We start from the raw sequence: 115,343 nt of genomic DNA, 5'->3' as shown, positions 1-115,343 counted from the left end.
ATCGCCAGCTGGCCATTCCAGCCATGCGACCAGCTTCGGCCCCGCATCGCCGGCCAGAGTGTTTCCGCGTAGCGCCGCAGATACTGCACGGGATCGGGGCTGCCGATCGGGCGCTGCGGGCCGCGGCCGCCCATCAGCAGCCGGTTGCCCTGGTCAACGCGGTAATAGACGGTGATATGGCCGCTTTCATAGACGGAGCCGCGCAGCGGCAGGATCTCGCGGGCGACCGCCTCGGGCAGCGGCTCGCTGGCGATGATCGAGCTGAACACCGGCGCCACGCTCTGCCGCAGGCCGGGCCAGAGATCGCCGGTATAGCCATTGGTGCCGAGCACCACCTGTTCGGCCAGCAGCGCGCCCTGCGGCGTCGTCACCCGCCAGAGCGCGCCCTCGCGCGCCAGCGACAGCGCCGGCGTGCCACCGAAGATCCGCGCGCCCTGGCGGGCCGCCGCCTGCGCCAGGCCGCGCGCGTAGGAGAGGGGGTTCACGTCGCCGCCGCGCGGGTCGTACAGGCCGCCGGCATAGCGGCGGGTGCCGGTCATGGCGGCGACCTCGGCCGCGTCGCGATAGACCGCCGGCATGCCGCGGCGGGCGCATTGCTCGGCGGTGGAGGCGGCGGCGGCGGCGTTCTGCGGCCGGATGGCGGCGCGCAGCGTGCCCTGCTGCCGCGCGTCGCAGCGGATCTGGTGGCGTCGCACCAGATCGAACAGCGCATCCGGCGCGCCGTAGGAGAGCGCCAGCATCCGCCCGCCCAGATCCTCGCCATGATCGGCGACCACCTGGTCCGGATCGGGCTTCAGCCCGGGATTGACCTGGCCGCCATTGCGCCCCGAGGCGCCCCAGCCGGGCTCGGCCGCCTCGATCAGCGCGGGCTGGACGCCCTGCTCGGCCAGGTGCAGGGCGGTGGACAGGCCGGTGAAGCCGCCGCCGATGATGGCGACCGGCACGCGCTGCACCTCCTGCAGCGGCGGGAAGGTGAGGCCGGGTTCGGCGGTCTCGGCGTAGAGGCTTGGCGGCAGCGGGGGCGTCATTCCCTGTCCTCCAGCGGCCGCAGCACGCGGCGAAGGAAATCCTGGGTGCGCGGGGCGCGCGGTGCGACCAGCACCTCGGCCGGCGGGCCTTCTTCCACGACCTTGCCGCGATCCATGAAGACGACATGGTCGGCGACCTCACGGGCGAAGCCGATCTCGTGCGTCACCACCATCATGGTCATGCCGCCGCGCGCCAGGTCGCGCATGACGCGCAGCACCTCGCCGACCAGCTCGGGGTCCAGCGCGCTGGTCGGCTCGTCGAACAGCACGGCGCGCGGCTTCATGGCCAGGGCGCGGGCAATGGCCACGCGCTGCTGCTGCCCGCCCGAGAGCTGCGCCGGATAGCTTTTTTCCTTTCCCGCCAGCCCGACCTTGGCGAGCAGGGCTGCGGCTTCCCGCTCGGCCACCTCGCGCGCCACGCCGAGGGCGTAGATCGGCCCCTCGGTAACATTCTCCAGCGCGGTGCGATGGCCGAACAGGTTGAAGCGCTGGAACACCATGCAGACCCTTTGTCGGACCGCGCGGATCTCCTTGTGGCTGCGGTCGACCCGCAGCCCGTCGACGCGGACATCGCCGCCCTCGTAGCTTTCGAGGCCGTTGACGCAGCGCAGCAGTGTCGACTTGCCCGAGCCCGAGGGGCCGATCACGCAGACCACCTTGCCCTCCGGGACCTTCAGCGAGATGCCGTCGAGAACGCGGTTGCTGCCGAAGCTCTTCTGCAGGCCTTCGATCTCGATCATGCGCGCCCGAACTTCTTTTCAAGCCGCCCGACCAGAATGATCAGCGGAACGCTCAAGGCCAGGTAAAGCAGGGCTGCGAGGGTAAAGACCTCCTGGTTCTTGAAGGTCGAGGAGGCGATCAGCCGCGACTGGGTGGAGATCTCGGCCACCGTGATGACGCTCGCCTGGCTGCTGTCCTTCAGCATCATGATCAGCATGTTGCCATAGGGCGGCAGCACGATGCGCACCGCCTGCGGCAGCACGACGCGGGTCAGGATGCGGAGCCGCGGCAGGCCGAGGCTTTCCGCCGCCTCGATGGCGCCGGGATCGACCGCCAGCATGCCGGAGCGGAACACCTCGCCCATATAGGCGGAATAGGCGACGCCGAGGCCGATGACGCCGGCCTGGAAGGCGGTCAGGTCGATGCCCATCTCGGGCAGCACGAAATAGATGTAGAACAGCTGCACGATGATCGGGATGCCGCGCAGGATGTTCACCACCGTCTTCGCCGGCCATTCCAGCCAGGCGATGCCGGAGGTGCGCATCAGGGCCCAGACCAGGCCGAGCAGCGTGGCGATGACCAGGGCGCAGAGGGTGACCGCCACAGTCACCCAGACGCCCTGCAGCAGGATCGGCAGGAAGTCGCCGGCCGCCTGCAGGAAGCCGGAAAAGGTCATCCCTGCACGGAGGGCGGCAGGTTCCACTTGGCGATCAGCGCCGCGACGCTGCCGTCGCCCAGCATCTTGGCGAGGCCGGCATTCAGCTTGGCCATCACCGGATCGCCCTTGCGGGTGCCGAGATTGACCGTGCCGACGACGCTGGGCTTGTAGCCGGGCAGCAGCTTGACGCCGCGGAAGGCGCCCTGGGCGATCTGGTAGCCGACGATCGGCCCGTCGCCGAAGCCCACCTTGATGCGGCCGAGCGAGACGTCGCGGATGATGTCGGCGACGCTGTCATAGGTGCGGACATCGAGGCCGGCGCGCTTGGCGGCATCGGCATAGGTGGTGCCGAGCTGCGCGCCGGCGGCGAGCCCCTTCATCTGCTCCATGCTGGTGAAGGTGACGCTGTCGTCGTCCTTCACCACGGCGCCCTCGCCATAGGCATAGACCGGCTCGGAGAAGTCGATCTGCTCGCGCCGCGCCGGCGTCGCCGTCATGGCGGCGGCGATGATGTCGATGCGGCTGGTGGTCAGCGAGGGGATCAGCGCCGCGAAGGGCGTGCCCTGCACATCGACGCCGAAGCCCTGATCCTTGCCGATGGCGGTGATCAGGTCGACCATGAAGCCGGTGATGGTGTTGGTCTTGGTGTCGAGGAAGGTGAAGGGGATGCCGGTCGGGGTCGAGCCGACCTTCAGCACCGGGCCCTGCGCCCGGGCCGCCGTCGTGGTGGCCGCCCCGAGCGCGGCGAGACCCGCCCCCAGCAAGATCCGACGCTGCAGCATTCTGTCTCTCCCGGCCAGGCCCATCCTGTCGCCGGCATCAGGCCATGCTGAAGCCTGGGCTGCCAAGCCGGTTTTTCACTGAACTGACAAAAATGCCCCGAAAATTATGACGGGTTTGAAAGCTGCCGGCCGCCCGGACCCTTCACCCGGCTTTCGCCGGCCTTGTAGAAGTACTGGCTCGCCACCAGCCAGCCCTTCAGCGGCCGCAGCGGCGGGATGCAGGTCAGCAGCATGAAGGGCAGGCTGGTGACCAGGTGCACCCAGAAGGGCGCGGCGAAGCGGGCCTCGATCCACAGCGCCAGCACGACGCTGGGCACGCAGGCGAAGCAGATGACGAAGAAGGCCGGGCCATCGGCCGGATCGGCATAGGAATAGTCCAGCCCGCAGACCTCGCATTCGCGGCGCAGGGCCAGGAAGCCCTTGAAGATGTGTCCCTGGCCGCAGCGCGGGCAGCGGCCGCGCGTGCCGGTCTGGAAAGGCGGAAGCGGCGGCCACTCCTCGGTGGGGGTGCCCATGGTGCAGAAATCCCTGATCGGGGCGGCAGGGGGTCTGCCGTCAATGCCGCATTGTATGTGGTATGTATGGAGATTGCGTCAAGCCGAATCAGACCACCAGCTGCGGCCCTTCCGGCCCGCGGCGCAGCAGCCGCGCCACCACCGCCAACCCCTGGCGCAGCGCGGCGCGTCCCTCGGCGGCGCCGAGCCCGAGGCGCAGCGCCTCCGGCGGCGGGCCCAGCGCGAAGGCGTCGCTGGCCACGGCGCCGATGCCGGCGGCGCGCAGCTCGGCCAGGAAGGCCTGCCGCTGCCAGGCCGCTGGCAGCGGCAGCCAGGCATGGAAGCCCTCCGCATCGGCGGCGACCGCCTGGCCCGACAGCGCCTCGCGCAGGATGGCCTGGCGGGCGGCCGCCTCGGCGCGCACCGCGTCGCGGATGGCGATGGCGGTGCCCTGCTCGATCCAGCGGGTGGCGATGCCGGCGGTGAGCGGCGAGGCCAGGCCGGCCGTGGCCCGCAGCGCCGCCGCCGCCCGCGCGGTCAGCGCCGCGTCGGGCAGCAGCAGATAGGCGATGCGCAGCGCCGGCGACAGGCTCTTGGCCAGGCCGGCGACATGGAAGACGCTGTCCGGGGCCAGGGCGGCCAGCGGCGGCAGCGGCGCCGCGGGCAGCGCGCCATAGGCGTCGTCCTCGACGATCGGCACGCCATGGCGGCGGGCGATGGCGACCAGCGCCTCGCGCCGCGGCAGCGGCAGGGTGGCGGTGGTCGGGTTCTGCAGCGTCGGGGTGCAGTAGAGCGCCTTCGGCCGCTCGCTGCGGCAGACCGCCTCGAAGGCTTCCGGCAGCAGGCCGTCGCGGTCCATGGCGACCGGCAGCAGCCGCAGCCCGAGATGCGCCGCCAGGGCGCGAAAGCCCGGATAGGTCAGCGCCTCGGCCGCCACCGCATCCCCGGGCTGGGTCAGCAGCGAGAAGACCGTCAGCAGGGCGCCCTGGGCACCGGGGCAGAGCAGCAGGCGCGCCGCCTCGGCGCCGGGCAGGCGGGGGGCCAGCCAGGCCTGGCCGGCGGCGCGGTCGCGGCCGCTGCCGCCCGGCTCCTGGTAGCGCAGCAGCAGCGGCATGCCGCCATCCTGCTCGAGCCCGGCGATCCCCTCCCACAGCCGCGCCTCCAGCCCGAGATCGGCGAAGCGCGGCGGCAGGTTCATGCTCATGTCGACCAGCCCGCTGGCGGCGGGCAGCGGCGCCGCGGCGCGGCGGCGGACATAGGTGCCCTGGCCGACCCGGCCCTCGACCAGACCGCGGCGGGCCGCCTCGGCATAGGCGCGGCTGACGGTGGTGAAGTCGATGCCGAGCGCCTGGGCCAGGCTGCGCTGCGGCGGCAGGCGCTGGCCGGGGGCCAGGCGGCCGGCCGCCAGGTCGGTGCCGATCGCCTCGGCGATGGCGAGATAGAGTGGCCCCCCGGCGCGGTCGAGCAGGGGGACCCAGGGCTGCGTCAGGGTGTCGCCGGGCATGAGGTGATCAATCCATGCAATTACCCCCTATTGTATGGATATTGCCGCCGCCGCAAGCCCTATCCGCCGCCATCCCCCATCAGCGACCGCATGCCGCGCCGCCCGGCGATCGCCGCCACCAGGGCGATGGCCGCCAGGCTGAGGCCGATCATGATGGTGGCGATGGCGGTGATGGTCGGGTTCACCTCCAGCATCAGCTCGTTGAACATGCGCTTCGGCACGGTCTGGTAGGTGCCGGCGACGAAGAGGGTGACGATCACCTCGTCGAAGCTGCTGATGAAGGCCAGGATATAGGCCGAGGCCAGGCTGGGCACGAGGTTGGGCAGCAGCACCCGCCACAGCATCTGCGGCCGCGAGGCGCCGAGGGTGAAGGCGATCTGCTCGATGCGCGCGTCGAAGCCGCGGATGCCCACGCCGACGATCAGCACCACGAAGGGCACCGCCAGGATGACATGCGCCAGCACCAGGCCGAGGGCGCTGCCGAGCAGCCCGACGCGGGCGAGGAACAGGTAGAGCGCGACGGCGATGACGATGGCCGGCAGGATCATCGGCGCCACGAAATTCGCCTCCAGCCAGCCGCGCCCGCGAAAGCGGCCGCGGGTGATGGCATAGGCGGCGAGGCTGCCCAGCACCAGCGCGATGGCGCTGGAGACCAGCGCCAGCAGCCCCGAGGTCAGCAGCGCCTCGACCCAGCGCGGATCGGCGAAGAAGCTCTGGTACCAGCGCAGCGACAGGCCGGGCGGCGGGAATTGCAGCGAGCTGGCGCTGGAGAAGGACATGACGACGACGATGACGATCGGCACCAGCAGGAAGCCGAGCGAGAGCAGCGCGACCAGCCGCGCCAGGGACCCCGCCTTCATGCGCCGCGCGCCCCGATGGCCCGATACAGGGCGAACAAGCCCAGCGTCGTCACCAGCAGCAGCGTGGAAATAGCGGCCGCCAGCTCCCAGCGCGGCATCAGGTTGATCAGCACGTCGAGCATATTGGCGATCATCGGCACCCGCCCGCCGCCGAGGATGGCCGGCGTCACATAGAAGCCCAGGGTCAGGATGAAAACGAGAAGAATGCCGGCGGCGAAGGCCGGCAGGGTCAGCGGGAAGAAGACCCGCCAGAAGATCGCGCGCTGGCTGGCACCCAGCGTGGCGGCGGCCTGGAACAGCCGGTCGTCCAGCTTCAGCATCGCCGCCAGCAGCGGCAGCACCAGGAAGGGCAGCAGCACGTTGGTGGTGCCGATGGTGACGCCCAGCGTGTTGTAGAGGAAGGAGACCGGCGCCTCGACCAGGCCGAGGCCGAGCAGCGCGCGGTTGACCAGGCCGCCATTGCCCAGCACGACGATCCAGGCATAGGTGCGCACCAGCACGCTGATCCAGAAGGGCATCAGCACCAGGGTCAGCGCGATCAGCTGCGCCCGGCCCGACAGGGTGCGGATCCAGAAGGCCAGCGGATAGCCGAGCAGCCCGCAGACCGCGGCGGTGATCGCCGCCAGCCAGAAGGTATTGCCCAGCACGCGCAGATACATCGGTGTCTGCACCAGCTCCGCCCAATGCGCGACCGTGGGATGCGGGCTGAGGAAGCTCTGCGCCAGCATCGCCAGGATCGGCAGGTTGAAGGCGACCAGCATCACCGCCAGCAGCGGCAGGGCATAGGCGCCGGCCCCCGGCCGCCGCCGCGGCAGGGCCGTGGCCGGGGCGGGAACCGTCGTGGCGGACATGCGCGTCAGAAGCCGAGCTTGAACTGCTGCCAGCGCCGCTCAACGATCTCCGCATTGTCGTACCACCAGTTCACGTCGTGCTGGAACTGCTTGTCGCGATGCGCGGTCGGGAACTCGGCCAGCTTGTCCTGCGGCAGCAGCGGCGTCAGCGCCGGGCTCGGGCCGGTGTAGGAGATGATGGCGGCGGCTTCGGCCTGGGCGGGGGCCTTGCTGAATTCGCGCAGCAGCCGCATCGCTGCCGCCTTGTCGGCCGGGTCGGCGCCGCGCGGCACCACCAGATAGGCGCAGTCCAGCGCCGCGAAGTCGAAGGTGTAGCTGATGCCCGGCGTCGCCGCGACGCGGCCGGAATAGGAGGCGGCGTATTGCACCTCATTGTCGCGCAGCAGCTGCGGCGGCTGGGCGCCGGCGGTCCACCAGACGGCGACGTCTTTCTTGATCCGCTCCAGCACGCGGAAGGCGCGGTCCATGTCGAGCGGGAACAGCTTCTCCGGCGGCACGCCATCGGCGAGCAGGGCGAAGGCCAGGGTATAGGGCCGGTCCTGCAGGCTGCGCTTGCCGGGGAAGTCGCGGGTGTTGAAGAAATCCGCCCAGGTCTTCGGCGCCTTGGCATCGCTGCGCCAGGCCATCAGCGTCGAGTAGTACTGCCAGCCGAAGCCGAGCGGCAGCCGCGCCTCGGGATACATCTCGTCAGGCGCGATGGCGTTCCAGTCGAGCGGCTCGAGCAGGTTCAGCGCCTCGCCCTGCTTCACCTGGGTGCTGCCGACCTCGAACAGCACGACGGGCGGGCGGCCGGCCTGCACCAGGGTGCGCAGCTTGCCGAAGGGGTTCGGGCTTTCGCGCACCACCTTGGTGCCGGTCGCGGCGGTGAAGGGACGGATATAGGGCTCCATCGATTCGCCGGACTTGCCGCCGGCCTCGATCATGCGGATCTCGCGCACGGTCTGCGCGCGCAGGATGCGCGGCGCGGCTAGGGGCAGGGCGAGGCCGGTGCCGGCCAGGATCAGGCCGCGGCGGGTGACGGGCATGGCGCGCTCCTCTGATGGCGGAAGGCGGGGCAAGGCACGGCAGGCACGGAATATTTCAGGCACGCGACGGCGCAGGCACGGCACGGGGCTCAGGCGGGCAGCAGCGTCGCCTGGGCGGCCGGGACGTCAGGGGCGGAGAGGCCGGGCTCGGGCAGCAGCCAGGCATCGCCCGGATCCCAGGCCAGGTGCAGCAGCGTGCCGGGCGCCGGCGGGGTCGCGGCGCCGGCCTGGGCGACCAGGCGCAGGCCCTGCGCCGTCTGCAGGTGCCAGCGCTGCAGATGGCCGAGATAGACCGCCTGGCGGAACTGCGCCGGCAGCGTGCCAGGCAGCGGCCCCGGGGCGATGCGGATCTGCTCGGGACGGATCACGGCGGTGGCCAGCGCGCCTTCCGGCCGGCCGGCGGCGTCGCAGGCGACCACCGCCTCGCCCCCCTCCAGCCGCAACCCGCCACGGATCAGCCGGCCCTGCAGCAGGTTGGCGATGCCCAGGAACTCGGCGACGAAGCGGCTGGCCGGGCGGCGATACACCGCGTCGGGCGCGCCCACCTGCTGCACCGCGCCCTCGTTCAGCACCAGCAGCCGGTCGGAGAGCGACAGCGCCTCCTCCTGGTCATGCGTCACCAGCAGCGTGGTGATGCCGAGCTCGCGCTGCAGCGATTTCAGCTCGACCTGCACCTCCTCGCGCAGCTTCCTGTCGAGCGCGCCGAGCGGCTCGTCGAGCAGCAGGATATCGGGCTCGAAGACCAGGGCGCGGGCGAGCGCCACGCGCTGCTGCTGGCCGCCGGACAATTGCGCCGGACGGCGCTTCTCGAGGCCGGTCAGCCGCACCCGCGCCAGGGCGGCGGCGACCTTGCGGGCCACCTCCTCGCGCGGCACGCCGCGCACGGCGAGCGGGAAGGCGACGTTGCGGAAGACGTCGAGATGCGGGAACAGCGCATAGGACTGGAAGACCAGGCCGATGCGGCGTTCCTGCGGCGGCAGGTCGGTGACGTCGCGCCCGGCGATGCGGATCCGCCCGGCGCTCGGCGCGGTCAGCCCGGCCACCATCGACAGCACCGTGGTCTTGCCCGAGCCCGAGGGGCCGAGGATGGTCAGGAACTCGCCCTGCTCGACCCGGGCCGAGAGGCGTTCCACCGCGACCAGCGCGCCGTAGCGCTTCTCGATCCCCTCGAAGACGATGTCACCCAAGCGGCGATCCTCCTCTGCAGCCTCGGGTGCGATGACCCGTCCGGACAGCATCGGAACAATTCCGCCGCCGTCGCAAGCCTGTTTTTCGATCCTTCCTGCCTTGCCCGCGGTTTCCTCGAAGGTTCTGCTTCAGGCCTCCGCCGCGGCGACGGCCTCGAGCAGCGCCAGGCGCAGCAGCGTGGTCTCGGACTCGCCCATCGGCGTCGACAGCGCGCCGGAGCAGTTGGGCGTCAGCAGCACGCCGCGCTGCAGCAGGCCGGCCTGCACCGCGGCCAGCGCGCCGGGCCCGCGCGGCGGCGGCGTGATCGAGCGGTAGTCGCGGATCTCGTCGCGCGTCAGGTGCAGGCGGAACAGCGCGCCGAGGCCGGTCAGTTGCGCGGCGAGGCCAGCGCTGCGGAAGGCGGCGTTGGTCGCCTGCCGGAAGGCGTCGCCGAGCGCGGCCAGCCGGGTGATGGCCGCCTCGTCATAGCCGGCGAGGGTGGCGGCGCCGGCCACCATGGTCAGCGGATTGGCCGAGAAGGTGCCGCCCAGCGCGACGCCCGGCCGGCCGCGGGTGTGGTCGAAGACCGCCATGCGCGCCGCCGGCCCGGCCACCGCCCCGGCCGGCAGCCCGCCGCCGATGATCTTGCCCAGCGCCACCAGATCCGGCTCGACGCCGAACAGGGTATGCGCGCCGGCGTGATGCAGGCGGAAGCTGATCACCTCGTCGAAGACGAGCAGGAAGCCGTCGCGCTGGCGGGCCTCCTGCAGCACCTCGAGCAGCGCGGCGCTCACCGGCACCATGCCGATGCGCGAGGGCAGCGGATCGATCACCACCGCGGCCAGCCGGCTGCCCTGGCGGCGCAGGATCTCGCGGCAGCGCTTCGGATCGCCGAAGGGCAGCACGACGGTCTCGGTCAGCAGCATCGGCGGCGTGCCGCGGCAATAGGGCACCGAGGCGGGGTTGCCGTCCGGCCCGTCCCAGTTCTGCGGCCCGCAATCATAGGAGATCTCGAGCGCGTCATAGGTGCCGTGATAGGCGCCCTCGAACTTGGCGATGGCGCTGCGGCCGGTCAGCGCGCGCGCCGCCTTGACCGCGAACATCACCGCTTCCGTGCCGGAATTGCAGAAGCGCACCTGCTGCAGCAGCGGCGCCCGCTGGCTGATCATCTCGGCCAGCTCGGTCTCGTAGGGCGTCGGCAGGCCGAAGGCGGTGCCCTGCGCCGCGGTCTCGCGGATCGCCGCCACGACCGGCGGGAAGGCATGCCCGTGGATCAGCGAGAAGAAGTTGTTGGAGGCGTCGAGCAGGCGGCGGCCGTCGAGATCGGTCAGCCAGCAGCCTTCGCCGCGTTGCGCATAGGGCGGGTGCGGGGCGAACCAGGAGGAGGGGCGCATGCTGCCGCCGGGGATCACCTCCCGGGCGTCGCGATAGGCGGCGGCCGATCGCGACGACGAGGGCGCCAGGCCTTCCTGATTCGACAGCAGCGCGGGGTGCCGGTGCATCATCGGGGCCTCGAGGTTCAGCAAGGCGCGTTGAAATGGCTCACATCCTTGCGAGACCGGAGTGGAACATATGGTTCTGCGAACTGCAACATGGATCATTTGGGTTGAACGTTTCTTTTCCCGAATATATGTCGTGCATGACCGACACGACCTCGCCGGACCGCCCGCCGCCTGATCCGGACCCGTCCGATCCGCTGACCGATGCCATCGCCGCGCTGCTGCCGCTGCTTTCCGGTCCGATCGCGGCGGCAGCGCGGCATGTCCTGGCGCATCCCGAGGATGTCGCCGTCTTCTCGATGCGCGAGCTGGCGCGGCGGGTGGAGGTGCCGCCGGCGACGCTGGTGCGGCTGGCGCGGCGGCTCGGCCTGCCCGGCTATGGCGCGCTGCGCCGCCACTATGTCGAAGGGGTGCGCCAGGGCCATGCCGGGGCCGTCGGCGGGGTCGCCGCCACCCGCAACCTCAGCCGCGCCCGCTCGCTGGCCGCCGCCGCGCCGCCCGGCATCGCCGAGGCCTTCCTGGCCGCCGAGCAGGAGGTGCTGCGCCAGAGCCTGCGCGGCCTGGCGCCGGCCGCGCTGGAGGAGGCGGTGGCGCTGCTGGCCGGCGCCGGCCGCGTCTATGTCGTCGGGCGCCGCACCGCCTTCGCCCCCGCCTACTCGCTGGCCTATGCGCTGCAGAAGGCGCGGCCCGGCGTCGCGCTGCTGAGCGATATCGGCGGCGCCCCGGAGGCGGCGCTGGAGGATGCCGCGCCGGGCGACGTGCTGGTCGCCATCACCTCGGCGCCCTTCTCCCGCCCGGTGATCGGCCTGGCCGAGCAGGCCGCGGCCGCCGGCGCCCGCGTCATCGCCATCGCCGAGGCCGCCATCCCGCCGCTGCGCCGGCTGGCCGGGCCGCTGGTCTTCATCGCGCCGGCCCGCGGCGGCGCCTTTCCGGAATCGGTCGGCGGGGCCCTGGCCATCGCCCATCTGCTGGTGGCGCTGGTGGTCGCCCGGCTCGGCCCGGCCGCCGAGCGCCGCATCGCGGCCAATGAGCGCCGCATCGTCGCCGGCGGCGAGTTCCTGCTGGCCGGGCCGCGTCCCGCCAGGAGGGGCGGCGCCGCAGCGGCGGAGGGCTGATCCGGCGGGCCGCCGCCCGGCCTCAGGCGCGCGCCAGGAAGCGCACCGGCGGAATGGCCGGCAGGGTCTCGGCGGCGCGGGCGCGCAGCGCGGCGCGGCGCTCGGCATGGACGAAGGGACAGGCCTCCAGCAGCCTTGCCACGTCGACGACCGGGATCGCCTGCCGCATCTCGCCCATCAGCGACAGCGCCTCGGTGTCGCCGTCCACGGCGATGGCGCGTGCGGCCGGCCAGCCGACCGAGGCCCAGTAGTCGCGGAACTTGAAGTCGTCGCCGAGCGGCCGGTCGCTGAACTTGATCCAGCTTGCCGGCACGCCATAGGCATGCGCGGCGATCAGCCCGTGCAGCGAGCTGGAGACGATTGCGCGGCAGGAGAGGATCGCGTCCAGCACCTCGGTGATGCCGCCGGTGATGTCGATGATCTTGACCCGCAGCCCCGCCGGGATGCGCGGCAGCGGCTCGACCCCCGCCTCGCGGAAATGCTGGATGATGCCGAGGTCGTGCTCCACGGCGATGGCGGGCCGGTAGAACATCGGCATCAGCAGTGCCGGGTCGCCATAGACCGCCGGGCAGTCGCGCCCGGCGGCCAGCAGCTTGGCGCGGGTCAGCGGGCCGCGCACGGCATGGATGGCGCGCAGCGCGGGGATGGGGTCGCCGGCCGAGATGAAGCCGGAGCCCCAGATCACATGGTTGCGGCCGCCGCTGCGGATGCCGCTGCCGATGACCTTGAAGACCGCCTCCGCGCCGCGGTGACCGGCCGGCCCGGGCGTCGCGACCGGCCGGTGGTCGACATGCAGCGCCGGCCTTCCGCTCAGCAGCCGGACCAGGGGCCGGTTCAGCTTGTCGCCCCAGTTGCGTGCCACCGCCTTCTGTCGCGGCCAGTCGCAGACCAGCGGTGCGCCATGCCGCATCGCCCGGTCGCGCGGGGAGGCGACGGCGCGCAGGCCCTTCGGCAGTTGCGCGCCGTGCAGGGGCGGCATCGCCGCCGCCAGCCGGTCATAGGCGGCGGCCAGTGCCTCCGCTTCGGCGATCGCCGCCGTGTCGAGCGCCGCCTCGGGCAGCGGTTGCAGCCGCGCCGGGTCGGCACCGTCCAGCTCCGCCGCCATCTGCGCCGAGGCGCGGCCGGAGGTCAGAATGGCATCGGCCTCCGCCGCCAGCCACCGCCGGATGGCCGGTGCGGCGCAGGCCTGCGGTCCGGCCTGCTGCGCCCGCCAGAGGATCCGGCCGCCGAGCTTGCGCCAGCGGGCCAGCTGCCGCAGGGTCAGCGCCTCGGCCGCGGCGGCATCGGCCGCGCCCTGCACGAAGCCTTCCTCCTCCTGCACATGCAGCAGCGCCGGCACCCCCGCCTCGAGATGGCCGATCGCCTGCCAGAGCTGTGCCTGTGGCGGCGGGTTCTCCCGCAGCGCCGCGGCGGAAGCCTGATCGGCGAAGGCGGCGCGATAGCGCCCGGCCAGCGGCGCCTGCAGCAGGAGCGGTGCCATGGTCTCGCGCGACACCGGGCAGAAGAAGACAAGCACTCCAGCAAATCCTTCGTGGTCGATGTCCCGGATAGGAAAAGGCACCGCCACGAACAACCCGCGACGATCGGAAGATACGAAACCGTTCTGTTCTGGCGATGGCAGGAGTCGCCCGTCGGGAATGTCATCCCGATTGCCTGAAGCACGGTCGATGCCGTGGCCGATTGCCTCGATCCCGGTCATCGCCGTCTTCCCCGTGCCGCATCGGCGCCGCGGCACCCCTGCCCGGGTCAACGGATCTGCGCCACTCTGCCGCGCATGTCCGACATGCCCGCGCCCGCGACGACCGCCATCCGGCCCCCGCTCTGGCTGCTGGTGATGATCACCACCTCCGGCACGGTGGGCATCCACATCTTCGTGCCTGCCCTGCCGCAGGCCGCCGCCGAATTCGGCGTCTCCACCGGCGCCATGCAGCTGACCATCAGCCTCTATGTCCTGGGGCTCGCCCTCGGGCAGCTCGGCTATGGCCCGCTGTCGGACGCGCTGGGCCGCAAGCCGGTGCTGCTGGCCGGGCTGGCGCTCTATGCCGCGGCCGGGCTGGCGGCGGCGCTGGCACCGGAGGTGCGCTTCCTGATCGGCGCGCGGCTGTTGCAGGCGCTCGGCGGCTGCGCCGGGCTGGCGCTGGGCCGCGCCATGGTGCGCGACACCGCCGCGCCGAAGGAGGCCGCCTCGCGCCTGGCCATGCTCAACCTGGCGGTCTCCATCGGGCCGGGCATCGCCCCCTTCCTCGGCTCGCTGCTGGCCGAGACGCTGGGCTGGCGCGCCGTCTTCGCCAGCCTCAGCGCGGTCGGTGCCCTGACCACCGGCCTCGCCTGGTGGCGGCTGCGCGAGACCCGGCAGGGTGCCGAGAGCCGTGGCCTCGCCGCCCTGCTGCGGGATTACCGGCAGCTGGTCACCACGCCGGCCTTCCTCGGCTTCGCCATCGGCGGCGGCTGCGCCACCACCAGCTGGTACGCCTATCTGGCGGCGCTGCCCTTCATCCTGGTGCAGCAGCTCGGCCGGCCGGTGCACGAGATCAGCCTGGTCTATGTGCTGCTGGTCGGCGGCACCGCGCTGGGCAATATCCTGGCCAACCGGCTGGTGGCGAAGCTCGGGCTGGCGCGGCTGCTGCGCCTCGGCAGCGGCGGCGGCTGCCTGGGCGCTTTTCTGTTCTTCGGCGCGGCGGTGTCCGGGCATCTCACCCTGACCCTCGCGGTGCTCGGGCCGCTGATCTTCGCGGTCGGCGTCGGGCTGGCCAGCCCGCTGGCGCTGACCCGCGCCGTCAGCGTCAATCCGCGGGTGATCGGCTCGGCGGCCGGGCTCTACGGCTTCAGCCAGATGGCGGTGGGCGCGCTTTGCACGGCCCTCGCGGGCCTCGGCAGCGACCCGGCCATCGCCGCCGCGGTGGTGCTGGCCGGTGCCGCGCTGCTCGGCCAGCTGGCCTTCGCCGTGGCGCTCGCCGCCGATCGCCGCTGACACGGCCCCTTGCGCCGGCGCCCGTTCCGCGCCCTGCTGCCGGCTCGAGGAACGCGGGAAGGAACGGAACCATGGATCTTCAGCTGAGGGGCAGGCGGGCGCTGGTCACCGGCGCCTCGCGCGGCATCGGCCGCGCCACCGCCGGGGTGCTGGCCGCGGAGGGCTGCGACCTGCTGCTGGTCGCGCGCGACACGGCGAAGCTCGAGGCGGCGGCCGGGGAGCTGCGCGCCCGCCACCAGGTCGCGGTGGATATCCTGGCGGTCGACCTGTCGCAGCAGGCGGAGGTGGAGCGCCTGGCCGCCGCCGCCGGCCGGGTCGACATCCTGGTCAACAATGCCGGCGCCATCCCGCCCGGCGACCTGCTGGCGGTGGACGACGCCACCTGGCGCGCCGCCTGGGACCTCAAGGTCTTCGGCTTCATCAGCCTGACCCGTGCGCTCTACCCGGCGATGAAGGCGCAGGGCGCCGGCGTCGTGGTCAATGTCATCGGCGCGGCGGGCGAGAAGTTCCCGCCCGGCTATATCGCCGGCGCCGCCGGCAATGCGGCGCTGATGGCCTTCACCAAGGCGTTGGGCAAGGCGGCGCCGAAGGACGGCCTGCGCGTCGTCGCCATCAACCCCGGCCCGGTCGCCACCGAGCGGCACGAGATGCTGGCCCGCCACGCCGCGGCGCAGAAGGGCGACGAGAGCCGCTGGCGCGACCAGTATGCCGCCATGCCCTTCCAGCGCGCGGCCAAGCCCGAGGAGATCGGCCAGGCCGTCGCCTTCCTGGCCAGCCCCTGCTCGGGCTATACCTCCGGCACGGTGCTGACCATCGACGGCGGCGCCGGCTAGCGACCGGCACGGCCGCTGGGGCTGCCGGGCCTCGGCTCAGCCGGGCGCCCAGAGTCGCGGCAGGGCGCCGGCCGGGCCGCCGACCGGGTCACTGGCGGGGCAGGGCAGGGCCTGGATGCGCGCCAGCGCCTCGGGGCTGGCGGCAGCGCGGCAGATATCGAAATCCTGGCCGGTCGGATAGGCCCCGACCAGCAGGAAATCGGCGCTGCCCACCAGCAGGCGATGGCCGGTGCCGGCCGGCAGCACCAGCACGTCGCCGGCGGCGATCCGCCGCTCCACCCCGCCCGGACCGCCGAGCAGCACCTGCGCCGCGCCGCGGGCGCAGCCCAGCGCCTCATGCGCCGTCGAATGATAGTGGTGGTAGTCGTAGAGCCCGTCGCGCCATTGCGGTGCCCAGCCATGCCGCTGGAACAGCGCCTCGAAGTCAGCGGCACGGTCGCCCGCCGCGGCCCCAAGCACGTCGCGATAGAGCAGCACCGGCAGGGCCGGGTTGTTCGGCACCCAGCCATGCGCCGCGAAGCGCAGCAGCTCCGGCGCGGTCATGGTCGGCGGGGTGGGGGTGTCAGCCATGGGCAGCCTCCCTGGCGCCGCGGCGGGGGGCTGGGCGGGCCGCGGCTTTCGGCGCAATCTGCGCCTCTTGCCGCTTCAGGAGCACGCTTTTCATGCCCGACTACGATCTCGTCATCCGCAACGGCACCGTGGCCACCGCCAGCGATGTCTTCGCCGCCGATATCGGCGTGCGCGATGGCCAGGTCGTCGCCCTGGCACGCAACCTGCCGGCCGGGGCGCGCGAGATCGACGCCACCGGCAAGCTGGTGCTGCCCGGCGGCGTCGACACCCATTGCCATGTCGACGAGCCGCGCGCGCCGCCCACCGCCAGCGCCGACAGCTTCGCCAGCGGCAGCGCCTCGGCCGCGGCCGGCGGCACCACCAGCCTGATCTGCTTCGCCAAGCAGGGGCCGACGATCTCGGCCACCGACGCCATCGCCGCGCATCACCAGCGCGCCCGCCGTGCCCGCATCGACTATTCCTTCCATATCACCCTGACGGATCCGACGCCGGAGGTGCTGGAGCAGCAGCTGCCCGCGCTGGTCGAGGCCGGCCACCGCAGCTTCAAGATTTTTCTGACGTATAGTGGCTCGCGGATCACCGACGGGCAGGCGCTGAAGGTGCTGGCGGCGGGGCGCAAGTTGGGTGCGCTGGTCTGCATCCACGCCGAGCATCATGAATTGATAGAATTCTACACCGAGGCGCTGGTCGCCGCCGGGCTGACGGCGCCGAAATACCACGCCTGGGCCAAGCCGATGATCGTCGAGCGCGAATGCGTCCACCGCGTCTGCGCCCTGGCCGAGGCGCTGGACACGCCGATCCAGGTCTTCCACGTCTCCGGCGCCGAGGCGGCGGAGGAGATCGCCCGCGCCCAGGATCGCGGCCTCAAGGTCTGGGCCGAGACCTGCCCGCAATACCTGGTGCTGACCGCCAACGACATCGACCGCCCCGGCTTCGAGGGCGCCAAGTTCATCTTCAGCCCGGCCGGCCGCACCACGGCGGACCAGGAGGCGCTGTGGGCGGCGATCCGCCGCGGCACCATCTTCAACGTCACCTCCGACCATGCGCCGACCCGCTATGCCGGGCCGGACGGCAAGCTGGCCTTCGGCGCCGACGCGCCCTTCACCAAGGTGCCGAACGGCGTGCCGGGCCTGGCCGCCCGCCTGCCGATCCTGTTCAGCGAGGGCGTGGCCAAGGGCCGCATCGACCTGCAGACCTTCGTCGCCATCACCGCCACCAACCCGGCCAAGCTGTTCGGCCTGGCGCCGCGCAAGGGCACCATCGCCATCGGCGCCGATGCCGACATCGCCATCTGGGACCCGGCGAAGCAGGTGACGCTGACCAACGCGCTGATGCTGCACGACAACGACCACACCCCCTATGAGGGGATGGAGGTCACCGGCTGGCCGGAGATCACCCTGGTTCGCGGCGTCCCGGTGGTCGAGCATGGCAAGGTGGTGGCCGAGGAAGGCCACGGCCGGTTCCTGGCGCGCGGGCCCTATGACTTCATCGCCCCGCGCGGCGTCTTCCCGACCCCCTTCAACCCGGTCGACCGCACCGTCGTCGGGTGAGCCCCCGCCGGGCCGCGTCTCGACAGCGCGGCCCGGCGGCCCAATATCTGGCGGCGAACCAGCACAGGAGGCTCCCCCCATGGACCACGCGACCTATCCGGTGACGCGCTCCGACGAGGAATGGCGCCAGCGCCTGACGCCCGAGCAGTACTACATCATGCGCGCCCATGGCACCGAGCGGCCGGGCAGCTGCGCCCTGCTGCAGGAGAAGCGCTCCGGCACCTTCTCCTGCGTCGGCTGCGACACCCCACTCTTCGCCAGCAACGGCAAGTTCGAGAGCGGCACCGGCTGGCCGAGCTTCGGCGCGCCGATCGAGGGCTCGGTGCAGACCACCACCGACCGCAGCCACGGCATGGTGCGCACCGAGGTGCATTGCGCCACCTGCGGCAGCCATCTGGGCCATGTCTTCCCGGACGGCCCGCCGCCGACGCATCTGCGCTACTGCATCAACGGCGTCGCGCTCAACTTCACCCCGGACGCCTGATGTCCCGCGCGGTGATCCGCGACATGCCCCGCGCGGCGCCCCGCGACGCCTTCCGCCGCCTGCTGGCGGCGGAAGGCTGCGTCCACCCGGCCTCGGTCTGCGACCCGCTGGCCGCCCGCATCGCCGACGAGCTCGGCTTCGAATGCGGCATCCTGGCCGGCTCCACCGCCGCGCTGGCGGTGCTGGGCTCGCCCGACCTGGTGCTGCTGACGCTGACCGAATTCGCCGAGCAGGCCCGCCGCGTCACCCGCGCCTCGGACCTGCCGCTGCTGGTCGATGCCGATCACGGCTATGGCAATGCGCTCTCGGCGCAGCGCACGGTGCAGGAGCTGGAAGCCGCCGGCGTCGCCGCACTGACGCTGGAGGACACCATGCTGCCGGCGCCCTATGGCAGCACCGCGCCGCAGCTGACCTCCGTCGAGGAAGGGGCGGGCAAGCTGCGCGCCGCGCTGGCCGCAAGGCGCGACCCTGGCCTGGTGATCCTGGGCCGCACCGGGGCGCTGGCGATCTCCGGGCTGGAGGACACGCTGGCGCGGGTGCGCGCCTATGCCGCCACCGGGGTCGATGGCCTGTTCTTCTCGGGCGTTTCCTCGCGGGAGGAGGTCGCCGCGATCCGCGCGGTGACCGACCTGCCGCTGGTCGTGGCCTTCGCCGGCGCCGCCATCGCCGACCGCGACTGGCTGGCCGGGCAGGGCGTGCGCATCGCCCTGCAGGGCCACCAGCCGATCATGGCCGCGACCCAGGCGGTCGAGGCGACGCTGCGCGCGCTGCGCGAGGGCACCGCGCCGGCCGCGCTGCCCGGCCTGGCCCCGGCCGCCACCATGGCGCGGCTGATCCAGGCGGAGGACTACCGCCGGAAGGCGCGCGACTACCTCGGCGGCTGATCGGGAGGCCGCCCCCTGGCGCCCTGCCGGACCGGACGGCACACTGCCGGCCAAACCGGGAGGGAGCAGCGCCAGCATGGCCATCACCAGACAGGCATTCGGCCCCGAGGGCTGGCCGGTCGCCCGCTTCGGCTTCGGCTGCGGCGGCGTCGGCGGGCTGATGGTCCGCGGCGCGCCCGCCGACCAGGAGCGCGCCGTCGCCCGCGCGCTGGAAGCCAGGGTCAACTACTTCGACACCGCGGTGCAGTACGGCAATGGCGCCTCGGAGGAGAATCTCGGCCGCGTGCTGCGCGCGCTGACGCCGCGCGACGCGCTGGTCGGCACCAAGGTGCGCATCCCCTCGGCCGAGTTCGGCGACATCGCCGGCGCCATCGCCCGCTCGCTGGACGGCAGCCTGCGGCGCCTGCAGCGCGAGCAGGTCGACATCTTCTACCTGCACAACGAGATCACCCTGGCCGGCGGTGGCGAGGACCTCTCGGTCCGCCAGGTGCTGGAGGAGGTGGTGCCGGCCTTCCGCGCACTGCAGGCCGCCGGAAAGTTCCGCCTGCCGGCGATCTCGGCGGTGGGCGAGACGGCGGCGCTGCACCAGGTGCTGGAGGCCGGCTTCTTCGGCGCGGCGCAGGTCATCTACAACCTGCTGAACCCCACGGCCGGGGCGGCGGTGCCGCCGGGCTTCCCGGCGCAGGATTTCGGCCGGCTGCTGGACCGCTGCCAGGCGGCGCGGATCGGCACCGTCGGTATCCGCGTGCTGGCCGGCGGCGCGCTCAGCGGCACGTCAGCGCGCCACCCGGTGGCCAGCGCGGCGCCGGCGCCGATGGGCTCCGGCCACAGCTATGACGAGGATCTGGCGCGCGCCGCGCGGCTGCGGCCGCTGGTCGAGGAGGGCTTCGCCGCCTCGCTGCCGGAGGCCGCGATCCGCTTCGCCCTGTCGCATCCCGGCCTGGGCTGCGTGCTGGTCGGCACCGCCAGCCCCGAGGAACTCGAGGACGCCCTGGCGGCGATCGCCCGCGGCCCGCTGCCACCCGAGGCGCTGGCCCGCATCGCCCAGCTTTCAGAGGGCCTGGCCGCCGGCTGACCGGCGGCGGCTCAGCCGAGCGGCGCGGTGCGGTGGAGCGTGACGCGCAGCCCGCCATGCGGCACCGGCGGGCCGGGCGGCAGGAAGGGCAGGCCAGTGGCCCGGGCCAGCGTCGGCTCGCTGGTCAGCAGGCCGACGCGCCAGCCGGCGAAGCGGGTCTGCAGCACCTGGCCGATGGCGCGGTAGAGCGGCACCAGCGCGCGCTTGTCGCCGATGCGGCTGCCATAGGGCGGGTTCAGGATGACCAGGCCGGGGCCTTCGCTCTCCGGCGGGGTGACCTCGCTGATCGCCGCCTGGCAGAAGGTGCAGAAGGCCTCGACCCCGGCGCGGGCGGCATTGGCCTGGCTCATGGCGACGGCGCCGGCATCGCGGTCGCTGCCGTGGAAGCGGGCCGCGGGCGTGCGCTGGCTCTGCACGCCGCGCATGGTCTCCCAGGCCGCGGCGTCGAAGCTGGCGAGCTGCTCGAAGGCGAAGCGGCGGGCGCGGCCGGGGTTCAGCCGGGCGGCGATCTCGGCCGCCTCGATGACGAAGGTGCCGGAGCCGCACATCGGGTCCAGCACCGGCTCGGCGCCGTCGAAGCCGCATTGCTGCAGGAAGGCCGCGGCCATGGTCTCGCGCAGCGGCGCCGCATTGACCGCCGGCTTGTAGCCGCGCCGGTGCAGCAGCTCGCCCGAAGTGTCGAGGCTGATGGTGCAGAGGTCGTTCTCGATGCGGGCGCGCACCAGCACGGGGGCGTCGGCGGCGGGGGTGGCGCCGAGGGTCTCGCGGATCGCGGTCTCGATGCGCTCGGCGGCGGCGCCGGAATGGTAGATGCGCGAACCGCTGCAATCGGCCTCGACCCGGAACGGCACGTCGGGGCGCAGCACCGTGGCCCAGGGCACGTGGCGGGCGCGGGCGTCGAGCTGGTGCAGCTCGCGCACCTTGAAGCGGTCGAGCCGCGCCAGCACCCGGCTGGCGCCGCGGATCCAGAGATTGGCGCGCCAGACCTCGGGCCAGCCGCCCTCGATCACCACGCCGCCGGGCACCGCGCGCGGCCGCCGGAAGCCCTTGAGCCGGACCTCGGCGCAGAGCGTCTCCTCCAGCCCGGGCAGGGTGGCCAGGAAGATCTCGAAGGGTTTGTGCGGGGGGGTCATGGCGCCTGCGCGGAAGGAAAGCCGGGCTGTCTAGCACCCCCGGCGGCGCGCAAGAAGTCGATGAAGGCCCGCAGCGGCGCCGGCACCAGCCGCCGGCCCGGATAGTAGAGGAAGGGGCCGGGGAAGCGCTGCCACCACGCCTCCAGCACCGGCACCAGGGCGCCGCTGTCGAGATGCGGGCGCAGCCAGTCCTCGAACAGGAACAGCACGCCGCTGCCGGCCAGCGCCGCCTCGACCAGCAGGTCGGTGCCGGCGCCGATGCGGACCACCAGCGGGCCGCCGGGGTCGACCAGCACCACCTCGCCGTCGCGCTCGAATTCCCAGGGCGGCATGGCGCCGCTGGTGAAGCGGCCGCGCAGGCAGGCATGCGCCAGCAGGTCGCGCGGATGCTGCGGCACGCCATGGCGGGCCAGATAGGCGGGGGCGGCGACGGTGGCGAAGCGCTGCTCGCGCGGGCCGATGGGGAGCGCGATCATGTCCTGCTCCAGCCGCTCGTCATAGCGGATGCCGGCATCGCAGCGGGCGGCGACCAGGTCGACGAAGCTGTCCTCCACCTCGAGCTCCACCCGGATCTCGGGGAAGGCGGCCAGGAAGCGCGGCAGGATCGCGGGCAGCACCAGCCGGGTGGCGCTGACCGGGACGTTCAGCCGCAGCGTCCCGGCCGGGCGGTCGCGGAAGCCGTTGACCACGTCGAGCGCCGCATCGACCTCGGCCAGCGCCGGGCCGAGCCGCTCCAGCAGGCGCTGGCCGGCCTCCGTCGCGGTGACGCTGCGGGTCGTGCGATGGAGCAGGCGGACCCCCATGCCGTCCTCCAGCCGGCGCACCGCCTCGCTCAGGCCGGAGGCGCTGGCGCCGGTCAGCCGCGCCGCCTCGCGGAAGCCACGGGCGCGGGCCACCGCCAGGAAGGCGTTCAGGTCGCCGAGATCGGGCTTCATCGTTCGCCACTCCGCACAGGCTGTGCGGATTGTCCCTGATTATTGCGCGGTGGAACAGGGTCCAGCTTGTGGGCAGCAAGGATGAGGACCAGTACCATGACGAAGCTCGATGCCGCCGGCACCTTCCGCCTGGGCGACCGCGATGTCCGCCGCCTGGGCTACGGCGCGATGCAGCTGGCCGGGCCCGGCGTGTTCGGGCCGCCGCGCGACCCCGAGGCGGCCCGCGCCGTGCTGCGCGCCGCCGTCGCGGCCGGGGTGAACCATATCGACACCAGCGACTTCTACGGCCCCCACGTGACCAACCAGCTGATCGCCGAGGCGCTGCATCCCTATGCCCGCGACCTGGTGATCGTCACCAAGATCAGCGCGCGGCGCGGCGCCGACGGGTCCTGGCTGCCGGCGCTGTCGCCCGAGGAGCTGACCCGGGCGGTGCACGACAATCTGCGCAACCTGAAGCTGGACGTGCTGGAGGTGGTGAACTTCCGCAGCATGCTGGACGTGCATGGGCCGGCCGAGGGGTCGCTGGAGGCGCCGCTGGCGGTGCTGGCCGGGCTGCAGCAGCAGGGGCTGATCCGGCATCTGGGCCTGAGCAACGTCACCGCCCGTCAGGTCGCCGAGGCGCAGGCGATGTTCCCGGTGGCCTGCGTGCAGAACCAGTACAACCTGGCGCATCGCGGCGACGACGCGCTGATCGACAGCCTGGCGGCGCAGGGCATCCCCTACGTGCCCTTCTTCCCGCTGGGCGGCTTCAGCCCGCTGCAATCCTCGGCGCTGGACCGTGTGGCGCAGCAGCTGGGCGCCACGCCGATGCAGGTGGCGCTGGCCTGGCTGCTGCGGCGCTCGCCCAATATCCTGGCCATTCCGGGGACCTCCTCGGTCGCGCATCTGGCCGAGAACCTTGCCGCGGCCGAGCTGGTGATCCCGGCCGAGGCGCTGGCGGTGCTGGACGGCATCGCGGCCCCTGGACGCCCACAGCCTTAAAAAGACAGAAAAAAGAAGGGGTCCAGGGGAATTCATTCCCCTGGCCTTGCTTACGCTGCCTGCGCCTTCTTCTTCCGCTCCGCTGTCGGAATGGCCTCGGTGCCGATGATGCCCGCCCTGGCCAGCGCCGGCAGGTCGGCGCCCAGCGCGCCCAGGATGCGCGCATTGTCCTCGCCCAGCGTCGGCGCCGGCCGCCGCACCGGATAGGGCGGCCCGCCCGCCTCGCGGAAGGGCGCCGAGGGCTGGTCGTGCGGCCCGGTGAAGGCGCGGTCGATGCGCTGGAAGAAGCCGCGCGCGGCCAGATGCGGGTCGCGCGGCAGGGCGCTGGGCCAGACCACCGTGCCGGCGGCGATGCCGGCGGCCTGCAGGCGGGCCATGGCCTCGGCGGCGGGCAGGGTTCGGGTCCAGGCGGCCAGCGCCTGCTCGATCCCCGCCTCGTCCGCGCGGCGGCCTTCCAGCGTCGCGCGCCCGGCCGTGGCCAGCCCCGCCAGCGCGGCGAGCCGCGCCCAGGCGGCATCGTCCTCCACCGCCACCACCAGCCATTCGCCATCCGATCCCGGGAAGGCGCCATGCGGCACCATCGACGGGTGCCGGTTGCCCCGGCGCGGCCCGGGCGAACCGCTGGCCGATTGCGCGACGATCCAGGGCGCGACCAGGGGAAACATGCATTCCACCTGGGCCAGGTCGATCTGCTGGCCCTGGCCCGTGGCCGCGCGGTGCAGCAGCGCGGCCAGCAGGGCGGCGGCCGCGTTCAGCCCGCCGATCGGGTCGCCATAGGCCAGCTGGCTGGTGGTCGGCGGCCAATGCGCCTCGCCGGCGACGCTGGGCAGGCCGGAGGCGTGCTCCAGCGTCGAGCCATAGGCGCGGGCGTCGCGCCAGGGGCCCTGCAGTCCGAAGGCGGGCATCGAGAGCATGACGAGCGACGGGTTCTCCGCCGCGAGCACCGGATAGTCGAGGCCGAGCTTGGGCAGGACCTCGCGGGCGTAGTTCTCGACCACTGCATCGGCGCTGCGCACCAGCGCCTTCAGCAGCGCCGCGCCTTCCGGCGTGGTCAGGTCCAGCGTGATTCCCGCCTTGTTGCGGTTCTGCACGCAGAAGCGGATGTCCTTCTCGTAGCGGCGCTCGGCGAAGAAGGCCGGGCGCGGATCGACGCCGCGCCACCAGTCCGGATACTGGCAGGCCTCGACCTTGATGATTTCGGCGCCGAGATCGGCCAGCTGCCGCGTGCAGACCGGGCCGGCCCAGCCCATGGCGAGGTCGATGATGCGGGTGCCGGCCAGCGGCAGGCTGCCGAGCGCGGCGCGGCGGCCGGCGGGGCGCGGGGGCGGGACGGCCATGCCGTCATCGGCGCCGGGTGCCGGCGAACGGCCATGGGTGCGCGGCGGGGTGCGGGTCAGCCGCTGCGGCAGGGTCGGCCCCTCGAAGCGGGCGAGCCCCGCCTCGACGGTGGCGAAGGCGTCGCGCGCGCGATGCGTCCCGGTCGCCAGCAGCCTCGCCATGTCGGGGACGACGGCGAAGGGCAGGCGGCGCCGGATCGCCTCGGCGAACCACTCCTCCGCCGTGCGCTCGGCCAGGCGGGGCAGGAACAGCGCCTCCAGCTCCTCGGCGTGGCGCAGCCGGTCGGGGCCGACGACGAAGCGCGGATCGTGCCCCAGGCTCTCCAGCCCGATCATGGCGCAGAAGGCGCGGAACTGCGCCGGGGTCACGATGGTGACGCCGAGCCAGCCTTCCTTGCAGCGATAGACGCCGAGCGGGCTGGTCGGCGCGAAGCGGTTGACGCCCAGCCGCTGCTCGATCTCCGGATTGGTGACGCTCTGGGTCAGCTGGTATTCGGCCACCGCGATATTGGCCTCGTGCAGGCTGATCTCCAGCCGGCGGCCCTGGCCGGCCAGCAGCGCGGCGGCGATGCCGTTGAAGCTGGCGATGGCGGCGGTGACCTCGCCGGCGATGCCGCCGAGCAGCGCCGGCGGCCCCTCGGCCGGGCCGGTGCAGGCGAAGACCCCGGCCAGCGCGCGCAGCACGCTGTCGGGGCCGCGGAAATCGCGATAGGGGCCGGAATCGCCGAAGGGCGAGAGCGCGGCGGCGACCAGATGCGGCAGGTCATCGCCGAGCGGCGCCGCCTCGCGCTGCGCCCGCGGCCGGGCGTCGAGCAGCAGGTCGCAGGCGGGCAGCCAGTGCCGGGCCAGGTCGAGGCCGGCTTCCGTGGCGAGTTCGGCGGTCAGGCTGCGGCGGTTGGTGGTCAGCCAGGCGAACAGCGCCGAGGTTTTTCCCGACCCCGTCTCGACCAGCGGCGCCTGTTGGCGCAGCGGATCGCCGCCGGGCGGCTCGAGCTTCACCACCTCGGCGCCGAAGTCGGCAAAAAGCTTGCCGAGATAGGCGAGGGCGACCCCCTCGCCGAGTTCGAGCACGCGGAAGCGGGCGAGCGGCCGGACGGGCTCGGGCATGCGCATTCCTCCCCGGGCGACGCTGCCATCGGGAGGGCGCGCGGCCTGTTCCTGTAATCTGTGACAACTAAATTCAGCTCACTCCGCGCCGTCAAGGGCAGGGGGCAGGGCGCCGAGGTTGATCTCCGGCAGGCGGCGCAGCAGCACCTCGGCATAGACGCTGATGTCGCGCTGCACGGCGAGGCGGGCCAGCGCCCCGTCGCGCCGGCGCAGGCCGCGGATGACGTCGTTGTGCGGATGCAGGTCGGGATGGTGCAGGAAGCGCACCCGGCTCAGCCCGGCCTGCAGCGGGCCGCATTGCAGCCAGAGCCCCTCGATGATGCGGCTCAGCACCGGCATGGCGGCGATGGCGCAGAGGCCCATGTGGAAGGCTTCGTTGGCCTCCAGCATCACCGTGGAATCGCCGGCCAGCCGCGCCGCCGTCATGCGCGCATGGATCGCCGCCAGATGGTCGGCATCGGCCTCCGTCGCGCGCTCGGCGGCGCGCTCGGCGGCCTTGCCCTCCAGCTCGGCGCGCAGCTCGGCGATCTCGCGGAAGCGGGCGTCGGAGAGCACCGGCACGCGCACCGAGCGGTGGTCGAACTGCTCCAGCGCGCCTTCGCTGACCAGCCGCGCCAGGGCGTCGCGCACCGGGGTGGCGGAGGTGCCGAGCTCGGCCGCCAGGTCGCGCAGCTTCAGCTTGTCGCCGGGGCGGAAGCGGCTGCGCATCAGGTCGCGGCGCAGCCGCTGATAGACTTTGCCGCCGATGCTTTCGGGGCCGATGGCGTCGGTCATGCGCGTTCCGTGGCGGACTCGCCGGGGCTGGTTGACAGGCCCGGCCGGGCGTTGTGATCTGTGACAACAAAATAGACGAAAAATCGGGGGACGACCATGGCCGAGGTGACCATCGCGGCGGAGATCACCGCCTCCGTCTGGCAGATCCAGGCCCGGCCGGGCGATGCCCTGGCCGAGGGCGACACGGTGATGCTGCTGGAATCGATGAAGATGGAAATCCCGGTCACCGCCCCGCGCGCCGGGCGGCTGGCCGCCGTGCTGGTGGCCGAGGGCGATGCGGTGGCGGAAGGCCAGGCCGTCGCGACGCTCGAGGCGTGACATGCAGTTCGGCCCCGTCCTGATCGCCAATCGCGGCGAGATCGCCTGCCGGATCGCGCGCAGCTGCCGGCGGCTGGGCATCGAGAGCATCGCCGTCTTCTCCGAGGCCGATGCCGGGGCCGCGCATGTTGCCGCCTGCGACCGCGCCGAGCCGATCGGGCCGGCCCCGCCGCGGCATTCCTACCTGTCCATCGAGGCGATCCTGGCGGCGGCCGGACGCAGCGGCGCGCGCGCCATCCACCCGGGCTACGGCTTCCTCAGCGAGAATGCCGGTTTCGCCGAAGCCTGCGCCGCCGCCGGCCTGCTGTTCATCGGGCCCTCGCCGCAGGCCATCCGGGCGATGGGCGGCAAGGCCGCGGCCAAGGCGGTGGCACGGCAGGCGGGCGTTGCCGCCGTGCCGGGCTATGAGGGCGAGGACCAGTCCGCCGACAGCCTGCTGGCCCACGCCAAGAAAATCGGCTTTCCGGTGCTGCTGAAGGCGGTGGCGGGGGGCGGCGGGCGTGGCATGCGGGCGGCGGCCTCGGCGGAAGACTTCCCCGCCGCCCTGGCCGCGGCGCAGCGCGAGGCGGCCGGCTTCGGCGACCCCCGGCTGCTGGTGGAAAAGCTGGTGCCGCGCGCCCGGCATATCGAGGTGCAGATCCTGGCCGACCGCCACGGGACTGTCCTGCATCTCGGCGAGCGCGACTGCTCGCTGCAGCGCCGCCACCAGAAGCTGGTCGAGGAAAGCCCGGCCCCCGGCGTCGACGCGGCGCTGCGCGCGGAACTGGGACGGCGCGCCGTCGCCCTGGCGCGGGCGGTGGATTATGTCGGCGCCGGCACGGTGGAATTCGTCGCCGATGCCGAAGCGCCGCTGGACCCGGCGCGGATCTGGTTCATCGAGATGAACACCCGCCTGCAGGTCGAGCATCCGGTCACCGAGATGGTGACCGGCATCGACCTGGTCGAATGGCAGCTGCGCATCGCCGCCGGCGAGGCGCTGCCCTTCGCGCAGCAGGAGATCAGCCTGGAGGGCCATGCGGTGGAGGCGCGGCTCTGCGCCGAGGACCCCGCCCGCAACTTCTTTCCCTCGCCCGGCCTGCTGGAACTGCTGCGCCTGCCGCCCGAGGCGCCGGGCCTGCGCATCGACAGCGGCGTGCGCCAGGGCGACCGGCTGACGCCCTTCTACGACCCGATGCTGGCCAAGATCATCGCGCATGGCAGCAGCCGCGCCGAGGCGCTGCGGCGGCTGGCGGCGGCGCTCGACCGCTGCGAGGCGCGCGGCGTCACGCTGAATGCCTCCTTCCTGGCCGCCGCGCTGCGCAGCCCGGCCGTGCAGGATGCCGCGCACGACACGCATTTCCTGGAAACCGCCCGGGCCAGCCTGCTGTCGCCCGGCGCCGCCGCCTGAGGAGCCTTCCCCCATGCCCGACTCTCTCCCGGCGAGCAGCAACACCTGGCAGCCGGAGCTCGACGAGCTGCGGGCGCGCGAGGCCATGGCCCAGGCGATGGGCGGCCCGGACAAGGTCAAGCGCCAGCATGATGGCGGCAGGCTCACCGTGCGCGAGCGGATCGACCGCCTGGCCGATGCCGGCAGCTTCCACGAGATCGGCGCCATCGCCGGCCGCGCTGACTACCGCGCCGATGGCAGCCTGGAGAAGCTGACGCCGTCGAACTGCGTCTTCGGCTGGGCGAAGCTGGACGGCCGGCCGGTGGTGCTGGTCGGCGACGACTTCACCGTGCGCGGCGGCTCGGCGGATGCCACCATCCGCGAGAAGCCGCTGATGGCCGAGCGCATGGCCAACGAGTTCCGCCTGCCGATCATCCGCATCATCGAGGGTTCGGGCGGCGGCGGCTCGGTCAAGACCATCGAGACCACGGGGCGCGCCAACCTGCCGGGCGGGGTGGGGGGCACCGGGCTGTTCAACTACACCACGCTGAACCTCTCGGCGGTGCCGGTGGTGGGGCTGGGGCTGGGCTCGGTCGCCGGGCTGGGCGCGGCGCGGCTGGCGGCGAGCCATTATTCGGTGATGACCAAGTCGGCGGCGATGTTCGTCGCCGGCCCGCCGGTGGTGAAGCGGCTGGGCCAGGACCTGACGAAAGCTGAGCTCGGCGGCTGGGAGATCCAGACCAAGAGCGGCGCCGTCGACCATGCCGTCGACAGCGAGGAGGAGGCCTTCGCCGCCGCCCGGCGTTTCCTGTCCTACCTGCCCAGCTCGGTGCAGGAGCTGCCGCCCGACGCCCCCTGCGACGACGATCCCGAGCGGGCCGAGGAAAAGCTGTTCTCCATCATCCCGCGCGACCGCCGCCGGGTTTATCAGATGCGGCAGATCATCGAGGCCGTCGTCGACCACGGCAGTTTCTTCGAGCAGGGAAAGATGTTCGGGCGGTCGCTGATCACCGGCTTCGCGCGCCTTGGCGGCAAGGCGGTCGCGCTGATGGCCAGCGATCCGTATTTCTATGGCGGCTCCTGGACGGCGCATACCTGCCAGAAGGTGGTCCGCTTCCTCGACATGGCGGAGACGTTTCGTCTCCCCGTCGTCTATCTGGTCGACTGCCCCGGCTTCATGATCGGGCTCGACGCCGAGAGGGCGGCGACCATCCGCCACGGCGTGCGCGCCATGGCGGCGATGAACCAGACCACCGTGCCCTGGTGCAGCATCATCATCCGCAACGCCTTCGGTGTCGCCGGCGCCGCGCACACGCCGGCCGGGCGGCTGGCGCTGCGCTATGCCTGGCTCTCGGCGCGCTGGGGCTCGCTGCCGCTGGAAGGCGGCATCGAGGCCGCCTATCGCGCCGAGATCGACGCCGCCCCCGATCCGGGCGTGAAGCTCGCCGAGATCGAGGACCGGCTGAACCAGCTGCGCTCCCCCTTCCGCACGGCGGAAAGCTTCTGGGTGGAGGAGATCATCGACCCGCGCGCGACCCGCCGGCTGCTCTGCGACTTCGCGCAGCTGGCGGCGCCGCTGCGCGCCGCACCGCCGGGGCGCTTCGCCATGCGGCCCTGACCGCGCGCCGCAACAAGCCCGGGGAAACAGCCGGGCAGGGAGGACAAACACCATGCGCAAGACCACCGCCTTGCTCTGCGCCGGCCTGGCCTGGACGCCGCCGGGAAGCCCGCCCGCTGCCGCCCAGGGCCTGCCCGAGCGCAGCACGCTGCACATCATCGGCGGCTTCGCCCCCGGCGGCACCTCCGACCTGACGGCGCGGCTGATCGCCGAGGGCGTGGCCCCGATCCTCGGCCGCCGCGTGGTGGTGGAGAACCGCACCGGCGCCAATGGCTTCATCGCCGCCGAGGCGGTGGTGCGCGGCGCGAATGATGGCACCGTGCTGTTCCAGTGCCCGATGGGCACCATGACCATCAGCCCCGAGCTGCCCGGCATGGTGATGCCGATCGATGTCGGCCGCGACCTGATCCCGGTCGCCAATGTCGCGCTGTCCAGCTACGGCGCCGTGGTGCAGGCCAAGGGGCCCTATGCCGACCTGCCGGCGGTGCTGCAGGCGGCGCGTGGCAAGCCCAACGCCGTCAGCTTCGCCAGCGCCGGCAGCGGCACCGCGCAGCACCTGATGGGCGAGCGGCTGCAGGGGCTGACCGGGCTGAAGCTGCTGCACGTGCCCTATCGCGGCGCGGCGCCGGCGGCGCTCGACATCATGGCCGGGCGGGCGGATTTCATGATCACCAACATGGGCGACGTGGTGCGGCAGATCCAGGGCGGCGAGCTGCGGCTGGTGGCGCTGGGCGACGCCTCGATGCGCGATGCCTTCCCCGACACACCGCTGCTCTCCGACACGGTGCCGGGGCTGCAGGTGGTGGGCTGGTTCGGCCTCTGCGGCCCGCGCGGCATGCCGGCCGCCGCGGTGACGCAATGGTCCGAGGCGGTGGAGAAGGCGCTGCAGGACGAGGCGCTGCGCAAGCGGCTGCGCGACAACGGGCTGACGCCGCTGCATGAAGGCCCCGATGCCTTCGCCACCCGCATCGCGTCCGACCGCCGCCTCTGGGGCGAGGTGATCCGCGCTGCCGGCGTGCGCGTCGACTGACGGCGGGCAGGGGGGGCGTGGATTGACAGCGCGCTGAAGGCAAAAATAGGCTTCGGCCTCTCTGCAGCAAGGAAGCCGCCATGCCCGTCCCCGCCCCGATCGCCGCGCTGAAGGACGAGATCACCGAATGGCGGCGCGACTTCCACGCCCATCCGGAGATCGGCTTCGAGGAGGTGCGCACCAGCGGCATTGTCGCCGAGAAGCTGGAATCCTGGGGCATCGAGGTGCATCGCGGCATCGGCCGCACCGGCGTGGTCGGCGTGCTGCGCGGCAGCCGCCCTGGCAACCGCAGCATCGGCCTGCGCGCCGACATGGACGCGCTGCCGATGCCGGAGCTGAACGACATCCCGCATCGCAGCCAGAATGCCGGCAAGATGCATGCCTGCGGCCATGACGGGCATACGGCGATGCTGCTCGGCACCGCCAAGCACCTGGCCGCCACCCGCGACTTCGCCGGCACCGTCCACTTCATCTTCCAGCCCGCCGAGGAAGGCCTGACCGGTGCGCTCGCCATGGTCGAGGACGGGCTGTTCCAGCGTTTCCCCTGCGACGCCGTCTATGGCATCCACAACCTGCCGACCCTGCCGCTCGGCACGGTGGCCGTGCGTCCCGGCACCGTGCTTGCCGCCGTCGACTATTTTGCCATCCGCCTGAAGGGCCGGAGCAGCCATGGCGCCGAGCCGCATCGCGGGCTGGACCCGCTGCCGGCAGCGACGCAGCTCTATGCCGCGCTGCAGTCGCTGGTCAGCCGCCGCGTCGACCCGCATGGCACGGCGGTGATCAGCGTCGGCCAGTTCCATGCCGGCACCTCGGACATCGTCATCCCCGAGATGGTGGAAATGCGCGGCACCATCCGCACCCTGCTGCCCGAGGTGCGCGCCGAGATGGACCGGCTGTTCCACCAGGCCGTGGCCGGCACCGCCGCCGCGCATGGGGTGGAGGTGGAGCTGGACTACCGCCGCTCCTACCCGCCCACCATCAACACGCCGGAGCAGGCGGCACTCGCCGCCGCCGCCGCCGCCAGCGTGGTCGGCGAGGCCGCCATCAAGGGCGACTTCCCGTCGCTGACCGCCGGCGAGGATTTCTCCTACATGCTGCAGAACGCGCCGGGCGCCTTCCTGCTGATCGGCCAGGCGGGGGAGAGCGAGACCAGCCGCACCGCGGTCCATAACGGCCGCTACGACTTCAACGATGACCTGTCGCCGATCGGCGTGGCCTGCTTCGCGGCGATCGTCAAGGCGGAGCTGGCCTAGCCGCCACCCCAGCGGCGATCCCGCCGGCGGCTCACGCCGCCGGCTGCGGCGCGCGGGCGACGCCTTGCCGTTCCAGATGGCGGGCGATGCGCAGGCAGAGATCCTCGCGCCAGGGCGCGGCGATGACCTGCACGCCGATCGGCAGGCTGCCGCCGGCCATGTCCGGCCCCTGTCCCCCCACCGGCACCGCCACCACCGGCAGGCCGATGAAGGAGATCGGCTGGGTGAACATCCCCAGATTGGCCCGCACCGGCAGGCTTTTGCCGCCGATGGAGAAAAGCTTCTGACCGATCAGCGGGGCGGTGGTCGGTGTCGCCGGCGCGATGATGGCATCCACCTTGTCGAACAGCTGCAGCACCTGCTGCCGGTACCAGCGGCGGAATTTCTGCGCCCTGATCACCAGGGGGGCCGGCGTCATGCAGCCGGCGATCAGCCGGTCGCGCGTGTCGGGGTCGAACTCCGCCGCCCGCTGCCGCAGCCGGTCGAGATGCAGCGCGCCGCCCTCGGCGGTGGTGATCAGATAGGCGGCGGCGCGGGCGCGGGCGGCCTCGGGGATCTCGATCTCGGCGGTGACGCCCAGCGCATGGGCCACCGCCTCGGTCGCCAGCGCCGCCTCGGGCGACAGGCCCTGGCGGAAATAGCCGCCGGCGCGGGCGATGCGCAGCCCCTCGATGCCGCTCTCCAGCCCGGGCAGGCTGGGCTCCACCGGGCGGCCGGCACAGGCGGGATCGGCCGGGTCCGGCCCCTGCAGGGCGTCATAGGACAGCGCCAGGTCGCCCACCGTGCGGGCGAGCGGGCCCAGATGGTCGAAGCTGTCGACGAAGGGAAAGCTGCCGGCGCGCGACAGCCGGCCATAGGTCGGCTTCAGCCCGAAGATGCCGCAGAGCGAGGCCGGCACGCGGATCGAGCCATTGGTGTCCGAGCCCAGCGCGATCGGCACCAGCCCGCCCGCCACCGCCGCCCCCGACCCGCCGGAGGAGCCGCCGGTCATCCGCGCCAGGTCGTGCGGGTTGCGCGACGGCCCGTCATGCGCGTTCTCGCCGGTGAAGTCATAGGCGTATTCGCCCATGTTCAGCGCGCCGACCAGGATGGCGCCCTGCGCCTCCAGCCGGGCGACCAGCGTCGCGTCGCGGTCGGCCGGGGCGCGGCCGCGGTTGATCGCGCTGCCCGCCAGCGTCGGCAGCCCGGCGATGTCGAACAGGTTCTTCACCGCGAAGGGCACGCCGGCCAGGGGGCCGAGCGCCTCGCCCCGGTCCCGCGCCGCGTCGAGCGCCGTGGCGGCGGCCAGGGCGCGGGCGGAGACCAGCGCGGTGAAGGCGCCGAGCGCCGGGTCGCGCGCCGTGATGCGCGCCAGCGCCGCCTGCAGCACGGCGACCGCGCTCACCTCGCCCGAGCGGACCGCGGCGGCGATCGAGGCCGCATCCTGCCAGGGGCTCATGCCGAGAAGACCGGCGCCGGCTCGGCCTCGTCCGGCAGGGCGAAGGCCTCCACCAGCGCGCCGAAGCGCAGCGTCACCCGCAGATTGGCGCGGATCGCCTCGCGCCATTCGGGCTGCAGCGGCAGGCCCAGCAGCGCGGCCTGGGCGTCGATCAGGCGGTCGAGCTCGTCGTCGGTCATCGCAGGTCCCGGAAACGGAGGAGAGGCGGAGGGGCAGGAAGGCGGAGAGGCAGGAAGGCGGCGGGGGGGGGGACAGGACGTCCCCCCGGTGGGGGCGGCTCAGCGCTTCAGGCGGATGTCGAGGCCCTTGTACAGCGCCACGCCATAGATGCCGTGGGCGCGGACCCCCTCGACCCGCGGTGCCGCGACGACCCAGAGCGGCTGGCGCAGCAGCGGCACCCAGACATTGGCCGTGGCGATGCGGCGCTGCAGCCAGCCGATGATCTCGGCGCGCCGCGCCGGATCGGTCGCCTGGCGGGCGGCCGTCAGCGCCTCGTCGGTCGCCAGGTCGTTCCAGTTCATCCGGTTCGGCGTCGGCCGGTTGGTGCTGGGGAAGTAGAGCGACAGCGCGTCGGTCGCCGACATGTAGGGATAGGCCATGATGAAGCTGTCGAATTCCTGCGTCGCCAGCTTGCCCCAGCCGACCGTCGCATCCCACATCTGCACCCGGAGCTCGATGCCGACGCGCCGCAGATCGGCCTGGATCGCCTGCAGGATGGTGTTGTTGGTGCCGCCCTGCAGCGCATAGATCAGCAGGCTGGCGCGCTGCCCGTCCTTGGCGCGGATGCCGTCGGCGCCGGCCGCCCAGCCGGCCTCGTCCAGCAGCTTGCGCGCCGCCGCCGGGTCGAAGCGCGGCACCAGCTTTGCCGCCTCGGCGTCATAATCCTGGCTGGCCGGGTTGATGTAGCTGTCGGCCGGCTGCCCGGCGCCGAAGAAGGCGACCCTGGCGATGGCCTGCTTGTCGATCGCCAGGTTGATGGCGCGGCGGATGACGTCGTCATTCGCCACCGGGCGGTCGATCTTGAACCCCATGAAGATGTCGTAGAAATGGACCGGCTGCTGCTGCACCGTCAGGCCGGGCACCTTGCGCAGGCCCTCGAGCGCGAAATAGGGGATCCACTGCGTCACGTCGCCCTGGCCGGACTGCACCGCCGCCAGCCGGGTGTTGGATTCCGGGATGACGCGCAGCAGGATGCGCTCCACCTGCGGCGACGGGTTCTGGTAGATCGGCGGGCCCCAGTTGTAGCGCGGGTGGCGCGTCAGCACCATTTCCTGCCGTGGCGTCCAGGACTGCCAGCAATAGGGGCCGGTGCCGTTGAAGCCCTGCACGCCAAAATTGTCGCCCAGCTTCTCGACCGTCGCCTGGTCGACGATGCTGGCGAAGTAGTTGGTCAGCTGCAGCAGCAGCTCGCTGAACGGCTCCTTCAGCCGGTAGACGACGGTGACGTCGTCGGGCGCGGTGATGTCCTCGACCGGGCCGGCGCGCCAGCGCACCGGGCTGCGCGTCGCCGGGTCGATCCAGCGCTTGATGCTGTAGACCACGTCGCGCGCGGTGAAGGGCTTGCCGTCGCAGAAGCTGACGCCCTGCCGCAGCTTGAAGGTATAGGTGCGGCCATCCTCGCTGACCGTCCAGCTTTCGGCGAGGCCGGGCCGCACCGTCTTCTGGTCCCAGTCCAGCGTCACCAGCGTGTCGGCCAGCAGGAACAGCGCCTCGCCCGCGGCGGTCGCCGAGGTGCGCGCCGGATCGTAGCGGTCGGCATCGATCTCGCGCAGCACCACCAGCGTGTCGCGCGGCGCCGCCTGCGCCAGCGCTGGTCCTGCCGGCAGCACGCCGCCCAGCAGCGCCGCCGCCCCGGCCAGCCAGCCAACCGCCCGCCGGCGCATCCCGCGTCGGCCCGCATCCATAGCCCTCATGCCCCAGCCCCCTGTTCCTGCGGCGGGCCAGCTGGCGGCGCTTCGAGCCGGCCAGCGGCCTTCCGCGAAACGGCAGCGCGCCGCGCCGGCCCCGCCCGCGCTGCCTGACCCGTGCTGCCCGAAACGTGAGCAGAAGGATTACCGCAAGTCAATCCATGGCGAGGCCTTGGACAGTCTGCCCGTTGCCGCAGCGGCTTTGGCTAGCGGGCCGCGCGCCGCTTGCCCGGCAGCGCCGCCAGCCCGCCCGGCGGCGGGTCGCCGGCGAAGCGCATCTCGGCCAGCAGGAAGCCGGTGGCCGCGGTGATCTCCGTCTCCAGCTCGCCCGCCGCCGCCTCGCCATCGCCGCGCTGCAGCGCCGCCAGGATCTGGGCGTGGCGGTGCGCCGCCTCGGCGGGGCGGGCCATCAGCACCCAGCGCGCCTCCCAGAACAGCGGGCCACGCCGCAGCCACAGCGCCTCGATCATGCCGAGCAGGGTCGGCGCCCCGGCGGCGCGATACAGCGCGAAGAGGAAGTCGCGGTCGACGCGCAGGAAGTCTTCCGGCTGGCTGCTGGCGCGCGCCGCCGCATGCTCATCCAGCAGCGCCTGCAGTTGCTGCAGCGCCGGCGCGGTGAGGCGGGGCGCGGCCAGGCGGATCGCCAGCGGCTCCAGCGCGGCGCGGATCGCCGCCATCTCCTGGAAGGCGGCGCGCGTCAGCCGCGGCACGATGGCGGTGCCCGAGGGCATGACATCGACCGCCTGCTCCGCCGCCAGCCGGCGCAGCGCGGTGCGCGCCGGCATCGGGCTGGTGCCCAGCGCCTCGGCGATGCGGCGGATCGACAGCTTGTCGCCGGGGGCGAAGACGCCTTCCATCAGCGCCTGGCGCAGCCGGCGATAGGTCTGTTCCTCCAGCGGAAGGCCAGCGGGATCGGCGGTGTCGGGAATCGTCGAGATAAGCATTGCCGTCATTTTGTGATCACGATACCGTCCGATTCAAGATGGCGGAATGAGTATGACCGCCCTCGCCAGCCTGCCGATCCTGGAGCCAAGCGCGCGCCGATGACAGACAAATCCGCCTGCCGCCTCTCCACTCCCGGTTGCGGAGGCCGCGCATGAGCGCCGTGCTCCGCCGCAACAGCGACCTGGCCAGCGCCGTGGCCGAGGCGCGCGCGCTCTACACCGCCGCCCGCCCGAAAAGCGCCGATCTGCACGAGAAGGCGCTGGCCGTCATGCCCGGCGGCAATACCCGCTCGGTGCTGGCCTATGGGCCCTTCCCGACGGCGATGACGCGCGGCGAGGACTGCCGGCTCTGGGACCTGGACGGGCGCCAATATCTCGACCTCTGCGGCGAATACACTGCCGGCCTGTTCGGCCATTCCGAGCCGCGCATCCATGACGCGCTGCATGCGGTGCTGAAGCGCGGCACCAACCTCGCCGCGGTGGGCGAGGGCGAGGTGAAGCTGGCCGAGCTGCTCTGCGGCCGCTTCCCGTCGCTGCAGAAGGTGCGCTTCACCAACAGCGGCACCGAGGCCAATCTGATGGCCCAGACCGCCGCCCGCGCCTTCACCGGCCGCAGGACCTGCATGGTGTTCCGCGGCGGCTATCATGGCGGCGTGCTGACCTTCCCGCTGGCCGGGCCCAGCGCCGCCACCCTGCCGCTGCCCTTCGTTATGGCGAACTACAATGATGCGGCCGATGCGACGAAGGTCGCGCGCGACAACGCCGCCGACCTCGCCGCCATCATTATCGAGCCGATGCTGGGCGGCGGCGGCTGCATCCCGGCGCGGGCCGATTTCCTGCGGCTGCTGCGCGACCTCGCCGACGAGACCGGCGCCCTGCTGATCTTCGACGAGGTAATGACCTCGCGCATGTCGGGCGGCGGCGTGCAGCAGCGCCTGGGCATCACGCCCGACATGACGGCGCTCGGCAAGTACATCGCCGGCGGCATGAGCTTCGGCGCCTTCGGCGGCCGCGACGACGTCATGGCGCTGTTCGACGCCAAGCTGCCGCACGCCGGCACCTTCAACAACAATGTCCTGTCGATGGCGGCGGGCAATGTCGCCATGGGCGAGATCTTCACGCCCGAAGCGGCCGAGACGCTGTTCGACCGCGGCGAGGCGCTGCGCGCCCGGCTGAACGAGACCGGCAAGGGCCTGCCCTTCGGCTTCACCGGCATGGGCTCGATGATGACGGTGCATTTCCGCGACCCGCTGCCGGAAGCGCCCTATGCCGCGACCGCCGAGGAAGAGGCGCTGCGCGAACTGTTCTTCTTCGACATGATGGCCAGCGGCATCTATCTCGCCCGCCGCGGCATGGTGGCGCTCAGCCTGCCGGTCGCCGAGCGCGACTTCGACCGCTTCGTCGCCGCCGTCGGCGAATTCGTCGAGGCGCGGCGCGAGCTGCTGCAACAAAGAAACTAGGCAAGATGGCCGAGGGGAGACCTCCCCTCCGGCCTTTTCCTTCCTCCCCGGAACGCACACGGCTTTCCTCCACCGGAGACTGCTGATGCTTCGACGCACCCTGCTCACCGGGCTTGCCGCCGCCGGCCTGGCCCGTCCGGCGCTCGCCCGCCCCGGCGACAACCGCCTGCTGCGCTTCATCCCGCAGGCCAACCTGACCTCGCTGGACCCGATCTGGACCACCGCCGCGGTCACCCTGAACCACGCCTTCTATGTCTTCGACACGCTCTACGGCCAGGACGACGCGCTGGAGGTGCGGCCGCAGATGGCCGAGGGCCACACCGTTTCCGATGACGGCCTGACCTGGCAGATCCGCCTGCGCGAGGGCCTGCGCTGGCATGACGGCGCGCCGGTGCTGGCCCGCGACTGCGCCGCCAGCCTGGAGCGCTGGTCGAAGCGCGACACCTTCGGCCAGTCGCTCGCCCGCATCGTCGAGGAATGGGGCACTGCCGACGACCGCACCATCCGCATCCGGCTGACGAAGCCGTTTCCGCTGATGCTGCAGGCGCTGGGCAAGACCTCGGCCATCCCGCCCTTCATGATGCCGGAGCGGCTGGCGAAGACCGATGCCTTCCGGCAGATCATCGAGATGGTCGGCAGCGGCCCCTACCGCTTCGTCGCCGGCGACTATGTCTCCGGCAGCCGCGTCGCCTACCGGAAGTTCGAGGGCTATGTGCCGCGCCCGGAGCCGGCGCAGCGCACCGCCGGCGGCAAGGTCGCGCATTTCGAGCGCGTCGAATGGCACATCATCCCGGATGCCTCGACCGCCGCCAGCGCGCTGCAGACCGGCGAGGCCGACTGGTGGGACCAGGTGCATCCCGACCTGGTGCCGCTGCTGGCGCGCAACCGCGACGTCAAGGTCGAGATCAACGATCCCGCCGGCTATATCGGCACGCTGCGCTTCAACACGCTGCACCCGCCCTTCGACAAGCCGGCGGTGCGCCGCGCCATCCTCTCGGCCGCCAGCCAGGAGGACTGGATGCGCGCCGTCACCGGCAATGATCCGAAGCTGTTCCGCCCCTGCAACTCGATGTTCCCCTGCGGCACGCCCTATGGCACCGAGGCCGGCGCCGAGGCGCTGAAGGCGCCGCGCGACCTCACCCTCGCCAAGCGGTTGCTGGCCGAGGGAGGCTACAAGGGCGAGAAGGTGGTGATCATCAGCCCCACCGACCTGCCCAGCATGGCGCCCTGGGGCCCGGTGACGGCGGATCTCTTCACCCGCCTCGGCATCAACACCGAGCTGGTCGAGACCGACTGGGGCTCCGTCGTGCAGCGCCGCGCCAGCCGCGCCCCGGTGGAGCAGGGCGGCTGGAGCGTCTTCCACACCTGGTGGCCCGCCCTCTCGGTCTATACGCCGGCGATCAACCCGACGCTGCGCGGCATGGGCGACAAGGGCTGGTTCGGCTGGTACCGCAACGACAAGGTGGAAGCCCTGGCCGAGGACTGGCTCTCCGCCCCCGACGAGGCCGGGCGGGCGCGCATCGCCGAAGCCATCCAGCGCGAATCCTTCGAGCAGGCCCCGATCATCCCGATGGGCCAGTTCTTCATGCGCACCGCCTATCGCAACGATCTCAGCGGCTTCCTGCAGGGATCGGCGCCCTACCCGTGGAACGTGCGGCGCGGCTGACGCGCCCGACAACCGGAGCAACCATCGCGATGCCGAGACTGTCCCGCGACCAGATGCGCGGCAAGGCGCAGACCGTGCTGGGCCTGATCGATCCCGCCGAGCTGGGCTCGACCCTGATGCACGAGCATCTGATCTGGAACATCACGCCGCCGCCGCTGCGCAGCGACCCGCCGCCGACCGAGGATCTCGACCTGTTCCGCTGGTGGGACCTGCAGACCTCGACGCTGAAGGAATACCGCAACACCACGCAGCTCGATGTCGGCGCCGCGACGCGCGCGGCGGCCGAGGTGGTGCAGCATGGCGGCCGCACCATCGTCGAGCTGACCATCGGCGGGCTGATGCCCGACCCGAACGGCCTGGCCCAGGCCTCGCGCGACAGCGGCGCGCAGATCGTCATGGGCTGCGGCCATTACGTGCACGACTACCAGGACCCGGCGAACGAGCATCGCAGCGTCGAGGTGCTGGCGCAGGAGATGGTCGACCAGGTGCAGCTCGGCGCCTGGGGCACCGAGGTGCGTGCCGGGCTGCTCGGCGAGATCGGCTGCCAGTGGCCCTGGACCGACCTCGAGAAGAAGATGCTGCACGCCGCCTGCCTGGCGCAGCAGGAGACCGGCGCGGCGCTGACCATCCACCCGGCCCGCCACGAGGACCATCCCTGGATGCTGGTCGAGTTCCTGCGCGAGCACGGCGCCGACCTGTCGCGCACCATCATCGACCATATCGACCGCACCATCTTCGACGATGACCGCCTGTTCCGCCTGGCCGATGCCGGCGTCATCCTGGAATGGGACCTGTTCGGCCAGGAAAGCTGCTACTACGCGCCGAACATCGACATCGACATGCCCAACGATGCCGGCCGCCTGCGCGACATCCGCAAGGTGATCGACCGTGGCCATGGCGACCAGGTGGTGATCAGCCATGACATCTGCCACGTGGTGCAGATGAGCGAATGGGGCGGCCACGGCTACGCCCATATCTACAAGAAGGTCATCCCGCTGATGCGCCGCCGCGGCTACACCGAGGCGGAGATCGACGCGATCATGGTGGCGACGCCGCGGCGCCTGCTGACGTTCATCTGATCGAGAAGACAAGGGCAGGCCAGGGGAAGTCATTTCCCCGGCCTGCCCGAGGCTTCGCTGCCCAGTTCCTCTTTCATCCAGGAGAGGAAAGCCAAGGCGGCGGCGGAGTCCGCGCGGTCGGACAGCGGCACCGCCGCCAGCCCCTCGGGAAAGGCCGCGAAGCCACAGGGCGCGACCAGCCGGCCCTGCGCCAGCTCGTCCGACACCAGGCGGTGTTCCATCAGCGCCACGCCCAGCCCGGCCAGCGCCGCTTCGAGACAGAGATGGCTATGCGGGAAGCGCAGCTCCTGGGCGGCCTCGACCGTCATGCCGCTGGCCGCCTGCCAGGCATCCCAGGCGCGGCTGGTGAAGTCGTGGGCGATGCGCGTCGCCACCCGCAGTGCGGCGCCGGGCTCTACCGGGTAGCCGGGCAGGCAGACCGGGCCGAAGGCGGTCGGGCCCAGCGGGATGGCGCGGGCCTGGTCGGCCGGCGGGTAGGAGCTGCGGTCCCAGGCGATCACCAGGTCGGCGCCCTCGTGGCGCAGTTCGCGCGCCGAGGTCATCGACAGCCGCAGCCGCAGCCCGGGATGGGCGCGGTAGAAGCCGGGCAGATGCGGCACCAGCCAGCGCATGGCGAAGGTGGCGCTGCAGGCGACATGGATCGCCGGGCCGCGCGCCTCGTCCAGCAGCTGCTGCCAGCCCTGCGCCAGCGTGTCGAGGCCGGCCGCCACCTGGCGGCGCAGCGCCTCGCCGCGGGCGTTCAGCCGCAGCCCGGTGCCGGCCTTGTCGAAGAGGGCCACGCCGGCCTCCTCCTGCAGCAGGCGCAGCTGGCGGCTGACCGCGCCATGGGTGCGGCCGAGCTCGGCCGCCGCGCGGGTCACCGATTGCAGCCGGGCGGCGGCCTCGAAGGCGCGCAGCGCGCTGAGCGGGGGCAGGCGGCGCGGCATCCGTGAGTTTTCCTGACGAAGCGGGGCGCCGAACTGATTAGGCGCGCCGCCCCCGGCGGTCTAGAGAGCGCCCGCCGGATCAGGGAGACAGACAGAGATGATCATCCGCGACATCGCCGGGCTGGAGGCGATCTATGGCGCCCTGGAGACGATCGGCGAGGCCTCCACCGCCAAGGTGGCCGACCATGTGACGCCGGAATACCGCCGCTTCATTGAGGCCGCGCCCTTCCTGGCCCTGGCCACCGTCGGGCCGGAGGGGATGGACTGCTCGCCGCGCGGCGATCGCGGCCAGGCGGTCTGGGTCGAGGACCCGAAGACGCTGCTGCTGCCCGACCGGCGCGGCAACAACCGCATCGACAGCCTGCGCAACGTGGTGCGCGATCCACGCGTCGCGCTGATGTTCCTGGTGCCGGGCAGCGGCAATGCCATGCGGGTCAATGGCCGGGCGCAGCTGGACACCGATCCGGCGCTGCTGGGGCGCTTCGCCACCGAGGGCCGGCCGCCGCGCTGCGTCATGGTGATCCGGGTGGAGGAGGTCTATTTCCAGTGCGCCCGCGCCATCCTCCGCGCCGGGCTGTGGCAGGCCGAGAGCCAGGTCGATCCCAAGACCCTGCCGACGCCCGGCCAGATGCTCGCCCGGCTCAGCGAGGGGCGGGTCGGCGGCGAGGCCTATGACCGCGAATGGCCGGAGCGGGCACGGACCAGCCTGTGGTAGGTCAGGCGAAGCCGTAGGGGCCGGGGAAGACGCCGAGCGGCACCGCATGGGTCAGCATCGCCTGGCCGTTCCAGTGGTGCAGCAGGAAGCCGGGCGGCTCGAGCCAGGAGGCGGGCTCGGCCTCCGGATAGGGGCGCAGCGCGATGGCGGTGGCCAGGCTCGGCGCGGTGCAGAGCAGGGTGCCGCCGAAACGCTGCGTCATGCCGCGATGGACATGGCCGCAGAGCACCCGTTCGACGGCGGGAAAGTCACGGATCACCGCTTCCAGCGGGCCGGCCCCGCGGCAGTTGTAGGCATCGAGATAGGGGATGCCGCTGTCGATCGGCGGCTGGTGCAGCATGACGATGGTCGGGCGCGCCGGCTCCTCGGCCAGGGTCGCGCGCAGCCAGGCCAGCGCCCCGGCATCGGCCTCGCCATGGTGCTTCCCCGGCACGGTCACGTCCAGCGCCACCACCCGCACCGCGCCGTGCTGCCCGGCGGCGTAGTGCAGCGGGCCCTGCCGCGGCGTCTCGGCGAAGGCGTCCCGGAACGGCTCGCGCAGGTCGTGGTTGCCGGGGATCGCCAGGCAGGGCATCGCCAGCCGGCCGAGCAGCCTGCGCGCCAGGGCATATTCCTCGGCGCTGCCGGTCTCGGCCACGTCGCCGGTCAGCAGCACCAGGTCAGGCCGCGGCACCAGCCGGTTGATCTGCGCGACCGCCATGGTCAGCGCCGCCGCCGGATCGAGCACGCCGTTGTAGAAAAGACCCTCGGGGCGGAGATGGGGGTCGGAGATCTGGGCGATCCACATGCGGGCCTCCTGCAGCGCGGGAAGCCTCCCTCGCGCGATCGCGCAGCATTCCAGGGAAGCAAGGCGTCGTCCATCCGGAGCCCGCCTTCCCTGGCGGAAAGCGCCAGCCGATCCGGCGCCTGTCGCGTTACCCCGGCAGGTGCTGGGCAGAAGGCAGGCCACGTCGCATGATCCTCTTCGAGAATATCCTCCTGCTGATGCTGGTCGCCATCCTGGCGCTGCAGTTCTCCCGTGGCCTGGCCATTCCCTATCCGGCGGTGCTGGCGGCGGCGGGCGTGGCGGTGGCGGCGCTGCCCTCGGTGCCGGTGGTGGCGATCGACCCGGCGCTGGCGCTCGCCCTGTTCATCGCGCCGGCGCTGCTGGATTCCGCCTATGACCTGCCGCCGCGCGAGCTGCGCCAGCACTGGGCGCCGCTGCTCGCCCTCGCCGTCATGGCCGTCCTGCTGACCGCTGCCGCCGTCGCCTGGCTGGGCATGGCCTGGGCCGGGCTGCCGGCGGTGGCGGCCCTCGCCCTCGGCGCCGTGGTGGCGCCGCCGGACGCGGCGGCGGCCAGCGCCATGCTGGGGCGGCTCGCCCTGCCGCGCAGCACGGTCACCGTGCTGAAGGGCGAGAGCCTGTTCAACGACGCCGCCGCGCTGCTGCTGCTCGCCGCCGCCCTCGAGCTCGCCGCCGCGCCCGACGAGGATTTCTCCACCCTGCTGCTGCACCTGGCGCCGGCGGTGCCGGGCGGGCTGCTCTTCGGCTACGCGGCCGGGCGGCTCTACCTGCTGCTGGCGCGGCAGCTGAAGGGCACGCTGGGCGGCATCCTGTTCCAGTTCGTCGGCACCTTCGGCACCTGGATCATCGCCGAGCGGCTGCATCTCTCGGCCATCCTGGCGGTGGTCGTCTATGGCATGACCATCGCCCATACCGCGCCCTACCGCAGCAGCGCGCGCGAGCGGGTGCATGCCTCGTCGGTCTGGGAATCGGCGGTCTTCCTGCTGAACGTGCTGGCCTTCTTCCTGCTCGGCCTGCAGGCGCGCGACATCCTGCTGCGGCTCGACCCGGCGCCGCTGCGCGAGGCGCTGGTGCTGGCCGGGCTGGTGCTGCTGGCCGTCATCCTGGTGCGGGTCGCCTGGGTCTTCGTCTATGGCGCGCTGGCCCGGCTGGTCGCCCGGCACGATGGCCCGGTGTCGGCGCCGGGCTGGCGGCCGTCGCTGCTGGCGGGCTGGTGCGGCATGCGCGGCCTGGTGACCCTGGCGGCGGCGCTGGCCCTGCCGGGCGATTTCCCGGGCCGCGACCCGATCGTCATCAGCGCCCTCGGCGTGGTGCTGGGCACGCTGGTGCTGCAGGGGCTGACCCTGGTGCCGCTGGTGCGCGCGCTGGGCCTGCACGGCGATGACGGCGTGTCGGAAGAGCTGGCCTTCGCCCGCACCGCGCTGCTCGACGCCGGCCTGGCCGTCCTGCCGGCGGAGGGCGAGGCCGCCGCCGTGCTGCGCGACGAATACCGTGCCGCCCGCGAGGTTGCGGCCTCCGGCGAGAACCCGCGCGCGGTGCGCGACATCGAGGCGCTGAAGCGCGCCGCCATCGTCGCCAAGCGCGACTGCCTGGCCGGGCTGCGCCGGTCGGGACGGATCAGCGACGATGTCTTCCATGCGCTGGAACAGGAGCTCGACTGGGCCGAGCTGGCGGCCACCCCTGCCGACCGGCAGACGATCCTCGAGGGCTGAGCCGCAACGCCCGCCAGCGGTCAGCGCAGCCGCGCGGGATTGCCGAGGGCGGTGGCGCCGGCCGGCACGTCGCGGGTCACCACGCTGCCGGCCCCGATCAGCGCGTCGTCGCCGATGGTCACGCCGGGCAGGATCAGCGCGCCGCTGCCGATCCAGACATTGCGGCCGATGCTGACGGGCCGGCCGAATTCCAGCCCCTGCGACCGCTGCCGCGGATCGCGCGGGTGGTCGGCGGTCAGGATCTGCACGCCGGGGCCGATCTGCGTGCCGTCGCCGATGGTCACCTGCACCACATCCAGGATGACGCAGTTGAAGTTCAGGAAGACGCCGGCGCCGAGGCGGATGTTGTAGCCATAGTCGATGAAGAAGGGCGGTCGGATGGTCACCCCGTCGCCGACCGCGCCCATGATCTCGCGCAGCAGTGCCAGCCGCTCGGCGGCGCTGGCGCAGCGGGCGGCGTTGTAGCGCTCCATCCAGCCAGAGGCCCGGGCATTGTCGGCGGCGATCTCCGGCCCTTCGGCGACGTAGAGGTCGCCGGCCAGCATCCTCTGCTTCTGGCTGCGCGGGTCGGTCATGGCGTCCTCCTCTTCCTGCTCAAGGCTTGCTGCCAGGGCAGGGGAGCGGCCGCAAGCCGCACGGGAATCGCATTGCCGTCAGCGTTATAACAAATATCATATCGGTGGATGTCAGAGGGAGAAGCGGCATGATCATCGTCACCGGGGCGACCCAGGGCATCGGCCGCGCCTGCGTCGAGCAGCTCGCCGCCAGCGGCCGCCCGGTGCTGGCGACCGGCCGCGACCGTGACGCGGGAGCCGAGCTCGCCCGGCTGCCCGGCGTCCGCTTCGTCGTCGGCGATGTCGCCGATCCCGCCGATATCGAGCGGATCGTCGCCGCGGCCATGGCGGCCGGCGAGGGCCGCCTCACCGGCCTGGTCAACAATGCCGGCATGGGCCGCCGCCAGCCCTTCCTGGAGGCCGAGCTGGCCGACTGGGAGCAGGTGATGGCGGTGAATGCCCGTTCCGCCTTCCTGTTCATGCGCCTGGCGCTGCCGGGCCTAATCGCCGGCCGCGGCTCGGTGGTGAGCATTTCCTCCGTCGCCGGGCGGCAGGGGGAGGAAGGGCTGGCGGTCTATTGCGCCTCCAAGGCGGCGCTGATCGGCCTGACCCAGGCGCTGGCGCTCGAGCATGGCGAGCATGTCCGCTTCAACGCCGTCTGTCCGGGCCAGATCGCGACACAGATGATGGGCCGCGTGCTGGCCGATCCGGCGCGGCGCGCGGCGCTGGAGGCGCGCATTCCCGCCGCCCGCCTCGGCGAGGCCGGCGATGTCGCCGAGCTGGTCTGTTGGCTGCTCTCCGACGCTTCGCGCTACGTCAATGGCGCGGTGATCACCGTCGATGGCGGCGAGACCGCCGGCCTGCGCACGCCGCGCTTTGCCGCAGCCGGGCAGCCCGGCGCGGGGCTGCCGCCGGGCGCCTGAGCGCCGCCCCGGAGCCCAGTCGACCCCTGCCACGCTGCGGCTGATCTGCTAGGCTGCGCGCCATGCTGCCGCTGTCCCTGCCGCGCCTGCCTGTCCTGCCGGCCTCGCTGCTGCCCGCGCCGCGGCTGGCCTGCGGTGCGGCCGCGGCGCCGGGCGGCGAGCTGCGCATCGGCTTCACCCCGCTCGGCCTGCACCGCCACTTGCCGGCCCTGCTGCGCCTGCTGCGCCAGGTGCAGCCGCAGGCCCGGCCGCGCCTGCTCGAATTCAGCCCGGCCGAGGCGCTGGTCGCGCTGGAGGAAGGCCGCCTCGATCTCGGCCTGCTGCCGCAGCCCGCCTGCATCCATCCGGCGCTGCGGCTGCTGCCGCTGCCCTCGGAGCCGCTGCTGGCCGTGCTGCCCGCCGATGCCGGGGAGGGGACGACGCTGGACAGGACAACACTGGCCGGGTTGGCGCGGCGCGGCTGCATCCTGTTCCCGGCGGCCCAGGCGCCGCGGCTGCATGGCGGCATCCTGCAGGCTTTCGCGGCGGCCGGCATCGCCCTGGCGCCGCCGCGCGAGGCGAAGCGGGTCTCCGCCATGCTGGCCCTGGTGGCCGCCGGGCAGGGCGCGGCGCTGCTGCCGGCGACGGCGGCGCAGCAGCGCTGCGAGGGCGTCCGCCTGACCCGCATCAGCGATGGCGCGCGGCTGCCGCGCCTCGGCATGGCGCTCGTCCTGCCGCAGCGGCGGCTGGATGCCTCGCTGCAGCGGCTGCTGGCGCTGGTCGCCGCCGAAGCGGCCGGGGCGCGTCGGGACGCGAGCCGGTAGGACCCCTGGCGGCGGCCCCGGATCAGCGGGCAGCGCGGCGGCCGGCTGGCGGCGGGTCCTCGGGGACGGGGCCGGCCATCTTCTGCACCACCAGCTGCAGCGCCGCCCGCTCCGCCGGATCGAGCCGGCGATAGGCGCGCAGCAGGGCCTCCTCGTCGCCGGCCAGCAGGCCGAGGCTGGCCTGGTCATCCTGCAGCAGCTCGGCCGGCGGCACCGCATCCGGGTCCAGCCCGACCAGATAGGCGACCGAGGTGCCGAGCGCCTCGGCCAGCCGCTGCAGCCGGGGCCCACGCGGCACCGGCGCCTTGCCCTGGCGCAGCTTCTCCAGCAGGTCCGGGGCCAGGCCGGCCTGGGTGAAGGCGGCCTCGGCGGTCAGGTCGAGCCGGTCCAGCCGGCTGTCGATCCGCGCGACCAGCGGTGAGGTGGCGATGTCCATGCCGGCATCCTAGGGCGCATCGGCCGGTGGGGAAATCACCGGACCGCCCGATCCGCGCCGCTCAGCGACGGCCCTCGTAGCGCAGCGGCACGCCATCGCGCGGCGAGACCAGGAAGCCGACGCGCTTCGGCCGCGGGTCGCCCGGGGCGAGGGCGGTGAAGCGGCAGCGCGCCAGCAGCACGCCGAGCAGCAGCTTCAGCTCGAAGATCGAGAACTGCGCGCCGGGGCAGAGCCGTTCGCCACCGCCGAAGGGGATGTATTCCCAGGGCGCGAAGCGGGTCTCCAGGAAACGCTCGGGACGGAAGCGGTCGGGCTCGGGATAGAGGTCCGGGTCGTAATGCAGGATCGCCGCGGCGGCCGCCACCGTCATGCCGGCGGGGATCTCCCAGCCGCCCAGCTGCATCGGCCGAGCCAGCACCCGGTTGACATCGGTCACCGCCGGCCAGAGCCGCAGCACCTCGCGCACCACGGCGTCGAGATAGGGCAGGCCAGCGACCGCCAGCGGATCGGGATCGGGGCCGAGCGGCGCCAGCTCCGCCAGCAGCCGCGCCAGGCAGTCGGGCTCGCTGTGCAGCCAGTGCAGCGCCCAGCAGAGCGAGACCACCGAGGTCTCGTGCCCGGCGATCGCCGTGGTGATCAGGTTGTCGACCAGCGCCGCCTCCGGCATGGCGCTGCCATCCTCGTGCCGGGCGGCCACCAGCCGGCCGAGCACGTCGCCGCGCGCCGGCCCGTCCTGGCGGGCGCGGGCAATGGCCTGGCGCAGCAGCCCCTCCAGCCGGCCGCGCGCGGCGGCGAAGCGGCGGAACGGCGGCAGCCACTCCTGCTCGACATGCAGCGCCGAGCACAGCAGGAAGCCGGGCCGGGTGAAGGCGTGGTCGAAGTCGCGCAGCGCGGCGCGGAACTCGATGCGCTGCGCCGGCGTGTCGGCGCCGAAGACGGTGCGCAGGATGATGTCCAGCGCGATGGCCAGCGCCGCCTCGCGCATCGGCACCACCTGGCCGGGGGTCCAGCCCTCGGCCACCTCCAGCGCGGCGTCGCGCATCATGCCGGCCAGGCCGGTCAGCGCGGCGCCCTGGAAGTTCGGCAGCAGCAGCCGGCGGTCGCGGCGCAGCGCCCGGCCGGATTGCTGCGCCATGCCATTGGCGCCGAGCACCCGGCGCGGCCCGGCCTCGGTATTGACCGCATACTGGTCGACGGGGGCCGAGAAGATCTGCCGCACCAGCGCCGGCCGGCCGGTCATCACGCAGCGCCGCGCGGTGCGGATGGTGAAGACCGCGCCATAGCGGGCCGCGGCGGCGCGCAGCAGCGGATGCGGCGCCGCGACATAGCGCGCCGCCTGCAGCCAGCCCAGGCGCGGGCCGGGCGGCAGGGCGGCCGGGGCGGGGGCCGCAGTCATGGCGCGATGCCGCCGGCCCGGTCTATACTGCCGGCGCCGAGCGAAGGATGGGGCCGAGCCAGGTGACCGAGGATGACCGGGAGAAGGCGCCCCTGCATGGCGGGCCTGAGACTGCTGCCGAGACCGACGCTCAGATTGGCGCTGGGATTGGCGCTCCGCCGCGCCGGCGCCGGATGCGGTTCTGGCGGCCGGAGGAGGGGCGCTTCGAGGAGGCGGCCCCGATCAGGACCTCGGCACTGTCCGAACACCTGCGCCCTTCCGACCTTGTTCCGCACACCGGCAGCGCCGGCCTCGCCTTCGCGGCGGCGCCGCAGGTGGGCCGGCTGGCGACCCTGCGCATCGCGCGCACCCTGCTCGGCTATGGGCTGAGGGTCGCATCCAGGAAGCTGGTTGGCAAGTACGAGGCGGCCGACGCGGCGCGCGAGCTGCGCGAGATCTTCGAGCGGCTGGGCGGGCTCTGGGTGAAGATGGGGCAGCTGATCGCGCTGCGCTCCGACGTGCTCGACCCGCTGTTCTGCGAGGAGATGAACCGGCTGCAGTACCGCGCCATCGGCTTCCCGCCCGAGGAATCGATGCGCATCATCCGCGAGGAGCTGGGCGAGGGGCGGGTCGAGCAGCTGTTCGAGACGCTGAACCCGGTGCCCTTCGCCGCCGCCTCGATCAGCCAGGTGCATCTGGGCCGGCTGCGCCACCCGAATGTCGATGTCATCGTCAAGGTGCTGCGGCCCGGCGTGCGCGCGGTCTTCGAGCGCGACTTCGCCGTGCTGCGCAGCTTCGTCGCCGTCGCCCGGCTGATCCCCAAGGTGCGCGCGCTGCGCCTCGAGGAGGCGCTGGACGAGCTGCGCCGGATCATCGCCGAGGAGACCGACTTCCGCTTCGAGGCCGCCAACATGCGGCGGATGCGCAAGCTGCTGCGCGACGACAAGGTGCTGATCCCGCGCGTCTTCCGCGAGGCCTCGACGGCGCGCATCCTGGTCAGCGAATGCGTCTGGGGCGTGATGATGGCGGATTACATCCGCGTCCGCGCGACCGATCCCGAGCGGGTGCGCCGCTGGTGCGCCGAGAACGACGTCGAGCCGGAGGAGGTCGGCGAGCGGCTGTTCTCCAGCTACATGCGGCAGCTGATGGAGGAGAACTTCTTCCATGCCGACCTGCATCCCGGCAACATCATCCTGCTGCGCAACGGCCGCTTCGCGCTGATCGACCTGGGCAGCGTCGGCTCGGTCGACCGGCAGTTCCTCGGCATCTACCAGGGCATGCTGCGGGCGCTGGGCAACCAGGACTTCGCTAAGGCGGCCGACCTGCTGCTGCGGATCTGCAGCAATGTCCGCGCCGGCGACCTGCCGCAACTGCGCGCCGAGCTGGTGCGCAACTACCGCGACTGGGCCGCCAAGGTGCATATCGACGGGCTGCCCTATCACGAGCGCAACGTGCTCTCCGGCAGCAATGCCGCCGGCTCGGTGCTGGCGCGCTACGGCGTGGCGCAAAGCTGGGACCTGATGAAGCTCGGCCGCGCCTGGGCGACGATGGATGCCTCGCTGAACGAGCTGTTCCCGGACATGAACTACATCCGGCTGTTCCGCGCCTATTTCGCCGAGGCCTCGGCGCGGCGGCTGCGCGGCATGCTGCGGCCGGGCACCATCCGCGACGGCCTCGGCAACCTGGTCGCGCAGGTCAGCGACTACAACATGGCGATCGGCCAGATCGTGCGGAACCAGGCGATCGTGCTGCAGGCGACGGCGTCCAAGGTGTCGCGCATCGGTGTCATCCTGGCGCGCGGGCTGAAGCTCGGCGCGGCGCTCGGCATGGCCATGGTCGGCATGACCTATCTGCAGCAGCACCATCCCGCCCTGGCGGAAAGCCTGGGCCTGGAGACCCTGAACCCGCTCGGCACCCTGCCACTGCCGCTGATCAGCCCGCTCTGGTGGGCGCTGCTCTTCGGCTTCGGCTTCCTGACGCTGCGCGCGCTGATCCGCGTGCAGCGCGAGCTGGCCCGGCGCGACTGAGCGGAGGGGAGGGCCGGCGCGCGCGGCTCAGCCGTCCAGCCGGCCGGCGAACAGCGCCAGCAGCTCCGGCACCGTCTCGGCCTCGGTCACCTGCATGGTGTCGAGGTCGAGGTCGAAATGGCTGAGCACCAGCATCTCGAACTCGACGCCGGCCAGCGAATCCCAGCCGGGCAGGGCCTGCAGCCGCTCGGTGCCGGCGATGCTGCCGGGGGGCAGGCGGGCGGCCTCGCACATCAGGTCGAGCACCTCGGATCGGGTCATGCCTCTTGCTCCTGCAGCAGAATGCGGGGACCGCCGCGGGCCGGCGCCAGCAGCGGGCCGCGGAAGACGCGCCGCGGCGGGCGGCGATCGGCGAGCGCCAGCCCCGGGGTGCGCGCCAGCACCGCCAGCACCAGCCGGATTTCGTCCAGCGCCAGCCGCGCGCCCGGGCAGAGCCGGCGCCCGCCGCCGAACGGAAAGAACTCATGGGCGCGGAAGCGGGCGCCGAGGAAGCGTTCCGGCCGAAACCGATCGGGCGCCGGGAAGACGGCCGGATCGGCATGCGCCAGCTCGGCCGAGGCGCCGACCAGCATCCCGGCCGGCAGTTCGTGGCCGGCCAGGCTCATCGGCCGCGCCAGCTGCCGCACCATCATCGGCGCCACCGGGGCGATGCGCAGCGCCTCGCGGGCGCAGGCCTCCAGCCAGGGCTGCCGCAGCAGCGCGGCGGCCTCGTCGGGCCCCGCCGGCACGGCGCCGAGCTCGGCGCGCAGCCGCTCCAGCACCCCCGGCGTGGTCCAGCAATGCTGCAGCGTCCAGGCCATGGCGGCGGCGGTGCTCTCATGCCCGGCCGAGAGCAGCACCATCAGCGTGTCGCGGATCGCGGCGTCACCGAGGGCGGCGCGGCCATCTGGCTCCCGCAGCGCCGCCAGCCGCGCCAGCGTGTCGAAGCGGGCGCCGGGCGGCGCGGCGCGGGCCTCGGCGACATCCGCCTCGATCAGCGCGTGCACGGCGTCGCGCGCGGCCAGGAAGCGGCGCCAGGGGCTCCAGCGGCCGAGGTCGCGGCGCAGCGCCGGCAGCAGCACCAGCCCGATGCCGGAACGGCGGCCGAGCCGGGCGAAGGCGGCGCGATAGGCCTCGGCCCGCTCGGGCGCGACCACGCCGAAGACCAGCCGCATGATCACCGCGAAGGACAGGCGCCGCAGCAGCGGCTCGGCCGGAACGGCCTGGCCGCGTGGCCAGGTGGCGACCTCGGCGCGGGCGATCGCCAGGATGGCCGGGCCGGCGGCGGCCGCCTCGCCCTCCAGCAGCACGGCATTGATCCGGCGGCGCAGCGCCAGATGCGCCTCGCCCTCCAGCACCGGCAGCGCCTGCTCGCCCAGCATCGCCGCCATGTCGACGCCGACCGGCGCATAGGCGGCGAGCGGCGCGGCGAAGAGCGTGCGCAGCGCCTCGGGCCGGCCGGTCAGCACCAGCGGCAGCCGGCCCAGCCAGGTCGAGAAGGGGTCGCCGAAGCGCCGCCGCTGCCCGGCATGGTAGCCGGCCGGGTCGCGCAGCCAGCCGAGATTGGCGGCGAACCAGCAGCGTGCGCCCGCCGGCCCGCCGGCGGTCACGCCAGTGCCCCGTCCAGCTCGGCCACCATGCCGTCCAGCAGCGGCTGCATCCGCGCCGCCGACCAGGCATCCGCCTGGTAGCCGATCGCCAGGGTCAGGCTGCGGCGGAACTCGGTGCCGGTGATCAGCAGCAGCGGCCGCGGGAAGGCCATGGTCAGCAGCATGGCGTCCTGCGGCAGCACGCCGCCGAAGCGCAGCCGCGGCTCGGCGATGCGGCCGACATTGGTGAAGGTGGGCGGCGAGGGGCGCCGCAGCCCGCGCGCCACCACGCCCTCCAGCATCGCGTCCAGCCGCCGCTGGCCCAGCCGCCGCATCAGCCCGATCGCCAGCGGGTTGGTGGCGCCGGCCAGGCCGCGCTTCAGCCGGGCGCCTTCCGCCGTCGCGGCGGCGAGGGTGGCGGCGAAGGGCGCGGCCGGATCGACGGTGAAGGTCATCGCCGCCATGCCGGACATGTTGCGGATCGCCGGCTGCCGGCTGGCCCCGCCATAGCGGCGCAGGTTGCTCGGCAGGATGACGCGGAAGCAGGCTGTGCCATCGGCGCCGAGTATGGTGTGGAAGCTGCGGCCCAGCGCCGCCACCAGCAGTTCCAGCCGGCTGGCGCCGCGCGCCACGGCCAGGCGGTCGAGTGCTGCCAGCCGCGCCGGGTCCAGGGTGACGGCGGCATGCGCCGGCGCGCCGCGCGGCGCCGCCATCCAGCCGGCGATGTCGGTCGGTCCTTCCAGCCCCAGCGGCCGGGCGCCGGCCTGGCGCAGCTCGCCCAGGTCGCGGCGCAGCACCCGCAGCCAGTGCCGCGCGGAGAAATTCGCCATCCATTCGTAGCTGTCGCGGCTGGCCAGGTTTGGCGCCGGGCGATGGTCAGCATCCGCGGCCAGGGCGTCGTGCAGCGCGGCCAGGCGATAGGCGCAGTCATAGGCGGCGGTGCCGTCGGCCACGCCATGATTGACCGAGAGCGCCAGCAGCCAGCCGCCGGTGCCGAGCCGCGCCAGCCGCAGGATCAGGTTGCGGCCGTCCGCCGGCTCCTCCTGGCCGATCACCGCGCGGATGGCGGCGTCGCGGTCCTCGGCCTCGATCGCCTCGAACCAGGGGATGGCATCGACATCGGGGTGGCGGTGCCAGCGCAGCCCGTCGCGGCCCTCGGGCAGCAGGCGGCAGGCCAGCACCGGCTCGGCATCGACCAGCAGCCTTGCGGCGCGGGCCAGGCGCGCCGCGTCGGGCGGCGGCGCCGCTTCCGGCCAGCCGAGGAAGAGGTGGATCAACCCGCTGGTGCGCCGCGCCGCCAGGGCATGCAGCATGCGGTCCAGCACTTCGGCGGGCAGGTTGTCGGGCGGGGCGAGCGGGTCAGGCACGGCGGTCATTCGGCGGCTTCCGCCCTTCCGGTCGATGGCATGGTCTGCGGCTCCGGCAGCGCGGCCAGCAGGCCGGCCACCGCCTCGACCTGCGGCGAGAGCATCAGGGAGAAATGGTCGGCGTCGAGCTCGATGCGGCGCAGCGGCGCGGCGAGCAGCGCCGGCCAGCCGGCACGGTAGTCGCCGGCCTCGGCGAAGCGGCCGCCCATGCCGCCGCGGCAGGCGAAGAGCAGCACCTCGGTCTCGCCCTCCAGCCGCCCCGCCGGGCGATAGGCGCCGAGCGCGCGGCCGGTGGCCTGGCCGACCCGCTCCAGCGCATCGAGCTGCCGCGCCAGCCGCGCCGGCGCGCGTTCCGGCGTGGCGCCGGCCAGATGCGCGACGATGCGGTCGCGCACCGCCTCGGCCGGAAGCCCTTCCAGCGCGGCCTCGTCGGGCGGCGGCAGGTCCCAGCGCTCGGCCAGCCAGCGGCCGGAGAGGCGGTGCAGCAGCCCGGGCGCGGCCTCGGCCATGCCGCGCAGCGCCTGGCTGCCCGGCGCCGGCGCGTCGAGCAGCACCAGCCGCGCCACCGGCCGGCCGGCGGCGGCGAATTGCCGCGCCATCTCGAAGGCGATCGGCCCGCCGGCGGAATAGCCACCGAGCCAGAGCGGCCCCTCTGGCTGCCGCGCCTGGATCGCCGCGACATAGCGCGCCGCCATGGCGGGGAGGTCGTCGAGCGGCGGCGGCCCGTCCTCGGCCAGGCCCGCCGCCTCCAGCGCCAGCACCGGGAAGTCGGGGCCGAGGGCGCGGGCCAGGTTGACGGCCCAACTGGTCTCGCCGGCGGCGCCATGCACCCACCAGGAGGGCGTCCGCCCGCCATGGCCGCGCAGCACGGTGACCGGGTCATGCGCGGCGACCAGAGGGGCGCCGCCGGCCAGCCGCTGCGCCAGCTCCGCCGCCAGGGCGGGCACCGAGGAAAACTCCCAGAGCGCGGCGGCGCCGAGCGGCAGGCCGGTGGCCTGCTGGATGCGCTGCGCCAGGGTCAGCGCCATCAGGCTGGTCAGCCCGGTCTCGGTCAGGCTGCGCCCGCCGGTCAGGAAGGTCGCGGCCGGCACCGAGAAGACCTCGGCGGCGAGATCCGCCAGCAGCGGCGCCAGCGCCGCCGCGGTCCTCGGCGCGGCGACCGGGCGCGGCGCCGGCGGCGCGGCGGGGGCGGTCCGCGCATCCTCCGGCGCGACGGTGACCACCAGCTTGCCATGGCTCTCGCCGCTGGCCAGCCAGCGATAGGCCTCCGGCAGTTCGTCCAGCCGGTAGCTGCGGCCGATCGCCGGCGGCTGCTGCGCCGCCGTCTCCAGCGCCGCCTGCAGCGCCGCCTGGGCCTGTTGCGGCTGGCCCAGCAGCCGGCCGAGATTGATGGCGATCAGGCTCTGGTTCTCGACCAGGCCGGAGAGGTCCAGCGGCCCGGCGGCGCGCAGCCCGGCCAGCGCCAGCTCGACATAGCGGCCGCCCGGGGCCAGGGCGGCCAGCCCGGCCTGGATCATCGCCGCCTCGCCGCGGGTGTTCAGCACCACGTCGACGCCGCGCCCGCCGGTCATCGCCCGCACCGCGGCGGCCAGGTCGCCGGCCGTGCGGTCGATGGCGGCGACGCCCTCGGTCTCGGCCAGGAAGGCGACCTTGGCGGCGCTGCCGACGACGCCGATCACCCGGGCGCCGCGCGCCTTGGCCAGCCGCACCGCGGCCAGGCCGACGCCGCCGGCGGCGCTCTGCACCAGGACGGTCTCGCCGGCCGCGAGCCCGGCGCGGTCGAAGCTGTGCCGCGCGGTCAGCAGCGCGACCGGCGCGGCGGCGGCGGCGGCGAAGCCCAGCCCGGCCGGCAGCCGCGCCACCCGCTCGGCCGGGACCAGGACATGGGTGGCCTGGGCGCCGGTGCCGGTCAGCGCCGCCACCCGGTCGCCGATGGCCAGCGTGGTGACGCCCTCGCCGACCGCCAAGACCTCGCCCGCCAGCTCCATCCCCGGGGTGAAGGGATAGGGCGGCAGGTTGGGATAGACCCCTGACAGGCAGAGCAGGTCGGAGAAGTTCAGCGCGAAGGCCCGCACCGCGATCAGCACCGCGCCGGGGCCGGGCGGCGCCAGCGGCACGGTGTCGAGCGTGATGGCCTCGGGCGAGGTCGGCGCGGCCACCACCAGCGCCCGGCCGGTAGCCGGCAGCGGTTTTCTTTCGGTTTCCTGCTGCGGCAGCCAGCAGCGGAGCCGCTCGAAGGGGTAGCTGGGCAGGCGGACGGGCTGTGGCGCCGGGCCCTGCCAGAGCGTCGCCCAGTCCAGCGCGCCGCCGGCCAGCCAGGCGCCGGCCGGGCCCTCGGCCGTGGTCAGCAGGGCGGGATGCGGCGCGCCGTCCAGGAAGGCCTGCAGCGCGGCGATAGCGGCCGGCTGGTCGGCGGCGCGCAGCAGGCAGCGGCAGGCCAGCGCCTCGCGCCCGGTCTGCAGCGTGTGGGCGATGGCGGCCAGCGGCGGCGCCTCCGGCGCGCGCAGCGCCGCCAGCAGCCGCGCCGCCGCCTGCCGCAGCAGGTCGGGCGTGCGGGCGGAGAGCGGCAGCAGCAGCGGGCCGGGGGGGAGCGCGGCGGCGGGGGCGGGGGGCGCCTCCTCCAGCACCAGATGCGCGGTGCTGCCGCCGGCGCCGAAGGCGCTGATCGCGGCGCGGCGCGGGCTGCCATCGGCGCGCGCCGGCCAGTCTTCCGCGCGGGTCTGCAGCGCCAGGCCGGTGCCGGCCAGCGCCGGATGCGGCGATCCCTCCAGCCGGGTCGGCAGCAGGGTGCGATGCTCGAACTGGCCGAGCACCTTCAGCAGCTGGGCTAGGCCCGAGGCCGCTTCCAGATGCCCGATATTCGGCTTGATCGAGCCGATCCGCAGCGGGGCGCCGTCAAAGACGCGGCCGAGCGCGGTGATCTCCACCGGATCGGCGACCGGCGAGCCGACCGCCTGGGCCTCCAGATAGTCGATGGCCGCGGGCGGCAGGCCGGCGCGGTCGAGCGCCGCCTGGATCACCGCCTGCTGCGCGCGGGGATTGGGCAGCATATAGGCCGCCGTCCGCCCCGACCCGCCCAGCGCCGAGCCACGGATCACGCCGAGGATGCGCTGCCCGTCGCGCTGCGCCTCCTGCAGCGGCCGCAGCAGCAGCGCGGCGACGCCCTCGCCGCCGAGCATGCCGTCCGCCTCGGCCGCGAAGGCGCGGGCAGCGCCGGAGGGCGAGAGCATGCCGAGCTCCGCCAGCCCCTTCGGTGCGCGCGGATGCAGGATCAGGTGGACGCCGCCGACCAGGGCAGCGGCGCATTCGCCGCGCTGCAGGCTGGCGCAGGCGAGATGCAAGGCGGTCAGCCCGCCGGCGCAGGCGGTGTCGACCGCCAGGCTCGGCCCCTGGAAGTCGAAATTGAAAGAGATCCGGTTGGCGATGCCCCAGGCGCCGCCGCCGCCGGCCGCCGCATTCCCCGCCGCCCAGGCCTCGGCCGAGAGGCGCAGCCAGTCCTGGCTGCTGGCGGCAATGAAGACGCCGACCTGGCCCTCGGTCAGCTCGCGCAGCCGGGCGCGGGTCAGGCCGGCATCCTCCAGCGCCGCCCAGCTGGTCTCCAGCAGCAGCCGCTCCTGCGGGTCGAGCAGGGCGGCCTCGGCCGGGGCGATGCCGAAATGCAGCGGGTCGAAGCGGTCGACCCCGGCGAGGAAGCCGGCGGTCAGCGGGTGGCGGGTGGCATCCCAGCGATCGGCCGGGACGGGGCCCAACGCGCTGCGGCCGTCGCGCAGCAGCTCCCAGAAGGCGGCCAGATCGGGCGCGCCGGGGAAGCGGCCGCTGGCGCCGATGATGGCGATGCCGTCCTCGGCCGGTGCCGCGCGCGGGGCCAGCGCCGGGGCGGCGAGCTTCGCGCCATGGCTGGCCTGCAGCGAGGCTGCCAGCGCGGCCAGGTCGCTGTGCTCCAGCAGCAGGGTCTGCGGCAGCGGGCCGAGATCCTGCTCCATCCGCGCGCGCAGCTCCTGCGTCACCAGGGAGTCGACGCCGTATTGCTCATAGGGCGTGGCCGGATCGATAGCCGCCGGCGCCAGCTTCAGCACCTCGCCGAAGATCTTCTGCAGATAGGCGGTCATATCGCCGGTGACGGCGACCGGCGGCGGCGTTGCGGCGATGGCGGCCGGCGGGGGCGCGACCGCCAGGGCTTCGCCCAGCCAGCCGTCGCTGACCGCCACCATGACGCATTGCCCAGGCTTCTCCTCGGGACTGACGCCGACAGGGAGGACCGACGAGAAGCCGGCCTCGCCCAGGGCTGCGCGCCAGGCGGGCAGGTCCAGCGCCGGGCTGTCCGGCAGCCGGCGCGGCGCGTCCTCGAACCGCCACCAATCGGCGGTCAGGCCGAAGGTCAGGGTGGCGAAGTCGGCCGCCGCGGTGACTTCGTTCAGCAGCAGCACGCCGCCCGGGCGCAGCAGCGTCTTGGCGTGGCGCAGCACCGCCATGATGTCGGCCGTGGCATGCAGCACGTTGGAGGCGACCACCAGGTCCTGCGCGCCGGCGACCTGGCCCTGCGCCACCGGATCGCGGGCGATGTCGAGCAGGGCGAAGCGCAGCTCCGGCCCGGCGAAGCGCTGCCGTGCCGCCTCCAGCAGCGCCGGCGCGATGTCGGTGAAGGCATAGTCGAAGGAAACACCGTCGCCGCGCAGCGCGGCGAGGATGCCGGCGGTGGCGCCGCCGGTGCCGGCGCCGATCTCCAGGATCGACAGCGGCCGCCCCGCCGTCCGCGCCATCGCCACGGCCAGCGCCGCCATCTGCCGGTTGAAGCGGTCGACCAGCGGGTTGTCGCGATAGACCGCCTCGACCAGCGCGCTGGAACCCTGGGGGAACAGGATCTCGGTGCCCGGCCGGCCGGCCAGCACCTCGGGCAGCCCGTCCAGCGCGGCGTCGAGCAGGGCGCGCATGGCGCCGATGCCGCCAGCGTCACCCGGCGGCGGCGGCACCGGCGCGCCGGAGGGCCGGCCATGCCGCGCCAGCAGCCGGCGCAGCGCATCGTGCAGCCGCGCCTGGGCGGGAACCACCGTGCCGGCACCGGCAAGCTGCGTCTCCAGCCGGCCGGCGCCATAGGCCAGCAGCGGCTGCAAGGCCGCCTTGGCCGCGGCCAGCGCCGCGGGCGGGCTGGGCGGAAAGCCGGCGGCGGCGGTGGCGCAGGCCTCGGCCAGGCCGCCGGGGGCCGGCGCGGCCAGCCGGCGGAAGGCCGGGCCGAAGCGGCCGGCGGCGGCCGCGGCGGCCTCGGGCGCCAGCTTCAGCACCGCCGCCTGCGCCACCCCCGCCGCCAGGATCCTCTCGAGTTCCGCAAGGCCTTCCGGGACGGTCAGCGGGGCGACGCCCTCGCGCTCGGCGCGGCGGCGATAGCCCTCGGCGGCAACGGCGCCGACCTCCCCCCAGAAGCCCCAGTTGATGGTGACGGCGCGGAAGCCCTGCTGTGCCGCCTGGCGCGCCCAGGCATCGACGAAGCTGCAGCCGGCGGCGTAACTCGCCTGGCCGCGGTTCAGGGTGAAGCTGTTGGCCGAGGAGAAGACCAGCAGCAGCGGCCGCCGCGCCCCCAGCGCCGTCCCCAGCGCCACGGCGGGCGCGGATTTGGCGGCCAGCGCGGCGGCGAGTTCCTCAGGGCGCATCCGCGGCAGGCTGGCATCCTGCAGCGACAGGGTGGCGTGCACGGCGAGATCGAGCGGACCCCATTCGGCCTCCACCCCCTCGATCAGCGCGGCCAGCGCCGCGGCGTCGCCGGCATCGGCCTGGGCGTAGCGCGCCTGGCCGCCGGCGGCGGCGACGCTGTCGAGATCCGCCTGGATCCGCGCATCCAGCGGCCGGCGGCCGATCCAGAGCAGCCGCGCCGCGTGCTCGCGCGCCAGATGCCGGCTGAGCGCCACGCCGATGCCGCCGGCGCCGCCCAGGATCAGGCCGACGGCGCCGCGCGGCAGCGGCATCGCCGCCCGATCCGCGGCGAAGCGTTCCAGCCGGCGGCGGAAGCGGCGGCCGGCGCGCAGCGCCAGCGCCTCGGGCTCGCCGCCCGGCTCGGCCAGCAGGGCCTCGAGCTCGGCGCCAACATCCTCCCCGGCGCCGAGATCGAGCTGGACGAGGGCGATGGCGGGAAATTCGCGGGCGGCGGTGCCGGCCAGGCCGGGCAGGCCGGCGAAGGCGCAATCCACCGCCTCCTCCGGCAGCACCGGCTGCTGGGCGCGGGTGGCCAGCATCAGCCGGCGGCCGGGCCGCTCGGGCCAGGCCTGCAGCAGGGCGAGCAGGCGGTGGACGCCCTGCGCCTCGGCCTCGGCCAGGGCGGCGGCGTCCGGCAGGCCGCGATCCTGTGGCGCCCGCCAGGCGGCGAAGAGGATCTCCGGGCATTCCGCCAGCAGCGCCGGGTCGAGCGGCGCGTCGCGCCGCGCCAGCCGCACCGGGCGCTGCGGTTGCAGCCGGGCGGCGGCCGCGGCGGCCCAGCCGGCCTCGGCCTCGCCGTGCAGGATCAGCAACGGGGCGGCCGAGGCGGCGGCGGGCTGGTCCAGCGGCTCGAAGCGCCAGACCGGACGGGTCAGGAAGATCTCCCCCGTCGCGGCAGCGGGCAGGGCGGCGGGGCGCGAGAAGAAGCCTTCGACCCGCAGCAGCACCGTGCCCCCGGCATCCGCCAGGTCCAGGTCGCAGCGGAACTCGCCCTCGGCGGCGTCGGGCCGGGCGCGCAGATGCGCCCGCAGCCGGTCGGGCAGCGGCCCCGTCCGCCACAGCCGCAGCACCTCGGCGCCGGCCGGCAGCAGGGTCGCCTGGCCGGGCCCCGCCGCCTGGCCCAGCGCCAGGGCGGCGGCGCTGCGCAGCGCGGCGTCGAGCGCGACGGAAGGCCAGTCGGCGGCGGCGCAGGCTTCCGGGCGGGCCAGGCTCGCCAGCACCTCGCCCGGCGCCGTGGCGAGGCTGCCCAGCGCATCATAGGCCGGGCCATAGGCGATGCCGCCCTGGGCCAGCAGCCGGGCCAGCGCCGCCAGCTCGGCCGGGCTGGCGCAGCGGGCGGCGAGGTCAGCCAGGTCCAGGCGCGGCGGTGGCGAGGGCTCGGCCTCGGCCAGGGCGGTCACGGCGGGGCCGGCGGCATCGCCCAGCACCAGGCGCCAGGCCGCGCCCTCGGGCGTCGCGGCGGCGGTCAGCGACAGGGCCCCGCCCTCGGGGGCCAGCGGGCGCGGCCAGGCCAGGTCGCGCAGCCGCAGCGGCACCTCGGCCAGCGGCAGGGCCAGGCCGGCCAGCGCGGCGCGCAGCAGGCCCGGGCTGGCGGCGGCCGGCAGGCGCGGGCGGCCGCCGACGCGGTGCTGATCGAGCAGCGCGGCGGTCGCCGGGATCGGCGGCAGCGCGGCCTGGCGCGGGCCGGGCGTGGCCAGCCAGTGGCGCTCGGCGGCGAAGGCATAGCCGGGCAGCGGCAGCACGCGGCCGGCGGGCAGCACGGTCGCCCAGTCGATGCCGGGCTCGCGCGCCACCCAGCGCGCGGCCATGGCCTGCAGCGCCGGGTCGCCGGCGGGGACCGGCCGGCCGGCCAGGCCAGCGCGCAGCCCATCCAGGTCGGCCACGACAAAGGCGCGGCGCTGCGCGAAGACAGCGCGGCGGCGGCCGAGCGTATAGGCGATGTCGGCCAGCGGCGCCTCGGGATGGCGCGCCAGCCACTCGGCCAGGCGCTGCGCCTGGCGTTCCAGCCCGGCCGCGTCGCGGGCCGAGAGCAGCACGGGATGCCAGGCGCGCGGCGGCGCGGCGGCGGGGGGTGGCGCGGCATCCTCGGCCATCACCAGATGCGCGTTGGTGCCGCTGAAGCCGAAGGAGCTGGTGGCGGCGATGCGCGGCCCGCCGGCGGCCGGCGCTGCCCAGGGCTCGGCGGCGGTGGGGATGCGGAAGGGCGAGGCCGCCAGGTCGAAATGCCGGTTCGGCGTGGCATAGTGCAGGCTGGGCGGGATGGCGCGGTGGCGGAGCGCCAGCAGCAGTTTGATCACCCCGGCGATGCCGGCGGCGGCGAGCGTGTGGCCGATATTGGTCTTCACCGCGCCGACCGGCAGCGCGCCGGGCGGCGATCCGGCGAAGACCTCGGCCAGCGCCGACAGCTCGATCGGGTCGCCCAGCTTGGTGCCGGTGCCATGCGCCTCGATCAGGCCGATGCATCGCGGGTCGATGCCGTGGCGCTGCTGCACGCGGGCCAGCAGCGCGGCCTGCGAGGCGGCGCTGGGCGCGGTCAGGCTGCTGGTCTTGCCGTCCTGGTTGGTGCCCGAGCCCAGCAGCACCGCCAGCACCGGATCGCCGTCGCGCCGCGCCAGGTCGAGCCGCTTCAGCAGCACGACGCCGACGCCCTCGCCGGGGACGAAGCCGTCGGCGGCATCGTCGAAGGTCTTGCAGCGCCCGTCGGCCGCCAGCATGCCGGAGGCGCCGGTCATCAGATGCATCTGCGGCGTCAGCATCAGGTTGATGCCGCCGGCCAAAGCGAGGTCGCATTCGCCGTCCAGGATGCTGCGCCGCGCCAGGTGCAGCGCCACCAGCGAGGAGGAGCAGGCGGTGTCGAGCGCCAGGCTCGGCCCCTTCAGGTTCAGCAGATAGGCCAGCCGCGCCGCCAGGATCGAGGCGGTGTTGCCCAGCAGCATCTGGCCCGAGACCTGCTCCTCGCCGGCCGCCGCGCCGCGCGGCATCAGCTGGGCATAATCGCCCTGGCCGACACCGACGAAGATGCCGCAGGCGCTGCCGTTCAGCAGGGGGGGGGTCTGGCCGCCCTGCTCCAGCGCATGCCAGGCGGTCTCCAGGAACAGGCGCTGCTGCGGGTCCATCAGCGCCGCCTCCTTCGGCGACAGGCTGAAGAACAGCGGGTCGAAGCGGTCGGCGCCCTCGATGAAGCCGCCCCAGGGCCGCGTGCCGGCGCGCCCGGCTTCCGCCAGCTGCTGGCGGTAGAGGGCCGCGCGCCAGGGCTCCGCCGGCCCCTCGGTGATGGCGCTGCGGCCATCCCGCAACAGCTGCCAGAAGGCCTCGGCATCGGCGGCGCCGGGGAAGCGGCAGGCGAAGCCGATGATGGCGACCTGCGACGCCTCGGCAACCGCGGCGGGGCTGACCGGTGCCGGCGCCGCGACGGGGGTGGCGCGGGCGGCGGGGCGGGGTTCCGGCGGCGGGGCGGGGGGCGGCGCCGGGGGCTCTGGCTCCGGCTCCGGCTCCGGCTCGGGCGGCGGCGCGGCGCGCGCGGCGACCAGCCGGGCCAGGGCGGCCAGGTCGTGGCAGCGGCCGACTTCCTCCGGCGCCAGGGCGCAGCCGAAGCGGCGGTTCAGCGCCTCCAGCAGGGCCAGCGCGGTGGCCGGCTCCAGCCCGATCTCGGCGAGCGGGGTCGCGGGCTCCTTCGGCGCCGCGGGCGGCAGGGCCGCCTGCAGGAAGGCCAGCGCCTCGGCGGCCGGACCCTCGGCGGCGGCCGGGAGGGCCGCGCCCTGCAGCCCGGCCAGATGCGCCGCCAGCGCCGCCAGATTGGCATGGTCGTAGAGTCGCGCGGCGCCCAGGCTGGTGCCGAATTCCTCGTTCACCGCGCGGGTGAACTCGATGGCCAGGATGCTGTCCAGGCCGAGATCGCCGAAGCTGGTCTCTGGATCGAGCTCCTCCGGCGCGACGAAGAGGGCGGCGGCCAGCAGGGCGCGCAGCCGTTCGGCGATGGCCGGATCGGCGGCCCGCGCCACGGGCGGAGGGGGCAGCGGCGGGGCCGGCGCCCCGCCCGGCGCCATCGGCAGCAGCCCGGCCAGATGGTCGGCCAGCGCCTCGATGGTGGCATGGTCGTAGAGCCGCGCCGCCTGCAGCGTGGTGCCGAAGCTTTCGTTGACGCTGCGGGTCAGCTCGACCGCCAGGATGCTGTCCAGGCCCAGATCGCCGAAGCCGGCGGTGGTGCTGACCGCCTCCGGCTCCAGGTAAAGGGCGCTGGCCACCATGGCGCGCAGCCGGTCGCGCAGCGCATCGCGATCCGCCGCCGCGACCGGCCGGGCGGGGGCAGGGGCGGGCGGCGGGGCCTCGGGCGCGACGACCGGTGGGGCGGCCGGGGCTTCCATCGGGGCCGCAACCGCTGGCACCGGCGCGGCCATGGCCGCCTTTGCCGGATGGTCGAACCAGCAGCGCTGCCGGGCGAAGCGGCTGCCAGGCAGCGGGATACGGCGCGGCGCCGTGCCGCGCAGCGCGCGCCAGTCGATCGCGGCGCCCTGGGTCCAGAGCGCCGCCAGGCTGCCCAGCGCGCCCTGCCGCCAGCTCTCCGCCAGCTGCGCCGCCTCCTCGGCGGAAAGGGCGACAGCGGTGGCGGGCGCCTCGCCGCGCCAGCAGCCGGGCGGCAGCGGGGCGGCTTCCACCAGCGCCGTGGCCAGCGCTGCGAGAGCGGCCACCGGATCGGCGCCGGGCCGCAGCAGCAGCGCGGCGCGGGCGGCCAGCGGCATCCGCCCCAGCATCAGCGTGTCGGCCAGCGCCTGGGCGTCGACCTCGGCCCCCTCGGCCAGATGCGCGGCGAGGCCGGCGACGGTCTCGGCCAGCAGGCCAGGGGTGCGGGCGGAGACCAGCAGCAGCAGCGGCCCGGTTGCCGGCACGGCCGGCGGCGCGGGCGGCGCCTCCTGCAGCACCAGATGCGCATTGCTGCCGCCGAAGCCGAAGGCGCTGACGCCCGCGCGGCGCGGCAGCGGCTGCCCGTCGCGGTCGCGCAGCGCTGGCCAGGCGGCCATTCGCCCGTCCATCTCCAGCGGGCTGCCGGCCAGGTCGACATGCGGGTTCAGCGTCGTGAAGTTGCGCGTTGCCGGCTGCAGGCGATGCCGCAGCGCCAGCGCCGCCTTCAGCACGCCGGCGATGCCCGAGGCAGGCTCCAGATGGCCCAGCGCCGGCTTCAGCGCGCCAATCCGGCAGCGCGGCGCCGGCACCGTGTCGCCGGCCCGCGCGGCGAAGGCGCGCTTCAGCGCCAGCGCCTCCACCGGGTCGCCCAGCTCGGTGCCGGTGCCATGCGCCTCGATCCAGCCGATGGTGTCGGAGGTCACGCCGGCGCGGGCCAGCGCCGCCTCGATCACCGCCTGCTGCGCCAGGGCATTCGGCGCGGTCAGCGACTGGGCATGGCCGCCATGGTTCTCGGCGCTGCCCAGGATCACCGCCTGCACCGGGTCGCCATCCTGCAGCGCCTGCGCCAGCGGCTTCAGCAGCACGCAGCCGACGCCCTCGCCCTTCACATAGCCGCGGCCCTCGGCATCGAAGGCGCGGCAGACGCCGTCGGGCGCCAGGATGCCCAGGCGCTGGGTGCTGACCAGGCTTTCGACCGAGAGCATCAGGCTGACGCCGCCGGCCAGCGCCATGCTGCATTCGCCCGAGGCCACCGCACGCGCCGCACGGTGCAGCGCCACCAGCGCCGAGGAACAGGCCGTGTCGATCGCCTGGCTCGGCCCGCGCAGGTCGAAGAGGAAAGAAATCCGGTTGGGCAGCATCGCGGCGATATTGCCCAGCGTGATCTGCGCCCGCGCCTCGTCGCGCCCGGGCGGCATCAGCCCGGCATAATCGTTGACCTGCTGGCCGAAGAAGACGCCGACATCCTGGCCGGCCAGATCGGCCATGGCGATGCCGGCATCCTCGACGCAGAGCCAGGCGGCTTCCAGCGCCAGCCGGTGCTGCGGGTCGAGATGCACCGCCTCGCGCAGCGTCATGCGGAAGAAGGCCGGGTCGAAGCCTTCGACATCCTCGAGGAAGCCGCCGGGCGGCAGCGCCTCGCCGGCTGCCAGGACGCCGGGCTGCCAGGCCAGTCGGGTTTCCGGCAGCGGGCCGGTCAGGTCGGCGGCGGCTTCCAGATTGCGCCAGAAGGCGGCGAGATCCGGGCTCTTCGGGAAGCGCCCGGCCATGCCGATGATGGCGACGGCATTTTCTTCGGTTTTCCGCACGAGGGCGGCGGGCTTCGGCGCCGACTGCGCGGGGACCGCTGGCGACGGCGTGCCGAGCAGGCGGTCGATGGCCGGCGTATGCTCGGCCAGCAGGTGGCCGGCCAGGCTTTCGATGCTGCCATGGGCGAAGAACACCGCCGGGGTCAGCGCAATGCCGCAGGCCTCGCCCAGCCGCACGGCAAATTCCTTCAGCGCGATGGAATCGAAGCCGAATTCGGCGAAGCCGGTGGCGCGGCCGAGCTGCGCCGCCTCCAGCTTCAGCATCCCCGCGACCATGTCTTTCAGTCTGTCTTCCAGCGCCGGGCGGCGGTCATCGGCGGCGGGGAGGGCCGCCGGCGGCGTCGCGAACAGCCGCGCGGCCAGGGCAGCATCGCCCGGCACCACGGCGAGCGTGCTCTCGCCCGAGGCCAGGCCGGCGAGCAGCGCCTCGATCCCGGCCGCGGTTTCCAGGACGGGCATGCCGGCGGCGCGCAGGAAGATCCGCTCGCCCTCGGCCGAGAGCACCTGCCGCCCCTCGCGCCACAGCGGCCAGCCCAGCGCCAGGCTGATGCCGGGGCGGGCGCTGGCGGCGCGCTCGGCCGCCCAGTGGCCGAGGCCGGCATTGGCCATGGCATAGTCGCCCTGGCCGAAATCACCGAGCTCGCCGGCCAGCGAGCCGAAGGCCACGAAGAAATCCAGCGGGTCCTCGGCGGTGGCGGCGTCCAGCGCGCGGGCGCCTTGCAGCTTCGGCGCCAGCACGGCGGCGATCTCGGGCCAGTCCTTCTCGGCCAGCAGCTGGCGGCCCGGCACGCCGGCCAGATGCAGCACGCCGTGCAGCGGTCCGCCCTGGCGGAACTTCTGGAGTTCCCGCTGCAGCGCTGCGGAATCGGTGACATCGGCCCGCAGCCAGACGGCCTCGGCCGCGCCGGCGGCGCGCAGCGCCTGCAGCCGGGCGGGGTCTGCCGCCCCGCGGCCGAGCAGCGCGATGCGGCCGCCGGTGCGGCGGGCGATCTCGGCGCCGAGCCGCCCGGCCAGCGCGCCGCCGCCGCCGCTGATCAGATAGCCGCCGCCGCGGCGCAGCGCGAAGCCCGCCGCCGGCGCGACCGGCTGCAGCAGGCGCCGCTCGCGCTGGCCCTGCGCGGTCCAGCGCACGGGGTCGAGGCCCGGGGTCGCCAGCTCGGCCAGCAGCTGTGCCGCGCCGGCCGCGCCCTGCACCAGGCGCAGCGCCAGCGGCGTGCCGGCGAAGCCCAGCGAGCGGCCGAGCGACTGCGCCGCCATCGCCGCGGCGCTGCCGTCATGCAGCCGCAGCATCAGCGCCTCCGTGCCGGCCAGCCGCCGCGCCAGGGTGGCGAGCGGGCGCAGCGCGGCTTCTTCGCTGTTCGCCTCGGGCGCGGCCAGGATGGCGGCGCGCGGGGTGCCGCCGGCGGCGGTCTGCAGCGCCGCCAGATCGGCGTCGCTGTGCAGGTCGATGGCGAAGCGGTCCGGGCCGAGGGCCGCGAAGTGGCGGCCGGGCAGCGCCTCGACGACGCGCCAGCCGGCCTGGCGCAGCCCGGCCGCCAGCCCCTCGGGCGCGGCGCCAAGCAGCCAGAGCAGCCCCGGCGTCGCCGGCGTCGCGGCGGGGGGCGCTGGTTGCCAGCGCGGCGCCAGCAGGGTCGTCGCGGCGGCGGCGGCCGGCGCGCCGAGCCAATAGGCGCGCTCGGCGAAGGGATAGGTCGGCAGGGCGATGCGGCGACCGGCCAGCAGCGGCTCGGCGGGGGCGGGGTCCTGGCCGGCCTGATAGCGCGCGGCCAGCGCCTGCAGCGCCGCGGCGCGCGGGCCTTCCGGCGCCGGCACTGTCATGCCGCGCAGCAGGGCGATCAGCCCGTCGCGGTCGGCGGCCAGCGCGCAGAAGCGTTCGGAAAAATGCGTGCGGCCGGCGGCCAGGGTGAAGGCGACATCGGCCAGCGGCGCCTGCGGGTTGGCCTGCAGCCAGGCGGCCAGCTCCTCCCGCCGCCGCTGCAGGGCGGCCGTGTCGCGGGCCGAGAGCAGCAGCAGGAAGGGGGCCTCGCCCGCGGGGGCCGCGGCGCGCGGCGGTGGCTCGGCCAGCAGGATATGCGCGTTGGTGCCGCTGAAGCCGAAGGAGGAGACACCACCGATCCGCATCCCGCCCGCGGCAACCCTCCAGTCCTGCGCGGCGGTGTTGACGAAGAAGGGAGAGCCCTCCAGCGCCAGATGCGGATTGACCGTGGAGAAGTTCAGGGAAGGGTAGAGCCGGCGGTCGCGGATCTGCAGCAGCATCTTCAGGAAGCCGGCGATGCCGGCGGCATGCGCCGCATGGCCGATATTGGTCTTCACCGAGCCTAGCGCGCAGAAGTTTCTTTCGGTCGCCCCGCCGCGCTGGAAGGCGCGGGTCAGGCCCTCGACCTCGATCGGATCGCCGAGCGGCGTGCCGGTGCCATGCGCCTCGATCGCGGTGATGGCGCTCGGTGCGATGCCGGCGAGGCTCTGCGCCTCGGCGATGACGGCGGCCTGGGATTCCGGGCTGGGCGCGGTGATGCCGTTGGTGCGGCCATCCTGGTTCACCGCGCTGGCCAGGATCACCGCCTCGACATGGTCGCCGTCGCGCAGCGCATCGGCCAGGCGCTTCAGCACCACGACGCCGGCGCCCTCGCCGGGGACGAAGCCATCGGCGCCGGCATCGAAGCTGCGGCATTGCCCGCGCGGCGACAGCATGCCCGCCTTGGCGGCGGCGGCGTTGAAGCCCATGGTGGTGGTGACGAAGGCACCGCCCGCCAGAGCCATGTCGCAATCGCCGGAGGCCAGGCTGCGGCAGGCCAGGTGCAGCGCGACGAGCGAGGAGGAGCAGGCGGTGTCCACCGCCAGGCTCGGCCCCTTCAGGTTCAGCAGATAGGCGATGCGCGCCGCCAGGATCGAGGCGGCATTGCCCATGAAGGCGAAGGCCTCGGGCACGATGCCGAGCTGCGCCATGCGATGCGTGTAGTCGCCGCCATGCGCGCCGACGAAGACGCCGCAGCGCGTGCCATCCAGCACCGCCTCGCCATAGCCGGCATCCTCCAGCGCGCGCCAGGCCTCGGTCAGGAAGATGCGGTGCTGCGGGTCGGAGAGCTCGGCCTCCTTGCCGGAGATGCGGAAGAACAGCGGGTCGAAATGCCCGGCATCGCGCAGGAAGCCACCCCAGCGCAGATAGGCGCCGCTGCCGGCCAGTGCCTCGGGCAAGGCCTGTTCATCGGCCGACCAGCGTTCGGGCGGAACTTCGGTGATGCCGGAACGGCCCTCGGCCAGCAGCCGGCGAAATTCCTCCAGATGGCCGGTGTCGCCGAAGCGGCCGGCCATGCCGATCACCGCGATGCGGCGGTCATCCGGCGCTGGCACGGCAGCAAGGGCGGGGGCGGGGGCGGCGGCCTCGACGGCGGCGCCGTGGCCGGCCAGCAGCGTCTCCAGCGCCGCGGGCGTCGGATGGTCGAACAGCACGGTGGGCCGCAGGTCGAGCGAGAAGCGTTCGTTCAGCCGGGCGACGACCTTCAGCCCCAGCAGGGAATCGACGCCGATATCAGCCAGCCGGTCGCGCGGCGAGAGCTGCGCCACCGGCAGTTCCAGCGCCGCGGCGATTTCCTCCAGCACCGCGGCCAGCAGGCCGGCGGAGGGCGCGGCGGGCGGCGGCGGCACGGCGACCGGCGCGGCCGCCGGCAGGACCGGCGGCGCCACCGCCAGCGGCGGCGCGTCGCGCAGGGCTACCAGGATCGACTGGCCGAATTTCTCCTCGTTCTCCTCGCCGGGCAGGCCGAAGGCGGCGCTGGCGGCGAAGCCGGCGCGGGCGAAGGCTGCGCGCCAGGCGGGCGCGCTCAGCAGCGGCGAGCCCGGAATGCGCCGGTCGGCATCGGTCGCCGCCCACCAGCCATCGGTCAGGCCGAAGGTGAGGGTGGCGAAATCCTGCAGCGCGGTGACCTCGTTCAGCAGCAGCGCGCCGCCCTCCGGCGCCGCCAGCCGCTGCAGCCGGGCCAGCGACGCGCCGATGTCGCGCAGCGCGTGCACGACATTGGCGGCGACGACGATGTCGAAGCCGCCCTCGGGCAGCCGCGCGCAGGCGTCATCGTCCTCGAGGTCGAGCAGCTGCGTCGCGAAGCCCGGATGCCGCGCGGCGAAGCGGGCGCGCCCGGCCTGCAGGAAGGCGGCCGAGACATCGCTGTAGGTATAGGCCACCTCGCCCAGCCCGGCCTGTCGCAGCGCCGCCAGGATGCCCTCGGTCGCGCCGCCGACGCCGGCGCCGACCTCCAGGATGCGCGGCGGCCGGCCATGCCGCTGCCGGGCGCGGGCGGCCAGCCCGGCGACGCAGCTGGCGAGCTGCGCGTTGAACAGATCGGCCAGCGCATTGCCACGATAGACGCCCTCCACCAACGCCATGTCGCCGCCGGGGAAGAGGATCTCGGGCGCGGTGATCTCGGCGCGCAGCAAAGCAGGGATCTGCCCGACGCAGCGCGCCAGCAGCGCCAGGAAGGGCGCCAGCGAGGGGTCGCGCGCCACCAGCGCGGCGCGCGTCGCCTCCAGGGCCTCGGCCTCCATCGGCCGGAAATCCGCCGCCACCCGCAGCAGCCCGTCGCGCGCCTCGACCGCGCCGAGCCGCGCCAGCAGGCCGAGCAGCGCCTGCCACAGCTTTTCCTGGCCCGGCGCGATGCCGAGCGCGCGCCGCAGCCCCGCCGGGGTGCGCGCCACCGGCCGCGCGAACAGCCCGAGCCCGGCGAGCCCGCTGGCCAGCGCCTGCCGTCCCCAGGCCTCGACCGCCGCGAAGCCCTGCCCCTGCTCGGCCAGGCCGGCGGGCGCCTCGGCGCGCGGGCGCAGCGCGGCCAGCACCGCCTCGGGCGGTTCCGCGGCGGCCGGCGCGGCCGGCGACGGGCGCGGCGGCAGGCCGAAGCGGGCGCGGTCGAAAGGCTGGCTGGGCAGCGGGATGCGCATCGCCGGCGCCTCGCCCGCCGCGACGGCCTGGCCGGCCAGGAAGCGCGCGGCCGGTTCCGGCGCGGCCGCCGCGGCGCGCAGCACGCCCTCCGCCTCGCCCTCCGCCGCGAAGCGGTCGAGGCGGTCGCGCAGGGTCCCGGCGTCGCGCGCCTCGATCGCCAGGCGATGCGCCAGCACGGCGCGGCCTTCCGCCAGGGTGCAGGCCAGGTCGCGCAGCGACAGCGCTGGATTCGCCGCCAGATGCCCGGCCAGCAGCCCGGCCTGGCGGCGCAGCGCCGCCTCGCTGCGGGCCGAGAGCAGGAAGAGCCGCGCGGTCTCGGCGGCGGGCAGCAGGGCGCGGGCCGGCGCCTCCTCCAGCAGCAGATGCGCATTGGTGCCGCTGAAGCCGAAGGAGGACAGCGCCGCCGCGCGCGGGCCGCCGCGCGCGGGCCAGTCCTGCCCGCGCTGCGGCACGAAGAAGGGGCTGGCGGCCCAGTCGAAGGCCGGGTTGGCGGTGGCGAAATGCGGCTGCGGCGGCAGGCGGCGGTGGCGCAGCATCAGCAGCAGCTTCAGCAGCCCGGCGATGCCGGCGGCGGTCAGCGTGTGCCCGATCGCCGCCTTGGCCGAGCCGATGGCGCAGCTTCCGGGCGCCGGCATGTCGCCCGCCGCGCGCATCGCGCCCAGCAGCCCTTCCAGCTCGATCGGATCGCCGAGCGGCGTGCCGGTGCCATGCGTCTCGACATAGCCGATGCGCCCCGGCGCGATCCCGGCGGCGCGCCAGACCTCGGCGGCCAGCGCCGCCTGGGCCGGGGCGCTGGGCGCGGTGATGCCGTTGGTGCGGCCATCCTGGTTCAGCCCGCTGGCGCGGATCACGCCATGGATGGTGTCGCCGTCGCGCAGCGCAGCCGAAAGCCGCTTCAGCACCACGGCGCCGGCGCCCTCGCCGGGCAGGAAGCCATCGGCGGCGGCATCGAAGGGGCGGCAGGCACCGCGGGCGGAAATGGCGCCGCCGCGCGTCATGGCGCGGGCGAAGGCGGGCGTGGAGATCACCGCCACCCCGCCGGCGATCGCCAGGTCGCAGCCGCCGGCGCGCAGGCTCTCGCAGGCCAGGTGGACGGCGGCCAGCGAGGAGGAGCAGGCGGTGTCCAGCGCGATCGCCGGGCCCTTCAGGTTCAGGTGGTAGGCGATGCGCGCCGCCAGGATCGAGGGCACATTGCCCATCAGCCCGACCGGGTCCTCCGCCGCCGCGGTGCCGTGGAAGCGGTGCGCATAGTCGCCCGCCCCGGCGCCGACGAAGACGCCGCAGCGGCTGCCGGCGGTGTCCGCCCCGGCGCGGCCGGCCTGTTCCAGCGCCAGCCAGGCCTGTTCCAGGAAGATCCGCTGCTGCGGGTCCATCAGCGCGGCCTCGGCCGGCAGGATGCGGAAGAAGCCGGGATCGAAGTCTTCCGGCGCCGCCAGGAAGCCGCCGCGCAGCCCGGGGCTGTCCTCGCCCCAGCGCGCCGCCGGGGCCGGCCCCATGGCGTCGCCGCCGCCTTCCAGCAGGCGCCAATAGGCGTCGAGGTCGTCGCAGCCGGCGAAGCGTCCGGCCATGCCGATCACCGCGATCGGCTCGGCGGGATCGCGCGCCTGCAGGGAGAAGCTGGGATCGGCCGCCTGCAGCCGCTGCAGCAGGGCCGCCGCCGCCGCGGCCGGCAGCGCGCCCTGCGCCACCATGGCGAAGATCTCGCGCTTCAGCAGGGGCTGGCTTGCCGCGGCGCGCGCGGCCCCGCCGTCGGGCCCGGCGGCGGGTCGTTCCGTCGGTGACTGCGGCAAGGCCCGGCTCCTCGATCCCGGCACGGCGAGGCCCCGACACGAAATCGCCATCGGTCGGGCCGCATCCGGCGCCAGATGATGCTTCCCATTGCTGCCCGACCGCAATAGTCTGCGCCGCGACAAAGCTGCGGAAGGTCGGCCAGTGGCTCATATCGTCTTCGACAAGGCTGCCGTGCTGCGCGGCGTGCGCAAGGTCTCCGTCGTCAGGATCGCCCGCAACGGTCGCGGCAAGGAGACGGTGCTGTTCCGCGCCGGCCGCCGCGACCCGATCGAGGAGATCCTCGACGACAGCGTGCGCGTCACCGTGGTCCGCCCGGGCAGCGGGGTGATCCGCGCCGGCGATCTCGACGATGCCGGCCCGCGCCGCCGCAAGCAGGCCAAGTTCCTCAAGCCGCTGGAGCGCAGCATGCGCAAGGCGATGCGCCGCCAGCTCGGCGCCGCGCAGATCTACCTGGCGCGGCACGAGCGCTCCAACCGCCGCAAGCGGGATGGCTGGCTGAAGGATCTGCCGCGCAACATCTACCGCGCCGTGCGCGACAGCGACTGATTTCTCTCCCAACCCCCCTCCTGGGAAGGCACAGGCATGGTTGAAACCACCACCAAGCCCGCAGCGGTCGCTGCCGCGGCGGCGGAGGCCGGCACCGACGAGTTCTGCATCGTCGATCTCGGCCGCCAGGTCCGCAAGCGCATCCGCAAGCTGCGCCGCGGCGAGGGCCCGCTGATGCGCAAGGTCGACAACGCCGTCGAGGCGCTGCGCGAAGAGGGGGTGATCGAGGAGAACGCCGCCGTCGTCATCGTGCTGGTGCGCGAGAAGACCACGCTGGCCAGCCTGCTCGACGATGACGACGATGACGATGATGACGACGACGACGACGATGATTGAGGCCGGCTAGCCCCTCCTTGACCGACGGGCTGTCCAACCTGCCGCCGGCCGCCTTCCCGGGCGGGCCGGCGCTGCCGTTTGCGGACGGCGCCAGCCTGGGCGACCCCGCCTTCCAGGCCGCCCATGGCGTGCGGCTGAACTATGTCGTCGGCGGCATGGTCAAGGCCATCGCCTCGGAAGCCATGCTGGAGGCGCTGGCCCGGCGCGGCCTGCTGGGCTTCTTCGGCGCCGGCGGCTGCACCCTGCCGCGCATCGCCGAGGCGATCGACCGGCTGCAGGCCAGCCTGCCGCCCGAGGCGCCCTGGGGCGTCAACTTCCTGCATAATTTCGTGCTGCCGGCGCAGGAAGAGGCGCTGACCGACCTGCTGCTGGCGCGCGGCGTCACCCGCATCGAGGCTTCCGCCTTCGTCCAGGTCACGCCGGCCCTGCTGCGCTACCGCCTGACCGGGCTGGCCCGCGGCGCCGATGGCCGGGTGGCCGTGCGCAACCGTGTCCTGGCCAAGCTGTCCCGCCCCGAGGTCGCCCGCCAGTTCCTCGCCCCCGCCCCGGCGGCGATGGTCGCCGAGCTGGCCGCCGCCGGCCGCATCACGGCGGAGGAGGCGCGCCTGGCGGCGGAAATCCCGCTGGCCGACGACATCTGCGCCGAGGCGGATTCCGGCGGCCACACCGACCGCCGCGTCGCCTTCACCCTGGTGCCGCATCTGGCCAGCCTGCGCGACGAGATCGCCGCGGCCACCGGCCTGCGCCAGCGCGTCCGGCTCGGCGCGGCGGGTGGCCTGGGCACGCCGCAGGCCGTCGCCGCCGCCTTCACCCTGGGCGCCGATTTCGTCATGACCGGCTCGATCAACCAGTGCACGCCCGAGGCCGGCACCAGCGATGCGGTGAAGGACCTGCTGGCCCGCGCCGATCTCGCCGACACCGACATGGCCCCGGCCGGCGACATGTTCGAGATCGGCGCGAAGGTGCAGGTGCTGCGACGCGGCACCCTCTTCCCCGGCCGCGCCCAGCGTCTCTACGAGCTCTATACCCGCCACGACTCTCTCGACGACATCCCGGCCGCGACGCTGGCCGAGATCGAGAACCGCTGGTTCGGCCGCAGCATCGACGCCGTCTGGCAGGAGACCGCGACCTATTACCGCCGCGCCGCGCCGCAGGAGCTGGCCACCGCCGAGGACAATCCGAAGAAGCGCATGGCCATGGTCTTCCGCTGGTACTTCATCCACACCAACCGGCTGGCCATCGAGGGCGATCCCGCGCAGCGGGTGAACTTCCAGATCCATTGCGGGCCGGCCATGGGGGCGCTGAACCGCTGGCTCAAGGGCACGCCGCTGGAGGATTGGCGGCAGCGGGATGTCGCCACGCTCGGCGAGCGGCTGATGCACGGGGCCGCCGACGCGCTGAACAACATGCTCAGGCCAAGGGGCTCCGCCCCCTGGACCCCCGCCGGGGGCATTGAATGCCCCCGGCCCCCCACATCCTAGGCGCCGAAACGGCCGCGGATCGCTTCGTGGATGCCGGGCTGCGAGAAGGTCACCTCATGCATGGCCTGCTCGCGCGCGACGGCGGCCGGCAAGGCCTCGCGGATCGGCGCCGCCAGCGCATCCTTCAGCAGCCGCAACGCCACCGCCGGCTTGACGGCCAGCTCGCGCGCCAGCCGCAGGGCCACGGACAGGACCTCTCCGCGCGGCACCACCGGCATGCCGACGCCGCGCTGCTTCAGCACCCCGCCGTGATAGCCCTGCGCGGTGAACAGCATCTCCTGCCCCAGCGCCTGGCCCAGCCGGTTCGGCACGATCAGCGTCGCCCCCATCCCGGGCGTGAAGCCGTATTTCATGAAGTTGGTGGCGTAGAGCGCCTCCTGCGCCAGCACGCAGAGATCGGCATAGAGGCCGAAGACCAGCCCGCCGCCCAGCGCGTGCCCCTGCATCGCCGCGATCACCGGCAGCTCGCAATCCAGCAGCATGCGGAAGAAGCCGGCCTCATCGAAGCGCTGCTTGCCGTCGGCGATGCCGATCAGCTCCTCCAGCGTCCCGCCGGCCGAGAAGATCGTGTCATAGCCGGTCAGCACCACCACCTTGGCCTCCGGCGCCGCGGCAATCGCCGAGAAAGCCTCGGCCAAGCCGGTGACCAGCGGGATGGTGAAGGTGTTGCGGCCCTCGCGCTCGGCCATGGTGACCAGCGCGATGGCGCCGCCCTCCTGCCAGTCCAGCGTCACGGCGTCCGCCACGGCATCCCCCCCTGGTCGAGGAAGCGGCGGATGCCCTGCATCGCCGCCGGATCGGCTACCCGCGCGCTGATCGCCTCGACCGCGCGGGTCCGTGTGGCGTCATCGATGATCCACAGGCTGCGGAAATACTGCTTCGTTGTCGCGACGTCGGCCTTGGCGGCGCGGTTCACCCGGATCATCAGGCGCCGCAGCGCATCCTGCGGGTCGTCGACCACCTCGTCGACCAGCCGCCGCGCCAGGGCGGTGGCCGCATCCATCCGCTCGGCGGTCAGCGCCATGCGATAGGGGTCCTGCACCCCCATCCGCCGCACCAGGAAGGGCGCGATGGTCGCCGGCAGCAGCCCGAACAGGATTTCCGACAGCTGGAAGCTGGCGGCGGGTGTCGCGATGGCGACGTCGCTGGCCGCCACCAGCCCGAGCCCGCCGGCGGTGGCCGGCCCTTCGACCAGCGCCACCACCACCACCTCGCTCATGGAGAACCGGTCGAACAGCGCGTAGAGCCGTTCCATCGGCGCGCGGATCTCGGCGGCGTCGCGGGCCTCGGTCTGGCTGGCCTCGGAGAAATCCATGCCCGAGCAGAAGACCCGCGCATCGCCCGCGATCGCCAGCAGGCGGAGCTCCGGATCGGCCTCGGCCTGGTCGAGCGCCGCATGCAGCCCCTCGATGGTGGCGCGGTTCAGCGGATTGCCGCGCTCCGGCGCATCCAGCGTGGCCACCAGGATCTTGCCCCGTGGCGTCAGCCTCACGCCCATCGGTAGAGGCGCCGGTAATTCTCGATCCGGTCCAGCACCAGCAAGCCGCTGCCGGCAAAGCCCTGCTGCCACATCGGCTCCAGCCCGTCGCGCGGCGGCGTGGCGTGGCGGGCGCCGATCATGCCGTCGCGGGTGCGCTCGATCAGCGCCTCATAGACCGGCATCTCGACGGCGACGCGGGCGGCGAGGGCCGCCTCGATGCCGCGCGCCCGCACCCGCTCGCCCGCCCCGGCCGTCGCCAGCCCCGAATAGAATTCCGAGCAGCAGCCGGAGCCATAGGAGAACAGCCCGACCCGCGCCGGCCGCCCGGCGGGGAAGGTGCCGCCGGCCAGCGCCCCGGCCAGGGCCAGGAAGACGGTGGCCGAATAGACATTCCCCACCTCCTGGCAGAATTGCAGGGAGGGCCGCATCCGCGCCTCGAAATCGGCTTCCGCGGCGGCGGGCGGCGCCTGGCGGAACTTGCGCATCATCGTCCGGTGCGCGCCCTTCACCATGCCGCCGAAGGGCGTGTGCCAGGCCAGCAGGTCGAAATGCCCCTGGAAGTCGGCCCCTGCCGGATGCCGCGCGGCATAGGCGCGAAAACTCTGCTCCAGGCAGTCGAGATAGCTCAGGACGGAAAGATCGGCATCGCCGGTCTCGCTGTCCGGCGTCGGCCGGCAGGCATCCATCACCTCGTAGCCATGCACGCCGCTGGCGCCCGGCTCCAGCGCCAGCAGATGCGGCTGGCGCGACACCAGCAGCGCGACGGCGGCCGAGCCCTGCGACGGCTCGGCATAGGAATGCGGCACCGGCCGGCCCAGATCGGTCGCGATCACCAGGGCGCGGGCTGCGGGATTGGCGGAGAGGGCGATGCTGGCCGCCGCCATCTGCAGCGCCGCGGTGCCGCCGTAGCAGGCCTGCTTCACCTCGAAGAGGCGGCAATGCTTCGGCAGGTCGAGATAGTGGTGGACATAGGTCGCCGCCGACTTGCCCCAGTCGACGCCGGATTCCGTTGCCACGATCAGCAGCTCGATGCTGTCGCGTTCCGCCGGCGACAGGGCAGCCACGACCGGGCGCGCGGCATTGACCGCGAAGGAGATCGGGTCCTCCCAGGGGGCGCAGAGGCTCTTCCGCCGCATCAGCAGATTGGCGAAGCGCGCCGGGTTCAGCTGCCGCGCTTCGGCCAGCATCGCCACGTCGAGCGCGACGCGCCCGGCATAGACGCCCAGATCCTCGATGCCGACCGGCGTCATGCGATATCCACCCCGTTGCGCAGCACCACCGCCGTGGCCAGCCCGCCAAATCCATGCGCCGCGCTCAGCGCCCAGCGGCTTTCATGCCGGGCGATGCCCTCCGGCCCCACCAGCCGCAGGTCGCCGACGATGGGTGACGACAGCCCCGCCGTGCCGTGCAGGAAGGAATGCTCCATCTGCAGGATGACGGCGGCGAGCTCGACCAGCGCCGCGCCCTGGATGGCATGACCGGTCAGCGACTTGGTGGCATTGATCGGCACCGCGGCACCGTCCAGCAACTGCTGCAGCGCGCGGGCCTCGGCGGCGTCGCCGGCCGGCGTGCCGGTGGCATGGGCGTTGATCTGGTCGAGCTGCCCCGGCGCGATACCGGCCATGGCCAGGGCCTGGCGCATCGCGGCGAGCGCGCTCGCGGCATCCGGGGCGGTGCCGCGGCGGGCCTGCTGCGCCTGGCCATGGCCGGCGATCTCGGCGCGCGGCCGGGCGCCGCGGGCGCGGGCATGGTCCAGGCTTTCCAGCACCAGCGCCACGCAGGCCTCGCCGGGGGCGAAGCCGGCGGTGGCCGCGTCGAAGGGGCGGCAGGCCTGGCCGGGGGGGACCAGCGCGCCGATCGAACGCAGCGCCTGCCATTCCACCGGCGACAGGTCGGGCGGCGGCGCCAGCACGACGCAGCCCGGCATCCGCCCCAGCGCGATCAGGTCGGCGGCGACGGCCACCGCCGTGTTGCCGCTGGCCGAAGCGGCGCCGACCGACAGGCCGGGGCCGTGCAGCCCGGCGGCCTCGGCCAGCACGGCGCCCAGATGCGTGTCGAAGACCTCGTGCGCCTGGCCCGGCGGCGTCCAGGCCGGCTGTTCCAGCCATTTCCGGGCGGCGGCCAGGCTGCGCCCCTGCGCCAGGTTGCTGCCGGCGACCACCGTGCCGAAGCCGGCCGGCGCCGCCAGCCCGGCATCGGCCAGCGCCGCCAGGCCGGTGGCCAGCCCGGCGACCAGCGCCCGCGAGCCGCCACGCCCGGCGCGCCGCGCCTCGGCGGGCAGCGCGGCCAGCCGGGCCAGGGTGTCGAAGCCCTCCAGCCGGGCCGCCGGGCTGCCCGCCGGCAGGCCGGGCCACTCGCCGCCGCGCAGCGGCCGCAGCGCGCTCTGCCCGCGCTGCAGGAAGGTGCCGAACTCGGCGGCGTCGGCGACCCCCGGCGCCAGCACGCCGATCCCGGTGACGACGACGCGCTGCAATGCCGTCATGCGCCGTGCTGCGCCAGCCGGTCGACCAGCTCGCCGATCGAGGCGATGCCGGCCAGCGCGGTCAGCGGCAGCGCCAGGCCCAGCGCCTCCATGGCGCCGATGCTGACCTCGACGCGGTCGATCGAGCTGGCGCCGAGCTCGGCCAGGCTGGCCTGCTCGGTGATCGCCGCTTCCGGCAGATCGGGCAGCACGGCCTGCACCTGCTCGACCACCGCGCGGAAAACCTGGTCCCGGGTCATCGCCGCGCTCCTCAGGGGGTCTGTCATCAGGGGTTCATCATCAGCTCGGCCAGCATCGCCGAGCCGGAGAAGGTCTGCCCGCCATCGGCGACCAGCGCCACCCCCGTCAGCAGCGCCGCCAGCGGCGAGGCCAGGAAGCAGCAGACATTGGCGACATCCTCGACCGTGCCGAAGCGGCCGAGCGGGACATAGCCCTGCAGCGTCTCGACATCCTCCTCGGTCAGCAGCCGCGACAGACCCTCGGTGCGCTCGATCGGGCCGGGCAGGACGCTGTTGCAGCGGATGCCGTGCTTGCCCCATTCCAGCGCCAGGCCGCGCATCAAGCTGTCGATGCCGGCCTTGGCGGCGCCGACATGCACCTGGAAGCCGAAGGGCATCTGCGCATTGGTCGCCGAGACGAAGACGATATTGCCCCGTTTCTCCTTCAGCTGGGCGAAGGCGGCGCGGGCGGCGTTGAACGATCCCTGCAGGTCGGTGGCGATGACCTTGCGGAAGCCCTCGGCGGTCATCTGCTCGGCGGGGGCCGGGAAATTCGCCGCCGCGCCGCAGACCAGCACATCGATGGCGCCGAGCCGCGCGCGGCATTCGGCCATGGCGGCTTCCAGGCTGGCATAGTCGGTGACATCGGCCACCACCGGCAGCACGGCGCCACCCAGCGGGCGCAATTCCGCCGCCGCCGCCTCCAGCGTGGCGATGCTGCGCCCGGCCAGGCAGACCGCGGCGTCGAGCTTGGCGAAGCCGCGGGCGATGCCGCGGTTGATGGTGCCGGCGCCGCCGGTGACGAAGACCACCCGGCCGCGATACAGGCCGGGCGCGAAGCCGCTGCCGCTGTCAACCATCGCTCAGCTTCGCCGCCATGGCATCCTCGAGCTCCATCTCCCCCGCGCCCAGCCGGCGCAGGATTTCTTCCAGGGGCAACGCCGCCGGCGGGGCCGGGGCCGCAGCGGCCGGCGGCGGCGGCGGCGCCTCGCCGTCCAGCCGGCGACGGATCAGTTTGCGCAGCCGGTCGGTGCGCTGCCTGGCGTTGGCCAGGCGTTCGGCGGTGTCGGCATCGACGGTCGCGTCCGGCTCCGGCGCCAGGGCGGCGCCATGCTCCAGGCGGATATAGCCGGCCAGCTCCCGCACGGTGGCGTAGTTGAACAGCGCCGTCGTCTTCAGCTCGATGCCGAAGGCCTCGTTGATATGCCGCACCAGTTCCACGCTGATGATCGAATCCGCGCCGTATTCGGCGAAGCTGGTATCGGGCTCCACCTCGTCCGGCGCAAGCCGCAGCGCCGCCGCCACCGTCTGCCGCAGTTTTTCCTCGAGGGCGCCGTCGGCGGGGGCGGGGGCACGCGGCGGCGGCGCGGCCGGGAGGGCGGGCAGGCCCTGCGCCTCGGCGAGGATGACGCATTGCAGCGCGGCCTCGCCCAGCACCGTGGTGCCGCCGAAGCCGGCCCTGCCCAGCACCGCCTGCCAGCGCGGCGGGTCGAGCAGCGGCGCATGCGGCAGGCGCTCGGCCGGGTCCTCGAACAGCCACCAGCCGGGGGTCAGGCCGAAGGTCAGGGTGTTGAAGTCCTGCGCCGCCGTCGCCTCGTTCACCGCCAGCAGCCCGCCGGGCCGCAGCAGGCCGCGGACATGCGCCAGTGTCGCGGCGAGGCGCGGCGTCGCATGCAGCACATTGGCGGCGACGACGATGTCGTATTGCTGGTCGTCGATCCCCTGCGCGGCGGGGGATCGCGAGATGTCCAGCCGCGCGGTGCGCAGGAAAGGCGCCGTCGCGGCGAATTCGGCCTCGGCCGCGCTCAGGAAGGCCGGGCCGATATCGGTGAACAGGAACTCGACCCGATCGGCGAAGGGCGCCAGCGCCCGCAGCAGGAAGCGCGTGGTGCCGCCGGTGCCGGCGCCCACCTCGAGGAGGCGCAGCCGCGCGCCCGGCTCGGCCGCCAGCCGGCCAGCGACGGCGGCGGCCACCGCCTCGGCCAGCAGGGTCTGCAGGTGGTCCACCACCGGATTGCCGGCATAGATCGGCGCCACCAGCGCCATGCTGCCGCCGGGGAAGAGCACGGCATTGGCCTCCATCGTGCCGTCCAGGATGCGCGGCAGGCTGGCGCAGCAGGTCTCCAGCAGGCGCAGATAGGGCGCGGCGGCGGGGTCCTGCGCCACCAGCGCCGCGGCGGCCTCCCGCAGTTCCGCGTCGCCGGGCGCCGCGGCCAGGCGGCCTTCCGTCACCAGCCCGGCCCGCTGCAGCAGGTCCAGCACCGCCGCCAGCAGCCGCCGCTGCGCCGGGGGCACGCCAAGCTGCGCCGCCAGGGTCTCGGCCGTGCCGTCCTCCAGCCCGGCACCGCGCAGCGCCGCCAGCGCCAGCCGCGCCGCCTGCCGGTTGATGGCGGCGAAGCCGGCGGCGGCGCCCTGCAGCAGCGACCCGCCCGCCTGCTGCCGCGTCCGGGCCGCGGCAATGGCCGGCGGCAGCAGCGCCGCGCCGCCAGCCGGCAGCCGCCGGCTGGCATCGGCGCCAAGCTCCTGCGCGACCTGCAGCCCGATCCGCAGCGGCATGACGCGGGTGACGCCTGGCGCCGCCCAGAGCCGTCCCAGGGTCGCAAGGCCCTCGGCGGTGGCGATGGGATGGACGCCGATGCGGGCCATCATGGCGCGGTGCTGCGGCGTGGCGACGCGGCCGACCTCGCCCCAGAAGCCCCAATCGGCGACCAGCACCCGGCGGGCTTCCGCCAGCCCCAGCGCATGGGCATCGGCGAAGGCGCTGGCGGCGGCATAGGCGGCCTGGCCGGGATTGGCCGTCTCGGCATTGGCCGAGGAGAAGAGCAGCAGCGCCGCCCGGCTGCCGCGCCGGTCCAGCGCGGCGGTCAGCGCGGCCAGGCCACGGGTCTTCGGCGCCAGCACGGCGGCGATCTCGGCATCCGGCTGGCTGTCGATGCGGCCGTCGCGCAGATCCATCGCCGCATGCACGACCAGATCGGCCGGACCCCATTCCGCCTCGATCGCCTCGAGCGCGGCGCCCAGGGCGGCGGCATCGGTCAGGTCGGCACGGAGATGCCGCGCCGCGCCGCCCCGCGCCGCGCAGCGGGCGAGAGTTGTTTCCACGGCCTCGCTGGCGTCGCTGCGGCCGAGCAGCGCCACCCGCGCGCCCTGGTGTTCGGCGAGATGCTCGGCCAGCGCGCGGCCGAGGCCGCCGGCGCCGCCGGCGATGACCACCACCCCGCCCGGCGGGCAGAGCGGCGCCGGCTGCGCCGGCAGGTCGAGCGCGCCGAAGCGGCGGCGCAGCGGCGGCCGGTCCTCGCGCAGCGCCAGGTCGGCGCCCGGGATGGCCAGCTCCGGCAGCCGGGCGGCCAGCGCCGGGGAGGCCGGGTCGAGGTCGAGCACCGCCAGCCGCAGCGCCGGCCATTCGCGTCCGGCGGCGCGCGCGAAGGCGGCGAGCGCCGCGCCGAGCGGCGCCGGGCGTTCCGCCGGCGTGACGGCCTGGGCGCCCAGCGTCACCAGCACCAGCTGCGGCGGGGTGGGCTGCGCCGCCAGCCCGCGCAGCAGGGCGGCCAGGCGGAGCACCGCGCCTTCCACCGCCGCGGCCGGATCGGCGGCAGCGCCGACCAGCAGCCAGACCGCGTCGGCCTCCGGCTCCGGCGCCATGGCCAGCGGCGTGCCGAGCGCGGCGGCGAGCGCCGCCACGACGGGCGCCGCCTCGCCCTCGGCCAGCAGGCAGGGGCGGGCGGGCAGGGCGGCGGGGGCGGCGGCCGGGGCCGGGTCCCAGACGGCGCTCCAGGCCTCCAGCGCGGGCAAGGCGGCGGGGGGCGGGCCGGCGCGGCGCGCCTCGAAGCCGAGCAGCAGGGCCTGGGGCGTGCCCCCCGCATCCACCAGCATCAGGTCCAGCCGCACCAGCCCGGGGCCGGTCTCGCGCCGGCGGCCCCGCACGCGAGTCACCGTCTCCGGCCGGCCGGAGACGGAAAGCTGCGCCAGGGCAGCGGGCAGGTAGGGGCCGCCGGCGCCGTCCTCGGGCAGCAGGGCGAAGGTCAGCTGGAAGGCGGCGTCGAGCAGGGGCGTCCAGTCGGCGCTGCCGGCCAGATCGGCCTCGGCGACGCCCTCGCCGCGGCGGATTTCTCTCAATTGCCGGAAGCGGCCGCGATAGGCGGCGCCGGCGCTCTCCAGCAGGGCATAGGCGGCCTCGCCACCGATCGCGGTGCCGGTCTCGCCGGCCAGGTCGCCGGGCGCCGCCACGGCGCCGCCGCGCTGTGCCTCGGCGACGATCTCGCCGGTGGCGTCGCGCAGGGTGATGCCCTCCGGCGTGCCGGCCAGCACCAGACCGGCATCGAGCGCCGCCTGGTCGACCGGGCGGCGGAAGCGCGCCCCGGCGAGGGTGGTGCCGCCCAGCGCGCGCAGCCCGAGCAGCAGCAGCAGCGCCCCGGGCAGCAGGGCGCGGCCCTGGACGCGGTGCTCGGCCAGGATCGGGGCGGTGGCGGCAACCCGCAGGGCCCGGTTGCCCCCGGCATCCGCGGCGGCCAGCGTCACGCCATCCGGCAGGGCGGGTGGCGCCGGCGGCCGGGTCAGCCGGACCCAGCAATGCCGCTTCTCGAAAGGATAGGTCGGCAGCGAGACCGGCGGGCGGCGGCCGGGGGCCAGGCGGTCCCAGTCCGGCGTGGCGCTGCCGGCCACCCAGTCGGCGGCCAGCCGCGCCAGCGGGGCGGCGGGATCGGCGGGCGTGTCGCTGGCGTGGCGGACCTCGCCGGCAAACGGCGCCTCACCGCCCGCGATGGCGTCCAGCGCGGCCAGCGCCTCGGGCAGGGTGGTGGCGATGGCGGCAGCGCGGTGGCGCAGCGGCTCGCGCCCGGCCTGCAGGGTGCGGGCCAGCCCGGGCAGGTCGGGCGCCGCCTGGCGGCGCAGCCAGGCGGCGAGATCGGCCGCGCGCTGCCGCAGGGCGGGCGCCGTCGCGGCCGAGAGCGGCAGCAGCATCGGGCCGGCAACGGGCGGCGTGGCGGACAGCGGCGGCGCTTCCTCCACCACCAGATGCACATTCGATCCGCCGGCGCCGAAGGAGCTGATCCCGGCGCGGCGCGGCTGGCCCGGTGTCGCCGGCCAAGGGGCGAGCGCGCGCTGCACGGCCAGCGGCGTCGCGGCGAGGCCCAGATCGGGGTTCAGCGTCTCGGCGTGCAGGCTGGGGGCCAGCGTCGCGTGGCGCAGCTGCAGCACCAGCTTGGTCAGCCCGGCGATGCCGGCGGCGGCCTCCAGATGGCCGATCGCGGATTTCACCGAGCCGATCGGCAGGCTGCCCGCCGCGCGGCCGGCGAAGGCGCGGGCCAGCCCGGCGACCTCGACCGGATCGCCCAGCGCCGTGCCGGTGCCATGCGCCTCGATATAGGAGATCGTCTCGGGCGCAGTGCCGGCGCGGGCCAGCGCCTCGGCCACCAGCGCGCCCTGCGCCGCCGGGTCGGGCACGGTGAAGCCGCCGCTGCGCCCGCCATGGTTCAGCGCGCTGCCGCGGATCACCGCATGGATGCGGTCGCCGTCGCGCAGCGCCGCCGAGAGCGGCTTCAGCAGCAGGGCGCCGACGCCCTCGCCGGGCACATAGCCGTCGCCGCCCTGGCCGAAGCTGCGGCAGCGGCCGTCCGAGGCGGCGAAGCCCGACTTGGCAAGGATCCAGTGCCGGCTGGGATGCAGGATCAGGTTGACGCCGCCGGCCAGCGCCAGCTCGCATTCGCCCGCGCGGATCGCCTGGCAGGCGGCATGCACCGCGGTCAGCGAGGCCGAGCAGGCGCTGTCCACCGCCATGCTGGGCCCATGCAAATCGAGCGCCCAGGAGACCCGGTTGGCGATGCCCCAATAGGCCGATTGCGGCCCGATCAGATTGCCGCGCGCCGCTTCCTCCGGCCCGAACAACGCATAGTCGCCGGCCATGACGCCGACGAAGACGCCGCCGCGCCGCGCCGCCGGATCGGCCGAGCCGCGGAACAGCTCGGTCCGCGACCGCCCGGCATCCTCCAGCGCCGCCCAGCAGGTCTCGAGGAACTTGCGGGCCTGGGGGTCGAGGCTTTCGGCCTCCACCGGCGAGATGCCGAAGAAGCGGGCATCGAATTCGGCGACGCCCTCGATGAAGCCGCCCCATTTGGCGTAGCTGGTCTCCACCCGGTCGCGGTCGGGGTCGTAGAAGCCTTCCAGCGGCCAGCGCTCGGCCGGGATTTCCTCGATGCAGTCGCGGCCGGCGCGCAGATTGTCCCAGAAGGCCTCGAGGTCGCGCGCCTGCGGATAGCGCCCGGCCATGCCGATGATGGCGATCTCCTGTCCATCGGTGGCCGCGGCGGGCAGGGCCTGTGCCGCCGGCGCCGGTGCGGGCGGCGCGTGGTCGCGGGCGATGCGGGTGGCGAGCTCCCGCAGCGTGCGGTGCTCGAAGAACAGCGTCTTCGAGACCTGGCCGAGCTCCGCCTCCAGCCGCGCGTTCAGCCGCATGATGCCGATGGAATCGAGGCCGTATTCCTCCAGCCGCTCCTCCGGGTCGAGCCGGCCGGGGGGCAGCTGCAGCACCTCTTCCAGTAGCGCGCCGAGCCATTTTTCTGTCTCTGCCGGATCGCGGGTCGTGGTCGCGGCGGCGGGCGCGACGGGGCTCAGCACCGCCGCCAGCCGCGCGGTGTCGCCATGCAGCAGCGTCACCCGCGGCAGCCGCGCCGCCAGCGCCGCGTCGAGCTGCCGCAGCGCCTCGGCGGCGGGCATCGGCCGCAGCCCGAGCTGCCGCCCGAGCTCCGCCACCACCACCGCCGGGGGCTGCATGCCGCCGCCCTGCCACAGCGGCCAGTCGATCGCCTGGGTCAGCCCCTGGCGGCGGCCGGCGGCGACCTGCGCCTGCCGCGCCTCGGCCAGCCCGCCGAGGAAGCCATTCGCCGCGGCATAGGCCGCCTGTCCCGGCGCCCCCAGCGCCGCCGCCGTCGAGGAGAACATCAGGAAGACATCGAGCGGATCGCCGGCGGTCAGCTGGTCCAGCGCCACCGCCCCTTGCGCCTTGGCAGCCAGCACGGCGTCGAAATCGGCCGCCTCCTGCCGCGCCAACCGCGCGTCGCGCAGTAGCCCGGCGGCATGCGCCACGCCCTGCAGCGGGCCGTGCTGGCGGATGCCGGCCAGCGCCGCCCGCAGGCTGGCGGCATCGGTCAGGTCGGCGGCGACATGCGTGACCTGGTCGCCGATCAGCCGCATCGCCGTCTGCTGCGCCGCGTCCGGCGCCTGGCGGGACAGCAGCACGATGCGGCCGGCGCCGGCATCCGCCAGATGGCGCGCCAGGATCAGCCCGATGCCGCCCAGCCCGCCGGTGACCAGCCAATGGCTGCCGGGCTTCACCCAGCCCGGCTGCGGCGCCGGCGGCAAGGTGACCGGTTGCGGCTGGCGCCTCTGGCGGGCGCCGCCGAGGAGGCGGATTTCCTCCACGCCCTGCCACTCGGCGGCGAGCTCGGCGGCGATGGCGCCAGCCTCGTCGCTGCGGAGCACGCGGCCCTGCAGGCGGCTGTCCTCGGCGGCCAGGCTGCGCAGGAAGGCCGCGGCGGCGGCGCCGGCCGGGCTGCCCTCGGCGCGGTCCAGCACCAGCAGGCGCAGCGCCGGGACCGGCTCGCGCCGCAGCGCGGCGCGGGCCAGCAGGAAGAGCGGGCGCAGCAGCGTCTCGACGCCGCTGCCGGCCAGCGCCAGGGCCAGGCTCGCCGGCGGGGGCGCGGCGGCGCCAGCGTCCAGCAGCAGGGTCAGGGGGCGGCCCTCGGCCAGGGCGGCGTCCAGCAACCGGGCGGCGTCCTCGGGCGTCGCGATGTCGTCCGGACTGGCCAGGCGGGCGCCGAGCGCTGCCCCCAGCGCCGGCCGCGCCGAGACCAGCAGCCGCGCGCCGTCCCCGCCGCTGCCGATCAGCGCCGGCGCCGCCACCCAGCCCGGCTGCCAGGCCAGGGTGCCGGCGGTCTCGGCCGGTGTGGCGGGCAGGCGGCGCGCGGCCAGCCCCTGCAGCCGCGCCAGCGGCGTGCCGGCCGCGTCCAGCAGCGCGATGTCGAAGACCGGGTCGCCCTGGCCCGGGCGCAGCACCGCATGGGCGTGCAGCGTCGCGCCGGCGGCGGGGAGGGCCAGGACCTCCAGCCCCGCGAGGCCGGCCGGGACATAGGTCGCACCCTCGGCGGTGGCGCCGAGGCCCAGCGCGGCGGCGGCCTGCAGCGCGGCGTCCAGCACCGCCGGCAGGCGATGCGCCTCGGCGGTGGTGGGGCTCGCCAGGGTGGCGAAGGTTTCCGCCGCGCCGCGCCGCTGCGCCCGCAGCAGCCGCAGCCCCGGGCCATAGGCCAGCCCGGCGGCGGCGAAGCCGGCATAGACGGTATCGATGTCCAGCGCCTCGGCGCAGCGCGCGGCGAGAGCCGCGAGGTCGGCCGTGGCCGCCGCCGCCGGGGCGTCGAAGGTGGCGGTGGCGCGGGCCAGGGCGCGGCCGCTGCCGGCCTCGACCAGGCGGCAGGCGAGGCGGTCCTCGCCGATCGGCTCGGCCTGCAGGGTGAAGGCGGTGTCGGCCTCGACCGGGGCCAGCCAGGCGATGTCGCGCAGCAGCGGGGTGCGGCCGGGGCGGGCCTCCAGCGCGGCCTGGCGCAGCAGGGCGAGCGCCGCGGTGCCGGGCAGCAGCGGGCGGCCTTGCACGACATGCTCGCGCAGCAGGGGGTGGTCGGCGGCGCGCTGCGGCGGCGCGGCGGCGGCGGGGCGGGCGCCGGCCAGCGGGTCGAAGCCCCAGTAGCGCTCGCGCAGGAAGGGATGGCCCGGCAGGTCCAGCGCGCGGCGGCGGCCATCGGCCAGCGGCGTCCAGTCGATGGCGGCGCCGCTTTCGTGCAGCGCGGCCAGCGCGGCCAGATCCCCGGCCGCGGCGGCGTCCCCGCGCTGCCAGCGGGCGGCGATGCGGGAGACCGGATCGTCCTGCGGCACGGTCGTCGCGGCCGGGCGGGCGGCGGCAGCGCGCAGCCGGGCGGGCAGCCCGTCCAGGCTGTCGGCGACCAGGGCGCGGCGATGGCGGAAATGGCCACGGCGGCAGGCCAGGTGATGCGCCAGATCGGCCAGGGTGAGGTCGGGCGCGGCCTCCAGCGCCCTGGCCAGCTCGTCCAGCGCGACGGAGAGCGCCGCCGCGCTGCGCGCCGAGACCGGCAGCACGCGGCCGCCGGGGGCGGCTGGCGTCGGCGCGGCGGCGGCAGGCGCCTCCTCGAGCACGACATGGCCGTTGGTGCCGCTGAAGCCGAAGGAGGAGACGGCGGCGCGACGCGGCCCGCCGCCCGCCGGTGCGTCCCAGTCGCGCAGCGCCGTGTTGACGAAGAAGGGGCTGCCGGCGAAGTCGATATGCGGGTTGGGCGCCGAGAAATTCAGGCTGGGCGGCAGCGCGCGGTGGCGCAGCGCCAGCACCGCCTTGGTCACCCCCGTCATGCCGGCGGCGGCCATGGTGTGGCCAATATTGGTCTTCACCGAGCCCAGCGCGCAGAAATTCCCCGGCGGGAGGTCGAAGGCGCGGAAGGCGTCGGTCAGCGCCGCGACCTCGATCGGGTCGCCGAGCTTGGTGCCCGTGCCATGCGCCTCGACCATCCCGATGCTGGCGGGAGAGATGCCGGCGCGGCGATAGACGGCGGTCTCCAGCGCGGTCTGCGAGGTGGCGCTGGGCGCGGTCAGCCCGCTGGTGCGGCCATCCTGGTTGATGCCGCTGCCGCGGATCACCGCATGGATGCGGTCGCCCTCGGCCAGCGCCGCGGCCAGCGGCTTCAGCACCAGGCAGGCCACCGCCTCGCCGGGGACGAAGCCATCGGCCGCGGCGTCGAAGCTGTGGCAGCGCCCGGTCGGCGAGGCCATGCCGGCATCCGACAGATAATGGAACAGGTCGGGCGAGAGGATGTTGCAGGAGACGCCGGCGGCCAGCGCCAGCCGGCTCTCGCCACGGCGCAGCGATTCACAGGCCAGGTGCAGCGCCACCAGCGAGGAGGAGCAGCCGGTGTCCACCGGCAGGCAGGGCCCCTGCAAATCGAGCAGATAGGAAAGCCGCGCCGAGAGGATCGCCACCGACCCGCCCAGCGTCTGCAAGGCCGGCGGCGCGGCCGCGGCATTGTAGTTGCTGGCCGAGACGCCGACGAAGACGCCGCAGGCCTGGCCGCCCTCGCCTTGACCTGACAGACGCTGCGGCGGCAGGCCGGCATCCTCCAGCGCGCGCCAGCCGGCTTCCAGCAGCAGGCGCTGCTGCGGCTCCATCGCTTCCGCCTCGGCCGGCGAGATGCCGAAGAACAGCGGGTCGAAGCGGTCGTGATCCTCCAGCAGCGCGGCCCAGCGGGCGCCGAGTTCGGCCGGCAGCGCGAAGCGGTCGAGCGGCCGCACCGCATGCCGCCCCTCGCGCAGCATCGCCCAGAATTCGTCGACATCGGCGGCGCCGGGGAAGCGGCCGGCCATGCCGATGATGGCGATGGCATCGTCGGGCTGGGCGGCGGGTTCCTCGCTGACGGGCGTTGCGATCTCTTGCGCTGGCGTGGCCTCGGGGAAGGCGGCGGCGATATGGCGGGCCAGCGCGGCGACCGAGCCGAAATTATAGAGGTCGGTGGAGCGCAGCCGGATGCCGAGCCGCGCATTCAGCGCCTCGGCGATCTGCGGCGCGACGATGGAATCGACGCCGATCTCGCCGAAGGGGGCGTCGGCCTCGATGCGGGCGGCGGGCAGTTCCAGCGCGGCGCCGACCTCTTGCGCGACGATGGCGTCCAGCCCTGCCGTGGCGCGGGGCGCGGCGGGAGCAGGCCGCGACGGCGCGGCGGCGGCGGGGGCCGGTAGCGCGCGCCGCCGGGCGAGCCGCGCCAGCAGCAGCGCATGCGCCGGGGTCTCGGCCGCCTCGCCGGGGGCCGGCACCGCCTGCAGCGCGGCGAAGCCGGCCTCGCGCAAAGCGGTGCCCCAGCCTGGAATGTCGAGCAGCGGCGCATGCGGCAGGCGACGTGCGGCGTCGCGCGCCAGCCACCAGCCCTCCAGCAGGCCGAAGGTCAGGGTGGCCAGGTCGTCGCGCCGGGTGGTCTCGTTCAGCAGCAGCAGCCCGCCGGGGCGCAGCAGCGAGGCCGCATGGGCCAGGGAGACAGAAATCTCCGGCGTCGCATGCAGCACGTCGCTGGCGATCACCAGGTCGGCGGCGCCCGTCTCGATCCCCTGCGGCCCGGGCGGCCGGCTGATGTCGAGCACCGCCAGCCGCAGGCCCGGCCGCTCGCCCAGCGTGGCGCGCAGCGGCGCCAGCAGCCCAGGCGAGAGCTCGGTGCAGAGATAGTCGGCGACCAGCCCGGCGGCCGCCAGTGCGTCGAGCGCCGGCGCCGTGCTGGCCCCGGTGCCGGCGCCAATCTCGAGGATGCGCAGCCGGGCCGGCGCCTTGGCCCGCGCCAGGGCCACCACGGTCGCCGCCAGCATGGCGTTGCAGGCGGCCAGCGCCGGCTGGTGCCGGTAGAGCGGCGCCACCAGCCCGGTGCTGCCGCCGGGGAACAGCACCTCGGCGGCGCGCGTCGTGCCGGCCAGGATGCCGGGCAGGGCGGCCAGCCCGGCCTGCAGCAGGGTGAGCGCCGCCTCCAGCGCCGCGGCGGCCTCGCCGGTGGCGGCGGCGCGCAGCGCGGCGCTCCGGGCTTCGGCGGGGGCGGGACCAGGCTCGGCCCTGGCCAGAATGTCGGCCAGGGCGGCGACCAGGGCCGCGCGCTCGGGCGGCACGGCGAAGGCCTGGCGCAGCGCGGGCTCGCTCCAGCCCTGGGGCGGGCGGTGCGGGGCCAGGGCCTCGGCCAGGCTGGCGCGGGCATGCGCCTCCATCGCCGCCTGCAGCGCCGGGTCGGTGGCGGGCAGGCCCGTGCCGGCGGCGCGGGCGAGGGCCGCCAGCGCGGCCGGCGCCGTGGCATCGGCCGCGCCCAGCGCCGCCCAGCCAGGCGGGGAGAGCGCGGCAAGCACGATCTGCGGCGCCTTGCTGGCCAGCAGCGCCGGCAGCAGCGCCGCGCTGGCGGCGGCGTCCTGGGTGAAGCAGCCCGCCTCGGCCAGCCGCGCCACCATGGCCGGGTTCAGCGCCGGATCGGCCCAGAGCCCCCAATGGATCACCCGGGTGCCGATAGTCTGGGCGAAGGCGGCCTCGAAGCAGCAGGCGGCGGCATAGGCGCCCTGGCCCTCGATGCCGGGGAAGCCGGCAAAGGCGCCGATGGAGGAAAAGACGACCAGCTCCGGCCTGCCCCGCCGCTCTTGCAGCCCCGCGGCCAGGGCGGCCAGCCCGGCCAGCTTGGGCCGCAGCCCGGCGCGGAACTCGTCCTCCGGCAGGCGGTCGGTGCGGCCGAAGACCGGGTCGACCACCGCCTGGATGACGCCCTGCAGCGGGCCGTGCCGGGCCTCGGCGGCGTCCAGTGCCGCGGCGATGGCGGCCGGGTCGGCGACATCGGCCGCGATGTATTGGGCGTCCGGCAGTGTCGCCAGGAAGGCCTGCCGCCCGGCATCGAGCGGCGCCCGCCCGATCAGGGTCAGCCGCGCCCCCTGCGCCGCCAGCGTGGTGCTGACAGCACGGCCGACGCGGCCCATGCCGCCGACCACCAGCCAGGCGCCGTCCAGCCGCCGCGGCGCCGGCAGCGCCAGCGGCCGCCACTGCCGCAGCCAGCGCTGCCCGTCGCGCAGCGCCACGGCCTCGCCGAGCGGGCTGCCGGGGTCGCGCGCCAGCGCCTCCACCGGCGGCGGCGCGGCCGGATCGATGTCGAGGATCACCAGCTGCCAGGCCGGGAATTCGGCGGCCACCGCCTTGGCCAGGCCTTCCAGCGCGGCGCCGGCGGGGTTGCCGGCCTCGGTGCCAGTGACGCGCTGGGCGCCGCCGGTCAGGATGCGCAGCCGCAGCGGCGCCGCCTCGAAGCCGGCCTGCACCAGGGCGCGCACCAGCTGGCGCAGCGCCAGGGTCGCCACGGGCTCGTCCGTCGCGGTCAGGGCCGCGATCCAGAGACAGGGCGCGGCCGGCCCCAGCCCCGCCACGGCGGCGGCGATGCCCGCCGCGTCCGCGGGTGCCAGGGCCGGCGCGGCCAGGCCGGGCAGCAGCGCGCGGTCGGCCGGCGAGGCGATCAGCAGCGCCGGCCAGTCCGGCGCGGCCGGCAGCGCGTCTTCCGTTATCCAGGCCGGCTGCATGGCCTGCGGCGCCGGGTGCTGCGCGGGCACCGCCGCCGGCCGCAGCGCCAGGCCCTGCCAGCGCTGGAAGGCGCGGCCCTCGGCATCGAGCAGCAGCAGGTCGACGGCATCGGCATCGGTGGCGCAGGGCTCGGCCAAGATCCAGGCCTCGCCGGCCGGCAGCGGCGCGAAGATCTCCAGCCGCGCGAGGCTGGCGGGATAGCGCAGCGCGGGCGTCTGGCCGGCCGCCTCGGCGGCGGCGGCGAGCAGGGCGACGGCGGTCTGGATCGCCGCATCCGACAGGCGCGGCGGCAGGCCCTCGGCACCCGGCGGCAGGCTGGCCTGGCCCAGTGCCGAGCCCGGCGCCAGCCAGAGCCGCGCGACGCCGGGGAAGCTCGGGCCGAGATGCAGCGCCGCGGCATCGCGCGGCAAGCTGGCCGGGTCGATCTGCCGGGTCGCTGTCCTGCGCAGCGCGTCGAGGTCGCGGGGTGCCGGGGCGGCGCCGGGGCTGGCGCGGCGGGCGCGGGCATAGGGGCGGCCCTCGGTGGTGCCGAGCAGGGTCAGCGCCTCGCCCTCGCGCGCCAGGCGCAGCGCCAGGCTGCCGCCGGCGGGGACCGTGGCCGGACGCAGCCAGGCGATCTCCGCCAGCGCCGGGGCGGCGCCCTCCTGCCGCGCCATCTCGAGAAACAGCCCGGCATGCAGCAGGGCGGCGCCGCCGACCACATGGTCGCGCACCAGCGGCTCGTCATGGCGGAAGACGCGCGTGCCGGCGGCGTCCGGCAGCGGCGCGGCGGCGACCGCCGGCCAATGGCGCTCGCGGGCAAAGGGATAGGCCGGCAGTGGCAGGTGGCGGCCGGCGCCGGGATAGAGCGCGCCGCCGTCGAGCGTCGCGCCCTGCAGCCAGGCCCGGGCCGCCGCCTGCAGCGAGGCCGCGCGATGCTGCGCGTCATAGGCCGGCGCGGCGGGCGGGGTGGCGCCACGGGCGAGCCGGGCCCGGTCCTCCGGCGCCGGCGCGCGCAGCCGGGCGAGAAGGCCGGCGCGGTCCGGGGCGACGAAGGCCAGCCGGTGCTCCAGCGCGCTGCGCCCGTCCAGCAGCGTGCGGCAGAGATCGCCGAGCGATGGCGCGGCCTCGTTCTCCAGCCACCCGGCCAGCTGCGCCGCGCGGCGGTCCAGCGCCGCGGCATCGGCGGCCGAGAGCGCCACCAGCCAGGGGCCGGGGACGTCGGCCGGCGCGGGGGCGGGCGGCGCCTCCTGCAGCAGCACATGGGCGTTGGTGCCGGACAGGCCGAAGCTGCTGACGCCCGCGCGGCGCGGCGTCTCCCCGGCCGGCCAGGGCTGCCGGGTGGTCGCCACCCGCAGCGCCGTGCCGAAGCGCGCCTGCGGATTGGCGGTCTCGAAGCCGATGCTGGGCAGGATCTCGGCCTGCTGCAGGCAGAGCACCGCCTTGACCAGCCCGGCGATGCCCGCCGCCTCCGAGGCATGGCCGATATTCGACTTGATCGAGCCCAGCCAGGCCGGCCTCGCCCTGTCGCCGAGGATCTCGGCCAGCGCCGCCACCTCGATCGGATCGCCGAGCGGCGTGCCGGTGCCATGCGCCTCGACCAGGCCGAGGCTGTCGGGCGCGACCCCGGCCTGCGCCAGCACGGCGCCGATCAGCTCGGCCTGGGCGCGGCCGTTCGGCGCGGTGATGCCGTTGCTGCGGCCATCCTGGTTGGTGCCGCTGCCGCGGATCACCGCGGCGATGCGGTCGCCCTCGGCCAGCGCCCGGGCCAGCGGCTTCAGCAGCACCACGGCGCAGGCCTCGCCCAGCGCGATGCCGTCGGCGGCGGCATCGAAGCTGCGGCAGCGGCCCTGGGCCGACAGCATGCCGACCCGCTGCATGTGGGAGAAACCGCGCGGGTCGAGGAACAGCCGCACGCCACCGGCCAGCGCCATCTCGACCTCGCCGCTGCGGATCGCCTGGCAGGCTAGGTGCAGCGCCACCAGCGAGGCCGAGCAGGCGGTGTCCACCACCAGCGCCGGGCCGCGCAGGTCCAGCGCATAGGCGATGCGCGCGGCCAGCAGCGAGACCAGGTTGCCGGTCAGCCCATGGCTCTGCGTCGCCTGCGCCGCCTGGTCCAGCAGCGCCTCGTAGCCGCTGGCGGCAGCGCCGGCGAAGACGCCGACGCGGCGGCCGCGCAGCGCCTCGGCCGGGAGGCCGGCCTGCTCGATGGCCAGCCAGCACTGCTCCAGGAACAGCCGCTGCTGCGGGTCCATCGCCGCCGCCTCGCGCGGCGAGATGCCGAAGAAGGCCGCGTCGAAGCAGTCGATGTCGTCCAGATAGCCGGCAGCCGGTGCCCCGGCGGTGGCGCCCAGCGCCTGCCGGGCCGGTGGCATCGGGCCGACCAGCAGGTCGCCGGCGGCCAGGCGGTCGCGCAGCGTCGCGATGTCCGGCGCGCCGGGGAAGCGGCCGGCCATGCCGATGATGGCGATGTCGGGCGTCGCGGCGGGCGGCGCCGCGGCGATGACCGGCGCCGCCGGGGCCGGCGCGATCCGCGGCGCCAGATGCGCCGCCAGCGCCGCCACCGAGGCATGGGCGAAAAGCGCGTCGACGCCCAGCCGCTGCTCGAAGCGGCGGTTCACCCGGTCGAGGAAGCGCACCGCCAGCAGCGAGGTCAGGCCGAGCTCGGCGAAGGGCCGCGCCGGATCGACCGCCGTCGCGGCCACGCCCAGGCTGCCGGCCAGGATGTCTGCGAGAGCGGCGACGAGATCATCGCTGGGCGCGGCGGGGGCGCTGCCCTGGCGGAGGGCCGCGAGACGGCGGGCATAGGGCGTCGTCATGCGGCCTCCATGGCGGCGCGATTGCCGGCGGCGCTGGCCGAGGGGTCGGGCGCCGCGGTGACCAGGATGTAGCTCATCAGCCCCTCCCGCAAGGCGTCGCCGAAGGCGTGCCAGCTGCGCTGCACCGCCTCCGCCAGCGCCATGCCGGGGCGGCCGGCCGCGGCCGCCGCCTGCGCCTCCGCCGCCAGCATGGTATCCAGGGCGGGATCGGCGAGGAAATTCGCGATCTCGGCCGAGATGTCGAGCCAGTCGCGGATCGCCAGCCCGTGCCGCGCCAGCAGCGCCGCATAGCTGTCGCGGTCCGGCGTCCAGGAGCCCACCGCCGGCAGCTCGATCGGCGCCAGGGTATTGGCCACCGTGTCGGCCAGCAGCAGCGTCCCGCCCGGCGCCAGGTGGCGGGCGATGTTGGAGAACAGCCCGTCCTTGTCGCGGATGTGGTGGGCGACCTCGAAGCCGATCACCAGCTCATAGGCCGGGCCCGGGAAGGCGTCGCGCGCGCTGTCGCGGTGATGGATGGCGACGCGCTCCGCCAGGCCCCGCGCCGCCACCCGCGCCCGCCCCGCCGCCGCCTGCGCGGCCGAGATGGTGTGGCCATCGGCGTGGATCGCCGGATGCGCCTCGGCCAGGGCGATCAGGTCGGTGGCCAAGCCGCAGCCGATATCCAGCACGCGGCGCACCCGGCCGAAATCGACATTGGCGTAGAGCACGTCGCGCATGTCGCGCTGCGCCTGCTGCATCAGCGCCCAATGCGCCGGGTTCGCCGCCGGGTCCTGGAAGCAGCGCGTCCAGGAGAAGCCCGGCACGACCTCCGGAAACGGCGCCAGGGTCAGGAAGACCGCGGCATCGCCGACCGCCTCGGCGCGGGTGACGAAGTCGTAGAAGTCGCCGACAGGGTTCCTGTCGGCAGTGCTCTTGTCGGGCGCCGCGGCCGCGAGGGGAAGCAGCGGCGGCGCGCAGCCTTCCGGCGGCGGCAGGAAGACCAGGTCGGCATTCACCCCGCCCAGCCCATAGCCATGCACCAGCACGGCGGCGCGGCCAGGCGGCAGGGCTCCGGCCGCCGCGCCCTGGAAACGCAGCGGGCTGGCTGGATGGTCGAGCGCGGCCGGCAGCCGCGGCGTCGCCGGCTGTGGCGGGATGGCGCCGCCCTGGCCCAGCATCAGCGCCGCCTTGATCGCCGCCGCGATGCCGCCCGCCGCGTCCAGCGACCCGAGCGCCGGGCGCAGGCTGCCCACCGCCACGCTGGCGGGCGCGGCACCCTGCAGCGCCTCTTCCAGCGCGCTGGCCTCGGCCAGGTCGCCGGCCGGGCTGCCGGCGCCATGTGCCTCGACATAGCCGATCCCGGCGGCGTCGAGCCCGGCGCGGCGCAGCGCGGCGCCGATGCAGGCCGCCTGCCGCCGCGCCCCCGGCAGGGTCAGCGAGCCGCTGCGCGCGCCGCCATGATTGACCGCGCTGCCGGCGAGGATGGCGTGGATGCGGTTGCCGTCGCGCAGCGCCGCCTCCAGCGGCTTCAGCACCAGGGCGCCGACGCCCTCGCCGCGTGCCTGGCCATCGGCCTCGGCGTCGAAGGCGCGGCAGTGGCCGCCGGGCGAGAGCAGGCCGAGCCGGGCCAGCGCCGCGGATTCCGCATCCGACAGCAGCAGGCTGGCGCCGGCGGCGATGGCGATGCCGCATTCGCCGTTGCGCAACGCGGCGGCCGCCCGGTGCAGCGCCACCAGCCCGGAGGAGCAGGCGGTGTTGACCAGCTCCGACGGCCCGCTCCAGTCGAAGAGAAAGGAAATCCGGTTCGGCGCCATCGAGGCGATCTGCCCGGCGATGCTGACGCCATCGGGCTCCATCGCCGAGGCCGCCTCGGCGAAGCTGGTGGAATAGAGCGCGGCGAAGATGCCGGTGTCGCTGCCGCGCAGGGATGCTTCCGGGAGGCCGGCGTCGCGCAGCGCGTCGCGGACGGATTGCAGCAGCAGCCGGTGATGCGGGTCCATGGCCGCGGCCTCGGCCGGGGCGATGCCGAAGCCCGCGGCGTCGAAGCCGTCGACGTCGTCCAGGAAGCCGCCCTGCGCCAGGGCGGTGCCGCGGCCGGGCGGCGGCGGGCGCAGCGCGCTGTGGCCGGCCTGCAGGTTGCGCCAGAACTGCGCCGCATCGGCCGCGCCCGGCAGGCGGCAGGCCAGGCCGATGACGGCGACCGGCGCGTCATGGCCGGCCGCCGCGACCGGCGCGGGGCGCGGCGCCTCCTCCTCGGCCGGCAGCAGCCCGCCATGCTCGGCGGCCAGGCGGGCCAGCGGTGCCAGCCCTTCCAGCAGCAGCGCGTCGGGCAGGCCGAAATCGACCAGGCAGGCAATCTCGTCGACGCCGGCCGCGGCGACCTGCGCCAGCAGCGGGCGGCAGTCTTCCGGCGTGCCGAACAGCGCGCTGCGGGCATAGCGCTCGGCGGCATAATGGGCGATCTGGCTGCGCTGCTCCGCGTCCAGCGCGCGGCCCTCGGCATGGGCGCCACGCTGGGCTTCCAGGGAACTGCGCAGATAGTCGCGGAAGGGATCGCGGATGGCGGCGGCAACGCGGTCGCGGTCGTCATGCACCAGGCTGTGCAGCATCAGCGTGACGGTGCCGCCCTGCGGGTCCATGCCCGCCGCCGCCCGCGCGGCACGATAGGCGGCGATCTTCGGCGCCAGGGCTGCCAGATCGCTGCCCATCAGCATGGTCAGTAAATTGGCGCCGAGCCTTCCGGCGCGCTCGAAACTGGCCAGGCTGCCGGTGGAGGAGATCCAGAAGGGCAGCTCCGGCTGCAGCGGCCGTGGCTGCAGGCGCAGCGGTCGCGCCGCGCCGTCCGGACCTGGAAATGCCACCGCCTCGCCGCGCCACAGCCGCCGGATCTGTTCCACCTGCCCGGCCAGCAGTTCGCCGCGCCGCGCGTAATTGTCGGGCGCGAGGCAAAAATCAGAAGGATTCCAGCCGCTGCCGAAGGCGAGGTCGACGCGGCCGCCGGACAGGTTGTCAACCACCGCCCAGCGCTCGGCGATGGCGGCCGGGTGGTGCAGCGGCGCCACCACGCTGCCGGCGCGCAGACGAAGGCGCCGCGTCATCGGCGCCAGCATCGCCGCCAGCACCGCCGGATCGGGATAGGGGCCGCCGAAGCGGTCGAAATGCCGCTCGGGCAGCCAGAGCGCGGTGAAGCCCAGCCGGTCCGCCTGCCGCGCCGCCTGCTGCAGCGTGGCATAGAGGCCGGGCCGCGGCGCCGCCCCTGCCTCGGCTGAGAAGAACATCAGCGAGAAGCCGAGCTGCCCGGGCGCCCGTTTCGGCGCCGGCGCCGCTTCCTGCAACAGGCGGGCGCGGAAGGCGCCGGGGCGCAGCGGGGCCGGACCGGGCGCGTCCAGCCGCTGCTGCCACAGCCGGGTCGCCGCCTCGATCATCTGCTGGCGTCGCGCACTCATTCGCCGGCCTCCAGCCGCGGCACCGTCCGCAGCCCCTCGAGATGGGCGGCCAGCCGGCCCAGCGTCGGATGCTCGAAGAACACCACCGGGTCAAGCCGCAGGCCGAGATGCCGGCCGATCTTCTCCGCCGCCTGCAGCGCGCGGATCGAATCCAGCCCGATGCCGGCGAAGGCAGTCTCGGCGTCGAGGCTGTCGGGCGGCAGCTTCAGATGCGCCGCCAGCAGCCGGGCGAGCTCCGCCTGCAGCCCGGCCGGGGGCAGCGGGGCGGGGCGCTTCAGTGGGATCGGCGGCGGCGCGGGCGCGGCGAGGGGCACGGCGCCCTCCTGCAGATGCGCCAGATAGGCCGCGAGCTCGGCATCGCTCAGCGCCGCCAGCTCCTCGCCGATCGCGCCATCGGGTGGCAGGGCCTGCAGCGCCGCGGCGGCGCCATAGGCCTCAGCCAGACCGGCGATGCAGGCGGCCTCGCCGGCGACGACCGCCAGCTCCGGCTGGCCGGCGGCCAGCGCCGCGCCCAGCGCGGCGAGGCCCGCCGCGGCCTGCAGCGGTACCAGGCCGCGTGCCGCCAGCGCCGCCGCCTTGGCCGCGCTGCCATGCCGGTCATAGGCCCATTGCGGCCAGGCGATGGCGAGGCTCTGCCCCTGCCGCTCGCCGCGCAGCACCCGGGCCTGGCGGCGCGCCGCGAAATCGCCCTGCCAAGCGCAGGCAGCGGCATAGTCGCCGCCACCCGCCAGCCCGAACCAGCCGGCCAGCGAGCCGCAGAGGATGAAGAAGTCGAGCGGCTCGCCGGCCAGCGCGGCGTCCAGCGCCAGGCTGCCGGCCAGCTTCGGCGCCAGCACCGCCTCCAGCGTGGCGGCATCCTTGGCCGCCAGCGGCCCGTCGGCGACGGCGCGCGCCAGATGCAGCACGCCGGCGAAGGGCCGCTCCGCATCGCCCAGCGCCCGGCGCAGCCGCGCCAGCGCCTCGGCCAGGGCAGCGGCATCGGCCAGGTCGGCGGCCGCATAGGCCAGCACCGCGCCGGGCGGCGCGTCCTGGCGCAGCGCGGCCAGCACCGGGGCGGCGGCGGCGGCATCGCGCTGGCCCAGGATCGCCAGATGCGCCCCGACCGCCAGCGCCTCGGCCGCCAGGGCACGGCCGACCTCGCCCAGCCCGCCGGCCAGCAGATAGGCACGGCCAGGCTGGAACACCGGACGGGCCAGGGCGGGCGCCAGCCGTTGCAGCACCGGCAGGAAGCGGCGGCCGTCGCGCCACAGCACCTCGGGCTGCGGGGTCAGCGCCATCGCCTCGATGCGGCACAGGCTGGCGAGGTCGCGGGCCTCCGGCGTCCCCTCCAGCCGCAGCGCCGTGGCGCCGGCGAGGCCTTCCAGCGCGGCGGTGCGCAGCATCGCGGTCTCGGCCGCCGTGGCGCCCGGCCGCAGCAGGCGGAGCTCCGTGGGGCCGTCGCGCAGCAGCGCGGCCAGCAGCGTTTGCAGCCGCGCCAGCCCGGCTGAATCGTCGCGCGGCGCGTGCAGGTCGATCAGCGTGGCACCGGCCTCCGCCGCGGCCGGGTCGTCGAGGCGGCGGCAGGGGCCGGGCCAGGCCTCGGCCAGGGCCGCGGCCAGTTCGGGGCTGTCGGCGGCGCCGAGCAGCAGCAGCGGGCCGGGCGGCGCTGGCTCGGGCAGCCGCACCTCCTGCCAGCCCCGCGCCAGCAGCGCGGTTTCCGCCGGCGCCGCCGCGGTGGGTTCGGCAGGCGCGGCGCCGGCCGGCAGCCAGTGGCGCTCGCGGGCGAAGGGATAGCCGGGCAGCGGCAGCGGCGGCGCTGTGCCACCGGGCAGCGCGGCCCAGTCGATCGCGGCCCCCTCGGCCCAGAGCCGGGCGAGACGATCGCCGTCGCCGGCGGCCAGCAGGGCGCGCAGCAGGGCCTGGCCCTCGGTGCTCTCGGCCAGCAGGGGGGCGGAGGCGCTGGGCGCGCCGCCGATGATCAGCCGCGCCCGGCCACGGCGATGCTCGCCGGGGGGGAGGCCTTCGGCCAGGGCGGCCAGCGCCTCGCGCAGCGCGTCGCGCCCGTCGCCCCGCAGCACCGCCCGGCAGGCGAGGGCGACGCGGCCACGGCGCAGGCTGGCGGCGATCGCGCCGGGGCTGGCCTCGGGGTGGCGGTCGCTCCAGTCCAGCAGGCGCCGGGCCAGATCCGCCAACCGCCCACTGTCGGTGGCCGAGAGCGGCACCAGGAAAGCCTCGTCTTCCAAGGCGGGCGGTGCGGGCGGCGCTTCCTCCAGCAGCAGATGCACATTGGCACCGCCGGCGCCGAAGGCGCTGAGCCCGGCGCGGCGCGGCCAATGCCCGCCGCCGGGTTTCGGCATCCCGGTCCAGTTCTGCGCGGCGGCCGGCAGGCGGAAGGGCGTGCCCTCGAAGCGGATCAGCGGATTGGGCGTCGCGGCATGCGGATGCGGCGCGATCCGCCGGTGCCGCAGCTGCAGCAGCAGCTTGGTCAGCCCGGCGATGCCGGCCGCCGATTCCAGATGGCCGATATTGGCCTTCAGCGCGCCCAGCAGCACCGGCGCCGGGCGCGGCGCGGCGCCATAGCCCTCGACCAGCCCGGCCAGCTCGATCGGATCGCCCAGCGCCGTGCCGGTGCCATGCGCCTCGACGACCGAGACGCTCTCGGCCGGCACGCCGGCGCGCGACAGCGCCTGGCGGATGGCGCGCGCCTGGGCGCGCGGGCTGGGCACGGTGAAGCCCGAGGTGCGGCCGCCGGAATTCATCGCGCTGCCCAGGATCACCGCCTCGATCCGGTCGCCGTCGCGCAGCGCCGCGGCCAGCGGCTTCAGCAGCACGGCGCCGACGCCCTCGGCATCGACGAAGCCATCGGCGCCCTCGGCGAAGGCGCGGCATTCCGGCCCGGCCGAGATCATGCCGGCCGCCGAAAGATTCACCAATTGCCGCGGATGCAGCAGCAGGTTGACGCCGCCGGCGATGGCGGCGCCGCATTCGCCGCGGCGCAGGCTCTCGCAGGCCAGATGCAGCGCGGTCAGGCTGGAGGAGCAGGCGGTGTCGACGGCGAGGCTCGGCCCACCGAGATCCAGCCGATGCGAGACCCGGTTGGCGATCGACCAGAATTGCGAGGCGCCGGCGCTGGCATGGCCCGCCGCCCAGGCCTCGGCGGCCAGCCACTGGTAGGGGTTGTTCATGGCGCCGACGAAGACGCCGACGCCGTTCTCGCCGGCCTGCGCCACCAGCCGCGCGGGTGTGGTGCCGGCGGCCTCCAGCAGGTGCCAGGCGGTCTGCAGGAACAGCCGCTCCTGCGGGTCCATGCTCTCGGCTTCCAGCGGCGACAGGCCGAAGAAGCGCGGGTCGAACAGGTCGACGCCCTCGATGCAGCCGGCCCAGGGGCTGCGCGAGCGGCCCGGCTCGGCGCTGCCACCCTGCCAGCGCGCGACATCCCAGCGCTCTGCCGGGATTCTTCTCACGGCCTGGCCGCCGGATTCCAGGAGCTGCCAGAAATCCTCGGGCGTCTCGCCGCCGGGGAAGCGGCCGGCGAAGCCGATGATGGCGATGCGCTCGTCGGCGGCCGGCGGGGTGCTGGCGGGGGCCGGTTCGGCCACCGGTTGCGCGGGCTGGTCCAGGAAGGCGGCCGCCTCGGCCGGATAGGCCGCGGCCAGATGGGTGGCGAGGCGGGCCAGGCTGTTGTGCTCGAAGAGCAGCGTCGCCGGCACCTCCGGGAAGCGCTCGGCGATGCGGCCGCGCAGCTCCAGCGCGCTGAGCGATTCCAGCCCGACGCCGTCGAAGCCCTGGTGCAGCCGCAGCTCCTCCGGCGGCAGCTTCAGCACCGCGGCGAAGAGCCCGCGCAGGAAGCCGACCAGCCGTGGCGGCGGCGCCCCGGCGGCGGTGGGCTGCATGGCGGCGGGCTGCGTGGCGGCGATCGGGGTGGCCTTGACAGGCCTGATGGCGGCGGGCGCCTCCGGCAGCGCGGCGCCGGCCGGCAGCAGCCCGAGCAGCAGCGTCTGCGCGCCGCCCTCGGCCGCGGCGGGGGTCACTGCGGCGATGGCCTCGCAACCGGCCTGCCGCAGCAGCGCCTGCCAGCGCGGCGCATCGGCCAGCGGCGCGCCGGGCAGGCGGCCGGGCTCGGCGGCGCCGCGCCACCAGCCTTCGGTCAGGCCGAAGACGATGGTGGCGAAGTCCTGCGCGCGGGTGACCTCGTTGAGGGCGAAGAGCCCGCCGGGCCGCAGCAGCCGGGCCAGCCGCTGCAGCGTGGCGGACAGGCTGGCGGTGGCATGCAGCACATTGGTCGCCACCACCGCGTCGAAGCTGCGCTCGGCCTGGCCGTTCGCCGCCGCATCGCGCTCGGCATCGTAGAGCGCCGTGCGCAGGAATGGATGGTTGCGGAAATTCGCTTCGGCGCGCGTCAGGAAATGCCGGGAGATATCGGTGAACAGATACTCCACCGGCCGGCCGAGAGCGGCCAGCGCCGGCAGCAGGGCCGCACTGCTGGCGCCGGTGCCGGCGCCGATCTCGATGACGCGGAAGGGGCGCGCCGGATCGGCCTTGGCGGCCTGCGCCGCCAGGCTGGCCGCCAGCAGCGCGTTCAGCCGGTCGGCGACCGGATTGCCGGCATAGGCGCCCTCGACCAGCGCGGTGTCGGCCTGCGGGAACAGCACCTCGACCGGGTCGAGCGTGCCGCGCAGCAGCGCCGGATAATGGTCGAGCACCGCCTGCAGCAGCCGGCGCGGGCCATCGATCGAGATCCCCTGGGGCGCCTCCGGCACCGCAGCGGCAGCGAAGCGCCACAGCCCGTCCGCCTGCCGCGCCAGCCCGGCGCGTTCCAGCAGGCCGAGCAGCGCGGCGAACAGCGTCGCATGCCGCGGCGCGATGCCGAGCCGCCGCGCCAGCCCGGCCGGCGTATAGGCGCTGGGCAGGCCGTCGCCCATGCCGCGCAGCACCACGAGCAGGGCGTGCCGGCCCCATGCCTCCAGCGCCGCGAAATCGGCGATGGCCGGGGCCAGCGGCGGGGCGGGCGGCGCCGTTGCCTCGGCGGTGGCCAGCAGCGCGGCGGCGGGGCAGGGATCGGCCAGGCCCAGCTGGCGGAGCGCACCCGGCTCGGCCTTCACCGCGACGGAATGCGCCGCACCGCTGGCGAGGACCTGACGCCACAGCGACAGGCCCTCGCCCGGCAGGATCGGGTGCACGCCGAGCCGCGCCATCCGCGCCTGGGTCGCGGCATCGGCCACCGCGCCGACCTCGCCCCAGAGGCCCCAGGCCAGCACCTGCCGATGCCAGGGCCGCTCGCCTTCCGCCAGCAAGGCCTCGGCGAAGCTGGAGCCGGCGACGTAATTCGCCTGGCCCGGCGATCCCGGCCCGGCATTGGCCGAGGAGAACAGCACCAGCCGCCGCGGCGGATGCGGCTCCGCCGCCAGCGCGGTCTCCAGCGCCCGGGTCGCCAGGGCGCGCGGCGCGAAGGCGGCGCGGAAATCCTCCGGCGTCATCGCCAGCAGCGGCCGGTCGCGCAGCACCAGCGCCGCCTGCACCGCGGTGTCGAGGCGCGGCCAGCCGAGCGCGCGCAGCCCGGCCAGGGCGGCGCTCAGCGCCACGGCATCGGTGGCATCGGCCTGCAGGTGGCGCAGCCGCCCCTGGCTGGCGGCGATGCGCTGCGCCAGCGCCGCATCGGGCGCGCGCCGCCCGACCAGCGCGACATGCGCCGCCGGGTCGCGGGCCAGGATGTCCTCGGCCAGCACCCGGCCGATGCCGCCGGCGCCGCCGACCAGCAGCCAGGTGCCGCCCGCCGCCGCGTCTTCCGCGCTGTCCTGCGGCAGCGGCACCAGCTGGCGGACCAGACGGGCAGGGCCGCGCCAGGCGATCTCCTGCGCCGGGCTGGCGGCCGGCTCGGCCAGCAGGCGCGGCAGCAGGTCGGGCGCGGCCAGCGCGGCGGCATCGGCCAGCACCAGCCGCAGGGCCAGGCCCGGCAGTTCCAGCGCGGCGCATTTCGCCAGGCCGAAGAGCGCGGCATCGACCGGGCCAGGGCGATCCTCGCCGGCGGCCAGCAGGAAGAGCGGGCGCGCCGTGCCGCCGGCCGGTGCCAGCGCCTGCAGCGCCGCCAGCAGGGCCAGGGCCGGCGCGGCGGGATCGGTGGCCTGGCCGGGGGCCAGCCAGATCAACCCGGTCGAGGCGCCCGCCAGCCGCGCCAGCGCCGCGAGATCGCCGGGGTCGCAGGCGGGCAGCGCCGCCAGCGCCGCCGGCACCGCCTGGCCGGGGCGGCGCAGCAGCAGGCACTCGACGGCCGGGGCCTGGACCGCCAGAGGCGGCGCGGCACGCCAGACCGGCTGCAGCAGGCAGGGCGCCGGCAGGGCCGTCGCCGCCGCCCTGGCCGGCCGCGTCGCCAGCCCGGCGAGGCGCAGCACCGGCTGACCCGCGGCATCGAGCAGGGCGATGTCGTAGCGGGCTTCCCCGGCACTGGCATCGGGGCGGCGGCGGCCGATCACCTGCCGTGCCGCCGCCGGGTCGCCGGGCAGCGCCAGCGCCTCCAGCGCGAAGGGGATGCGCAGCGCCGCCGGACCCTCGGGCGCCAGGCCGATCAGCGCCTGGAAGGCGGCATCGACCAGCGCCGCCAAGCTGGCACTCGCCGCCTCCGGCCGCAGCGCGGCACGGATCGCGATGCCATCGCTCTCCACCGCCTCGACCAGCGCCAGGCTGGGGCCGTATTCCAGCCCGAGCCCGGCCAGCCGCGCATAGATCGCCTCGGCGCCCAGCCGCGAGACGATCGCGCCTGGGGGCGCGGGCAGCGGCGGCAGGGGGCGCGCGGCGTAACGGCCGCGGGCGAGTTCCTCTCCCGCCGCGGCGATGGTGAAGCCCTGCGCGTCGGTCTCGACCTGCAGCGACAGCCCGGCCTCGGGCACCGCGGCGCTGCGCAGCCAGGCGATGTCGGACAGGGTGGTGGCGCCGGGGCGGGCGGCGAGCGCCAGCTGCAGCAGCGCCGCGCCGGGCAGCAGCAGCCGGCCGGCGACGCGGTGGTCGCGCACCAGCGCGTCCTGCGGCGTCCAGTGCTGCTGCGGGGCGTTGGCGACCGCACCGGGCAGCCAGTGCCGCTGGCCGAGGAAGGGATGCGGCGGCAGCGGCACGCGCTGCCCCGGCTGCGGTGGGCCGGCCAGCAGGGCGCCGGCGGCGAAGGCGCGCGCCTGCTCGGCCAGCGGGGCGCCGGGCGGCGGCGGCGCCGGCGGCGTGGCGCCGTCATCGAGGCCGAAGAAGCCCTGGGGCGGCAGACGGCCGGCGGCGAAGCCGGCGAGACCTTCCACCAGCTCCGAAAGGCTGGCGGCAACGAAACCCAGCCGCGCCGGCATCGCCTCGCGTCCCGCCTGCAGCGTGTGGGCGATATCGGCCAGCCGCGCGCCGCTGTCCGGCAGTGCGGTGGCGAGCCGGTCGGCATAGGCGCGCAGCTGCGCCTCGGTGCGGGCCGAGAGCAGGATCAGCGCCGGGCCCGCGGCCACCGGCAGCACCGCGCGGGGCGGCGCCTCCTGCAGCACCAGATGGGCGTTCGCCCCGCCGGCGCCGAAGCCGCTGAGCCCGGCGCGCAGCGGGTGCGGCCCGGTCCAGTCGGCGGCCTCCAACTGCAGCCGGAAGGGCGTGGCGGCGAAATCGATGCGGCGGTTCGGCCCGCCATAGGCCGGCATCGGCGGCAGCCGGCGATGCCGCAGCTGCAGCACCAGCTTGATCAGCCCGGCAATGCCGGCGGCGGCCTCCAGATGGCCATGGCTGGCCTTCAGCGAGCCCAGCGCCACCGATTGCCGCGCGACCGCCGGGCCGAAGGCAGCGGCCAGCCCGACAATCTCGATGGGATCGCCCAGCGCCGTGCCGGTGCCATGCGCCTCGATGACGGAGACACTCTCGGCCGGCACGCCGGCGCGGTCCAGCGCGGCGGCGATCACCTCGGCCTGCCGCGCCGGGCTGGGCACGGTATAGCCGTTGCTGCGGCCGCCATGGTTGAGGGCGCTGCCGCGGATCACCGCGTGGATCGGGTCGCCATCCGCCAGCGCCGTGGCCAGTGGCTTCAGGATGACGGCGCCGACGCCCTCGCCGGGGACATAGCCGTCGCCGCCTTCGGCGAAGCTGCGGCAGCGGCCGTCGCTGGATGCGAACTGCCCCTGCTGCAGGCCGGCGAATTTCTGCGGGTGCAGCGACAGGGTGACGCCGCCGGCGATGGCGACGCGGCATTCGCCATTCTCCAGCGCGCGGCAGGCCAGGTGCAGCGCGCTGAGCGAGGCGGAGCAGGCGGTATCGACCGCCAGGCTCGGTCCGCGCAGGTCGAAGACGTAGGAGACGCGGTTGGCCACCGACCAATAGGGCGCGGCGCCGGCGATGGCGCCATCGCGTGCTGCCGCCTCGGCGGCGAGCAGGGCATAGTCGCCATACATGACGCCGACGAAGACGCCGCCCTGGCGGTCGGTGCCGGCCAGGCTGTCGCGGGTATGGCCGGAATCCTCCAGCGCCTCCCAGCAGGTTTCCAGGAACTTTCTTTCCTGGGGATCCATGCGCGCGGCTTCCGCGGGCGCGATGCCGAAGAACAGCGGGTCGAAGCGGTCGACCTCGGTCAGGAAGCCGCCGCGGCCGATGCCCCAGTCGCCGGGGCCGCGCCCGGCCGGCACGGCGCGGATCGGGTCATGGCCGTCGAGCAGGTGGCGCCAGAGCTCATCCGGCGTGTCGGCATCGGGGAAGCGGCCGGCCATGCCGATGATGGCGATGCCCTCGGCCGCCGGCGGCGGTGTCGGTTCCGGGCCGGGCGGGGTCGGCGCGGGGGCCGGCGCCGGCCGGACGCGGTCGAGCGCCTCGGCCAGGCTCGCCAGGGTGCCATGGTCGAAGAGCAGCGTCGGCGGCAGGCTGGTGCCCAGCGCCTGTTCCAGCCGCGCGGTCAGCTTGGTGACCAGGATGCTGTCGATGCCATAGGCGTCGAAGGGGCGGTCGGGGCGCAGCCGCTCCGCCGGCAGGCCGGTGGCCTCGGCGAACAGCCGTGTCACCAGCGGCAAGGTGGGCTCGCCACCCATCGGCGCGGCGGTTGCGGCCTCGGCGTGCGCTGCGTCGTCGAGGAAGCGGGCGATGGCCTCGCGCGCACCGGGCAGCACCAGCAGATGCGGAAGCGGCTGCGCCAGCGCCGTCTCGAAGGCGGCCAGGCCGGCGGCGGTGTCGAGCGCGGCGATGCCGGTCGCGGCCTGCCGCGCGGCGAGGTCCTCCGGTGTCACCCGCATGCCGCCTTCGGCCCAGAAGGGCCAGCCGATCGACAGGCCGCGCCCCGGCCCCTGGCGCGTCGCGGCGAAGCGGTCGAGGAAGGCATTGGCGGCGGCGTAATCGGCTTGGCCGGTGGCGCCGAACACCCCCGCCAGCGAGGAGAACATCGCGAAGAAGTCCAGCGGGTCGCCGCGCGTCGCGGCGTCCAGCGCGAGGGCGCCCTGGCACTTGGCCTGCAGCACGGCCTCGATATCGCTGGCCGGCTTGCGGCGCAGCAGCCCGTCGCGCTGCAGGCCGGCGGCATGGATGACGCCGCGGATCGGGCCGAAGCGGCGCCGCCCGGCCTCCAGCGCCTGCTCCAGCGAGGAGGGATCGGCGATGTCGGTGGCGATGTAGATCGCCTCGCCGTCATTCTTCCCCTGGCCCTCGCCGCGCGCGGCGGTGATGGCGGAGAGCGCGGCGCGGCGCGGCGCATCCAGCGCGCCACGGCCGAGCAGCAGCAGCTTCGCCTGCCAGCGCCCGATCAGGTGCCGCGCCAGCAGCTGGCCGACGCCGCCCAGCCCGCCGCTGATGACGTAGAAGCCGCCCTCGACCAGCGGCGTTCTTCCGGTCTGCGGCGGCAGGATGGCGAAACCGGGCTCGGTGAACCCGCCCTCCGGTGTCAGCACCAGCCCCTGGCGCAACGGCGCGGTGCTGGCGGCGGCGACGGCATCGGCCTCTGGCGGCAGCGCCAGGTCGCCGAGACGCAGCGTGGCGCACTCCCGCGCCAGCGCGGCGCCCAGGCCGCGCGCCATGGCGCCCTCGGCGCCGCCATCATGCAGCGCCAGCAATTCGACCGGCGGCTGCCCGTCACGCGCCAGCAGGCCGCGCAGCAGCGCCAGCAGGCTGTCGAAGCCGAGGCTGCCATCATGCCAGATCCGCCGCGGCGCCGGCTGCTCGGCCAGCAGACGGGCGATGTCGGTGGCCTCGGCGGGCCGCAGCGTCACCTGGCGCGGGCCAGGGGTGGCGAAGGCGGCGCCCGGGCTGACCAGCAGCGGGCGCCGGCCCAGCGCCTGCCACCAGCCGCGCGCCTCCTCGGCAAAGATCCAGTCCGGCGGCGTCGCCGGGACCGGCGCGACCGGGCGCGGCCGCGGCGCCGCCAGATGCACCGGCGTGGTGGCGCGCGGCTGCAGCCGGATGGCGAGGTTCTCGAAGATGGCGAGCGGCGCGCCATCCTCGGCGAGCAGCGCGATGTCGAGGCGCTGCAGCCCCGGCTCCTCGGCGCGCGCCGGACGGCGGCGCAGATGCGCCCAGCAGCCGGCCAGCACCGGCGCCTGCAGCCGCAATGCTTCCAGCCCGGCCGGCAGCACCGTCTCCGGCAGATCGCCGGCGGCCAGGCCGATCGCCGCCTGCATGGCACCGTCGAGCAGCGCCGGATGCAGCCGGAAGCCGCTGGCCGGCGCGGCGGCCGGCAGCTCGAGCCGCGCCAGCACTTCCTCGGGCCCGGCCTGCAGGCGGGCAATGGCGCGCAGCCCGGGGCCGTAATCGAAGCCGAGCGTGGCGAAGCGGGCATAGAGCCCCGCGCCTTCCTGCGGCGGGCCCAGCCGCGCGGCGATGGCGGCGGGTGTCTCGCCGCGCGGCAGTGATGCGCAGGCTTCCAGCCGGCCGCTGGAGAAGACCCGGTCGCCGCCGGTCTCGCGCAGGGTGAAGCCGGCATCCTCCTGCAGATGCAGCGCGGCCTCGATGCCGGCATCGGCGAACAGTGGTGCTGTGAAGCGCAGCCCGGTCAGGGCGCAGGGCAGGCGGGCCAGGCCGGCGGCCTCGGCGGCGGCGAAGGCGGCGTCGAGCTGGGCGGCGGCGGGCAGCAGCGGGCGGCCCTGGAAACGGTGCTCGGCGGCGGGGAAGCCCTGCAGCGCGACCGGCCAGGGCTGCCGCGCGCGCGGCGCGGCGAAGCGCTGCCGGGCGAAGGGATAGCGCGGCAGGCCGAGCCGGCGTGGCGGCGTGGCGCCGGCGAAGAAGCGCGCCCAGTCGCCATCGGCGCCGCGGCGGTAGAGCGCGGCCAGCGTCTCAGCGTCGCTGTCCGGCGCGGCGGCGGCCAGCGCGGCCTCGGCGGCGGCGATGGCAGCGGGCGCGCCGGTCTCGGTGCCGGGCTCGTCGCCAGCCAGCGCGGCCGCCAGCCCGGCCAGGTCGCTGGCCACCACGGCCAGCCGCCAGTCGAGATGCGCCCGGCCGGCCGCCAGGGTGAAGGCCAGGTCGCGCGGCGCGGCCTGGGGATGTTGCGTGATCCAGGCACGAAGATCGGCGCGGCGGATCGCCAGGGCCTCGGGCGTCTGGCCCGACAGCAGGAAGGCGTAGGGCCGCGGCGTCGTGGCCACCGGCGCGGGCAGGGCGGGCGGCGCGTCCAGCACCAGATGCGCATTGGTGCCGCTGAAGCCGAAGGAGGAGACGGTGGCGCGCAGCGGCGCGCCTTGTCGCGCCAGGAAGGGTTCCGGCGCCACCGGCACGCGGAAGGGCGAGGCCGCCAGGTCGAGCTGCGGATTGGGCGAGGTGAAGGAAAGACTGGGCGGGATGGTGGCGTGGCGGAAGGCCAGCAGAACCTTGATCAGCGAGGCGATGCCGGCCGCCGCCAGCGTATGCCCGATATTGGTCTTCACCGAGCCGATCGGCGTGGTCTGCGGTGTCGTCGCGCCGCACTGGTAGAAGGCATCGCGCAGGGCGCGCAGCTCGATCGGATCGCCGAGCTTGGTCCCGGTGCCATGCGCCTCGACCAGGCCGATGCTGGCGGGATCGATGCCGGCGCGTTGCCAGACGGCCAGTTCCAGCGCCGTCTGCGCCGGGCCGGAGGGCGCGGTGATGCCGCTGCTGCGGCCGTCCTGGTTGCTGCCGCTGGCGCGGATGACGCCGAGCACGCGGTCGCCCTCGGCCAGCGCGCGGGCCAGCGGCTTCAGCACCACCATGCCGGCGCCCTCGCCGGGGACGAAGCCGTCGGCGGCCGCGTCGAAGGCGTGGCAGGCGCCGGAGGGCGAGGACATCCCCGCATCGTCGAGGAAGCGGTGCAGCCGGGGATCGGTCAGCAGCACCGAGACGCCGCCGGCCAGCGCCATGCCGCATTCGCCGGCCAGCAGGCTCTGGCAGGCCAGATGCACGGCGATCAGCGAGGAGGAGCAGGCGGTGTCGACCGGCAGGCTCGGCCCGCGCAGGTTCAGCAGGTAGGACAGCCGCGCCGGCAGGATCGCCATGGAATTGCCCAGCGCGGCGAGGCTGTCGCCCTCGGCATCCGAGGCGTGCTCGCGATGCGTGGCGCCGACGAAGACGCCGCAATCCAGACCCGCCAGCGCGCGGCCGCCATGCCCGGCATCCTCCAGCGCGTGCCAGGCGGTCTCCAGGAAGACGCGCTGCTGCGGGCTCATCGCCGCGGCCTCGCGCCAGGTCAGGCGGAACAGGTCAGGGTCGAAGGCGTCGTGATCCTCGAGGAAGGCGCCGAACGCCTTCTGGCGCGCCGAGCCCGGCTTCGGGCGCCAGGCGAAGCGCTCGGGCGGGATGTCGCGCACCGCGCAGCGCCCTTCCTGCAGCATCTGCCAGAAGGCCTCGGCATCGGGCGCGCCGGGGAAGCGACAGGCCAGGCCGATCACCGCGATGTCGCGCGCCCCGGCCACCGGCGCCGGTACAGCGGGCGTGGCGGCGGGTGCCAGGCTGGCCGCGACATGCCGCGCCAGGGCCGCCAGCGTGGCATGGGCGAAGAGGTCGGCCGGCGCCAGCGCGCAGCCCAGCGCCGCATTGGCCGCCGCCACCAGCTGCGGCGCGACGATGGAATCGACGCCGAGCTCGGCGAAGGGCCGCTGGCGGTCGATCTCCTCCGGCGCGAGCGCCAGGGCGCGGGCCAGCTCGGCGGCGAGCACCGCCTCGACCTGCAGCGGATCGGCACTGGGCGCAGCACCCGCCAGGGCAGGCACCGCGCCGGCCTCGGCCACGATCAGGCACTGGAAGGAGGCCTCCGGATCGGCGCCGAGGCCGATGGCGCCGGGATCGGCAAAGCCGGTCGCCGCCAGCGCCTGGCGCCAGCGCGGCAGCGACAGCAGCGGCCCGTGCGGATCGCGGGCGGCGGCATCCTCGAAGCCCCACCAGCCATCCAGCAGGCCGAAGGTCAGGCTGGAGAACAAGCTGGCCTGGGTCAGCTCGTTCAGCAGCAGCAGCCCGCCCGGGCGCAGCAGCCCGCGCAGCCGCGCCAGGCTGGCCTCGATCCGCCGCGTCGCATGCACGACGTTGGAGGCGATGACGATGTCGAAGCCGCCGGCCGCGAAGCCCTGGGCGGCCGGATCGGCCTCCAGGTCCAGGCGGCGGAAGTCGAGCCAGGGGCGGCCGGCGGCGAAATGCCGGCGGCCATGCTGCAGGAAGCCCGGCGAGACATCGGTGTAGAGATAGGTGATCCGCGCCGGATCCAGCCCGTCCAGCGCCGCCAGCACCGCGGCCGAGGCGCCGCCAGTGCCGGCGCCGATCTCGATGATGCGGGTCGCCGCCTGATCCGTGGCGGCGCGGCGCACGGCGGCGGCCAGCAGCGCGTTGAAGCGGTCCGACCAGGGATTGCCGCGATAGAGCGGCTCGACCAGGGCGCTGCTGCCCTCGGGGAACAGCACCGCGGTGGCGGCGCGGCGGTCGGCCAGCACCTCAGCCAGGCTTTCGGCGCAGCGTTCCAGCAGGGCGGCATGCGGCGCCAGGCCGGGGGCGGCGGCCAGCAGGGAGGCGCGTTCCTCGGCCACCGGGCCGACCGGGCCGAGCGCCGCGCGCTGCGCCGCCAGCGCCGCCGCCAGCCGGGCGTGGCGCGGGGCGGCGGCGGGCCGGGCGGGCAGGGCGTCGAGCAGCGCCGCGGCATAGCGGTCGAGCAGCGGCGCCGGGTTGGGCAGGGAGGCGGTCATGCGCCGCCTCCGCCAGCCTGGGCTGCCAGCTCCGCCATCACCGCCGCAAACATTTTTCCGTCGGTTTTTGGTGCGGCTGTCCTGGTGGCTGCTGGCGGCTCGGGGGGTTCGGGCCAGCAGCGGCGGCGGGCGAAGGGATAGGGCGGCAGCGCCAGCCGGCGGAAGCTGCCCGGCGGATGCAGCGCCGCCCAGTCCGGGTCGCGGCCCTGGCGATAGGCCTCGGCCAGGGCCTGCAGCGCCGGGGTGGCGGCCGGGGCGGCCTCGCCCCGCAGCGCCGCCAGCAGCCCGGCGCGGTCGCGCGCGGCGAGGGCCAGGCGATGCGGCGTGCGGTGATGCGCCCGCCCCCAGGCCAGGCTCGCGCAGATATCCTCCAGCGCGGCCTCGGGATGCGCCTCGATCCAGGCGGCGAGCTCGGCGCGGCGCTGCTGCAGCGCTGCCGACGTCTCGGCCGAGAGCAGCGCCAGATGTTCGTCGCGCGGCGCGGCGCGCGCGGGGTGGCGCGGCGGCGGCGGCGCCTCCAGCACGACATGCGCATTGGTGCCGCTGAAGCCGAAGGCCGAGACCGCGGCGCAGGGCCGTCCCTCCGGCCAGGCTTCCTCCCGGCGCGGCACGCGGAAGGGCGCCGTGTCGTCGAGGCCCAGCAGCGGGTTGGGCGATGCAAAGGAAACCACCGGCGGGATGCGGCGGTCGCGCAGCGCCAGCATGGCGCGCAGCAGCCCGACCACCCCCGCCGCCGCCAGCGTATGGCCCAGCGCCGCCTTGGCCGAGCCGATGGCGCAATGCCCGGCCGGCACGGCGCTGTCGGAAAAAGCCTCGCGCAGCGCCTGCACCTCGACCGGATCGCCGAGCCTCGTGCCGGTGCCATGCAGCTCGACATAGCCGAGGTCGCGTGGCGCGATGCCGGCGCGCGCCCAGACCTCGCGCAGCAGCGCCGTCTGCGCCGCGCCGTTCGGCGCGGTGATGCCGTTGCTGGCGCCGTCCTGGTTCATGCCAGAGGCGCGGATGACGCCCTGGATGGTGTCGCCGTCGCGCTCGGCATCCGCCAGGCGCTTCAGCACCAGGCAGGCCACCGCCTCGGCCGGGACGAAGCCGTCGGCGGCGGCGTCCAGCGTGCGGCAGCGCCCGCCGGGGGCGAGCATCCCGGCCTGCGAGGCCGCGACATGGAAGGCCGGCGTGGTCATCAGCGCGACGCCGCCGGCCAGGGCCAGGTCGCATTCGCCGCGCTTCAGGCTTTCCGCCGCCAGGTGCACCGCCACCAGCGAGGAGGAGCAGGCGGTGTCCACCGACAGGCAGGGCCCGCGCAGGTCCAGCCGGTAGGCGATGCGCGCCGCCAGCATCGAGGCGGCATTGCCGGTGAAGCTGCGCGCGTCGCCATCCTGCCCGGCCTGGCGCAGCGCCGCCGCGTAGTCGCCCGCCACATTGCCGGCGAAGACGCCGCAGCGCAGCCCGGCCAGCGCCGGCGGGCCGTGCGCGGCATGTTCCAGCGCCTGCCAGGCGGTTTCCAGGAACAGCCGCTGCTGCGGGTCGGTGGCGATCGCCTCGGCCGGCGAGAGGCCGAAGAACAGCGGGTCGAAACGGTCGATCTCCGCCAGAAAGCCGCCGCTGTCGCAATCGGTCCGGCCCGGCTGCTGCGGCCGCGGGTCGAAGACCGCCCGGTGGTCCCAGCGATCGGCCGGCACCGGGCCGACGCTGTCGAGGCCGGCCAGCATGTTGCGCCAGAACTCCTCGACGGTGCCGGCGCCCGGGAAGCGGCCGGCCATGCCGATGATGGCGATGCGGTCGTCGGCCGCGCGCGCGGCGGCCGGGGTGGCGGCCGGGGTGGCGGCCGGGGCCGGGGCCGGGGCCGCGGGGGCAGGGGCGGCCGCCAGGGTCAGCGTGGCGCCGTGGCGGGCGGCCAAATGGCGGGCCAGCTTCTCGACGCTCTGGTGGCTGAACAGCACCGTCGGGCTTAGCGCCACGCCCAGCCGCTGGCCCAGCGCCTCGACCAGCGCCACGCCCAGGATGGAATCGGCGCCGTAATCGGCGAAGCTGCGGTCATCGCGCAGCTCCTCCGGGCGCAGCTCCAGCACCTGCAGCGTCACCGCGCGGATGGCGGCGACCAGCGGCGCCAGCTCGACCTCGGGCGCGGCGGCGGCGGCCTCGCCAGCGCGGCGGCGCAGGCGGTCGCGCATCGGCGTGGCGGCAGCCCGCACCGCGGCTTCCACCGGCGCCTCGGCCGGCGGCACGGCGGCGGGCAGCGGATTGCGCGCGACGATGACGCTGTGGCGGAAGGCGGCCTCGTCGGCGAGGCCGGGCTCGCTGAGCAGGAAGACCTCGCCGAAGCCGGCAGCGGCCAGGCGGGCGCGCCAGCCGGCGGCATCCAGCAGCGGGGCATGCGGCAGGCGGGCATCCTCGGCCATCCACCAGCCGTCCAGCAGGCCGAAGGTCAGCGTGCCGAAATCGTGGATCGCCGTCATCTCGTAGAGCACCAGCACGCCGCCCGGCTTCAGCAGCGCGCGCGCATGCGACAGCGAACGCGTCAGGTCCGGCGTCGCATGCACGACATTGGCGCCGAGCACCACGTCGCAGCGGCCGGCCTCCAGCTTCTGCGCCAGCGGGTCGCGGCTGATGTCCAGCGCGCGCGCCGACAGCCAGGGCCGCGTCGCGCCGAATTCGCGCCGGCCGAACTGCGCGAAGGCCAGGCTGACATCGGTGTAGAGGTAGTCCTGCACGGCAAGATCGTCGAGCCGCGGCAGCAGCGTGCGGCTGGTGCCGCCGGTGCCGGCGCCGATCTCCAGGATGCGCGCACCCCCTTCCGCCGAAGCCGCAACATCGCGCACCACGGCGGCGACCAGGCGGTTGCAGTAGTCGGTCATGCGGTTGCCGCGATAGATGCCCTCGACCAGCGCCAGGCTGCTCTCGGGGAACATCACCTCGGTGGCCAGCCGCTCGCCGCGCAGCACGGCGGAATAGGCGCCGGCGCAGGCCCGCAGCAGCGCCACATGCGGCGCGAAGGCCGGCAGGCGCGCGGCGAAACGGGCGAGATCGCCCTCGACATCGCCGGCCTCGGCGGCGTGGCCTTCCAGCATCCCGTCCTCGGCCGACAGCGCGCCGCACGCCGCCAGCAGCCCGAGCAGCGCGTCGAACAGGCGGCGGTGCCGCGGCACCAGCCCCAGCGC

At 74.8% G+C, this 115,343-nt stretch carries 64 protein-coding genes (2 of these 64 only partly in view); 24 read left to right on the top strand and 40 right to left on the bottom strand.

All coding sequences use genetic code 11. The annotated features are described in order from the left end of the window. The 11 genes from WFI16_RS10270 to WFI16_RS10220 form a co-directional block, all read right to left on the bottom strand. On the bottom strand, positions 1-1,028 hold the 5' portion of the coding sequence (locus WFI16_RS10270; protein WP_419897736.1) for an NAD(P)/FAD-dependent oxidoreductase. The gene continues 253 nt to the left of window position 1, outside the view; 1,028 of the gene's 1,281 nt are visible here — the first part of the coding sequence; the start codon lies at positions 1,026-1,028; its stop codon lies off the left edge, out of view. Next, a complete protein-coding gene (locus tag WFI16_RS10265) occupies positions 1,025-1,768 on the bottom strand; it encodes an amino acid ABC transporter ATP-binding protein (protein ID WP_419897735.1) in 744 nt (247 codons plus the stop codon). Before WFI16_RS10265 ends, WFI16_RS10270 begins: the two co-directional genes overlap by 4 nt. Next, positions 1,765-2,424: an amino acid ABC transporter permease gene (locus WFI16_RS10260; protein ID WP_419897734.1), complete on the bottom strand. Its 660-nt coding sequence runs from the start codon at positions 2,422-2,424 to the stop codon at positions 1,765-1,767. The genes WFI16_RS10265 and WFI16_RS10260 overlap by 4 nt, the downstream gene beginning before the upstream one ends. Further along, positions 2,421-3,188, bottom strand: a complete 768-nt coding sequence (locus WFI16_RS10255; protein ID WP_419897733.1) for an ABC transporter substrate-binding protein — start codon at positions 3,186-3,188, stop codon at positions 2,421-2,423. The genes WFI16_RS10260 and WFI16_RS10255 overlap by 4 nt, the downstream gene beginning before the upstream one ends. Positions 3,189-3,292: 104 nt before the next feature. Further along, complete coding sequence (locus tag WFI16_RS10250; RefSeq protein WP_419897732.1) at positions 3,293-3,703, bottom strand: DUF983 domain-containing protein; 411 nt, start codon at positions 3,701-3,703, stop codon at positions 3,293-3,295. A gap of 88 nt (positions 3,704-3,791) precedes the next feature. Further along, complete coding sequence (locus WFI16_RS10245; protein WP_419897731.1) at positions 3,792-5,186, bottom strand: aminotransferase-like domain-containing protein; 1,395 nt, start codon at positions 5,184-5,186, stop codon at positions 3,792-3,794. Between the two features lie 59 nt (positions 5,187-5,245). Then, positions 5,246-6,046, bottom strand: a complete 801-nt coding sequence (locus tag WFI16_RS10240; RefSeq protein ID WP_419897730.1) for an ABC transporter permease — start codon at positions 6,044-6,046, stop codon at positions 5,246-5,248. Then, positions 6,043-6,897 (bottom strand): ABC transporter permease, encoded by an 855-nt coding sequence (locus tag WFI16_RS10235; protein WP_419897729.1) that lies wholly within the window; start codon positions 6,895-6,897, stop codon positions 6,043-6,045. Before WFI16_RS10235 ends, WFI16_RS10240 begins: the two co-directional genes overlap by 4 nt. Before the next feature lie 5 nt (positions 6,898-6,902). Next, the gene (locus tag WFI16_RS10230) at positions 6,903-7,922 is read right to left on the bottom strand and encodes an extracellular solute-binding protein (protein ID WP_419897728.1); all 1,020 of its coding nucleotides are present in this window, start codon (positions 7,920-7,922) and stop codon (positions 6,903-6,905) included. Positions 7,923-8,011: 89 nt separating this feature from the next. Next, entirely contained in the window at positions 8,012-9,109 is a 1,098-nt protein-coding gene (locus tag WFI16_RS10225; protein ID WP_419897727.1) for an ABC transporter ATP-binding protein, read from the bottom strand. A gap of 129 nt (positions 9,110-9,238) precedes the next feature. Further along, on the bottom strand, positions 9,239-10,615 hold the full coding sequence (locus WFI16_RS10220) for an aspartate aminotransferase family protein (protein ID WP_419897726.1): 1,377 nt from the start codon (positions 10,613-10,615) through the stop codon (positions 9,239-9,241). A 113-nt stretch (positions 10,616-10,728) separates the two neighbouring features. On the opposite strand from WFI16_RS10220, the gene WFI16_RS10215 reads away from it, so the two are divergent. Then, positions 10,729-11,703: a MurR/RpiR family transcriptional regulator gene (locus WFI16_RS10215; protein ID WP_419897725.1), complete on the top strand. Its 975-nt coding sequence runs from the start codon at positions 10,729-10,731 to the stop codon at positions 11,701-11,703. 22 nt (positions 11,704-11,725) lie between these two features. Here WFI16_RS10215 and WFI16_RS10210 read toward each other — a convergent pair whose 3' ends face one another. Continuing rightward, the gene (locus WFI16_RS10210; protein ID WP_419897724.1) at positions 11,726-13,219 is read right to left on the bottom strand and encodes a polysaccharide pyruvyl transferase family protein; all 1,494 of its coding nucleotides are present in this window, start codon (positions 13,217-13,219) and stop codon (positions 11,726-11,728) included. 267 nt (positions 13,220-13,486) lie between these two features. On the opposite strand from WFI16_RS10210, the gene WFI16_RS10205 reads away from it, so the two are divergent. Together WFI16_RS10205 and WFI16_RS10200 are read left to right on the top strand one after the other, a co-directional pair. Next, positions 13,487-14,674 (top strand): Bcr/CflA family efflux MFS transporter, encoded by a 1,188-nt coding sequence (locus WFI16_RS10205; RefSeq protein ID WP_419897723.1) that lies wholly within the window; start codon positions 13,487-13,489, stop codon positions 14,672-14,674. Between the two features lie 71 nt (positions 14,675-14,745). Next, positions 14,746-15,507 (top strand): short-chain dehydrogenase/reductase, encoded by a 762-nt coding sequence (locus WFI16_RS10200; RefSeq protein ID WP_419897722.1) that lies wholly within the window; start codon positions 14,746-14,748, stop codon positions 15,505-15,507. Between the two features lie 36 nt (positions 15,508-15,543). Here WFI16_RS10200 and WFI16_RS10195 read toward each other — a convergent pair whose 3' ends face one another. Beyond that, a complete protein-coding gene (locus tag WFI16_RS10195; protein WP_419897721.1) occupies positions 15,544-16,077 on the bottom strand; it encodes a cupin in 534 nt (177 codons plus the stop codon). A gap of 92 nt (positions 16,078-16,169) precedes the next feature. On the opposite strand from WFI16_RS10195, the gene hydA reads away from it, so the two are divergent. The 4 genes from hydA to WFI16_RS10175 all read left to right on the top strand — a co-directional run bounded on the left by hydA (position 16,170) and on the right by WFI16_RS10175 (position 20,070). Further along, entirely contained in the window at positions 16,170-17,627 is a 1,458-nt protein-coding gene (hydA, locus tag WFI16_RS10190; RefSeq protein WP_419897720.1) for a dihydropyrimidinase, read from the top strand. Positions 17,628-17,706: 79 nt separating this feature from the next. Next, positions 17,707-18,111, top strand: a complete 405-nt coding sequence (msrB, locus tag WFI16_RS10185) for a peptide-methionine (R)-S-oxide reductase MsrB (protein WP_419897719.1) — start codon at positions 17,707-17,709, stop codon at positions 18,109-18,111. Beyond that, positions 18,111-18,995, top strand: coding sequence for an isocitrate lyase/PEP mutase family protein (locus WFI16_RS10180; RefSeq protein WP_419897718.1), 885 nt, complete (start codon positions 18,111-18,113; stop codon positions 18,993-18,995). Before msrB ends, WFI16_RS10180 begins: the two co-directional genes overlap by 1 nt. A gap of 76 nt (positions 18,996-19,071) precedes the next feature. Further along, complete coding sequence (locus tag WFI16_RS10175) at positions 19,072-20,070, top strand: aldo/keto reductase (RefSeq protein ID WP_419897717.1); 999 nt, start codon at positions 19,072-19,074, stop codon at positions 20,068-20,070. An 11-nt stretch (positions 20,071-20,081) separates the two neighbouring features. Here WFI16_RS10175 and WFI16_RS10170 read toward each other — a convergent pair whose 3' ends face one another. Beyond that, positions 20,082-21,203, bottom strand: a complete 1,122-nt coding sequence (locus WFI16_RS10170) for a THUMP domain-containing class I SAM-dependent RNA methyltransferase (RefSeq protein WP_419897716.1) — start codon at positions 21,201-21,203, stop codon at positions 20,082-20,084. Next, the gene (locus WFI16_RS10165) at positions 21,200-22,138 is read right to left on the bottom strand and encodes a LysR family transcriptional regulator (protein WP_419897715.1); all 939 of its coding nucleotides are present in this window, start codon (positions 22,136-22,138) and stop codon (positions 21,200-21,202) included. Before WFI16_RS10165 ends, WFI16_RS10170 begins: the two co-directional genes overlap by 4 nt. 96 nt (positions 22,139-22,234) lie before the next feature. Between WFI16_RS10165 and WFI16_RS10160 the strand changes: the two genes are divergently transcribed. Beyond that, a complete protein-coding gene (locus tag WFI16_RS10160; RefSeq protein ID WP_419897714.1) occupies positions 22,235-23,119 on the top strand; it encodes an aldo/keto reductase family oxidoreductase in 885 nt (294 codons plus the stop codon). A 50-nt stretch (positions 23,120-23,169) separates the two neighbouring features. Here WFI16_RS10160 and WFI16_RS10155 read toward each other — a convergent pair whose 3' ends face one another. Continuing rightward, positions 23,170-25,563, bottom strand: coding sequence for a CaiB/BaiF CoA transferase family protein (locus tag WFI16_RS10155; protein ID WP_419897713.1), 2,394 nt, complete (start codon positions 25,561-25,563; stop codon positions 23,170-23,172). Between the two features lie 78 nt (positions 25,564-25,641). Further along, a complete protein-coding gene (locus WFI16_RS10150; protein ID WP_419897712.1) occupies positions 25,642-26,337 on the bottom strand; it encodes a GntR family transcriptional regulator in 696 nt (231 codons plus the stop codon). Positions 26,338-26,433: 96 nt separating this feature from the next. On the opposite strand from WFI16_RS10150, the gene WFI16_RS10145 reads away from it, so the two are divergent. From WFI16_RS10145 to WFI16_RS10125, 5 genes are all read left to right on the top strand, one after another. After that, complete coding sequence (locus tag WFI16_RS10145; RefSeq protein WP_419897711.1) at positions 26,434-26,655, top strand: biotin/lipoyl-binding carrier protein; 222 nt, start codon at positions 26,434-26,436, stop codon at positions 26,653-26,655. A gap of 1 nt (position 26,656) precedes the next feature. Continuing rightward, positions 26,657-28,042, top strand: a complete 1,386-nt coding sequence (locus WFI16_RS10140; RefSeq protein WP_419897710.1) for an ATP-binding protein — start codon at positions 26,657-26,659, stop codon at positions 28,040-28,042. Between the two features lie 13 nt (positions 28,043-28,055). Continuing rightward, entirely contained in the window at positions 28,056-29,639 is a 1,584-nt protein-coding gene (locus WFI16_RS10135) for an acyl-CoA carboxylase subunit beta (protein ID WP_419897709.1), read from the top strand. Positions 29,640-29,691: 52 nt separating this feature from the next. Further along, entirely contained in the window at positions 29,692-30,669 is a 978-nt protein-coding gene (locus tag WFI16_RS10130; RefSeq protein ID WP_419897708.1) for a Bug family tripartite tricarboxylate transporter substrate binding protein, read from the top strand. Positions 30,670-30,749: 80 nt separating this feature from the next. Beyond that, positions 30,750-31,922: a M20 aminoacylase family protein gene (locus WFI16_RS10125; RefSeq protein ID WP_419897707.1), complete on the top strand. Its 1,173-nt coding sequence runs from the start codon at positions 30,750-30,752 to the stop codon at positions 31,920-31,922. 31 nt (positions 31,923-31,953) lie between these two features. Here WFI16_RS10125 and WFI16_RS10120 read toward each other — a convergent pair whose 3' ends face one another. The 4 genes from WFI16_RS10120 to WFI16_RS10105 form a co-directional block, all read right to left on the bottom strand. After that, the gene (locus WFI16_RS10120) at positions 31,954-33,360 is read right to left on the bottom strand and encodes an AtzE family amidohydrolase (RefSeq protein WP_419897706.1); all 1,407 of its coding nucleotides are present in this window, start codon (positions 33,358-33,360) and stop codon (positions 31,954-31,956) included. Then, positions 33,357-33,539 carry a DUF4089 domain-containing protein gene (locus tag WFI16_RS10115; RefSeq protein WP_419897705.1) on the bottom strand — a complete coding sequence of 61 codons (183 nt, stop codon included), beginning with the start codon at positions 33,537-33,539 and terminating at the stop codon, positions 33,357-33,359. Before WFI16_RS10115 ends, WFI16_RS10120 begins: the two co-directional genes overlap by 4 nt. A 99-nt stretch (positions 33,540-33,638) precedes the next feature. Beyond that, positions 33,639-35,243, bottom strand: a complete 1,605-nt coding sequence (locus WFI16_RS10110; protein WP_419897704.1) for an ABC transporter substrate-binding protein — start codon at positions 35,241-35,243, stop codon at positions 33,639-33,641. Between the two features lie 230 nt (positions 35,244-35,473). Beyond that, the gene (locus WFI16_RS10105; RefSeq protein ID WP_419897703.1) at positions 35,474-36,220 is read right to left on the bottom strand and encodes a GntR family transcriptional regulator; all 747 of its coding nucleotides are present in this window, start codon (positions 36,218-36,220) and stop codon (positions 35,474-35,476) included. 143 nt (positions 36,221-36,363) lie between these two features. Here WFI16_RS10105 and WFI16_RS10100 point away from each other — a divergent pair, with 143 nt between their 5' ends. The 3 genes from WFI16_RS10100 to WFI16_RS10090 all read left to right on the top strand — a co-directional run bounded on the left by WFI16_RS10100 (position 36,364) and on the right by WFI16_RS10090 (position 40,416). Continuing rightward, positions 36,364-37,671 (top strand): aspartate aminotransferase family protein, encoded by a 1,308-nt coding sequence (locus tag WFI16_RS10100; protein ID WP_419897702.1) that lies wholly within the window; start codon positions 36,364-36,366, stop codon positions 37,669-37,671. 85 nt (positions 37,672-37,756) lie between these two features. After that, on the top strand, positions 37,757-39,337 hold the full coding sequence (locus tag WFI16_RS10095; protein ID WP_419897701.1) for an ABC transporter substrate-binding protein: 1,581 nt from the start codon (positions 37,757-37,759) through the stop codon (positions 39,335-39,337). 29 nt (positions 39,338-39,366) lie between these two features. After that, the gene (locus WFI16_RS10090; RefSeq protein ID WP_419897700.1) at positions 39,367-40,416 is read left to right on the top strand and encodes a phosphotriesterase family protein; all 1,050 of its coding nucleotides are present in this window, start codon (positions 39,367-39,369) and stop codon (positions 40,414-40,416) included. 29 nt (positions 40,417-40,445) lie between these two features. On the opposite strand, the gene WFI16_RS10085 is transcribed toward WFI16_RS10090, so the two are convergent. Beyond that, positions 40,446-41,342 (bottom strand): LysR substrate-binding domain-containing protein, encoded by an 897-nt coding sequence (locus WFI16_RS10085; protein WP_419897699.1) that lies wholly within the window; start codon positions 41,340-41,342, stop codon positions 40,446-40,448. A gap of 97 nt (positions 41,343-41,439) precedes the next feature. Between WFI16_RS10085 and WFI16_RS10080 the strand changes: the two genes are divergently transcribed. Further along, a complete protein-coding gene (locus tag WFI16_RS10080) occupies positions 41,440-42,057 on the top strand; it encodes a pyridoxamine 5'-phosphate oxidase family protein (protein ID WP_419897698.1) in 618 nt (205 codons plus the stop codon). A 1-nt stretch (position 42,058) separates the two neighbouring features. On the opposite strand, the gene WFI16_RS10075 is transcribed toward WFI16_RS10080, so the two are convergent. Then, positions 42,059-42,844: a phosphodiesterase gene (locus tag WFI16_RS10075; protein ID WP_419897697.1), complete on the bottom strand. Its 786-nt coding sequence runs from the start codon at positions 42,842-42,844 to the stop codon at positions 42,059-42,061. A gap of 167 nt (positions 42,845-43,011) precedes the next feature. Here WFI16_RS10075 and WFI16_RS10070 point away from each other — a divergent pair, with 167 nt between their 5' ends. Beyond that, a complete protein-coding gene (locus WFI16_RS10070) occupies positions 43,012-44,553 on the top strand; it encodes a cation:proton antiporter (protein ID WP_419897696.1) in 1,542 nt (513 codons plus the stop codon). A gap of 20 nt (positions 44,554-44,573) precedes the next feature. Here the strand turns inward: WFI16_RS10070 and WFI16_RS10065 are convergent, their stop codons facing one another. Next, positions 44,574-45,128: a sugar O-acetyltransferase gene (locus tag WFI16_RS10065; RefSeq protein WP_419897695.1), complete on the bottom strand. Its 555-nt coding sequence runs from the start codon at positions 45,126-45,128 to the stop codon at positions 44,574-44,576. Positions 45,129-45,256: 128 nt separating this feature from the next. On the opposite strand from WFI16_RS10065, the gene WFI16_RS10060 reads away from it, so the two are divergent. Beyond that, positions 45,257-46,030, top strand: a complete 774-nt coding sequence (locus tag WFI16_RS10060) for an SDR family NAD(P)-dependent oxidoreductase (protein WP_419897694.1) — start codon at positions 45,257-45,259, stop codon at positions 46,028-46,030. Between the two features lie 62 nt (positions 46,031-46,092). After that, the gene (locus WFI16_RS10055; protein ID WP_419897693.1) at positions 46,093-46,833 is read left to right on the top strand and encodes a LysR substrate-binding domain-containing protein; all 741 of its coding nucleotides are present in this window, start codon (positions 46,093-46,095) and stop codon (positions 46,831-46,833) included. Between the two features lie 22 nt (positions 46,834-46,855). On the opposite strand, the gene WFI16_RS10050 is transcribed toward WFI16_RS10055, so the two are convergent. Beyond that, a complete protein-coding gene (locus WFI16_RS10050; protein ID WP_419897692.1) occupies positions 46,856-47,269 on the bottom strand; it encodes a hypothetical protein in 414 nt (137 codons plus the stop codon). Positions 47,270-47,330: 61 nt separating this feature from the next. Beyond that, positions 47,331-48,665: a cytochrome P450 gene (locus WFI16_RS10045; RefSeq protein ID WP_419897691.1), complete on the bottom strand. Its 1,335-nt coding sequence runs from the start codon at positions 48,663-48,665 to the stop codon at positions 47,331-47,333. 173 nt (positions 48,666-48,838) lie between these two features. On the opposite strand from WFI16_RS10045, the gene WFI16_RS10040 reads away from it, so the two are divergent. After that, positions 48,839-50,671 (top strand): ABC1 kinase family protein, encoded by a 1,833-nt coding sequence (locus WFI16_RS10040; protein WP_419897690.1) that lies wholly within the window; start codon positions 48,839-48,841, stop codon positions 50,669-50,671. 27 nt (positions 50,672-50,698) lie between these two features. Here the strand turns inward: WFI16_RS10040 and WFI16_RS10035 are convergent, their stop codons facing one another. From WFI16_RS10035 to WFI16_RS10020, 4 genes are read right to left on the bottom strand one after another with little or no spacing between them, the layout of a single operon-like run. Beyond that, positions 50,699-50,932: an acyl carrier protein gene (locus tag WFI16_RS10035; protein ID WP_419897689.1), complete on the bottom strand. Its 234-nt coding sequence runs from the start codon at positions 50,930-50,932 to the stop codon at positions 50,699-50,701. Next, a complete protein-coding gene (locus WFI16_RS10030; RefSeq protein WP_419897688.1) occupies positions 50,929-52,260 on the bottom strand; it encodes a cytochrome P450 in 1,332 nt (443 codons plus the stop codon). Before WFI16_RS10030 ends, WFI16_RS10035 begins: the two co-directional genes overlap by 4 nt. Then, the gene (locus tag WFI16_RS10025; RefSeq protein WP_419897687.1) at positions 52,257-53,615 is read right to left on the bottom strand and encodes a hypothetical protein; all 1,359 of its coding nucleotides are present in this window, start codon (positions 53,613-53,615) and stop codon (positions 52,257-52,259) included. Before WFI16_RS10025 ends, WFI16_RS10030 begins: the two co-directional genes overlap by 4 nt. After that, the gene (locus WFI16_RS10020; protein WP_419897686.1) at positions 53,612-72,220 is read right to left on the bottom strand and encodes an SDR family NAD(P)-dependent oxidoreductase; all 18,609 of its coding nucleotides are present in this window, start codon (positions 72,218-72,220) and stop codon (positions 53,612-53,614) included. Before WFI16_RS10020 ends, WFI16_RS10025 begins: the two co-directional genes overlap by 4 nt. 142 nt (positions 72,221-72,362) lie before the next feature. Here WFI16_RS10020 and WFI16_RS10015 point away from each other — a divergent pair, with 142 nt between their 5' ends. Genes WFI16_RS10015 through WFI16_RS10005 form a run of 3 tightly spaced genes read left to right on the top strand, consistent with a single transcriptional unit; the run spans position 72,363 to position 74,584 of the window. Then, entirely contained in the window at positions 72,363-72,767 is a 405-nt protein-coding gene (locus WFI16_RS10015) for a DUF6312 domain-containing protein (RefSeq protein ID WP_419897685.1), read from the top strand. Between the two features lie 36 nt (positions 72,768-72,803). After that, entirely contained in the window at positions 72,804-73,103 is a 300-nt protein-coding gene (locus tag WFI16_RS10010) for a DUF6200 domain-containing protein (RefSeq protein ID WP_419897684.1), read from the top strand. A 17-nt stretch (positions 73,104-73,120) separates the two neighbouring features. After that, positions 73,121-74,584 carry a PfaD family polyunsaturated fatty acid/polyketide biosynthesis protein gene (locus WFI16_RS10005; RefSeq protein ID WP_419897683.1) on the top strand — a complete coding sequence of 488 codons (1,464 nt, stop codon included), beginning with the start codon at positions 73,121-73,123 and terminating at the stop codon, positions 74,582-74,584. Here the strand turns inward: WFI16_RS10005 and WFI16_RS10000 are convergent. The 10 genes in view from WFI16_RS10000 to WFI16_RS09955 are tightly spaced (each overlapping or abutting the next) and all read right to left on the bottom strand, a layout consistent with a single transcriptional unit that may run on beyond the window. Then, positions 74,581-75,330 (bottom strand): polyketide synthase, encoded by a 750-nt coding sequence (locus tag WFI16_RS10000; RefSeq protein WP_419897682.1) that lies wholly within the window; start codon positions 75,328-75,330, stop codon positions 74,581-74,583. The two genes, WFI16_RS10005 and WFI16_RS10000, sit on opposite strands and share 4 nt — an antisense overlap. Continuing rightward, entirely contained in the window at positions 75,315-76,082 is a 768-nt protein-coding gene (locus tag WFI16_RS09995; protein WP_419897681.1) for an enoyl-CoA hydratase-related protein, read from the bottom strand. Before WFI16_RS09995 ends, WFI16_RS10000 begins: the two co-directional genes overlap by 16 nt. Beyond that, positions 76,073-77,314: a hydroxymethylglutaryl-CoA synthase family protein gene (locus WFI16_RS09990; RefSeq protein ID WP_419897680.1), complete on the bottom strand. Its 1,242-nt coding sequence runs from the start codon at positions 77,312-77,314 to the stop codon at positions 76,073-76,075. The genes WFI16_RS09995 and WFI16_RS09990 overlap by 10 nt, the downstream gene beginning before the upstream one ends. Then, entirely contained in the window at positions 77,311-78,546 is a 1,236-nt protein-coding gene (locus WFI16_RS09985; RefSeq protein ID WP_419897679.1) for a beta-ketoacyl synthase N-terminal-like domain-containing protein, read from the bottom strand. Before WFI16_RS09985 ends, WFI16_RS09990 begins: the two co-directional genes overlap by 4 nt. After that, entirely contained in the window at positions 78,543-78,812 is a 270-nt protein-coding gene (locus WFI16_RS09980; RefSeq protein ID WP_419897678.1) for a phosphopantetheine-binding protein, read from the bottom strand. Before WFI16_RS09980 ends, WFI16_RS09985 begins: the two co-directional genes overlap by 4 nt. After that, positions 78,812-79,624, bottom strand: a complete 813-nt coding sequence (locus WFI16_RS09975; RefSeq protein WP_419897677.1) for an SDR family oxidoreductase — start codon at positions 79,622-79,624, stop codon at positions 78,812-78,814. The genes WFI16_RS09980 and WFI16_RS09975 overlap by 1 nt, the downstream gene beginning before the upstream one ends. After that, the gene (locus WFI16_RS09970) at positions 79,617-94,685 is read right to left on the bottom strand and encodes an SDR family NAD(P)-dependent oxidoreductase (protein ID WP_419897676.1); all 15,069 of its coding nucleotides are present in this window, start codon (positions 94,683-94,685) and stop codon (positions 79,617-79,619) included. The genes WFI16_RS09975 and WFI16_RS09970 overlap by 8 nt, the downstream gene beginning before the upstream one ends. Further along, entirely contained in the window at positions 94,682-98,110 is a 3,429-nt protein-coding gene (locus WFI16_RS09965) for a MupA/Atu3671 family FMN-dependent luciferase-like monooxygenase (protein WP_419897675.1), read from the bottom strand. The genes WFI16_RS09970 and WFI16_RS09965 overlap by 4 nt, the downstream gene beginning before the upstream one ends. Continuing rightward, positions 98,107-112,185, bottom strand: a complete 14,079-nt coding sequence (locus tag WFI16_RS09960; protein ID WP_419897674.1) for an SDR family NAD(P)-dependent oxidoreductase — start codon at positions 112,183-112,185, stop codon at positions 98,107-98,109. Before WFI16_RS09960 ends, WFI16_RS09965 begins: the two co-directional genes overlap by 4 nt. Then, positions 112,182-115,343 carry the 3' portion of an SDR family NAD(P)-dependent oxidoreductase gene (locus tag WFI16_RS09955; RefSeq protein WP_419897673.1) on the bottom strand. The gene runs 5,943 nt beyond the window's last position, so only the last 3,162 of its 9,105 coding nucleotides appear in the window; its start codon lies beyond the right edge, outside the window; it ends in the stop codon at positions 112,182-112,184. The genes WFI16_RS09960 and WFI16_RS09955 overlap by 4 nt, the downstream gene beginning before the upstream one ends.

Source organism: Roseomonas sp. USHLN139 (assembly GCF_037145735.1).
GTDB lineage: Bacteria > Pseudomonadota > Alphaproteobacteria > Acetobacterales > Acetobacteraceae > Pseudoroseomonas.
Note: the sequence above shows the minus strand (reverse complement) of the source record. Positions and strands in the feature narration are given on the sequence as shown.

What these genes read in the sequence shown, in the direction of transcription:
- WFI16_RS10065 (WP_419897695.1), bottom strand. Translation starts at nt 45,128, where the DNA reads ATGACCGACCCGCGCAGCCAGAAGCAGAGGATGCTGGCCGGCGACCTC.
- WFI16_RS10040 (WP_419897690.1), top strand. Translation starts at nt 48,839, where the DNA reads ATGCGGTTCTGGCGGCCGGAGGAGGGGCGCTTCGAGGAGGCGGCCCCG.
- WFI16_RS10035 (WP_419897689.1), bottom strand. Translation starts at nt 50,932, where the DNA reads ATGACCCGATCCGAGGTGCTCGACCTGATGTGCGAGGCCGCCCGCCTG.
- WFI16_RS10160 (WP_419897714.1), top strand. Translation starts at nt 22,235, where the DNA reads ATGACGAAGCTCGATGCCGCCGGCACCTTCCGCCTGGGCGACCGCGAT.
- WFI16_RS10130 (WP_419897708.1), top strand. Translation starts at nt 29,692, where the DNA reads ATGCGCAAGACCACCGCCTTGCTCTGCGCCGGCCTGGCCTGGACGCCG.
- WFI16_RS10240 (WP_419897730.1), bottom strand. Translation starts at nt 6,046, where the DNA reads ATGAAGGCGGGGTCCCTGGCGCGGCTGGTCGCGCTGCTCTCGCTCGGC.
- WFI16_RS10215 (WP_419897725.1), top strand. Translation starts at nt 10,729, where the DNA reads ATGACCGACACGACCTCGCCGGACCGCCCGCCGCCTGATCCGGACCCG.
- WFI16_RS10165 (WP_419897715.1), bottom strand. Translation starts at nt 22,138, where the DNA reads ATGAAGCCCGATCTCGGCGACCTGAACGCCTTCCTGGCGGTGGCCCGC.
- WFI16_RS10135 (WP_419897709.1), top strand. Translation starts at nt 28,056, where the DNA reads ATGCCCGACTCTCTCCCGGCGAGCAGCAACACCTGGCAGCCGGAGCTC.
- WFI16_RS09975 (WP_419897677.1), bottom strand. Translation starts at nt 79,624, where the DNA reads ATGGTTGACAGCGGCAGCGGCTTCGCGCCCGGCCTGTATCGCGGCCGG.
- WFI16_RS10125 (WP_419897707.1), top strand. Translation starts at nt 30,750, where the DNA reads ATGCCCGTCCCCGCCCCGATCGCCGCGCTGAAGGACGAGATCACCGAA.
- WFI16_RS10180 (WP_419897718.1), top strand. Translation starts at nt 18,111, where the DNA reads ATGTCCCGCGCGGTGATCCGCGACATGCCCCGCGCGGCGCCCCGCGAC.
- WFI16_RS10050 (WP_419897692.1), bottom strand. Translation starts at nt 47,269, where the DNA reads ATGGACATCGCCACCTCACCGCTGGTCGCGCGGATCGACAGCCGGCTG.
- msrB (WP_419897719.1), top strand. Translation starts at nt 17,707, where the DNA reads ATGGACCACGCGACCTATCCGGTGACGCGCTCCGACGAGGAATGGCGC.
- WFI16_RS10090 (WP_419897700.1), top strand. Translation starts at nt 39,367, where the DNA reads ATGCCGAGACTGTCCCGCGACCAGATGCGCGGCAAGGCGCAGACCGTG.
- WFI16_RS10175 (WP_419897717.1), top strand. Translation starts at nt 19,072, where the DNA reads ATGGCCATCACCAGACAGGCATTCGGCCCCGAGGGCTGGCCGGTCGCC.
- WFI16_RS10055 (WP_419897693.1), top strand. Translation starts at nt 46,093, where the DNA reads ATGCTGCCGCTGTCCCTGCCGCGCCTGCCTGTCCTGCCGGCCTCGCTG.
- WFI16_RS10080 (WP_419897698.1), top strand. Translation starts at nt 41,440, where the DNA reads ATGATCATCCGCGACATCGCCGGGCTGGAGGCGATCTATGGCGCCCTG.
- WFI16_RS10045 (WP_419897691.1), bottom strand. Translation starts at nt 48,665, where the DNA reads ATGACTGCGGCCCCCGCCCCGGCCGCCCTGCCGCCCGGCCCGCGCCTG.
- WFI16_RS10260 (WP_419897734.1), bottom strand. Translation starts at nt 2,424, where the DNA reads ATGACCTTTTCCGGCTTCCTGCAGGCGGCCGGCGACTTCCTGCCGATC.
- hydA (WP_419897720.1), top strand. Translation starts at nt 16,170, where the DNA reads ATGCCCGACTACGATCTCGTCATCCGCAACGGCACCGTGGCCACCGCC.
- WFI16_RS10120 (WP_419897706.1), bottom strand. Translation starts at nt 33,360, where the DNA reads ATGAGCCCCTGGCAGGATGCGGCCTCGATCGCCGCCGCGGTCCGCTCG.
- WFI16_RS10150 (WP_419897712.1), bottom strand. Translation starts at nt 26,337, where the DNA reads ATGACCGACGCCATCGGCCCCGAAAGCATCGGCGGCAAAGTCTATCAG.
- WFI16_RS09980 (WP_419897678.1), bottom strand. Translation starts at nt 78,812, where the DNA reads ATGACAGACCCCCTGAGGAGCGCGGCGATGACCCGGGACCAGGTTTTC.
- WFI16_RS09990 (WP_419897680.1), bottom strand. Translation starts at nt 77,314, where the DNA reads ATGACGCCGGTCGGCATCGAGGATCTGGGCGTCTATGCCGGGCGCGTC.
- WFI16_RS10170 (WP_419897716.1), bottom strand. Translation starts at nt 21,203, where the DNA reads ATGACCCCCCCGCACAAACCCTTCGAGATCTTCCTGGCCACCCTGCCC.
- WFI16_RS10105 (WP_419897703.1), bottom strand. Translation starts at nt 36,220, where the DNA reads ATGACGGCAATGCTTATCTCGACGATTCCCGACACCGCCGATCCCGCT.
- WFI16_RS10195 (WP_419897721.1), bottom strand. Translation starts at nt 16,077, where the DNA reads ATGGCTGACACCCCCACCCCGCCGACCATGACCGCGCCGGAGCTGCTG.
- WFI16_RS10095 (WP_419897701.1), top strand. Translation starts at nt 37,757, where the DNA reads ATGCTTCGACGCACCCTGCTCACCGGGCTTGCCGCCGCCGGCCTGGCC.
- WFI16_RS09985 (WP_419897679.1), bottom strand. Translation starts at nt 78,546, where the DNA reads ATGACGGCATTGCAGCGCGTCGTCGTCACCGGGATCGGCGTGCTGGCG.
- WFI16_RS10140 (WP_419897710.1), top strand. Translation starts at nt 26,657, where the DNA reads ATGCAGTTCGGCCCCGTCCTGATCGCCAATCGCGGCGAGATCGCCTGC.
- WFI16_RS10230 (WP_419897728.1), bottom strand. Translation starts at nt 7,922, where the DNA reads ATGCCCGTCACCCGCCGCGGCCTGATCCTGGCCGGCACCGGCCTCGCC.
- WFI16_RS10075 (WP_419897697.1), bottom strand. Translation starts at nt 42,844, where the DNA reads ATGTGGATCGCCCAGATCTCCGACCCCCATCTCCGCCCCGAGGGTCTT.
- WFI16_RS10025 (WP_419897687.1), bottom strand. Translation starts at nt 53,615, where the DNA reads ATGACCGCCGTGCCTGACCCGCTCGCCCCGCCCGACAACCTGCCCGCC.
- WFI16_RS10155 (WP_419897713.1), bottom strand. Translation starts at nt 25,563, where the DNA reads ATGCCCGAGCCCGTCCGGCCGCTCGCCCGCTTCCGCGTGCTCGAACTC.
- WFI16_RS10250 (WP_419897732.1), bottom strand. Translation starts at nt 3,703, where the DNA reads ATGGGCACCCCCACCGAGGAGTGGCCGCCGCTTCCGCCTTTCCAGACC.
- WFI16_RS10070 (WP_419897696.1), top strand. Translation starts at nt 43,012, where the DNA reads ATGATCCTCTTCGAGAATATCCTCCTGCTGATGCTGGTCGCCATCCTG.
- WFI16_RS09960 (WP_419897674.1), bottom strand. Translation starts at nt 112,185, where the DNA reads ATGACCGCCTCCCTGCCCAACCCGGCGCCGCTGCTCGACCGCTATGCC.
- WFI16_RS09970 (WP_419897676.1), bottom strand. Translation starts at nt 94,685, where the DNA reads ATGACGACGCCCTATGCCCGCCGTCTCGCGGCCCTCCGCCAGGGCAGC.
- WFI16_RS09995 (WP_419897681.1), bottom strand. Translation starts at nt 76,082, where the DNA reads ATGGGCGTGAGGCTGACGCCACGGGGCAAGATCCTGGTGGCCACGCTG.
- WFI16_RS10200 (WP_419897722.1), top strand. Translation starts at nt 14,746, where the DNA reads ATGGATCTTCAGCTGAGGGGCAGGCGGGCGCTGGTCACCGGCGCCTCG.
- WFI16_RS10110 (WP_419897704.1), bottom strand. Translation starts at nt 35,243, where the DNA reads ATGCGCCGGCGGGCGGTTGGCTGGCTGGCCGGGGCGGCGGCGCTGCTG.
- WFI16_RS09965 (WP_419897675.1), bottom strand. Translation starts at nt 98,110, where the DNA reads ATGAGTGCGCGACGCCAGCAGATGATCGAGGCGGCGACCCGGCTGTGG.
- WFI16_RS10115 (WP_419897705.1), bottom strand. Translation starts at nt 33,539, where the DNA reads ATGACCGACGACGAGCTCGACCGCCTGATCGACGCCCAGGCCGCGCTG.
- WFI16_RS10010 (WP_419897684.1), top strand. Translation starts at nt 72,804, where the DNA reads ATGGTTGAAACCACCACCAAGCCCGCAGCGGTCGCTGCCGCGGCGGCG.
- WFI16_RS10245 (WP_419897731.1), bottom strand. Translation starts at nt 5,186, where the DNA reads ATGCCCGGCGACACCCTGACGCAGCCCTGGGTCCCCCTGCTCGACCGC.
- WFI16_RS10145 (WP_419897711.1), top strand. Translation starts at nt 26,434, where the DNA reads ATGGCCGAGGTGACCATCGCGGCGGAGATCACCGCCTCCGTCTGGCAG.
- WFI16_RS10205 (WP_419897723.1), top strand. Translation starts at nt 13,487, where the DNA reads ATGCCCGCGCCCGCGACGACCGCCATCCGGCCCCCGCTCTGGCTGCTG.
- WFI16_RS10085 (WP_419897699.1), bottom strand. Translation starts at nt 41,342, where the DNA reads ATGCCGCGCCGCCTGCCCCCGCTCAGCGCGCTGCGCGCCTTCGAGGCC.
- WFI16_RS10265 (WP_419897735.1), bottom strand. Translation starts at nt 1,768, where the DNA reads ATGATCGAGATCGAAGGCCTGCAGAAGAGCTTCGGCAGCAACCGCGTT.
- WFI16_RS10100 (WP_419897702.1), top strand. Translation starts at nt 36,364, where the DNA reads ATGAGCGCCGTGCTCCGCCGCAACAGCGACCTGGCCAGCGCCGTGGCC.
- WFI16_RS10255 (WP_419897733.1), bottom strand. Translation starts at nt 3,188, where the DNA reads ATGCTGCAGCGTCGGATCTTGCTGGGGGCGGGTCTCGCCGCGCTCGGG.
- WFI16_RS10235 (WP_419897729.1), bottom strand. Translation starts at nt 6,897, where the DNA reads ATGTCCGCCACGACGGTTCCCGCCCCGGCCACGGCCCTGCCGCGGCGG.
- WFI16_RS10060 (WP_419897694.1), top strand. Translation starts at nt 45,257, where the DNA reads ATGATCATCGTCACCGGGGCGACCCAGGGCATCGGCCGCGCCTGCGTC.